This is a genomic window from Mycobacterium basiliense (assembly GCF_900292015.1).
Classification (GTDB): Bacteria; Actinomycetota; Actinomycetes; order Mycobacteriales; family Mycobacteriaceae; genus Mycobacterium; species Mycobacterium basiliense.
This window is the reverse complement of sequence record NZ_LR130759.1, coordinates 5,522,483-5,607,630: the sequence shown is the minus strand read 5'-3', so window position 1 is coordinate 5,607,630 and position 85,148 is coordinate 5,522,483. Positions and strand designations below refer to the sequence as shown.

The 85,148-nt window shown below is 64.6% G+C and carries 69 protein-coding genes and 2 pseudogenes (1 of these 71 cut by a window edge); 40 read left to right on the top strand and 31 right to left on the bottom strand.

Annotated features, from left to right (window positions below; all coding sequences use genetic code 11):
* Positions 1–524: 524 nt before the first annotated feature.
* The 9 genes from rpmH to MB901379_RS23810 all read left to right on the top strand — a co-directional run bounded on the left by rpmH (position 525) and on the right by MB901379_RS23810 (position 7,363).
* Complete coding sequence (rpmH, locus tag MB901379_RS23850) at positions 525–668, top strand: 50S ribosomal protein L34 (protein ID WP_077100535.1); 144 nt, start codon at positions 525–527, stop codon at positions 666–668.
* A 23-nt stretch (positions 669–691) separates the two neighbouring features.
* Positions 692–1,051 (top strand): ribonuclease P protein component, encoded by a 360-nt coding sequence (rnpA, locus tag MB901379_RS23845; protein WP_158018845.1) that lies wholly within the window; start codon positions 692–694, stop codon positions 1,049–1,051.
* Entirely contained in the window at positions 1,048–1,386 is a 339-nt protein-coding gene (gene yidD, locus MB901379_RS23840) for a membrane protein insertion efficiency factor YidD (protein WP_174237064.1), read from the top strand. Before rnpA ends, yidD begins: the two co-directional genes overlap by 4 nt.
* Complete coding sequence (yidC, locus tag MB901379_RS23835; protein ID WP_158018844.1) at positions 1,370–2,509, top strand: membrane protein insertase YidC; 1,140 nt, start codon at positions 1,370–1,372, stop codon at positions 2,507–2,509. Before yidD ends, yidC begins: the two co-directional genes overlap by 17 nt.
* A gap of 74 nt (positions 2,510–2,583) precedes the next feature.
* Positions 2,584–3,156, top strand: coding sequence for a Jag family protein (locus MB901379_RS23830; protein ID WP_158018843.1), 573 nt, complete (start codon positions 2,584–2,586; stop codon positions 3,154–3,156).
* Between the two features lie 102 nt (positions 3,157–3,258).
* Positions 3,259–3,987, top strand: coding sequence for a 16S rRNA (guanine(527)-N(7))-methyltransferase RsmG (rsmG, locus tag MB901379_RS23825; protein ID WP_158018842.1), 729 nt, complete (start codon positions 3,259–3,261; stop codon positions 3,985–3,987).
* 230 nt (positions 3,988–4,217) lie between these two features.
* Positions 4,218–5,207 (top strand): ParA family protein, encoded by a 990-nt coding sequence (locus MB901379_RS23820; RefSeq protein WP_408632402.1) that lies wholly within the window; start codon positions 4,218–4,220, stop codon positions 5,205–5,207.
* Positions 5,204–6,187 (top strand): ParB/RepB/Spo0J family partition protein, encoded by a 984-nt coding sequence (locus MB901379_RS23815; RefSeq protein WP_158018840.1) that lies wholly within the window; start codon positions 5,204–5,206, stop codon positions 6,185–6,187. Before MB901379_RS23820 ends, MB901379_RS23815 begins: the two co-directional genes overlap by 4 nt.
* Positions 6,188–6,601: 414 nt before the next feature.
* Positions 6,602–7,363 carry an acetyltransferase gene (locus MB901379_RS23810; protein ID WP_158018839.1) on the top strand — a complete coding sequence of 254 codons (762 nt, stop codon included), beginning with the start codon at positions 6,602–6,604 and terminating at the stop codon, positions 7,361–7,363.
* Positions 7,364–7,372: 9 nt separating this feature from the next.
* Here the strand turns inward: MB901379_RS23810 and MB901379_RS23805 are convergent, their stop codons facing one another.
* From MB901379_RS23805 to MB901379_RS23770, 8 genes are all read right to left on the bottom strand, one after another.
* Entirely contained in the window at positions 7,373–8,593 is a 1,221-nt protein-coding gene (locus tag MB901379_RS23805) for an N-acetylmuramoyl-L-alanine amidase (RefSeq protein WP_158018838.1), read from the bottom strand.
* Between the two features lie 134 nt (positions 8,594–8,727).
* Positions 8,728–9,081, bottom strand: coding sequence for a thioredoxin (trxA, locus tag MB901379_RS23800; protein ID WP_158018837.1), 354 nt, complete (start codon positions 9,079–9,081; stop codon positions 8,728–8,730).
* Entirely contained in the window at positions 9,078–10,076 is a 999-nt protein-coding gene (gene trxB / locus MB901379_RS23795) for a thioredoxin-disulfide reductase (RefSeq protein WP_158018836.1), read from the bottom strand. Before trxB ends, trxA begins: the two co-directional genes overlap by 4 nt.
* Positions 10,077–10,190: 114 nt before the next feature.
* Entirely contained in the window at positions 10,191–10,940 is a 750-nt protein-coding gene (locus MB901379_RS23790) for a hypothetical protein (RefSeq protein ID WP_158018835.1), read from the bottom strand.
* 56 nt (positions 10,941–10,996) lie between these two features.
* Entirely contained in the window at positions 10,997–11,563 is a 567-nt protein-coding gene (sigM, locus tag MB901379_RS23785; protein ID WP_158018834.1) for an RNA polymerase sigma factor SigM, read from the bottom strand.
* A 62-nt stretch (positions 11,564–11,625) separates the two neighbouring features.
* On the bottom strand, positions 11,626–15,261 hold the full coding sequence (locus MB901379_RS23780) for a lipid II flippase MurJ (protein ID WP_158018833.1): 3,636 nt from the start codon (positions 15,259–15,261) through the stop codon (positions 11,626–11,628).
* The gene (locus MB901379_RS23775; RefSeq protein WP_158018832.1) at positions 15,258–17,654 is read right to left on the bottom strand and encodes a hypothetical protein; all 2,397 of its coding nucleotides are present in this window, start codon (positions 17,652–17,654) and stop codon (positions 15,258–15,260) included. Before MB901379_RS23775 ends, MB901379_RS23780 begins: the two co-directional genes overlap by 4 nt.
* Entirely contained in the window at positions 17,651–18,391 is a 741-nt protein-coding gene (locus tag MB901379_RS23770) for an NUDIX hydrolase (protein ID WP_158018831.1), read from the bottom strand. Before MB901379_RS23770 ends, MB901379_RS23775 begins: the two co-directional genes overlap by 4 nt.
* 414 nt (positions 18,392–18,805) lie before the next feature.
* On the opposite strand from MB901379_RS23770, the gene MB901379_RS23765 reads away from it, so the two are divergent.
* The 6 genes and pseudogenes from MB901379_RS23765 to MB901379_RS23740 all read left to right on the top strand — a co-directional run.
* Positions 18,806–20,251 (top strand): CCA tRNA nucleotidyltransferase, encoded by a 1,446-nt coding sequence (locus MB901379_RS23765; protein ID WP_158018830.1) that lies wholly within the window; start codon positions 18,806–18,808, stop codon positions 20,249–20,251.
* A gap of 24 nt (positions 20,252–20,275) precedes the next feature.
* On the top strand, positions 20,276–20,776 hold the full coding sequence (locus tag MB901379_RS23760; protein WP_158018829.1) for a pullulanase: 501 nt from the start codon (positions 20,276–20,278) through the stop codon (positions 20,774–20,776).
* Positions 20,777–20,956: 180 nt separating this feature from the next.
* Positions 20,957–21,271 carry a DUF2563 family protein gene (locus MB901379_RS23755; RefSeq protein WP_158018828.1) on the top strand — a complete coding sequence of 105 codons (315 nt, stop codon included), beginning with the start codon at positions 20,957–20,959 and terminating at the stop codon, positions 21,269–21,271.
* Positions 21,272–21,499: 228 nt separating this feature from the next.
* Positions 21,500–21,810, top strand: a pseudogene (locus MB901379_RS23750) (WXG100 family type VII secretion target).
* Positions 21,803–22,078 (top strand): WXG100 family type VII secretion target, encoded by a 276-nt coding sequence (locus MB901379_RS23745; protein ID WP_158018827.1) that lies wholly within the window; start codon positions 21,803–21,805, stop codon positions 22,076–22,078. The pseudogene MB901379_RS23750 and the gene MB901379_RS23745 overlap by 8 nt, the downstream one beginning before the upstream one ends.
* Before the next feature lie 19 nt (positions 22,079–22,097).
* Positions 22,098–22,395 (top strand): annotated as a pseudogene (locus MB901379_RS23740) (ADP-ribosyltransferse); the annotation flags it as partial.
* Between the two features lie 29 nt (positions 22,396–22,424).
* Here MB901379_RS23740 and MB901379_RS23735 read toward each other — a convergent pair.
* From MB901379_RS23735 to MB901379_RS23725, 3 genes are all read right to left on the bottom strand, one after another.
* Positions 22,425–23,273, bottom strand: coding sequence for a hypothetical protein (locus MB901379_RS23735; protein ID WP_232021950.1), 849 nt, complete (start codon positions 23,271–23,273; stop codon positions 22,425–22,427).
* Between the two features lie 10 nt (positions 23,274–23,283).
* The gene (locus MB901379_RS23730) at positions 23,284–25,623 is read right to left on the bottom strand and encodes a putative alpha/beta hydrolase (protein ID WP_158018826.1); all 2,340 of its coding nucleotides are present in this window, start codon (positions 25,621–25,623) and stop codon (positions 23,284–23,286) included.
* Positions 25,624–25,728: 105 nt separating this feature from the next.
* The gene (locus tag MB901379_RS23725) at positions 25,729–26,238 is read right to left on the bottom strand and encodes a hypothetical protein (protein ID WP_158018825.1); all 510 of its coding nucleotides are present in this window, start codon (positions 26,236–26,238) and stop codon (positions 25,729–25,731) included.
* Positions 26,239–26,547: 309 nt separating this feature from the next.
* On the opposite strand from MB901379_RS23725, the gene MB901379_RS23720 reads away from it, so the two are divergent.
* The 18 genes from MB901379_RS23720 (at position 26,548) to MB901379_RS23635 (ending at position 52,209) form a co-directional block, all read left to right on the top strand.
* Positions 26,548–27,405: a transglycosylase SLT domain-containing protein gene (locus tag MB901379_RS23720; protein WP_158018824.1), complete on the top strand. Its 858-nt coding sequence runs from the start codon at positions 26,548–26,550 to the stop codon at positions 27,403–27,405.
* A gap of 3 nt (positions 27,406–27,408) precedes the next feature.
* Positions 27,409–28,893, top strand: a complete 1,485-nt coding sequence (gene eccB, locus MB901379_RS23715) for a type VII secretion protein EccB (RefSeq protein WP_158018823.1) — start codon at positions 27,409–27,411, stop codon at positions 28,891–28,893.
* Between the two features lie 3 nt (positions 28,894–28,896).
* Complete coding sequence (gene eccCa, locus MB901379_RS23710; protein ID WP_158018822.1) at positions 28,897–33,111, top strand: type VII secretion protein EccCa; 4,215 nt, start codon at positions 28,897–28,899, stop codon at positions 33,109–33,111.
* Between the two features lie 452 nt (positions 33,112–33,563).
* Positions 33,564–33,860, top strand: a complete 297-nt coding sequence (locus MB901379_RS23705; protein WP_158018821.1) for a PE domain-containing protein — start codon at positions 33,564–33,566, stop codon at positions 33,858–33,860.
* Between the two features lie 13 nt (positions 33,861–33,873).
* Entirely contained in the window at positions 33,874–35,082 is a 1,209-nt protein-coding gene (locus MB901379_RS23700) for a PPE family protein (RefSeq protein WP_158018820.1), read from the top strand.
* A gap of 112 nt (positions 35,083–35,194) precedes the next feature.
* On the top strand, positions 35,195–35,521 hold the full coding sequence (locus tag MB901379_RS23695) for a WXG100 family type VII secretion target (RefSeq protein ID WP_158018819.1): 327 nt from the start codon (positions 35,195–35,197) through the stop codon (positions 35,519–35,521).
* Between the two features lie 47 nt (positions 35,522–35,568).
* Positions 35,569–35,856 carry a WXG100 family type VII secretion target gene (locus MB901379_RS23690; RefSeq protein ID WP_158018818.1) on the top strand — a complete coding sequence of 96 codons (288 nt, stop codon included), beginning with the start codon at positions 35,569–35,571 and terminating at the stop codon, positions 35,854–35,856.
* Between the two features lie 112 nt (positions 35,857–35,968).
* The gene (locus MB901379_RS23685) at positions 35,969–36,799 is read left to right on the top strand and encodes an ESX secretion-associated protein EspG (protein WP_158018817.1); all 831 of its coding nucleotides are present in this window, start codon (positions 35,969–35,971) and stop codon (positions 36,797–36,799) included.
* A 92-nt stretch (positions 36,800–36,891) separates the two neighbouring features.
* Positions 36,892–37,917, top strand: a complete 1,026-nt coding sequence (locus MB901379_RS23680) for a MinD/ParA family ATP-binding protein (protein ID WP_158018816.1) — start codon at positions 36,892–36,894, stop codon at positions 37,915–37,917.
* Positions 37,914–39,443 carry a type VII secretion integral membrane protein EccD gene (gene eccD, locus MB901379_RS23675; protein WP_158018815.1) on the top strand — a complete coding sequence of 510 codons (1,530 nt, stop codon included), beginning with the start codon at positions 37,914–37,916 and terminating at the stop codon, positions 39,441–39,443. Before MB901379_RS23680 ends, eccD (MB901379_RS23675) begins: the two co-directional genes overlap by 4 nt.
* Positions 39,428–41,086 (top strand): type VII secretion-associated serine protease mycosin, encoded by a 1,659-nt coding sequence (gene mycP, locus MB901379_RS23670; RefSeq protein ID WP_158018814.1) that lies wholly within the window; start codon positions 39,428–39,430, stop codon positions 41,084–41,086. Before eccD (MB901379_RS23675) ends, mycP (MB901379_RS23670) begins: the two co-directional genes overlap by 16 nt.
* Positions 41,083–42,687 (top strand): type VII secretion protein EccE, encoded by a 1,605-nt coding sequence (eccE, locus tag MB901379_RS23665; protein WP_158018813.1) that lies wholly within the window; start codon positions 41,083–41,085, stop codon positions 42,685–42,687. The genes mycP (MB901379_RS23670) and eccE (MB901379_RS23665) overlap by 4 nt, the downstream gene beginning before the upstream one ends.
* Before the next feature lie 163 nt (positions 42,688–42,850).
* Complete coding sequence (eccA, locus tag MB901379_RS23660; protein WP_158018812.1) at positions 42,851–44,689, top strand: type VII secretion AAA-ATPase EccA; 1,839 nt, start codon at positions 42,851–42,853, stop codon at positions 44,687–44,689.
* 279 nt (positions 44,690–44,968) lie between these two features.
* Positions 44,969–46,309 carry a type VII secretion-associated serine protease mycosin gene (gene mycP / locus MB901379_RS23655; RefSeq protein ID WP_158018811.1) on the top strand — a complete coding sequence of 447 codons (1,341 nt, stop codon included), beginning with the start codon at positions 44,969–44,971 and terminating at the stop codon, positions 46,307–46,309.
* Entirely contained in the window at positions 46,306–47,706 is a 1,401-nt protein-coding gene (gene eccE, locus MB901379_RS23650; protein WP_158018810.1) for a type VII secretion protein EccE, read from the top strand. Before mycP (MB901379_RS23655) ends, eccE (MB901379_RS23650) begins: the two co-directional genes overlap by 4 nt.
* 104 nt (positions 47,707–47,810) lie before the next feature.
* Complete coding sequence (gene espB, locus MB901379_RS23645) at positions 47,811–49,196, top strand: EspB family ESX-1 secretion system-associated protein (protein WP_158018809.1); 1,386 nt, start codon at positions 47,811–47,813, stop codon at positions 49,194–49,196.
* 5 nt (positions 49,197–49,201) lie between these two features.
* Positions 49,202–49,540, top strand: coding sequence for a YbaB/EbfC family nucleoid-associated protein (locus MB901379_RS23640; RefSeq protein ID WP_408632401.1), 339 nt, complete (start codon positions 49,202–49,204; stop codon positions 49,538–49,540).
* Positions 49,541–49,923: 383 nt separating this feature from the next.
* Positions 49,924–52,209, top strand: coding sequence for a secretion protein EspK (locus MB901379_RS23635; RefSeq protein WP_158018807.1), 2,286 nt, complete (start codon positions 49,924–49,926; stop codon positions 52,207–52,209).
* Positions 52,210–52,385: 176 nt separating this feature from the next.
* On the opposite strand, the gene MB901379_RS23630 is transcribed toward MB901379_RS23635, so the two are convergent.
* From MB901379_RS23630 to espM, 16 genes are all read right to left on the bottom strand, one after another.
* Positions 52,386–53,174 carry a hypothetical protein gene (locus tag MB901379_RS23630; protein WP_158018806.1) on the bottom strand — a complete coding sequence of 263 codons (789 nt, stop codon included), beginning with the start codon at positions 53,172–53,174 and terminating at the stop codon, positions 52,386–52,388.
* Positions 53,175–53,285: 111 nt separating this feature from the next.
* Complete coding sequence (eccD, locus tag MB901379_RS23625; protein WP_158018805.1) at positions 53,286–54,821, bottom strand: type VII secretion integral membrane protein EccD; 1,536 nt, start codon at positions 54,819–54,821, stop codon at positions 53,286–53,288.
* Positions 54,818–57,223 carry a MinD/ParA family ATP-binding protein gene (locus MB901379_RS25400; protein WP_158018804.1) on the bottom strand — a complete coding sequence of 802 codons (2,406 nt, stop codon included), beginning with the start codon at positions 57,221–57,223 and terminating at the stop codon, positions 54,818–54,820. Before MB901379_RS25400 ends, eccD (MB901379_RS23625) begins: the two co-directional genes overlap by 4 nt.
* Positions 57,224–57,339: 116 nt before the next feature.
* The gene (locus MB901379_RS23615) at positions 57,340–57,627 is read right to left on the bottom strand and encodes a WXG100 family type VII secretion target (protein WP_158018803.1); all 288 of its coding nucleotides are present in this window, start codon (positions 57,625–57,627) and stop codon (positions 57,340–57,342) included.
* Positions 57,628–57,664: 37 nt separating this feature from the next.
* Entirely contained in the window at positions 57,665–57,967 is a 303-nt protein-coding gene (gene esxB / locus MB901379_RS23610) for a type VII secretion system ESX-1 WXG100 family target CFP-10 (RefSeq protein ID WP_158018802.1), read from the bottom strand.
* Positions 57,968–58,059: 92 nt separating this feature from the next.
* Entirely contained in the window at positions 58,060–59,166 is a 1,107-nt protein-coding gene (locus MB901379_RS23605; protein ID WP_158018801.1) for a PPE family protein, read from the bottom strand.
* Between the two features lie 45 nt (positions 59,167–59,211).
* The gene (locus MB901379_RS23600; RefSeq protein WP_158018800.1) at positions 59,212–59,508 is read right to left on the bottom strand and encodes a PE family protein; all 297 of its coding nucleotides are present in this window, start codon (positions 59,506–59,508) and stop codon (positions 59,212–59,214) included.
* Between the two features lie 139 nt (positions 59,509–59,647).
* Entirely contained in the window at positions 59,648–61,423 is a 1,776-nt protein-coding gene (gene eccCb, locus MB901379_RS23595) for a type VII secretion protein EccCb (RefSeq protein WP_158018799.1), read from the bottom strand.
* Complete coding sequence (eccCa, locus tag MB901379_RS23590; RefSeq protein ID WP_158018798.1) at positions 61,420–63,660, bottom strand: type VII secretion protein EccCa; 2,241 nt, start codon at positions 63,658–63,660, stop codon at positions 61,420–61,422. The genes eccCb and eccCa (MB901379_RS23590) overlap by 4 nt, the downstream gene beginning before the upstream one ends.
* Positions 63,660–65,102, bottom strand: a complete 1,443-nt coding sequence (eccB, locus tag MB901379_RS23585) for a type VII secretion protein EccB (RefSeq protein ID WP_158018797.1) — start codon at positions 65,100–65,102, stop codon at positions 63,660–63,662. The genes eccCa (MB901379_RS23590) and eccB (MB901379_RS23585) overlap by 1 nt, the downstream gene beginning before the upstream one ends.
* A 3-nt stretch (positions 65,103–65,105) precedes the next feature.
* The gene (gene eccA / locus MB901379_RS23580; RefSeq protein WP_158018796.1) at positions 65,106–66,827 is read right to left on the bottom strand and encodes a type VII secretion AAA-ATPase EccA; all 1,722 of its coding nucleotides are present in this window, start codon (positions 66,825–66,827) and stop codon (positions 65,106–65,108) included.
* A gap of 3 nt (positions 66,828–66,830) precedes the next feature.
* Entirely contained in the window at positions 66,831–67,373 is a 543-nt protein-coding gene (locus MB901379_RS23575; RefSeq protein WP_158018795.1) for a DUF2694 domain-containing protein, read from the bottom strand.
* A gap of 40 nt (positions 67,374–67,413) precedes the next feature.
* Positions 67,414–68,265, bottom strand: coding sequence for an ESX secretion-associated protein EspG (locus MB901379_RS23570; RefSeq protein ID WP_158018794.1), 852 nt, complete (start codon positions 68,263–68,265; stop codon positions 67,414–67,416).
* 1 nt (position 68,266) lies between these two features.
* Positions 68,267–68,578, bottom strand: coding sequence for an ESX-1 secretion-associated protein (locus tag MB901379_RS23565; RefSeq protein WP_158018793.1), 312 nt, complete (start codon positions 68,576–68,578; stop codon positions 68,267–68,269).
* A gap of 100 nt (positions 68,579–68,678) precedes the next feature.
* The gene (locus MB901379_RS23560) at positions 68,679–69,932 is read right to left on the bottom strand and encodes an EspA/EspE family type VII secretion system effector (RefSeq protein WP_158018792.1); all 1,254 of its coding nucleotides are present in this window, start codon (positions 69,930–69,932) and stop codon (positions 68,679–68,681) included.
* Positions 69,933–70,166: 234 nt separating this feature from the next.
* A complete protein-coding gene (espM, locus tag MB901379_RS23555; RefSeq protein ID WP_197717907.1) occupies positions 70,167–71,240 on the bottom strand; it encodes an ESX-1 type VII secretion system transcriptional regulator EspM in 1,074 nt (357 codons plus the stop codon).
* Positions 71,241–71,689: 449 nt separating this feature from the next.
* Between espM and MB901379_RS23550 the strand changes: the two genes are divergently transcribed.
* Positions 71,690–71,977, top strand: a complete 288-nt coding sequence (locus MB901379_RS23550) for a WhiB family transcriptional regulator (protein ID WP_232021948.1) — start codon at positions 71,690–71,692, stop codon at positions 71,975–71,977.
* A gap of 125 nt (positions 71,978–72,102) precedes the next feature.
* Here MB901379_RS23550 and MB901379_RS23545 read toward each other — a convergent pair whose 3' ends face one another.
* The gene (locus MB901379_RS23545) at positions 72,103–72,549 is read right to left on the bottom strand and encodes a nitroreductase/quinone reductase family protein (protein ID WP_158018789.1); all 447 of its coding nucleotides are present in this window, start codon (positions 72,547–72,549) and stop codon (positions 72,103–72,105) included.
* Between the two features lie 216 nt (positions 72,550–72,765).
* On the opposite strand from MB901379_RS23545, the gene sigI reads away from it, so the two are divergent.
* Entirely contained in the window at positions 72,766–73,683 is a 918-nt protein-coding gene (gene sigI, locus MB901379_RS23540) for an RNA polymerase sigma factor SigI (protein ID WP_158018788.1), read from the top strand.
* A gap of 124 nt (positions 73,684–73,807) precedes the next feature.
* Here sigI and MB901379_RS23535 read toward each other — a convergent pair whose 3' ends face one another.
* Complete coding sequence (locus MB901379_RS23535; protein WP_408632322.1) at positions 73,808–75,169, bottom strand: MinD/ParA family ATP-binding protein; 1,362 nt, start codon at positions 75,167–75,169, stop codon at positions 73,808–73,810.
* A gap of 801 nt (positions 75,170–75,970) precedes the next feature.
* On the opposite strand from MB901379_RS23535, the gene gltB reads away from it, so the two are divergent.
* The 3 genes from gltB (at position 75,971) to MB901379_RS23520 (ending at position 82,328) form a co-directional block, all read left to right on the top strand.
* Positions 75,971–80,575 (top strand): glutamate synthase large subunit, encoded by a 4,605-nt coding sequence (gene gltB, locus MB901379_RS23530; RefSeq protein ID WP_158018786.1) that lies wholly within the window; start codon positions 75,971–75,973, stop codon positions 80,573–80,575.
* On the top strand, positions 80,568–82,034 hold the full coding sequence (locus tag MB901379_RS23525; protein WP_158018785.1) for a glutamate synthase subunit beta: 1,467 nt from the start codon (positions 80,568–80,570) through the stop codon (positions 82,032–82,034). The genes gltB and MB901379_RS23525 overlap by 8 nt, the downstream gene beginning before the upstream one ends.
* A gap of 153 nt (positions 82,035–82,187) precedes the next feature.
* On the top strand, positions 82,188–82,328 hold the full coding sequence (locus MB901379_RS23520; protein ID WP_158018784.1) for a hypothetical protein: 141 nt from the start codon (positions 82,188–82,190) through the stop codon (positions 82,326–82,328).
* A 102-nt stretch (positions 82,329–82,430) separates the two neighbouring features.
* On the opposite strand, the gene MB901379_RS23515 is transcribed toward MB901379_RS23520, so the two are convergent.
* Positions 82,431–83,282 (bottom strand): LLM class F420-dependent oxidoreductase, encoded by an 852-nt coding sequence (locus MB901379_RS23515; protein WP_158018783.1) that lies wholly within the window; start codon positions 83,280–83,282, stop codon positions 82,431–82,433.
* Positions 83,283–83,333: 51 nt separating this feature from the next.
* On the opposite strand from MB901379_RS23515, the gene MB901379_RS23510 reads away from it, so the two are divergent.
* Both MB901379_RS23510 and MB901379_RS23505 read left to right on the top strand, forming a co-directional pair.
* Entirely contained in the window at positions 83,334–83,765 is a 432-nt protein-coding gene (locus tag MB901379_RS23510; protein WP_158018782.1) for a hypothetical protein, read from the top strand.
* Between the two features lie 10 nt (positions 83,766–83,775).
* The gene (locus MB901379_RS23505; protein ID WP_158018781.1) at positions 83,776–84,783 is read left to right on the top strand and encodes a PHP domain-containing protein; all 1,008 of its coding nucleotides are present in this window, start codon (positions 83,776–83,778) and stop codon (positions 84,781–84,783) included.
* Here the strand turns inward: MB901379_RS23505 and dinB are convergent.
* Positions 84,772–85,148 carry the final stretch of a DNA polymerase IV gene (gene dinB, locus MB901379_RS23500; protein WP_158018780.1) on the bottom strand. The gene runs 832 nt beyond the window's last position, so 377 of the gene's 1,209 nt are visible here — the last part of the coding sequence; the start codon falls outside the window, past its right edge; its stop codon occupies positions 84,772–84,774. The two genes, MB901379_RS23505 and dinB, sit on opposite strands and share 12 nt — an antisense overlap.

Here is an 85,148-nt window from a genome sequence, read left to right as displayed (position 1 = left end):
CGAGGTGCAATTGCTGACCACACTATCCACATGGTTATCCACAGGTGTGGAAAGGACGGTCATCGACGTGCCGCAGCCTATCGGCAACGGCTCGCGATCTTCATGCTGCATCCAATTACTCGGTTGTTTGGGCAGCTAGTCCGATCTGCCATCCTTGCTTCGTTGTCGGCTGCCGTCTCAAGCCGAAACGGCACTGCCCGAAGCTAACAGGTTTCGGTGCGGCTGCCAACACTTGTTTCCGATTCTGGTCAAAGTTGGTCTTGAATCCGAGGAACTGACAACGGTTTCCCTCGATTTGGCGGCACGGGCTACCGGTCCGGTATGAGTCAATTGGGACTGGCGAGGTTTGACCGGGCGAGGGCTCGTCAGTACCCTCAAACAGTCGCCCGAAAGTCGGCGATGCGGCTGCGACCTAGATCGTGCGTTCTGGGGACCGCGCCGGCCAGCTGCGAGACCACCGCCGAACGACGAGTTGCTGAACACAGCGGCCAGGTGGTTATGCCAGACACACCGAGGAGAACGCCGTGGCCAAGGGCAAGCGGACTTTCCAGCCGAACAACCGGCGCCGAGCCCGCGTTCACGGTTTCCGGCTGCGGATGCGCACCCGGGCCGGGCGATCCATCGTGTCGAGTCGGCGCCGCAAAGGCCGCCGTGCGTTGACTGCCTGATCGTAACGGCGGGTTTTGCAGCGGTGCTGTCGGCAGGCAACCGCATGAGGCGGTCGACTGAGTTCGATGCGACGGTGAGGCACGGCCTGCGCATCGTCCAACCCGACGCTATCGTGTACGTCCGGCGGAGCGACGAGCCCGACGGCAGTGGCCCTCGGGTGGGTCTCATCATCGCCAAATCCGTAGGCACCGCTGTCGACCGCCATCGTGTCGCGCGGCGTCTGCGGCACGTCGCTCGTCCGATGTTGGCGGCCTTGCATCCCGGTGATCGGGTGGTGATTCGTGCCTTGCCGAGTAGCCGCGATGTCTCATCGGCGTGGTTGGAGCAACAGTTGCGAAGTGGGTTGCGACGCGCCTTCGCATTGGCAGGTACTGATCGGTGAGTCAGTGGGCATGCGGTCCTGGCGGAGTGGGTCGGGCCACCGGCCGGAAGGCCGTTCGCGGCGCCATCTATTTGATTGAGTTATACCGGCACATGGTTTCGCCACTACGGCCCGCCTCGTGCCGCTTTATCCCGACCTGTAGTCAATACGCCGTCGATGCGCTTACCGAGTATGGGCTGATCCGAGGGAGCTGGCTGACGGTGGCCAGACTCGCCAAGTGTGGTCCGTGGCATCGGGGAGGATGGGATCCGATACCGGAGCGCGAGGGATGCCGAGCCGACGAGGTCGGTCGGGCTGGTCCCGTGAATCACGGAAAGAGTGAGTCTTTTGTTTGATTTCTTCAGCCTCGACTTCGTCTATTACCCGGTGTCGTGGATCATGTGGCTTTGGTACAAGCTGTTTGCGTTCGTGCTTGGGCCGTCGAACTTCTTTGCTTGGGCGCTGGCGGTGATGTTCTTGGTTTTCACTTTGCGAGCCCTGCTGTACAAGCCGTTTGTTCGGCAAATCCGTACCACCCGGCAGATGCAAGAACTGCAGCCACAGATCAAGGCATTGCAGAAGAAGTACGGCAAAGATCGTCAGCGGATGGCGATGGAGATGCAGAAGCTGCAACGAGAGCACGGTTTTAATCCCATCCTCGGTTGCTTGCCGATGCTGGCGCAGATCCCAGTGTTCCTGGGTCTGTATCACGTGCTGCGTTCGTTCAACCGCACTACCGGCGGTCTCGGTCAGCCGCACATGTCGGTGATTGAGAACCGGATGACCGGAAACTATGTCTTCACACCGACCGACGTCGGCCACTTCCTGGACGCGAATCTGTTCGGAGCCCCGATCGGTGCGTCCATGACGCAGCGCGGGGGTCTAGATGCTTTCGTGGACTTCAGTCGCCCAGCGGTGATTGCGGTCGGGGTACCGGTGATGATCCTGGCGGGCATCGCGACCTACTTCAATAGCCGCGCCTCGGTCGCTCGACAGAGTCCTGAGGCGGCGGCGAACCCGCAGACCGCGATGATGAACAAGTTGGCGCTGTATGTTTTTCCGCTCGGCGTCGTCGTTGGTGGACCGTTTCTTCCGTTGGCCATCATCTTGTACTGGTTCTCGAACAACATCTGGACGTTCGGTCAACAGCACTACGTGTTCGGGATGATCGAGAAAGAGGAAGAAGCCAAGAAGCAGGAGGCCTTGCAGCGTCGGGCGGCGAACGCTCCCGCGCCGGGGGCCAAACCCAAGCGCGCGTCCAAAACAGCGCCGGGCCGAGACGGCGGGGAGACGGACACCGGCGACTCGTCAGACGCAGAGGGCGACTCCAACGCGAGTGCGGAGGAGCGGGGCACTACCGAAGGCTCGGGGAAGGCGGCACCTTCGGAGGCCAGCAGGCCGAATTCGGCCCGCCGGAATAGCGCCCCTGCGAACCGGGCCCCGCGCCCGGGTGCGCGACCAAAGAAGCGCAAACGTTGACCACCCACTGAACGCCGCACAAAGACGTCGCGAAACATCGCGAAGACCGATCCGTAGATGAGGGAGATGAACTTATGACCGAAGCGGACACCACCGAACTCGAGACGGATGACCGTAACGCAGTCGAGCAGGTCGCGCCGGGTGCTACCGACGAGCCCGTCGGTGCCGACGAGGGTGAAGACCTGGAAGAGCGGTTGGTTGCCGAGGGCGAGATTGCCGGCGACTATTTGGAAGAGCTGTTGGACCTGTTGGATTTCGACGGCGACATCGACCTAGACGTCGAGGGCAGCCGGGCGGTCGTGAGCATCGACGGCGGTAACGACTTGAATAAGTTGGTAGGCCGCGGCGGAGAGGTTCTCGACGCGCTGCAGGAACTCACCCGCCTGGCGGTGCATCAGAAGACGGGTGTGCGCAGTCGACTGATGCTCGACATCGCCAGCTGGCGGCGGCGCCGTCGCGAAGAACTGGCGGCGCTGGGAGACAAGGTGGCGCGTCGCGTGGCCGACTCTGGTCAACGCGAGGAACTGGCGCCGATGACGCCGTTTGAGCGCAAGATCGTGCACGATGCGGTGGCCGCGGTATCCGGGGTGCACAGCGAGAGCGAAGGCGTAGAGCCGTCTCGGCGCGTTGTCGTCTTGCGTGACTGATCTGTGCGCGAACCGCGACCGCGACGTGACTGACGCCCGACGAATAACAGTCGTGTAATCCACGCCTGTTATGCGTGGGAACAAGTATTGGATGAGCGGAGAATGTTTCACGTGAAACATGGCGGGTCTTCGGAGCCGAGCGAGACCGCTCCGGGGAGTGCAGGCACCGCGTTGTCCGCCGCCGCCGTTTTCGGCAGTCGTGTGCAGCTGGCGCAGCGATACGCCGACCTGTTGGCGGGTGCCGGGGTCGAACGCGGACTACTGGGACCGCGGGAGGTGGGTCGGCTGTGGGAGCGGCACCTGCTGAATTCCGCCGCGATCGGCGAACTCCTCGATCCGGGAGATCGAGTCGTAGACGTCGGGAGTGGAGCAGGGTTACCCGGGGTGGCGCTGGCGATTGCGCGACCGGATCTCCGCATTGTTCTATTAGAGCCGCTCTTGCGACGGAGCGAATTTCTTCGTGAGGTGGTGCACGATCTGGGACTGACAGTTGAGGTGGTCCGCGGCCGCGCCGAGGATCGGGCGGTGCAGAAGGCGCTCGGCGACAGCGACGCCGCGGTCTCAAGAGCGGTGGCGGCATTGGACAAACTGACGAAGTGGAGCATGCCTTTGGTAAGGCTCGATGGGCGGATGCTCGCCATCAAGGGCGAGCGCGCCGCCGAGGAAGTACGAGAGCACCGGCGTGTGATGGCGGCGTCGGGTGCCGTTGATGTCAGGGTGGTCACATGTGGCGCCAACTATTTACGGCCGCCCGCAACCGTAGTGGTAGCGCGGCGCGGAAAGCCGCCGCGACGCCGGCCGCCGCGGATCGCGGACAGGGGAGCAATATGAGCTCGGCAGATGTTGTCGCGGGTGTCGTGACACAAACACTAGATCGGAAGGTAGGGCGCGCTGGCCTGCCGGTGCCGGACTCGGCACGGGTAGCGCAGGCGCAGAACCTCACGGATGCGCCACGGGTGCGGGGGGCGACGGCTTCACCCGACATTGCTGCGGCGCAGGAGGTCTCGCCTCCGGCACGGCGATCGGGTGCATCACCCCGGGGGGCGGTACCCGAGGCCGTCGTGCAGCCGCAGTCGCGGCCGGGCGAGGCGGCCGTCGGTCGCGAATTGGCGTCCGCGGCCGAAACAGCGCACAATCCGACGGTGAATGTTTCACGTGAAACATCGACCGAATTCGACACACCGATCGGTGCCGCCGCGGAACGCGCCATGCGGGTCTTGCACACCACCCACGAACCACTGCACCGTCCGCAGCAGCGCCGGCTTTTCACCATCGCCAATCAGAAAGGTGGCGTCGGTAAGACCACCACGGCGGTTAACCTCGCGGCGGCCCTCGCCGTGCAGGGGCTCAAAACGCTGGTGATAGATCTCGATCCCCAGGGCAATGCAAGTACCGCGCTCGGTATCACCGACCGCCAGTCCGGCACCCCGTCGTCCTACGAAGTCCTCATCGGCGAGGTCTCGTTGGAAGAGGCGCTGCAACGAAGCCCGCACAGCGACCGGCTCTTCTGCGTGCCAGCCACCATCGATCTTGCGGGCGCGGAGATCGAATTGGTCAGTATGGTGGCGCGCGAGAATCGGTTACGAAATGCGCTCGCCGAGCTGGACAAGTTCGACTTCGACTACGTCTTCGTGGACTGCCCACCATCGCTTGGGCTGCTCACCATCAACGCACTGGTTGCGGCCCCCGAAGTGATGATCCCCATCCAGTGCGAGTACTACGCGCTGGAAGGTGTGTCACAGCTGATGCGCAATATCGAGATGGTGAAGGCTCACCTCAACCCGGAACTCGAGGTCACCACCGTCATTCTGACGATGTATGACGGGCGCACAAAGCTCGCTGATCAGGTCGCCGATGAAGTCCGCCGCTACTTCGGAGACAAGGTCTTGCGGACGGTGATTCCACGCAGCGTGAAGGTCTCGGAAGCACCGGGCTACAGCATGACGATCATCGATTACGATCCCGGCTCGCGCGGGGCGATGAGCTATCTGGATGCCAGCCGCGAACTCGCCGAGCGCTATCAACCACCAGTCGGGAAGGGACGACCATGACGCAGCCGTCGCGGAGGAAGGGTGGCCTGGGCCGGGGTCTGGCGTCGTTGATCCCCACCGCCCCTGCCGAGGGAGAGTCGGGACCATCGACTTTCGGGCCGCGCATGGGCTCGGTGGCCGCCGACGTGGTGATCGGCGGGTCGACACCGGGTACCACTCCGATCGGCGCGGTATACCGGGAGATTTCACCGTCGGACATCGAGGCCAATCCGCGACAGCCGAGGCAGGTCTTCGACGAAGAAGCGTTGTCGGAATTGGTGCATTCGATCCGCGAGTTCGGGCTCTTGCAACCCATCGTCGTGCGGACTGTCCAGGGCGTTCCAGGTGGCCCCCGCTACCAAATTGTGATGGGGGAACGACGCTGGCGAGCGGCCCAGGAGGCGGGTCTAGAGGCCATCCCCGCCATCGTGCGCGAGACGGGCGACGACAATCTGCTGCGCGACGCTCTTTTGGAAAACATCCATCGGGTCCAGCTGAACCCGTTGGAAGAGGCGGCCGCCTACCAACAATTGCTCGACGAGTTCGGCGTCACGCACGACGAACTCGCCGCGCGCATCGGCCGTTCGCGACCACTGATCACCAACATGATTCGCTTGCTCAAGCTGCCGATCGTGGTGCAGCGCCGAGTGGCGGCGGGGGTGTTGTCGGCGGGCCATGCGCGCGCGCTGCTGTCCCTGGAAGCCGGTCCGGACGCGCAGGAGGAACTGGCGAGCCGGATCGTCGCGGAGGGGCTTTCGGTGCGAGCCACCGAAGAGGCGGTGACATTGGCCAACCGCGGTGACGCCAGCGCGCCGGCGCCGCCTCGGCGCAAGCCGATCCAGATGCCGGGACTGCAAGACGTTGCCGAGCGCCTCTCGAACGCCTTCGACACCCGGGTGTCGGTCAGCCTCGGCAAACGCAAGGGCAAGATCGTCGTGGAATTCGGCTCGGTGGACGATCTGCAGCGCATCATTGCCCTCATGACCGATGCAAAACCATGACCGGTAACACCATGTAATTACGTCACTGTGACAACCCGCGGCTCCGGAGTGCTAACGAAGCCGTCCAGGGTGTCGCGAGCGAGCGCAGATCTACTGTGCATCAAGCGATTTCGAGAACTGATTGATACGGGCGGCGGCTGGATACCCGGGACGGGGAGCGGTGCGCAGCGACGGCTCTAGTGGTAGGGCCAACACTGGCCCCAACGAGGTGAACTCTCCTATCCTAGATGGGTTGCTGGTGCCCATCAGCCGAGGGAAGGCAGGGCTGTTGGTATCGCCGTGTGACAACGCGGGTCGCACGGCGGCTGGCGTAGGAGCGAGGCTGTCGACATTGTCTTGTGAGTTCGCGGGCCGGGTGGCTGGCGGAGGGCGCACGACCGATTGCGGCAGCACCGCACGGAGGCTAGGAGACTAGTGCCTGCTCGTATCACTGCGCTGCGGCTCGAGGCCTTCGAGCAGCTTCCGAAGCATGCGCGTCGCTGTGTCTTCTGGGAAGTGGATCCGGCGACCCTCGGAAATGAGGACCACCTAGCCGACCCGGAATTCGAAAAGGAAGCCTGGCTGTCGATGGTGATGCTGGAATGGGGCTCGTGCGGCCAAGTTGCTACGGCCATCCCGGACGGGCGCAGCACTGCCGACCCGCCATGTCTGGGGTATGTGTTCTACGCACCGCCGCGCGCGGTGCCCCGAGCGTATCGCTTTCCGACGGGACCGGTGTCCGCCGACGCGGTGTTGCTCACGTCGATGGGGATTGAGCGCGGTCAAGCCGCAGATGATCTGCCGCACGACCTGATCGCCCGGGTGATCGACGAGTTGGTCCGGCGCGGTGTCCGGGCGCTGGAAGCATTCGGCCGCACAGCGGCAACCGCCGAATTACAAAATCCCCGGATGGTCAGTCCTGATGTGCGGCCGGTTTTGGAATCTCTCGGTGACTGCTCGGTGGACCACTGCATCATTGATGCCGACTTCCTGCTGGACGTCGGTTTCGTTGTGGTGACACCCCACCGGTACTTTCCTCGGCTTCGGCTCGAGTTGGACAAAGGTTTGGGATGGAAAGCAGAAGTCGAAGCCGCCCTGGAACGTCTGCTGGAGAATGCTCAACTGGAACAGCCGGTGGGCGCGGCGGCTGCGGTCGGCAATGCGCTAAGTGCCAACCCGACACCGGGTCTCAGGTGACAAGAAGGGTCAGGATCCGCTGAGTCTGCTCGCCCGCTCCACCGAGAGTTCGTGGGCAAGCAACTCGGCAAAGGTGAAAGTGCCTGTGGGACGGTCGTTCTTGCCGAGTAGGTAAAGCCGCTTGACCGCGGCGAGAATCCCTTCGGCAATGGCATCGCGGGTCTGCATGGAGATCAGCATCTCGCGATCGCGTGAGTTGGTGATATACCCGACGTCGACCTGAACCGTGGGCATTCTGGTCAGCCGCAACAGATCCCAAGTCCGACCGTGAGTGCGACAATCCTGTAACCCGGTGCGCGCCACAACTTCTCGCTGAATGAAGTCGGCAAGATTGCGACCAATGGTGGATACCGAACCGTGCGCATTGCCGAAGTGGAAGGAGGCCACACCGTTTGCCGCTGAACCGGGTTGAGCTTCGCAACGTAGGCTGATCATCAGGTCCGCCCCGACAGAGTTGGCAGTAGCGGCCCGCTCAGCGTCCGATGGACTGCGATTGGCCGGCCGGGACAAGAATGTCTCCATACCGATGGCGGACATCCGCCCCTCAAGTCGACTAGCCAAGTCCCACAGCATGTCTGCTTCGCTGATCGGCCCGGCAGGACCTTGGGTGATCAGGCCGTGGTCGTTACCCCCGCGGCCCGGATCGATGATGATGCGCTTGCCTGACAGCTTGGGACCGGACCTACGAACCAGCTCCTCTTCCCGAATCGCGTGTGGCGAGCCGCCACTGACGCGCGAACTCAGGAAGTACAGCGAGCGCAACGTTTCTGGGCCGCAGATGCCGTCAGCGGAGAGCCCGTACTCACGCTGGTATGAGATCAACGCGTTGTGTGTCTGCAGCCCGAAATGACCGTCGACCAGGCCGGTGTAGAAACCGAGATCCTGCAGCCGAGCCTGAAGTGTCGCGACATCGTCGCCGTACAGCGGAGCACCGAATTGGTGATACAGCGTGCGCGCCCCGAGCCGGTAAGAGGCCTCTTTCAATGCGCGGTAGGTTGCCTCGCCGACAATGCCGTCCACGAGCAGTCCCCGGTGCTGCTGAAAGGCACGCACCGCCTGATCGAGGTTGACGTCGAATAGCTCGACGGCGACGTGTTGGCCTGTGGTCAGGTCTTCGTCGACGTTGTCCAGCATTCCCAGTGCAGCCAGCACCGCCCGGATCTCCGTGACAGCGGCGCCGCGATCACCGCAGCGCAGCGCGTCGCCGTCTTCGCGGCGCGGACTCGGCATACCAAGGGCCCTCCGGAACTAACTGACATCGCTGACAAATGCACGACAGCTAACCGGTATTGTCGCAGATCCTTGCCGATTTAGGGAAAACCCCAGGCCAGTCGGGGCGGTTCGATCCGACCTCTAGAACAGGTCTAGGTGAGGTTGGGAACCACGTCGGAAAGCTCACGTAGCAACGCCGCTTTGCCTTTGGCCCCGACGATTCGTTTTACCGCCTGGCCGTCCTTGAACAGGATCATGGTGGGAATGGAGACAACCTGGAAATCGCGCGCCGTTTCAGGATTGGCGTCGACATCTAGCTTGGCGACCGTCAAATTATCCGAACGTTCGGCTGCGATTTCCTCAAGCACCGGCGCCACCATTTTGCATGGTCCACACCAAGTTGCCCAAAAGTCAACCAGCACAGGCTTATTGCTGGATAACACGTCGGTGGAGAAAGAGGCGTCGGAAACCTCGATGGTGGCGCTGGACTTCTCGGAATCGGTCATTGCTGTGCTCCAATCAACGTGTCGGTACTGTCAGCGTCTCCCGCCGTTTCATGTTCGGCCAGCCAGCGCTCGGCGTCTATAGCGGCGGCGCAACCGCTGCCGGCCGCGGTGACAGCCTGACGGTAGGTGCGGTCCACCAGGTCGCCAGCGGCGAACACTCCTTGCAGCGACGTGCCCGTGGTACGGCCCTCGACCAGCACGTAGCCGTCGGGATCTAGGTCTACGGCATCACGCACCAACGCGGATCGCGGCTCGTGGCCGATCGCGACGAAGACGCCGGTCACCGGCAGCGTCGATTCCTCACCGGTAAGTCCGTCACGCAACCGCAGTCCGGTGACCGTGCCACCCCCCTCCACAGCAACGACGACCTTATTGGTCAGGATCCGGATCTTGTCGTTGGCCTGGGCGCGGTTGAGCATGATCTTGGACGCCCGGAACTCGTCGCGGCGGTGCACCAACGTGACGCTCCTGGCGAACCGGGTCAGGAAGGTGGCCTCCTCCATGGCAGAGTCACCGCCCCCGATGACCGCGATGTCTTGATCGCGGAAGAAGAACCCGTCACAGGTGGCACACGAACTCACTCCGCGGCCCAACAGCTCCTGTTCCCCAGGTACGTGTAGATAGCGCGCCGCAGCGCCCATCGCCAGGATCACGGCACGAGCGCGATGGGTTTCCCCCTCGGCGGTGACGACCGATTTGATCGGACCATCCAGCTCTACCGATTCCACGTCTTCCATTCGCAGGTCTGCACCGAATCGCAGCGCCTGTTCGCGCATCTCGTCCATCAACTCTGGGCCCGTGATGCCCTCACGGAATCCGGGGTAGTTCTCGACCTCCGTGGTGGTCATCAGCGCACCTCCGAAGGAGGTGCCCTCGAAAACCAGCGGAGCCAGCTGAGCGCGGGCGGTGTAGAGGGCCGCGGTATATCCGGCCGGCCCGGAGCCGATGACTATTACGTCGTGGATGGTGTCTTGGGCGGGGGAGGCGGCGGTCATGCGGGCCTTTCGGATACGGACGTTGAGCGTCTGGCTTCGCTAACTTCTTTGTCTTCTCGGACTTCTATGAACGCAAGCGTAGGCACTGGTGTTCCCGCTTGCGGCGCATGCCGGTCACGGCGGGAGTTTCCGGGGGACGGTTGTGCTGGCCAGCAGCCCGGTGTCGGCTGCGCTGCAGTATTGCGCCACCGCATACGCGGCCACGTTGGTGGGGGTATCCCCGGGTAGCACCAGGAGTACCCCCGGTCGGGCATTGATGTCGATGGGGCGCGCTCCCAGCACCTCGGTAGACGCCGGGTAGCCCAGTCCGTTCAGGCAGGATGCACGCCGGGCCGGGTCGGTGAGCGTCCCGAAGTCGGGAGTCCGCTGCAGCAAATCCAGAATCTGATTCATGGACAGCGGGATCATTGGCGGTGGTGTGGAAATCGTGATGTGCATCGCGGTGGTTGGACCGCTCGGCGTCGGCGTAGGTGCCTTGATCAGCGCGGTGGTACCGAGGCCGATCGCCGCGACCGCGGCGCACAATCCGGCGATGCCGGCGAGGACTTTCGCCGGTCGAGTGCGAGGGCGGGCGGCGTGCGCAGCGCGGGTGCCGTTCGCCGGTGCAGACCGTAGGGTAGCGGAGATCCTGTCAAGGAGATCGGTGGGCGGATCCGGCGCTGACGCCGGATCCGCCCCGGCGTCAGCGACATCGCGGCGAACCTGCTGCAACGCGTGCAGGGCTGCCGCCGCGGTGGGGTCGGTGCGTACCTGCCGCCGGACTCGAGCGGCGGCTTCGTCGCCGAGTAGTCCCGCCTGCAGCTCGGCCAGGAGCTCGACGGTCAGCGGCGGGTCCGCGCTCGCTTCGTTCTCGGCTCCATTCATCCGCCCCAGTGTGCGGCATGACGGGCCCGATGGCCACGGGCGGTCCGTAGCCCGCGCTAGCCGGTGTCCAATACGGTCGCGTCGGCGTCCAGGTAACCCAGCAGGCGCACCAGACGGGACCGCCCACGAGCGCAGCGACTCTTGACGGTGCCCGCTGCCACCCCCAGCATCCGCGCGGTGTCGGCGATCGAATACCCCTGCATATCGACGGCGACCACCGCGGCCCGTTGCTCTACCGGAAGCCGCATCAATGCTCGCTGTACCACCATCGCCGTCTCCACCTGAGCCGTTTGGTCGGGAACCGAATACACATCTTCGAGCGCGGTGGTCGGCCGCGACTTGGCGCGACGCAACCGGTCCAGGCAGGCATTGACGACGATGCGGTGTAACCAACTACTGACCGCGGCGTCATACCGAAACGAGGCGGCACCGCGGTGCGCGGACAGCATGGCCTCTTGCAGCGCGTCCTCGGCGTCTTCTGGGGTTTGGCTGGTTAGCCGGGCCAGCCGGTACAGCTGCCGCCGATGACGGCGGAACAGCTGCTCGAAGGCCAATCCGTCACCGGCGACAAAGGCTCTCAGCAGCTCGGCGTCAGTGCGTTCCCGTCCACCCGCAAGATCCACCGCCGGACAGTAACCCCTCGGTGGCCGTCGGGCACTTCACCCGCGGGCGGCCGTCCCCGAACTCAGGACGCGGCGCGAACTGTGATTTCCGAGATGGCGGCGCGGCTCTTGCCGTCGGTGGTTCCCAGCGTCGAAATCCACACCAGCAGGTTCGATGTCGGTGTGGAGGTATTGACCGCGATGGTGTTGTGACCGGGCTTGACCGTGGTGGCCGGCGCTAGCACGGTCGTGTCGCTCAGCTTCGCCGGATTGGCAGTTGGCGAGGAACGAATCTCCACTTTGGTGTCGGTGCTCGAAACGTCGATGGTGACCGTGCCGACCACGGTGGGTTGCGGCAGCTGGAGCATCAAGCCGACACCGTTTTTGAATGAGGGGAATGGAACGGCATCGGAATAGGTGTCGGTTTCCCATGAGGTGCTGGGATTGCCGTCGATGGCCAAGTCGGCTTGGCTCGGGTTGTCGGCTTCGCCGTCGGGGGAGAAGACGGTGGCCTTGGTGGGTTTGACGACGCTGCCCGACGGCGCCGAGCTCATTTCCCCCGACGTCGATGAGGTGGGCGTGTTCAGGCCAAGCTGGTCCCGGTTGAGGCCGGCCCCGACGTTGCCGAAGATCTTGTTGACGACCGAGACCAAAACCAGCAAGGCCACCAAGAGGATGGCCGCGCCGGCACCGATACCGATCAGCAGGTTGCGCCGGCGGCGGGGGAGGGCCGCTGCGTCCGGTGCCGTCGAACGCCGCGGGGGGAGTGGGGCAGGTTCGATCGGGCCGAGTACCTCGGTGCGGTCGGCCACCGCAGTGGCCTGCTGCAGCAAGTTCAACAGCGTTGATGCACTGCGTATCCCGCCATCTTCCTGGACCGACCGAACCGCGACTGCAGAAATCTGGAAGGGGACGTCACTGTCCACAGCGCTGGGTTCGACGGGATTGCCGGACGCATCACGTTCGGCCGGTGCCAGCCCGCTGCGCACACCAGACTCCCGCAGCGGCCACCGGTTGACCAACAGCGCATACAGGGCGGCACCGATACCTCGAATGTCGTCTTGCGGGTTGGCGTCTGGCATGGTCGCCGGATAGGCGAGCACCACGTCACCCTCGATGCTGACACGCACGCGGCTGGGGTGGTCGATTGACAGGGCCACCCCAGCGCGGTGGGCGGCATCGGCAGCTGCGGCCAGCGACTGCATCGCGCGGATCGCCCCAACGGGCGACGGCGCGGTTTCCGCGACCTCTTGCAGCGAACCGCCTCGGATCCACTCGGCGACCACCAGCCCGCCCGACGAGGTGTGAAGCACGTCGAGCACCCTGGCGATACCAGGTTTGTCGATCCGGCTCAGCCGCAAGGTACGGGCCAGGATGTCCTGCATCACCTCTTCGGGAAGCGCGCCGTCCGGATCGACGAAGGTCAATGCCACCTGCCGGTCCAGCGCGGTGTCCAGCGCCTGCCAGAACTGCAGCGGTGGTGCACCTCCGTGGAAGACGAGCAGACGGTAGCGGCCGTTGGCGATGCGAGCGCCCGGCACCAGTTTGATGTCGTCTTGCGGTGGCGGGTCTGCGGGGCGCTCTCGCGGCGCGTCGAACGGGATCGGCCCACGGGTTTCACTGACGGAATCGCCGTTGAACTGATCGGATGTGGGTCTCGCCGCGCCGCGGCCCCGATCGAAATCGGCGGGGATGTCGGGTTGGAAGTCGTCGGCAACAGGCCGCGGCAGATCGGTGTCTGACGCGGAATTGGATGAGGCGGCACTATCCGAGGAGCGGTCGGTCACCTCCGGTCCTTTCCCTATCCCGGTTCTGCCCACCGGAGGTCTGCGCCGGATCGGTTCCAAGACCGCACTTCCCCCCGGCGGGGACGAGTTTCTTTGCTCAGGGTACGTGACGGCGCTTGTGCCAGACGATTCATCTGGCACAGTCACCTTGCTCGGCACGGGTTTGCCGGGCTGTTTGTGCCACCGCCTCCGGACCGCAGCCAGTGCTGCCTGCGCTTCGGGGACCTGTGCACCGAGCACCACCGCGGCCAGGATCGGCAGCATGATCAGCGCCAATATCACCAGGCGCAGCAGCGAACCAATCCCGCCGGCATGGGTGGTCAATTGGTTGAGCCCCAGCAGCCGATCCACCACGTAGGCAAATAGGCCAGCCACCAACGAGGCGGCGGTGGTCACCAGGATGGTGTGTACTTCGCGGGCGCCGATCAGCTGGCCACCATCGGGCCGTAGCGCCCGGCGCAGCAGGTAGTAGCCGACTAGGGCACCGGCCAGAAATCCCAGGCCGTTGGCCAGCCCCAAGTAGCCGGCGACCAACTCACGGTCGCTGGTGACATGCGGTGCTGCCAGCGAAGCGATGATCTTGACGCCGGTGATGACGACTATGACCACGATCGGCGTCCAGGGCTGTTCGCGGGCGTAGAACACCCGCAGCTGCAACAGCACCAGGGCGTAGGGGATCAGGGTGAAGGCGGAGAGCGCGATCGCAGCGCCCAAGTACCCGGCGTCGACTTGGCCGAAGTTGCCGTAGGCAAACAGTGCGGTACCCATCGCCGAGCCGCCGACGGTCATAAACGCCACCATCGGGATCAGCGTGATCATGGTTAACCGGGTAGCCAATGAAAGGTCGGCGAGGACGGCGGGGAGGTCGTCGGCGGCGGCGTTGCGACTCAGCCGCGGCATCACCACAGTCAACACCGTCACGCCGATCATCCCGAATGGCAGCATCAGCACCAGCCAGGTGTAGTTGTAGATCGCCGGACCAGAAGCCGCGGCCGTGCTGGCAATTTGGTTGCCCACTATCAATCCGAGCTGACTGATCAGCACGTAGAGCACCATGGCTGCGGCCATGGTCCCGAAGCGCTTGAGCCGCTGATCGACTCCCCACAGCGGGCGCAGGCTGATGTGCTCGCGCCCGATGGCGACCAGCAGCACCGCGGTCTGGGTGAACACTCCCAAGGTGGTACCGACGCCGAGAATGAGCAGCTTGGCATTGCCCATCTTGACCGGGTCGACCGACAGCTCACCCGGGGCGGCTAGATACACCAGCAACGTTGCGATCGCGACGACGTTGTTGACGACGGGCGCCCAGGCGGGCGGGCCGAATACGTTGCGAGTGTTCAGGATTGCCATAAACACCGACGACAGACCATAGGCGAGTACCTGGGGCAGGAGAAGGTAGGCGAAGGCGGTGGTCAGGGGCTGGTTGACTTGCGGGCTACGACCTAGCATCAACCGGACCAGCAGGGGCGCCGCCAAGACCGACAAGGTGGTGGCGAGCACTAGCAGCGTGGTCGCCAAAGTCACCAATCGGCGTACGAACGCGGCACCCCCGTCGGGGTCGTCCTGCTCGGCACGGGCCAATACGGGCACGAATATCGCCGTGAACGTCGCCTCGAGTACTAGCGCCGCAACCAGGTTTGGTAGCTGATTGGCCACCGAGAAGGAGCTGGACAGCGCGGCACCCAGGATTGCGGCCAGCAGCACGATCCGGGCAAAACCGGTGAGCCGGCTGATCAGCGTCGCGAATGCCATTCCCCACGACCGGGATACCAGTGCGGCATCGGTCAATTCAGGCCGTCTGCGTGGTGGGCCCTGCACCGGTAATGCTGCGGCCCCCACCTCTTGGGGTGAGAGTTGAAGACGGTGTCGTCTTGGCGATTGCGGTGGCTGTGGCTGCGGCCCCGCTTGCACATGCCGCGGAGCCGATTTCATACGCGGTGCTCTTCATCGACCCGATGGTCGATCGCACGACGCTGCTCGCGGTGCCTGGCCGGGGGCGGGTCGGGGCGATCCAAGTCGGCGCGGTCGGGCTGGCCACGGAATCGGTGCCAAAGACGGCGCCCGGCGAGGGTGACTAACACCGCGGCCGCGGTGAGCGTGATCGCGAACAAGACCTTGCCGTAGGCGTTGGAGTGCACCGACAGGCGCACCGGCTCACCCAGCGTCATCCCGTCGGGAGTCTTGAGCGCAACGTCGATGGCAACCCGCTGGGTGAACTTGACTTCGATCGGTACCCGTAGCGGCAGGTACCCCGGTGGCAGTTCGATCTCACCGACGTCAGTGACGGTCATGCCGGGTGGCGCATCGACCTGCAACTTGACCCGGATCGGTACGGCCAGGCCATTGTGTAGGGCTAGCGGAAGGGGGCTGTGTTCGGTGGCCAGGGTGTAGGAGCCGCCCGGATTGACGATCGTCACGGCACCGAAGAAGTCGTTGATCGTGTGGCCGACGACCGTGAGCCGCTGCTGGGCCAGACCGTTGCGCGTGTCGGGTGGCACCGATTGGCTCAGCGCGCGCAGCATGTCCTCGCGTAGTGGCGCGGTGTACTGCACGCCGGTGAGTCCGGTGCGGTCATCGGTGGCCAGCGCCGAGGTTAGCTTCCACAGTCGGCCAACCTGGTCGGCTATCTGTGCGGTGATGTCGTCGTTGAATCGGCCACGCGTGGAGCCGTAGGCGCCCGGAGGCTCCGGGGGCTCGTTGTGGGCCGCCGCCTCGGCAAGCAGCGCCGGCAGCGGGCGGGGTACCGCCAGGCCGGAGTGAATGGTGGTGGCCAGCGCCGTCAGGATCAACTGCGCATCATCGCCCCGCAGGTTCCACATGGTCGGCGGCATGAGGATTTGGGTGCGTGGCGCTGCCTCTGGTGACACGCTGCGCCACAGCATGGCACCTAGCGCGTCCTGACGGCGCGCGGTGACCGAGTCATGGGTGATGTGAACCGACAACGCGGGATCCAGATAGGTGGGAACGATCGGGTTGCTACCTGCCGCGGCTAGGGCGGCACCGACCGCCGGATCAAACGGCGCCGCGACTACCTGAGGGGACAATCGCCGGGGGGCGATGTCGGCGTTGGCCCGGGCAGCGTCGGCCGCGTCGTGCGCAGAAAAGTCGGCGGCCGCAATCGCGACCATCCCTTGCTCGCCGCTGAGCAAGTTGACGACGCGGCTGGTTAGCGGGCCGTCGGGCAGCAGGGTCGCCCCCCGGACGGAATCGACGTCGAGAATTCGATCGACAATATCGGCGGGGCTGATGACGGCGATCCGGCTGAGGGCGGGATCGTTGACACGCTGTAGGGCGTCCAGGTCGGCTTGTGCGTATGGGAGGGGCACCACGCAGGTCCGGTGGGACAGCGCCCGCAGCCGGTCCAGCCAGATGGACGCGGCAGCCTGACCCGTCCCCGGGTGCGTCGTGGTGCCGGGCAATTGGGCGGGGCCATCCGGGGAGTCGGACACCACGTAGCCGCCGGTCATTGCGTTGACCGTGACCAGCAGGTCCGGGTCGACTGCCAGACACAGCGAGCGGGTGACAGCGCCCTCCGGGTCGACGTCGCGGCTGGTGGCGAGCTCGGCCGCGGCGAGCAGGGTATCGAGCCGTCCGCCGCTGGCAAGTGAGTTCGCCAGGTCGTCGTCGATTAGCCGAACCGGAATGGTTCCGCCGGGAACGCCGGGCGCCAATCTGGGGCGATCGGCCAACGGCCACAGCATGGTGATCCAGACGGGCTTGTTTGTTTCCGGCGCGACGGCGGAATCGAAGTCGGCCGTACGGTCGGGTGGAACACCCACGACGGGCAGCAGGAATCGTGCATTGTCCAGCCGAGCGGGTGCGCCGTAATCGGGTGTCCCGTTGACATTGACCAGGACCGGGAAGATCCCCGGTTCGTCGATGGCTAGCGACGGCTTGGTCAGCGAGCGCAGCGGGGCAGACAGGGTAAAGCCGACCCCTTGCCCGCGCTCGAGTTCGGGCGCGACCGTCAGGAAATCTGCGGCTGGATGGTATTGGTCGGTGCTGCCGTCGAGCGAGGTGCGTAGCGTGGCCGACGAGGTGACCGCCGCGGCGTGTTCGAGCCGAACCATCACGTCACGAACCGGGCGGTCCCCAATGTTGGTCACCATGCCGCTGACAGTGACGACGGGGTCGCTGGTGGTGGTGACAACATCGGGGGTCACCTGATCGATCCGGACTTGCACGAACGGCGTCGCACTTGGCTCGCCCGCTGTCGCGCGTGGCGCGGCTGCGGGAGCGGTCAGCGCCACCGCGAAACCGGCCACTATTCCGATCACCGCGGCGAAGCGCCACATCTCGGCCCATGGGAGTCGCAACGCGGTCACGGCCCGGGCCCGTGGCCGTTCTTCCGGGGTCCGTCGGCATGACGGGTGCGCGAGTGTGTTTGCGGGCGTCGTCGAGGGGAGCTAGGAGGCAGCGGCGGGAGCGCGGCCGGACCGTCGCTTTGCAGCTTGTCGATCAGCTCGTCGGCGACTTCGGCCAGCCGACGTTCGTCGGCGTAGGCCAGCCGGGCTGGCAGTTCCCGGATCGGTACCCAGGCCACCTCGGCGACCTCAAGATCGTCGTCGGAGAGCTCGCCGCCCAGAAAGCGCATTAAGTAGTGATGGACGGTCTTGTGCACGCGGCGGCCATCGGTGACGAACCAGTAGTCGATACGCCCGAGCGCGGCAAGCACACCGCCCCGGATGCCGGTCTCCTCGGCGACCTCGCGGATCGCGGTCTGTTCGGCTGTCTCGCCCATCTCGATGTGGCCTTTGGGCAAAGACCACAGCATGCGTCCTCGTCGGTCGATCCGACCGATCAACGCCGCCACCTGCGCCTCACGCGGTCCGTCAATACCGTCGATGACCAGCCCTCCGGCAGAGGTCTCGTGTACGGTGCGCAGACGGTCTGGCCGGCCGCGCCTTGGCAACCGCGATCGGCGGCCCTTGATTGTTGCCGGCGTCGAAGCGGCGTCCGCGGTTGACTGGGCACCCGTATCGTTCTCGTCCGAACCCGCAGCGCCACGTCTGCGGCGCCGGCCCCGGCGTCGACGCGGTTTGCGTTGTTCGTCCTCCGACACCCAAGCGATATTAGCTGGCACGGGCCGGTCGCCAGGATGTACTCGCCGTCCGGGAGCCCACCGAGGGTTGGGGGCCTGATTGCGCGACCGCGGATAGGCGGGGTCGATGCGAGCGGGACGGAGCCCGCTGAGTCACTCTAGCCGCATTCGCCACATTGGCCTCTCGGTCGGTGGGCACACGTTGTGCCCGCCTCTGAGCGACAACCACGCGGCCACGGAGTTTGTCGCTGCGAGGTGGGCACAACAGACAGTGGCCGCGTCAGGGGCCAATGTGGCGGGTGTGACAACACAGTGGCGGGGGTGGGTGGGTGGCCCGCCGTCTCGGCTCGCCTCGTCGCCCGAGTGGTCCCGATTTGTCGGGCTTCTCACCGGGCCGTCACGGCTCGCCTCGTCGCCCGACTAGGCTGATCGAACGTGCCAGAAGCTGTCCAGGACGCCGAACTGCTGACCGCGGCCGCGGTCGCCCTCAATCGGCACGCTGCCATCCTTCGTGAACTCGGATCGGCGTTCACCGGTTCGGGCCACGAGCTGTACCTGGTCGGCGGCTCGGTCCGGGACGCGCTGCTGGGTCGGCTGAAGTCTCCCGACCTCGACTTCACCACCGATGCCCGGCCGGATCAGGTGCAGAAGATCGTGCGGCCATGGGCCGATGCGGTGTGGGATACCGGTATCGAGTTTGGCACGATCGGGGTCGGCAAGGACGACTATCGCCTCGAGATAACGACGTTCCGCGCCGACAGCTACGATCAGGTCTCGCGGCATCCGGAGGTACGTTTCGGCGACCGCCTCGACGAGGACCTCGTGCGCCGTGATTTCACCGTCAACGCGATGGCCGTGCGCGTCACGCCGAATGGTCCGGGTGAGTTCCTCGACCCGCTCGGTGGTTTGGCAGCGCTGCGAGATCGGACGCTCGACACCCCGGCACCTCCAGAGGTGTCCTTCGGCGACGATCCGTTGCGGATGCTGCGCGCCGCGCGATTTGTTTCGCAACTGGGCTTCAGCGTCGCCCCGCGGGTGCGGGCCGCGATCGAACAGATGGCTCCGCAGCTCGCCCGGATCAGCGCCGAGCGGGTGGCCGCGGAACTGGACAAGCTGCTACTCGGTGACGATCCAGTGGCCGGCATCGACCTGATGGTGCAGACCGGAATGGGTGAAGTGGTGCTACCCGAGATCGGCGGCATGCAGATGGCCATCGACGAACACCACCAACACAAGGACGTTTACCAGCATTCGTTGACAGTGCTGCGACAGGCGATCGCGTTGGAGGATGACGGCCCGGATCTGGTCCTGCGCTGGGCAGCGCTGCTGCATGACATCGGCAAGCCGGCCACTCGGCGGCATGAACCCAACGGCGGCGTGAGCTTTCATCACCATGAGGTGGTGGGCGCCAAGATGGTGCGCAAACGGATGCGGGCGCTCAAGTACTCCAAGCAGATGATCGACGACACTTCGCAGCTGGTTTATCTGCATCTGCGGTTCCACGGCTACGGCGACGGGAAGTGGACCGATTCGGCGGTGCGCCGCTACGTCACCGATGCCGGACCGCTGCTGCCCCGACTACACAAGTTGGTCCGTGCCGACTGCACGACCCGCAACCAACGACGAGCGGCCCGACTGCGTGCCAGCTACGACCGGCTTGAAGAGCGCATCGCCGAGCTGGCCGCCCAAGAAGATCTCGACCGGGTTCGGCCGGACTTGGACGGCAACCAGATCATGAAGCTGCTCAACATTCCCGCCGGACCTCAAGTCGGCGAGGCGTGGCGCTATCTCAAAGAGCTACGGCTGGACCGTGGGCCATTGACCGCTGAGGAAGCAACTGCGGAGTTGCAGTCCTGGTGGGAATCACGGGGGAACCGCTAGCGAAGACCTCGCGTCGGAACTGTCATGGAGTATTGCCTTGGCGGTGACGACGAAGCGGCGGCCATCTGGAATCGTCCGCCCGATCTGGACCTAGATGGTGACGGCCGGCTCGACGCGATTGGCCTGGATCTCGACGGGGACGGATTGCGCGACGACGCGCTGGCGGACTTCGACGGCGACGGGATCGCCGACCATGCTGTCCTCGACCTCGACAACGACGGTACCCCGGAAGCCTTTTTCACCGATGACGGATCCGGAACGTGGGCGGTAGCCGGTGGGCAGCTGCGCTGGTATGGGCTCGACGGAGCCGAACACACGGGCGGTCCCTTGGTCGATTTCGACGGGCACGGTCGCCCCGATGACCGGCTATTCGACGTCGACGGCAACGGGGTTGCCGACCGGGTGCTGTGCGCCGGCGAGCAAGGCATGACCGGCTATGTCGATACCGATGGCGATGGGCATTGGGACGTGCGGCTCACCGATGCCGACGGAGACGGAACTGCCGACGGGGCCAGCGCACTGTGAGTCATCGGAGTACCGCGGTCTGTGCTTTCGGCCGTGAGCCGTCGGGTAATGCACTTGGGGGTGAATTGACCGCCTGGGGTGTGCCTCGTTAGCGTGGCCAGCACGATGAGAGCGGCGCCAAGGGTCCGGTGCTCGTCGCACGGCGGGCTATCGACGCCTTGATCGAGAAAAGAGCTAGCGATGTTTGTCGACACCGGACTGCTGCACTTGGGGGGCAACGAGTCTCACCGCGCCGGTGGGCACGCACAAGATGGCGCCGATCACCTGTCCCGAGGGCCGCTGATGTCGGGGATGTTCGGCGACTTCGCTGTTGCCGATGCGTTTCACGACGCGGTTCATTCGGCGCATGCCCAACACATGCATAGCTTGCAGGCCCATCAGGAAGCTCTTACGGCAGTCGGAAGTAATGCCCACCTAGCCGCCAAGGGATTCACCACCATGGATGCGCGCAATGCCGCTGATATGCGCGCGGTGCGATCGAGTTCCGCTACATAAGCTGCCCGCACCTGATCGCCGAGGCTGGCGCTGATCCGTAGGGCATTTCACCATGTTTCCGGTGTAGGACGTTGTCCGGAAACGCTTTTCAGGATGCATGTTGCCGATCTGCGACGCCATCGAATCATGGGAACGGCGATGCTAAATCCACTGCATGCCAACTCAAGTCACTAAGTCGGCGGCGCAGGGTGAATTGTGGATGTCGCGGAGGACCGCTAGGTTGCCGCCATGAGTGCTGACGACATAGTGCGGGTAGATGCGGTGGGTATGCGGGGTTTTGCCGGATCGCTTCGTGGTGTGGCCGAGCATCTTGCGGGTCGACTCGCCGAACTCGACGGTCAGGTTGGTGACATGTTGGGCGGGTGGCACGGGGTGTCGGGGAGTGCATTCGGCTCGGCGTGGGAGTTGTGGCACCGCGGTGCCGATGAGGTGCAGCTGGGCTATCCGTACTGGCGTCGTCGATAGGTCAAGCGGGCGTGGGCTACCAGATCAACGAGACGGCATCGGCACACGCGTTATGCGAGCTCGGCCATGGCTGAGCCGTTTCGGGTCGACCCCTCCGCGTTGGCCCACGCGGTGGAGCGGATGGCCGAGTTTGGTCGCCATGCCGAGAGCCTGATTGCTGAAATCGAGTCTCTGGTAAGCAACTTGCACGTAACGTGGACGGGCGAAGGTGCGGCGGCCCATGCGGAGGCCCATCGGCATTGGGCCACAAGTGAAGCGATGATGCGCGAAGCGTTGGCTCAGTTGCGGGTTGCCGGTCGCGGCGCGCATGCCAACTACACCGGTGCGATGTCGATGAATTAGAGCATGTGGTCTTGAGCTAATGGCGCCGCTGGCCGTGGATCCCGCGGCCCTCGACGGTGCGCGGTGGTGGCTGCCGGTGAGGGTTTGGAATCGGTGATCGCGTCGTTGACCACTGCCGCTAGCCGGCTGCTCTGGAATGGCCGGCGATGATTCGGTCGGCGCGGCATGGCGTGCGGGCACCGGCACACAACTATTCGCAGGCCGAGGCGATGTCGGATGTCAGGCGGCGGGCCGGAGCGCTACACGTGCCTGCGTTGAGCAATTGTGTTGTGGCAGGTCCGTCCCCGTCGGCGGTCGCGGCCAGCGAGAGTGCCCCGCCTGCAAAATGGCAAACGAACACAGGATTTCACAACGCCCCTGCAGCGGGCCAGCCGGGAAATGGTGGCAGGGTGGGAAAGTCTGAGCGGGGATGCACGCCGTTGCTCAGAAATAGCCGGCGCTCCAAAGGATCTGGCGCCTTCTCGATGCAGGACTGGGCATCGGCTCGCCGCGTGGGCCACTCCGGCAACTCGGTCGTCCGAGTTGGATAGGCGTCGCTGGTGATGGTGCCGTCTATTCGCCAGCCTCCGAAGACATCGTCGACTGGTGCTGGTGCGGTTCCCTTCTGCGCCGCCGACGGCGATGCCGTACCACCTTGTGGGGCGGTCATCGACACCCATTGCATACCAATACCGGTCGACGGCGCGGTGTATGCCATGTCGTGCATCCAGCCGTAATTCCCGTGGCCTAGGTCGAGCGCTGTGGTGTAGGTCCAGGCGCACACCAACGCGGTCACCTGCCGATCGGCCTCGTTGACCCACAGGATGTGATAGCCGCGGGTGCCCACGACCGGGACGTGTATGGGGTGCAGGGTGTCCGGCCAGCGTTGGCGGGTGCTGTGTGGGTGGCCCTCGGATGCATTAGGTGGTACCGCGCGGGCGAATCCCGGATACACATAGGCGATGTCGCCGCTAAAGGCCGCTAGATACATTGATTCGATGTAGGCGCGGATCACAACGGCCGACCCGGCGAGTAGATCGATGCCCGGCTCGGCGCCCCACACGGCTCGCACATCGGCCAGCATTCCCGTCGAAGGGAGCTTCGCCGGTGATATGCGCGACTGGGGACCGGGCGCGGAACCGCAGCCCGCCAACAGTCCGACCAGCAGCACGCTGCACGCCACGGTGAGTGCGGGACGGCATCGTCTGTGCTTCATACCGCTGTTCCTACGGGTTGGGTATTTGGACTACGTCGTTGTAATGGCTTTGCATATGCGGAATCACGGTTCCGTCCCCCAGTGCGCTCTGCACCGCATCCTTGAGCTGTTGGTTGTAGTCGTAGTTGGTGAAGTTTCCATTGATGAGCCTGTATTCGTCGTACGTTGCGATTCGCAGCGGACTGCTCGGGTCGCCGGGAACCGTGTGCACGAAGAACTCGTGTCGCAAGCCATTGACCGGGGCGCGGTTGGCGATCAGCCCGTTGAGAACTTGAGAGTACGCGATGCTGTCCGGCATGTTCGCCAAGACCTCCGATGTTGTCATGGCCGTTGGTGGTGCACCGATAATGTCTTGCTGCAACGCATTTCCGGCCATGGTCACACCCGGGCCGGCGAGCTTGCCCACAATGTTGTATGGCGGTGGCAGCGCACCGCCCGCGATGCCTGCGCCGGTGCTGAGTCCCTTGACGACGGAGCCATACGCCGACTGCTTGCGTGCGTAGGCCTCGGCTGCCAGTTGATCACCGTTGAGCCCCTGGGCGTGCGCGGCATTGTTGACTCCGCAGTCGATCAACGCCTTCAAGGTGGCGGCTTGCTGCAAATCGGCGTCGCGGGCGACCGCGCCGGGCGTATGGTTGACCACCGCTGCGGCGTAGTCGTTTTGGTTCTGCATGATCTGCCGCATCGCGGCTCCGTTGAAGATATCGGAGGCGTCCTTGTCGGTGCTGAGCACAGAGAAAATGCCCTTTGCGACAGGCAGCCTCGTCTCCACGTCCTGGTTCAGATCCGGAGTGTGAAAGTACGGCGACAAATCATTGCTGTCGCCGGCGATGTTGGCGACATAGGGCGCCAGGCCTTTGGCGAAGTCCTGCACCAACTTCGGGTTCATTTGGCCGAGGGTTTGATGTCCCGGCAGATCCAGCAGTTCGTGGGAGCGCTGTCCGAGGTAAGCGGCATAGGTTTGCGCGGTCTGGCCGGCGATCACGGCTTCTGGCCCGGTGGCATCTTGCGTCCAGCCGAACAACGACCCGGCGGCGGCACCGTCGTCTGTCCACGGATGGTGGGTGACGTTCAACATGAAGTCACCGCTGGCCGCGTCGCACCGGCCAAGTTCGTTGACCATCCAGCTGACGGCGCCATGGTCTCGCCCGGCCGCCCAAAACACGGCTTCGACCGTTGGGTCAAAGGTGTTGCGGGACCAGTCGAACGAGCCCATGATTTCCGCGCCCTTGTGCAGCAAGTTTTGGTCCAGCGGTGTGTTGTGCTGTAGTACCGGGTTGCCGTTCTTGACGATGTCGGCCACTACCTTCGTCTGGTCGGCAAAGATGATGTCGGGCGCGCTCAATGTCCGCTGCACGCTTTCGGGCAGCTGGGCGAACCCGCCTTGCAGCTTTTCCGACCCTTCCTTGGCGCCAACGCTCAACGGGGTCTTGGGGAACGTGATCGTGGGTGTGCTCATCAACTGCCAGGAGTCGGCAATGACATGTCGTTGGTCGTCGAGGCGCTCTTCGGCAGCCTTCAGATCCTCGATCGACATGCCATGCTGTTGCGCCTGCGTCTGGCTCAACACCGACGCCTGTTCGGGCGTCAGCGGTACCTTGCCCGCCCGCTGGTCGGCGGTGATCGAATCCAGCACCGCCGCCACCCGGGCAGCTGCCCCCTTGTCGCCGGCCAAGGCCCTGTGCACATCTTCTTCGGCCTGCTGTGGAGTCTCGGGAGTATGACCGTCGAGACCGGCAACCAGTGTCGTGTCGTACCCGTCGGCGTGCAGATTGGACTCGACCTGCTGCAATCTTCCGGCGTAGTCGTCGCGGATACGTTCGAGATCGCTCAACGCGGCTTCGGTCTTGTCGATGGCCTCTTGCTCACAACCGGTGATGTACTCCTCGAGCAGGTCGCGTTCGAGCCGGGTGAGGCTCGGGTCCTGCTCGAGCTGAAGGGCCTCGTCGAGTTGATCATCGATGCTTTGCAGCTCACCCTCGAGCGCGGCAATCGCTGAGTTGCCCGAACGCTGTGCCTCCGCCAGGGTGGCCGCGACGTTTTGTAGGTCGATGGCAATTTTGGGTAACTGCGCCGCTTGCAGACCCAGCGTGTTGACGGTGCGCTGTACCTCGGCGGAGTCGTTGATCGGATTTTCACCGCTTTCGTGGTTCCAGGATTTCTCGAAACGCTCGCGGGCCTGTCGGAACGCGGTCTCGGCCTCGGCCGTAGATTGCCCCGCGTCGTGAAACGCCTGCGCGAGATCGGAAATCTGTGCCGGTCGGCCGCTCTGCAGGGTGGCGTTGATCTTCCACGGATCGCCGCCGGCGAACATGATCAGCGCGGCCTGACTTATGTGTCGAAGGTGCACCGCACTACCCGTAACGCCCTATGCCGCGCGGTGCGGCCAGGTCCGCCGCCCATCCGTATCCCCCAATCAGAATCGACTGCAACGTTACTATCGCATAACGGCCGGTCAATTCAGCTTTCCGGGCAGGCGGCCAGGCCACAACGCTAGGTACGCGGCAATGACGGGGAGCACGAATGCCAGCACAATGATGGCGAGCCTGCTCGGGGTATGGAACCACAGCAGGCCCTCGTCGTAGGCCCCTACCGCGGCAAACCGGGACAGCATCCGCGCGGCGACCACCCACCCGATTCCGGTATGAACAAAAACAACGACGCATCCCCCGGCGAGCAATCTTGGGCCGAACGGGTTTCTGGCGCACACCAGCACCGCGCCGAGCAGGAGTGCGATCCCGGCAGCAGCAGACAATGCCGCCTCGGCATTGAGCCAGGCTACAAAGTGGTGGAACGGCCGCGTGTACTCCTCGAAGCCGTGACCGAGGGGCCCCAGAACCGCCCAGTAGAACGACGCGATTTGCAGCAACTCGGACGCGTTCCAAAGTTGGTACCCGCCGACGATTAGTGCGACGAAGCCGGCGGTGGTTGCGCTCGCGCGATTCCTGGAGCCAACTGCACCCACCCACCCGAGTGTGCCCCTTCTGATCGGCCTACGGCCGCCCGAAGATGCAACCATGGTGACTGGTCGGGCCGCCGCACCGGCAGTAATCTCGTCACCGTTGCGGCCCTTACTCAAGACGGCCCGGACAACAAGACGCGAGCGTCCTTGCTTACGGCTAGTCTGCGGTAGGCGAGCGAGCGTGTTCGCGCCCCTGAGGTGCTGCGTTCGCTGACCAGAAGGTACGGGGAGTGGTGGCTCAGGTGTTTGTTACCAGCCCGGGCGGTCTGCTGACAGCCGCGGGCCGATTTCGACACCACAGTGGGGGAATCGTTGGCTGATCCACTGATGGTGCAGACGCTTGCCGCGCTGTCGCGCGGTCACAGCTTGCTCTCCGGGAACGTCGTCGAGGCGCCACGGATCCACACGTTCGCCGACCGGACGTCGCAGGCGACGAATGTGGTGCGTCTTCCTGCCGGGCCTGCGGCCCGGTCACACGTTGCAGTGCAAGCGGTAGGCCGGGCCACCGGTACCGACCGGACCCTGGCGCGGCTGGTCGCCGTTGCCCAGGCCGATCACGCGCACGCGAGAATGGCCACGCGCGCAATCCTGCAGGCCGCCCACGCCGATCTGGCCGCCGCCGATACGCCCCTGGGCCGGCGCCAGCTGATGGTCCGGATGGCGGCCAGATTGCGCGCCCAGCAGCACCACATCGTGACGTCGCGATCACGGGCACGGCGCCTGGCGCTGCGGCTGCGGCGGCTACGGTACCTGTGGACCGCCCCACCACAGCGTTCTGCTATTGCGCCGACCGGACGGACAGCGGTGTTGGCGGCTATCCAAAAAGCGTTAGATATTAAGGGAATTCACGGTCCCGAGGCGCGTGCTCGGTGGACACGGGGCATGGATCTGGTAGCCCAACGGGAGTCGGGCTATAACGCCCATGCGGTGAATGGCTGGGATTCGAACGCGGCGCGGGACACGCCGAGCAAGGGCGCTTGGCAGTTCATCGCGCCGACGTTCGCCGCCTACCACCAGCCCGGAACGTCGTCCGACATCTACGATCTGGTAGCCCAGGCATGCGCCTTCATCAACTACGCGCGGGGCCATTATGGGGTTGCCGCTGATGCCTCGAATTTGGCCGAGCGGATTCAACAGGCCGATCCGCGCCGCGCGCCGAGAGGGTACTGAGCAATGCCATTGAGTTTGTCCAACCGGGACCAAAATTCCGGGCACCTGTTTTACAACCGGCGGCTGCGGGCGGCGACCACCCGCTTCTCGGTGCGAATGAAGCATGACGACCGCAAGCAGACCGCCGCGCTGGTGCTCTCGATGGTGTTGGTGGCCATCGGCGGGGGATGGATGATTTTGCTCAATGTCCTCAAGCCCACCGGAGTGGTGGGCGAGTCAGCGATCATCGGTGACCGTGATTCCGGAGCGATCTACGCACGCATCGATGGGCGGTTATATCCGACGCTGAACTTGACGTCTGCGCGACTGGCGACCGGCATCGCGGGGCAGCCAACGTGGGTAAAACCGGCCGAGATTGCCAAGTATCCGACGGGGCCGCTGGTCGGCATTCCAGGCGCGCCCGCGGCCATGCCGGTGAATTGGGGAGCAATATCGGCGTGGTCGGTATGCGATACGGCGGGACGCCCACGAAGCGGGGACAAGCCGGTAGTCACTTCGATTGCGGGCCAGCTCACTGGTGGCGGTCGCGCTACGCAGATGCGCGACGATGCGGGTCTGCTAGTCAGCTTTGAAGGCAGCAGCTACGTCATCTGGGGTGGTAAACGCTCACAGATCGATCGGACCAATCGAGCGGTCACCTTGAGTTTGGGACTCGACCCCGGCGTGACGTCGCCAGTAGAGATATCCCGGGCGCTCTTCGACGGATTGCCTGCCACGGAGCCGCTGCGCGTGCCGGAGGTACCAGAGGCCGGCACCGCGTCGAAGTGGGTGCCTGGATCGCAGGTGGGTTCGGTGCTGCAGGTCCAAACCGCCGGCGGGGGAAGCAAGTTCTACGTTCTGCTCGCAGACGGAGTGCAAAAGATCAACAGTTTTGTAGCCGATCTGCTGCGTAGCGCCAACTCCTACGGCTCCACCGCGCCGCGGGTGGTGAGTCCCGACGTGCTCGTCAACACCCCTGACGTGAACTCGTTGCCGGTCGACTACTACCCAACGGGACGGTTGAACTTCATTGATTCGGCTGCCAACCCGACTACCTGCGTGGCCTGGGAGAAGGCGTCGACGGATCCGCAGGCCCGTGTCGGGGTCTACAACGGACGCGGTCTACCGGTCCCCGCCTCGATGGACAACCGGATCGTGCGGCTGGTCCGTGACGACCGAGCTCCGGAATCGGTGGTAGCCAACCAGGTGCTGGTGTTACCGGGCGCGGCGAACTTCGTAACGTCGACCAGCGGTGTAATCACCTCGGAATCGCGCGAATCGTTGTTCTGGGTGTCCGACAACGGAGTGCGGTACGGGATCGCTACCGACGAGCCAACACTGCGGGCGCTCGGGCTCGATCCGGCCACGGCGGTGCAGGCGCCGTGGCCACTGTTGCGGACCTTTGCCGCGGGGCCGGCGTTGTCGCGGGAAGCGGCACTCTTGGCGCGCGACACCGTGCCGACCCTTGGACAGGTGGCCATCGTGACGACAGCGAAAGCTGGAGGCTAGAAAATGTCCAAAAAGTCGTTTCCCATCAACCGGGTCAGGATCGAATCGCCGAAGCCGGTCCGGGTGGCGCCGAATGCTCCGATAGCCCTACCGGAACGCGAACCACGCAACATCTGGGTAATGATCGGCGTACCGGCCTTGATCGTGGCGCTGATCGGCACCATCGTCATGCTCTACGTATCGGGCGTGCGCAGCCTTTCGACCGGCTTCTTCCCGCTCATGGGAATCGGTGCCTTCAGCATGTTGGCGTTCTCCGGGAGGTTCGGCCGCGCCCGCAAGATCACCTGGGGCGAAATGGAAAGAGGTCGCCGGCGCTATCTTCGCGACCTTGACAGCAACCGCGACGAAATCCAGACGGCGGTGTGTGCGCAGCGTGAATGGCAGAACGCGGTGCACGCCGACCCCCAGGGGTTGGGCGCGATTATCGGGGGTCCGCGGATGTGGGAACGTGGCCGCACCGATCCGGACTTCTTGGAGGTTCGGGTCGGGACGGGCGTGCAGCACGCACCGGATTCGGTGCTGTCGGTGACTTGGCCGGACATCGCCTCGGACGAGGAACTGGAGCCGGTAACCGGGCAGGCATTACGCGACTTCATCTTGGAGCAGCGCAAGATTCGCGATATCGCCAAGGTGGTGAATCTGCGATCGGCCCCGGGTTTCAGCTTCGTGGGCGAGGACTTGGATCGCATGCGGTCGTTGATGCGTTCGGTGCTGTGCTCGCTGGCGGTTTTTCACAACCCGCGCGACGTGAAGTTGATGGTGGTCACCCGTAACCCCGAGGTGTGGTCATGGATGGTGTGGCTTCCGCATAACCTCCACGACGAACTATTCGATGCGTGCGGCTGGCGCAGGCTGATCTTCGCCACGCCCGAGGAGCTGGAAGACACTCTGGGTGCCGAGTTGCACATGAAGGGAAAGCGCGGAGCGTGGACACCGAGGGCGGCGGCAAGCCCCACCTCGATGGGCTCCGCACTCGAGAGCGGGCCGGGCAGCGACGCCGTCGACCTTGGACCGCACCTGGTGATCGTCGACGACAACACCGGCAGCCCGGATGCCTGGGAAAGCGTGGTCGGCCAAGTAGGCAAGGCAGGCATCACGGTGCTGCGCATCGCATCGCGGGTGGGGACCGGCGTGGGTTTCAGCGCGGACCAAGTCTTTGAGATGACCGAACGGCACAGTGCGCCAAGCGGTTCGGTCAACGGTGTGATCAAAGCCGGCAGCAACGGCGGCGACCCCGAGCAGGACGACAGGCGCCCTGCACCACTACTGCGGGCCCGAAAAAAGTTCTTCGCTCATGCCGACCAGCTGTCCATCCACCGGGCTTACCGCTATGCACGGGCCATGGCGCGGTGGACACCGACCAGCCGCAGCGAGGTCGCTGATTCAGCCAGTGGCGCGGCCGAATTACTGCGCTCGCTAGGCATCAGCGACCCGCGCGAACTCGACGTCGATCGATTGTGGGCGGAGCGGCGCGGCCGCGGCGACGAGCGATGGTCGGAGATTCCCGTCGGCGCCAAGCCGAACGGCGAGCTGCAGAACATCATCATCCGCGCTAAGGACTTCGGCGGCTTCGGATTCCACTCGGTAGTCATCGGTACCAGTGGCTCTGGCAAGTCGGAGTTCTTCTTGTCCCTGGTCTACGGAATGGCGCTGACGCACTCACCGGAGGCGTTCAATGTCATCTTCGTCGACATGAAGTTCGAGTCGGCGGCCCAGGACATCCTGGGTATTCCGCATGTGGTGGCCGCGTTGTCCAACCTTGGTAAGGATGAGCGGCATCTGGCGGAGCGGATGCGCAGGGTCATCGACGGTGAGATCAAACAGCGCTACGAGCTGTTCAAATCGGTTGGCGCGCGAGATGCCAACGACTACGAAGAGATTCGGCTCGCCGGGCGAGACATACCACCCGTTCCGGTTCTGCTGGTCATCGTCGATGAGTATCTGGAACTGTTTGCCAATCATGAGAAGTGGATCAATCTGATCATCCACATCGGCCAGGAAGGTCGCGGCGCCAACGTCTTCTTTATGCTTGGCGGGCAGCGATTGGACCTGTCTTCGCTGCAAAAGGTCAAGTCCAACATTGCGTTTCGGGTCGCACTACGCGCCGAGTCTGGCGATGACAGCCGTGAGGTTATCGGCTCCGACGCGGCCTACCATCTGCCGTCGAAAGAGAACGGCTTCGCGCTACTCAAAGTGGGGCCACGTGATCTGGAGCCGTTCCGCTGCTTCTACCTATCCGCGCCATTTGTGGTGCCGAAGAAGAAGGAGGTGGCGCGGACTGTTGATATGACCTTGACCAAGCCGCGCCTGTACAACTGGCAGTATCAGCCACTGGATGCCGCGGACGCCGCAGCTTTGGAAGCCGCAGCGGCAGTGGATGCCGAACCAGACGAATTCCTTTATCACGACGATGGTTTCAAGAGGAAAAAGATCGTCGACGTGTTACGGGAGTCGTTGCGAAACGTGCCCCACCGATCGCCGCGCCGGCCCTGGTTACCACCGCTTGAGGACCCGCAGCCCATCGACGCACTGGTCGCCGGATACCGGGGCAAACCCTGGCACGTCGACTATGGTCAAAATTCCGGACTGATGTTTCCGGTCGGCATCATGGACATCCCCGAAGAATCCAAACAGCTTGTTTATGCGGTGGACGCGTTGCGCAGCAACATAATCGTGGTGGGAGCCAAACAGCGCGGTAAGACCACAACATTGATGACGCTGATGTGTTCGGCAGCTGCGATGTACAGCCCGGCGCGGGTGACATTCTTTTGCGTCGGTGGCGCGACTCTGGCGCAGGTAGGTTCGCTGCCGCACGTGACCGATATTGTTTCGCCCAAAGACGCCGAAGGTATCGAGCGCATCTTGAGCACCATGGATGCGCTCATCGACGCGCGAGAAGATGCGTTCCGACGAGCCAACATTGATCTCGACGGGTTCCGCGAGCGCCGGTTCGGACCGGGAAGCGACGGGCTTGGGGGCACCGACCCCAACGACCCGTTCGGGGATGTCTTTGTCGTGCTCGATGACTACGATGGGCTTTACTCCAAGGATAATCTCTTGGGAGATCGCATTATCGCGCTGAGCAGCCGTGGTCCCGAGTACGGCGTTCACGTGATGTGCAGTGCCGGCGGCTGGATTCACGGACAACGGCAGAGCTTGCTGCAGAACGTGACCGCGCGAATCCAGTTGCGGCTGGCTGACCCTACCGAGAGCCAGATGGGGCACTCGTCCATCGAATCGCGCGAAGCGGCCCGGCGCACCTTGAACGTGCCCGGCTTTGGGCTGACCGATTCCCTACATGAGCTGCGAGTCGGCTCGCCGGCGCTGAGCGATCCGGCGAGCGGAGCGTTGGCGAACACCGTCGACGTTGGCGCGCGGGTCGCGGAGGTCGCCGGAGTTACCAAACACGCGAGTCTGCAACGCCTGCCCCAGCGGGTGGAGTTGAAGGCGATCCTTGACTACGAGGCCGCCCACCCGAGCGGCGACGACTTGTCGATTGCGTTTGCGATCGGTGAGCGCCACGAGCTGGGTCCGGTTCCGCTCAAGCTGCGGGACAGCCCCGGTCTGATGATCTTGGGCAGGCAAGGCTGCGGGAAGACCTCGGCGCTGGTGGCTATCGGCGAAGCGGTGATGAGTCGATTCAGTCCAGAGGAGGCTCAGCTGACGTTGATTGACCCGAAAACCGCACCGCACGGCCTGCGGGATCTGCACGGCCCGGGTTATGTGCGCGCATATGCCTACGACCAGGACGAGATGGATGAGGTGATCACCGAGCTCGCGCAACAGGTTTTGCTGCCGCGGTTGCCTCCCAAGGGTCTGAGTCAGGAGGAGTTGCGCGCCCTCAAGCCGTGGCAGGGGTCGCGACATTTTGTGCTTATCGACGACGTGCAGGACTTGCGTCCGGAACAGAGCTATCCGCCTAAGCCGCCCGTGGGTGCGGCGCTGTGGAAGCTCATGGAACGTGCTCGACAGATCGGTTTGCATGTGTTCACCACACGCAATAGCGCGAACTGGGCCACAATGCCGATGGATCCTTGGATGAGGTTCCAAAACTCCGCAAAAGTGGCCCAGCTGTACATGGACAACGATCCACAGAACAGGATCAATCGGCTGGTTCGCGCTCAAACGCTACCGCCCGGACGCGGTCAGTTGGTCGGCGCCGATGGCGACGTCGAGGGGGTGTTGGTGGGGCTGCCGTCCAGCGCATCGGCCCAGTAGTTGCGCGGACCCGAGTTCGGCGATCGGGGGTTCGGCGGGGATCGGTATGGGCCAAGCGTTCGACGGGTGACTAAACATTGCGCGGCCGAATAGTTCGGCAATAACTGGTGTGATTGTTTTCGCGGCGGTGCACCAGCCCTTGCATGTAGGTGCCCCGAATGGAGCAATTTCCCAGCGCGCGGTATTTAGCATCAAGATCGGTAGGCAGACCGCATGCTATTAAACATTCGTAAAATATTTTTGTCGATTAGATGCGGCGCGGGCGCCTCGGCGGATCTCCTTGCTGGGCTTACGTCGCCGCAAATTCAACTTGGGCTCGAATTGCCGACGTTTCTTTGCGGAATTTGAGGATGCGGACCGTACGGGTTCGCCATTGTGAATACATGATTGCATCGCTCGCACTACACTGTTGCCTCAAGTACGTCTTATTGCGACAGCAGTCGGAGGGGAAAATGTGGTCTGTGCAGCCAGAAGGGGTTTTGGCGTCCGCAGCCGCCGAGTCGGCGATCAGTGCGGACACTGAGGCCGCGGCATCGGCCGCAGCGCCGGCCCTGCTCGGGACGACGCCGATGGGTGATGACGCCGACTCCGCGATGTTCTGCGCGGCGCTGAATGCCTGCGGCGGTAGCTACCTGGGGGTAGTGGCGGAGCACGCCGCGCAACGCGGACTGTTCGCCGGGGCGCAAGGTCTGGCGTCTGGCGTGTACGTGACCACTGAGGTGGCCCGCGCGGCAGCCGTGGGGACCTAGCGAAGGCTCACGTATGCCTGATCCAGGGTGGGCTGCGCGTACGCCCGAAGCCAACGACCTGCTGCTCAAGGCGGGTACCGGGGTGGCCACCATGTTGGCCAACCAGACAGCCTGGACAATGCTGGGTGCCACCCATCATGCCTCGGGTATCGCGTCGGCAATCAACACCGTCGCGACGGCGGCGAGCTGGCTTGGCGCGGGGTCGGCCGCGTCGGCGATGAATGTGACCATGCTCAACGCGACGTTGCACGGCTTGGCCGGTTGGGTCGACGTCAAACCCGCCGTGGTGTCGACGGCGATCGGGGCTTTTGAGACCGCCAATAGCGCCATGCGTCCGGCTCCCGAATGCATCGAGAACCGTGACGAGTGGGGCGTCGACAACGCAATCAACCCCAGCGTGCTTTGGACGTTGACCCCGCGAATCGTCTCCCTTGACGTGGAGTACTTCGGAGTGATGTGGCCGAACAACTCCGCGGTGGGCGCGACCTACGGGGCCACCCTTGCTGCGCTGGCGGAAAGCCTGGCGATTCCGCCGCCAATAGCGACCATGGGAGCATCGCCGGCAGCTGGGGCGGAGGCAGCATCGGCGATTGGCCAGGCGACCGCGGAGACCGCCGCCGGTGATGCTATGCGTGCTGCCTACCAGGGTGTCTCGACGAGTACCCAGGGAGCCAATCAGTCGGCATCGATGGGCCAAGACTTCGGCAGCCAGGCCAGCACCTTGATGCAGCCCGTGCAGTCGATGATGGGAGCCATCCCGCAGGCGCTGCAAGCTCCGGCGGGACTGATGCAGGCGCCGATGAGCGCGATGCAGCCACTGCAATCGATGATGGGCATGTTCGCCAACCCTGGCGCGCTGGGTATGGGAGGTGCGGCGCCGGGGGCCTCGGCGGCATCGGCTGCCGGTGGTATTTCCGCCGCAGCCAGCGAGGCGTCGATCGGGGCCGGCAGCGGGGGCGCTTCGCTCGGCGGCGCGGCCGTGCCCGCGACCAGTTTTACTCGCCCGGTGAGCGCTTTTGAATCCGGCACCAGCGGCCGACCGGTGGGGTTGCGGCCCAGCGGGGCATTGGGCGCCGAGGCCATGCGGGGGCCGACAACAACGGTCAGCGGCGCACCTGTCGGCGGGATGCCGGTGGCTCCCGCGGCGGCGGCGGCGCAGCGCGGATCCCACGGAAAGACCGAGCCGTCCGCTACCGTGCGGGTGATCGATGACCGGCTGTAATACCGGCCATAGCAAAGGTGAATCGACAGGTAGGAAAGGCAGCCATACACTTCGCTTCATGCCCCGAACACTCCCGGGCAACAACGGCTAACCGCAGTAAGGAGAAACTCCCGTGGCCGACAGCACAATCCAAGTAACACCGCAGATGCTGCGCAGCACCGCGCGTGATATCCAGGCGAACATGGAACACGCCCTGGGCATCGCCAAGGGCTACCTGGCTAACCAGGAAAACGTGATGAATCCCGCGACCTGGTCTGGCGCCGGTGTGGTTGCCTCCCACGCGACGGCCACCGAGATCACCAGTGACTTGAACAAAGTGTTGATGGGAGGCACGCGCCTCGCCGAGGGCCTGGTACAGGCGGCAGCCCTCATGGAAGCACACGAAGCCGATTCCCAGACCGCGTTCCAGGCCCTCTTCGGCGCTGGCCACGGGGCCTGACGCACGGCTACCTCACCCCAGATTCAGCTTCGGAAAGGAAGTTCACCATGGCAGACAACATCACCTATAACCCGAGTGCGGTGTCCGACTTTGCCACCGATGTCGGTGCGCGTGCCGGTCAGCTCCACATGATCCACGACGACACCGCGTCCAAAACGCATGCGTTGCAAGAGTTCTTTGCCGGTCACGGGGCGGCAGGTTTCTTCGAAGCGCAGGCGCAGATGCTATCGGGGCTGCAGGGCCTCATCGAGACGGTCAGTCAGCACGGTGCGACGACCAACCGAGTGCTGGGCAACGCGATCCAAACCGACCAGTCGATGGCGAATTTGTTCTAACTCGGGGGCACGCCCGAGGGACTTGGGACCCGAGCGAAGGTGGGGCAACCGCGCCGCGGTGCGCGTCGGCCCCACCTTCTGCATCTGGCGAGCACGTTGAGGTGAAATCGGCATGCTGACAACGACGGTGGATGGCCTGTGGGTGCTGCAGGCGGTGACCGGAGTGGAACAGACCTGCCCCGAGTTGGGGCTGCGGCCGCTGTTGCCGCGGCTGGATACCGCCGAACGTGCCTTGGCTCACCCGGTGGCGGCCGACCTCCGGGCGGCCGGCGCGCTAGACGAGTCCGGCAGCGCCGATCCGATGATTCGCGAATGGCTTACCGTGCTTGTTCGCCGTGACCTGGGGTTGCTGCTAACCATCAACGTGCCCGGACATGAGCCCACGCGAGCGGCGATCTGCCGCTTCGCCACGTGGTGGGTGGTGCTGGAACGCCATGGCAACTTGGTGCGGCTGTACCCGGCCGGGACAGCTCGCGACGAGTTCGCGGCCAGCGAGCTGGTTGTCGGGCAGGTCGAGCGGCTGTGTGGCGTCGCCGAAGCTGCGCCGCTGCGGCCGGTGACCCTGGATGCCGAGGAATTGCAGCAGTCCGTTCGGGACGGAGCCAGCCTGCGGTCGTTCTTGCTCAGCCAGCGGCTGGACGTCGACCAGTTGCAGATGGTGATGATGGCCGCCGACCCGGCACGATCGGCACACGCGGCCATTGTTGCGCTGCAGGCCGGGATCGGAGCGGAGAATATGGCGCGCATCGTTGTCGGCGATTCCGCCGTGGCCATCGTCGATACCACCGCTGGCCGCATTTGTGTAGAAAGCGTCCTGTCGGGCCGCCGCCGCTACCAAGTCCTCTCCCCGGGTTCCCGTACCGATATTGCCGGGGCGGTGCAGCGTCTTATCCGCCGCCTGCCGGCGGGCGAGGAGTGGTACTCCTATCGGCGTGTGGTCTGAATAGCATCGCCATGGAATAGCAACATCTAACGCACTTGCAGCGTTAGTCGGCAGATAAACGAGGAATCACTAATTATGTTAGCATCGCGGTCGTGACGAGCCCTTGGAATGACCCGAATATGTCGGACGAAGGAGCGCTCGGACGGGGGGATCCGTCAGCTGGGCGCAACTTCCGCGATTCGGTATCGGACACAATGCGTATTACCGATCTTGCGGCGCCTCGAAAAATTCCTCCCGGCTCAGGATGGCGCAAATTTATCTACGCCGCTTCACTGCGAAAGATAAATCCGGGTGAGTCGCCCGCGGAAAGGCATTATCGCGACTTACAGAAGCGCATTCGTCGCCATATTCGGCGGCAATATGTCATCACAATCGTGTCCGGTAAGGGCGGGGTGGGGGTCACGACGATGGTCACCTGCATCGGAGGCGTCCTTCGCGAGTGTCGGCCGGAGAACGTGATTGCGATCGATGCCGTTCCAGGGTTCGGCACGTTGGCTGACCGCATCGACGAGTCTCCGCCGGGGGATTACGCCGCAATCATCAATGACACCGACGTCCAAGGTTACGCAGATATCCGAGAACATCTGGGGCAGAACGCGGTAGGGCTCGATGTGCTGGCCGGAAATCGCACCTCCGACCAGCCCAGGCCTTTGGTGCCGGCGATGTTCTCCGGGGCGCTGTCCCGCCTGCGGCGAACCCACACCGTCATCGTCGTAGACACCTCAGCAGACCTCGAGCATGACGTGATGAAACCGGTGCTGCAGAGCACCGACACCCTGGTGTTCGTCTCGGGAATCACCGCGGATCGGTCGCGGCCGGTGCTAAGGGCGGTGGACTACCTGAGGTCGCAGGGCTATCACGAGCTGGTCGCGCGTAGCACCGTGATCATCAACCACACCGACGCAATCACCGATAGGGATGCGCTGGCCTACCTGACCGAACGGTTTACCAAGGTGGGGGCCATCGTGGAAGTGATGCCTTTCGACCCACACTTGGCCAAGGGCGGCATCATCGACACGGTGCACGAATTGAAAAAGAAGTCACGGCTGCGCCTTTTTGAAATCACGGCGGGTCTGGCTGACAAGTACATTCCTGACGCCGAGCGGATGGCGCCGTGACATCGCCGCACAAGGTTGCTTTCCCCGCGCGCTGTGCGGTCAATATCTCCTACGACAAGCACCTGTGTTCTCAGGTTTTTCCCGCCGGAATTCCGGTGGAGGGATTCTTTGAAGGAATGGTGGAGCTGTTCGACGCCGACCTGAAACGCAAAGGGTTCGACGGGGTTGCGTTGCCGGCGGGCAGCTATGAACTGCACAGGATCAATGGCGTTCGACTGGATATCAATAAAAGTTTCGATGAGCTAGGTGTTCAGGACGGCGACACTTTGGTATTGGTGCCCCGGGTGGATGGCGAGTCATTCGAGCCGCAATACGAGTCGCTGTCGTCGGGATTGGCGGCGATGGGTAGATGGCTGGGCCGCAACGGTGGTGACCGGATGTTTGCGCCGGTAACGCCGTTGACCGCCGCGCACACTGCGATTGCCATCATCGCCATGGCGGTCGGGGTGGTGGTGGCCCTGACCTTGCGGACCCGCACGTTCGTCGACAACCCAATTCCGGGCGCCGTGGCCGGCGGGATCGGGATGCTGCTGCTGCTCGGGGCGGTGGTGGTCCGGTGGGGGTGGCGGGAGCGGCGAGACCTCTTCAGTGGGTTCGGGTGGTTGGCGGTGGTGTTGCTGGCCGTGGGCGGTGCCTGCGCACCGCCCGGCGCCCTCAGCGCGGCCCACGGACTCATCGGCGTCGTCGTGGCGATTCAGGGCGCCATTGCCATCGGAGTGCTGACCAAGAACCGTTGGCAGACCGCGGTGGTCACGGTGGTGGTGACGGTGTGCGGGGTTCTTGCCGGTGTGGCCGCCATCCGGATGTTTCGGCCCGTTTCGCTGCAGGTGTTGGCGCTTTGTGTGCTCGTTGGGCTGCTCGTCCTGGTCAGGATGACGCCGACTATCGCGCTATGGGTGGCGCGGGTACGACCCCCGCACTTCGGCTCCATCACCGGGCGTGACTTGTTTGCCCGTCGGGAGGGGATGCCCGTTGACACCGTGTCGCCGGTCAGTGAGGACAGCAGTGAGGACGAGGACAACGAACTGACTGACATCACCGCGCGCGGCGCCGCGATCGCCGCTTCGGCGCGACTGGTCAATGCGGTGCAGGCGGGTATCTGTGTCGGGGTGTCGGCCATCCTGCCCGCCGCAGTTTGGGGAGTACTTGCGCCAGGGCGGGCATGGGCCTGGTTGGCGTTGTTGGTCGCCGGCCTGGTGGTGGGCCTCTTCGTCACCCAAGGCCGTGGGTTTGCCGCCAAGTATCAGGCCGTTGCGCTGGTGTGTGGGGCGGCAGCGGCGGTGTGCGCCGGCATTCTCAAGTACGCGCTGGCGGCTCCGAAGGGTGTTCCGGGCGGGCTGCTGTGGCCCGCAACAGCGGCGGCGGCGTTTGCCGCGCTGGGCTTGGCCGCGGCGCTACTGGTCCCGGCGACTCGGTTCAGGCCGTTGATCAGGCTGACCGTGGAGTGGATCGAAGTGCTGGCGATGATCGTGTTGCTACCGGCGGCTGCGGCCTTGGGAGGACTCTTCTCGTGGCTTCGCCACTAAGACAGGTGTGCGCGCGTGTCGCGGCGCTGACCGCCGCCGTCGCCTTGGTCGCCCTGTCGGTGAATGTCCCGGGTGCACAAGCAATCTCACCACCATCGGTGGACCCGGCGCTGGTGCCACCCGACGGGCCGCCACGCCCAGAGCAGCCGATGCGTCGCGCCAACAGCTGCTCCACGCCAATCACGGTGAGAAACCCGGACGTGGCACAGTTGGCTCGCGGTTTTAGCCTGCTCAACATCAGTAGGGCCTGGCAGTACAGCACCGGAAACGGTGTGCCCGTTGCGGTTATCGATACCGGGGTTTCCCCGAATCCACGACTGCCGGTGGTGCCCGGTGGTGACTACATCATGGGTGAGGACGGTCTGTCGGATTGCGACGCCCACGGCACTGTCGTCAGCTCGATCATCGCGGCTGCGCCGCAGGGGATCTTGCCGATGCCACGGGCGATGCCGGCGACGCCGGCATTCCCCCCACCGGCCGGTCCGCCACCCTCCCTTGGTGCGCCGCCACCGCCGGTGGAGGTCCCGCCTCCGGTGCTGCCACCGCCGCCGCCGACGCCGGTCACGATCACACAAACGGTTCCGCCCCCGCCTCCTCCGCCCGAGGAGGGCGCAATGGCGCCGTCCAATGGGCCGCCCGATCCGCAGACCGAGGACGAACCGGCGGTGCCGCCGCCACCACCGGGAGCTCCCGATGGAGTTGTGGGTGTCGCACCGCACGCGATCATCATCTCGATCCGGCAGACCTCACGAGCGTTCGAACCGGTCAACCCCCCGCCGACGGACCCTAACTCGGACGAAAGGGTCAAAGCGGGCACGCTAAATTCCGTGGCGCGGGCGGTAGTACGCGCGGCGAATATGGGGGCCAAGGTGATCAACATATCGGTGACCTCGTGCCTGCCTGCGGCAGCGCCAGCCGACCAGCGGGCGCTGGGGGCCGCGCTGTGGTACGCCGCCACCGTCAAGGACGCGGTGATTGTCGCGGCCGCGGGCAACGATGGCGAGGCCGGCTGCGACAACAACCCGATGTACGACCCGCTGGATCCGTCGGATCCCCGGGACTGGCATCAGGTCAAGACCATTTCATCGCCGTCCTGGTTCTCCGATTACGTGCTGTCGGTGGGCGCCGTTGACGCCAGCGGTGCCGCACTACAAAAGAGCATGTCGGGTCCATGGGTCGGGGTTGCGGCGCCGGGGACCCACATTATGGGCCTATCGCCGCAAGGCGGCGGACCGGTGAACGCCTACCCGCCGTCCCGCCCGGGTGAGAAGAATATGCCGTTCTGGGGTACCAGCTTCTCGGCGGCCTACGTCAGCGGCGTCGCGGCGCTCGTGCGGGCCAAATACCCGGACCTGAGCGCGCATCAGGTAATCAACCGGATCGTGCAATCGGCACACAATCCGCCCGCCGGGGTGGACAACAAGGTCGGGTACGGTCTGGTGGATCCGGTCGCCGCGCTGACGTTCAACATCCCGCCGGGTGACCGCATGCCCCCGGGTGCCCAAAGCCGGGTGATCACGCCGGCCGCGCCGCCCCCGCCACCAGATCACCGAGCACGCAACATCGCGATCGGATTCGTCGGCGCGGTGGTGGCCGGTGTCCTCGTGGTGGCGATCGCGGCCAGACTGCGCAGGGCACGATGACGAAGCTGACCGGGTTCAGCCCGGGCAGCAATCGTCGTGTTTTCGGAGTCTGGGTGGTGTTCCTGCTCATGTTGGCGAGCTGGACACTGGGTGGGTACATCGGCGCGCTGATCGCTGTGGTGGTGGGCGCCGCGCTGGTGTTTGTCCCGTGGTGGGGCCAGCCGGCGTGGTCGTGGGCGGTGCTGTGGCTCCGAGGCCGGCGACCGGTCGATTGGGCCGCTCCGATCACGGTGGCCAACAACCGATCCGGCGGGGGCGTGCGCGTGCAAGACGGAACCGCAGTGGTGGCGCTGCAGCTGATCGGCAAAGCGCACCGGGTGACCCGGGTGACCGGCTCGGTCACCGTCGAGACCGACAACGTTATCGACATCGTGGAACTGGTGCCGATGTTGCGCCACTCGTTGGGCCTACAACTCGACTCGATCAGCGCGGTCACCTTCGGATCTCGGCACAGCAATGTCGGCGACTACCCGCGGGTATACGACTCCGAGATCGGTACCCCGCCTTACGCGGGCCGCCGCGAAACGTGGCTGATCATGCGACTGCCGGTAATCGACAACACGCAAGCGTTGCAGTGGCGCACGTCCGTTGGGACGGCAGCCGTTTCGGTGGCCCAGCGCATCGCGAGCTTGTTGCGTTGCCAGGGTTTGCGGGCCAAGGTGGCCACCGCCACCGATCTGATCGAGCTGGATCGCAGACTGGGCTCGGACGCGGTGGCCGGTCGCACCCAGCGCTGGAAGGGCATCCGAGGGGAGGCCGGCTGGATGACCACCTATGCCTACCCGGCCGGGGCAATCACCTCGAGGGTGCTCTCCCAGGCGTGGACGCTGCGTGCTGATGACATCATCCAGAACGTCACCGTATATCCGGACGCGACCTGCACGGCGACCATCACCGTGCGCACACCGACGTCGGCGCCCACACCGCCAAGTGTGATCTTGCGCCGGCTCAATGGAGAGCAGGCCGCGGCGGCGGCGGCGAACATGTGCGTTCCGCGCCCGCACCTGCGAGGTCTGCGTCGCAGCCCGTTACCGAGTCAGCTGGTCACCGAGATCGGACCGTCCGGTGTGTTGCTGGGCAAGTTGCCCAACGGGGACCGGCTGATGGTCCCGCTCACCGATGCCGGTGAGCCGTCGCGCGTGTTCGTGGCCGCCGATGACCCGATCGCCAAGCGAATCGTGATTCGTACGGCCGGCGCCGGCGAGCGGGTCTGTGTGCACACCCGCGATGACAAGCGCTGGGCGAGCGTACGCATGCCAGAGGTCGCTGTGGTCAACGCGGCGCGGCCCGCGCCGCGCACCACGGTTAGCGTGGTGGAGTATGTCGCGCGGGGCAGCAGGGGCCGCGACGACGACGGCGGCGGTGTTGATATCGCGATCTCGCCGACACCGCGGCCCGCCACCGTGATTACCATCGCGCCGCCCGGCACCGCGTTGCCCGAAGCTCATCGCCAGGGGTTCGAGGTAACTATCCAGCAGGTAGATCGTTCCGTGCTGAATGTCAGTGCGGCAGGAGAGAATTGGCTCGTCGAGATGGATATGTTCCGCGCGGAGAACCGGTACATCAGCCTCGAGCCTGTTTCGCTGTCGATCGCCACCTAGAAGACAACAACGCAAGTTCGAGGCATGGTCGTGAAGAGCGCTAGCACCGGAAGGGCCATGGCCGCTATCGCCGCTCCGGCCTCTTGGGTCGTCGGACGCGGTCGCGGCCCGCTATCCAATAGCCAGCACGAGTGTGGCCATAGCGCCGGGGAGGGCGGGCACCATGGGTGATTTGTTAACTGCACGAAGGCATTTCGATCGAGCGATGATGACCATGGCCAGGCAAGGTGCGGCGGCGGCGTTGCCAGAATTTGTTGCTGCCACCGACGCGGATCCCACAATGGCTGACGCGTGGTTGGGGCGGATGGCTTGTGGTGACCACGCGCTGGCCTCCCTGAAGCAGCTCAACGCCAACAGTGAGTGGCTGCACCGGGAGACCACCCGTATCGGCCGCAACCTTTCTGCCGACATCCAGTTGGGTCCATATATCGGTATGACGGTGACGGATGCATCTCAGGTGGGTCTGGCTTTGTCGTCGGCGCTCACCATCGCCGGGGAGTATGCCGAAGCCGACGCGATATTGGCGAACCGCGAGTTGCTGGATTCGTGGAGCAACTATCAATGGCACCAGCTGGCCCGGACCTTCTTGATGTACGCCACCCAGCGTTGGCCCGATGTGCTGTTGGCGGCCGCGGAGGAGCTGCCGCCGCAGGCGATCATCATGTCGGCGGTGACCGCATCGGTTTGTGCGCTGGCCGCCCACGCCGCGGCGCACCTGGGGCAAGGGCGAGTCGCCCTGGACTGGCTGGACCGCGTCGACGTCCTCGGCCACAGCAGGTCATCGGCCCGGTTCGGCGCCGATGTGCTGACCGCATCGATCGGCCCCGCGGACATCCCGTTGCTAGTCGCCGACCTCGCCTATGTGCGCGGAATGGTGCACCGTCAGCTGCGCGAGGAGGACAAGGCCCAGATCTGGCTCTCGAAGGCCACCATCAACGGGGCTCTGACGGAGGCGGCCAAAGAAGCTTTGGCAGACCCGAACCTGCGCCTAGTAGTCACCGACGAGCAAACCATCGCCAGTCGCACCGACCGGTGGGACCCCTCGACGGAGAAAAGTCGTGACCAACTCGACGATGACGAGGCGGCCGGCCGGAGAGCGGAGCTGCTCGCCGAGGGCCGCGAACTGCTGGCCAAGCAGGTGGGGTTGGCAGCGGTCAAGCAGGCGGTATCGGCGCTCGAAGACCAACTCGAAGTGCGCATGATGCGGCTAGAACACGGCCTGCCCGTGGAGGGGCAGACCAACCACATGCTGCTGGTGGGGCCGCCGGGTACCGGCAAGACCACGACGGCCGAGGCGCTTGGGAAGATCTATGCCGGCATGGGAATCGTGCGCCACCCCGAAATACGTGAGGTCCGTCGGTCAGACTTTTGCGGCCACTACATCGGCGAGTCCGGTCCCAAGACAAATGAGCTGATCGAAAAGTCGCTCGGGCGAATTATTTTCATGGATGAGTTTTATTCGCTGGTCGAACGCCACCAGGACGGGACACCGGACATGATCGGCATGGAGGCGGTCAACCAGCTCCTGATCAAGCTGGAGACCCATCGCTTTGACTTCTGTTTCATCGGTGCCGGCTATGAAGACCAAGTCGATGAATTTCTGGGCGTCAACCCAGGTTTGGCCGGGCGGTTCAACCGCAAGCTGCGGTTCGAGTCGTATTCGCCGCAAGAGATCGTCGAGATCGGAAGGCGCTACGCGATGCCACGCGCCAGCCTGCTCGACGACGCCGCACGCGAAACGTTCCTGGACGCGGCGACCACGATCCGCAACTACACCACTCCCGGCGGCCTGCATGGCATCGACGCCATGCAGAACGGACGGTTCGCCCGCAACGTCATCGAACGCGCCGAAGGATTCCGCGACACCAGGGTGGTGGCCCAAAAACGTGCCGGCCGAACAGTGTCGGTTGAGGATCTTCAGTTGATCACCGCGCCCGACGTCGAAGCCGCAGTGCGCAGCGTGTGTTCGGACAACCGCGACATGTCTGCGATCGTCTGGTAGCGAGCGGCGCCCGGTGGCGAGCCATGCACGGGAAAGGTATGTGCCCATAGCGCTTTGAGCATCACCTCTGCCGCTGCGGCGCTACCCAAGCTGCGCAGCGGCAACCAGCGGTGGGATACCGTCGACGGTGCTACGCCGGATAAGCCCGCAAGGCCAGGTGACGGCAGCGACCCCCGCGGGAAAAGCCTCGTTTACGCAGCCGTTACGTCTAAACTGCAAGCAGACTGACACCCAGGTGCCAGGGCTCCACTGCGGCGAAATGAATGGAGTGATTCCGGGGTGCACCGGCTCTTGCTGATGACGGTGGTGTTAGCGATGCTGACCGCGCCGCCCGCCTTGGCCATCAGCCCGCCGTCGATCGACCCAGGTGCGGTCCCACCCGACGTGACAGGCCCCGACGAACCCACCGAACAACGAGTTCTCTGCACGGGTCCCACGACACTGCCGGAGTCCAGCTTTCACGATCCGGCCTGGAGCAACGCCTATTTGGGCCTACCCGAGGCCCACAAGTTCGCAACCGGGGCCGGGGTGACAGTGGCGGTCATCGACACCGGCGTCGACGCCTCACCACGGGTTCCGGCCGAGCCGGGGGGTGATTTTGTCGACCAGGGTGGTGACGGGCTGTCCGACTGCGATGCCCATGGCACCCTCACCGCATCAATCATTGGCGGCCGGCCGGCGCCCACCGACGGGTTCGTCGGTGTCGCACCCGATGTGCGGCTGCTGTCCTTGCGTCAGACGTCGGAGGCCTTTGAACCGGTTGGCTCGCAAGCCAACCCCAACGACCCCAACGACACGCCGGCGGCCGGGTCCATCCGCAGTCTCGCTCGCGCGGTGGTGCACGCCGCTAACCTCGGAGCAGGTGTGATCAACATTAGCGAGGCCGCCTGCTACAAGGTGAGTCGGCCGATCGACGAGGTCAGCCTGGGTGCAGCCATCAACTACGCGGTCAATGAAAAGAACGCGGTGGTCGTCGTCGCCGCCGGAAATACCGGCGGCGATTGCGCACAGAATCCGCTGCCGGACGCCTCGACCCCGGATGACCCGCGCGGCTGGAGCAAAGTGCAGACGGTCGTCACGCCGGCTTGGTACGCACCGTTGGTGTTGACGGTCGGCGGCATCGGCCAGAGCGGCGTGCCCAGTTCGTTCTCGATGCATGGACCGTGGGTGGGTGTGGCGGCGCCCGCGGAGAACATCATCGCCCTCGGTGACCACGGGGAGCCGGTCAATGCGTTGCCAGGGCGGGAAGGTCCCGTCCCGATCGCGGGAACCTCTTTTGCCGCGGCTTACGTGTCGGGCATCGCAGCCCTGGTGCGGCAACGCTTTCCCGATCTGACGCCGGTCCAGGTGATGAACCGGATCACTGCCACCGCACGACATCCCGGTGGGGGGGTGGACAATCTCGTCGGCGCGGGCGCCGCCAATGCCGTTGCCGCGTTGACGTGGGATATACCGGCCGGCACCGGACCGGCTCCCTACAGCGTCAGACGGCTGCCGCCCCCGGTTTTGGAACCAGCGCCGGATCGCGGGCCCATCAATGTCGTGGCGCTATCGGTGCTCGGCTTGGTGCTGGCGCTGGGGTTGGGCACGCTCGCCGCTCGGGCGCTGAGGCGCCGATGAGAAACCCGTTTAGCCCAATACGGTTTCGGTTTAGTACCGGTCACACATTGCTAGTCGCGGTGTTGGTTCCGCCCTCCATCATGTTGTTCCTGCACACGCGCTACTGGTGGGTGGGCTTGGTGATCGCGGTGGTGGGCGTGATCGTGGCCACCGTCACCTTCTTCGGTCGTCGGGTCACCGGTTGGGTGGCCACGGTATTCGCGTGGCTGCGCCGGCACCGCAAGCCGGTGGACGCGCCATCCGAGCCGGTGGTCGGTGCCACCGTGAAACCGGGAGATCATGTCGCGGTGCGGTGGCGGCGTGAGTGTCTGGTCGCGGTCATCGAGCTCAAGGCCCGACCGTTTACGCCAACGGTCATCGTCGACGGGCAGGCCCACACCGACGACGTGTTGGACACCCAGCTGTTGGAGGAGCTTCTGGCGGTGCATTGTCCCGACCTGGAAGCCGATGTCGTATCCGCCGGCTACCGAGTCGGCGCCACCGCGGCACCCGAGGTGGTCAACCTGTACCAGCAGGTGATCGGAGCCGATCCAGCCCCGGCCAGCCGGCGTAGCTGGATCATGCTGCGAGCCGATCCGGAACGTACCCGTAAGTCAGCGCGGCGGCGTGACGAGGGTGTTGCCGGGTTGGCGCGCTATTTGGTGGCCTCGGCGACTCGGATTGCTGATGGCCTGGCCAGCAACGGTGTCGACGCCGCATGCGGACGCAGTTTCGATGACTACGACCGCGCCATCGACATCGACTTTGTGCGGGAGAGATGGTCGATGATCAAGGGGCGCGACGCATATACCGCCGCCTACACCGCGCCAGGTGGCCCGGATCTTTGGTGGTCGGCGCGAGCGGACCACACCGTTACCAGGGTCCGGATCGCTCCTGGAATGCCGCCCCGCTCCACGGTGTTGCTGACCATGGCGGGCAAGCCCAAGACGCCGCGCGGATTCTCCCGTCTTTTCGGTGGTCAGCGGCTGGCCTTGGAGGGCCAAAATCTCGTCGCCAACCATCACTGCCAATTGCCCATCGGATCAGCGGGTGTGCTGGTCGGTGAGACGGTGAACCGGTGCCCGGTCTACATCCCGTTTGACGACGTGGACGTGAGCATCAACCTTGGTGACGCACAAACCTTCACCCAGTTCGCCGTACGCTCGGCGGCTGCGGGCGGGATCGTCACGGTCGGACCCCACTTCGAGCAGTTTGCCGCGCTGATCGGAGCGCATATCGGATCGGTGGCCAAGGTGGCGTGGCCCCACGCCACGACCTATCTTGGCCCGCATCCCGGCGTCGACACCGTGATCTTGCGGCATAACCTGGTCGGCACTCCACGGCATCGGAAATTGCCGATTCGCCGGGTTTCCCCACCTGAGGAAAGCCGCTACCAGATGGCCCTGCCCAAAAAGTAGGCAAGGCGGCCGGGGCGGGGATGAGCGCTGGTGAATTTTTTTGGTGCAAGAACCCTCCGCGTCAGCGACGATAATGGCTGTAGCACTAAGGAGGATGATCCGACATGAGCCAGCCGCAGACCGTTACCGTGGATCAGCAGGAAATTCTGAATAGAGCCAACGAGGTGGAGACGCCGATGGCGGACCCACCCACCGATGTGCCCGTTACACCCTGCGAGCTCACTGCGGCCCAAAACGCAGCCCAACAGTTGGCGGTATCCGCCGACAATATCCGCCTTTACCTGCGGGCGGGCGCGCGCGAGCGGGAACGGTTGGCGACGTCACTGCGCAACGCGGCTAAGGCGTATGGCGAGGTTGAGGAGGAGTCGGAAGCCGCGCTGGATAGCGACGGTGGCTCAGATGTGGAAGCCCAGTCGGCCGGGGGCGCGGGTGCGGGCGAGACCGAGGGTCTGCAGGACACCTCAAAGGTGGCGACCGCGGGCGAGTCGGACTTTACCGATCTCAAGACCGCCGCGACAAAGCTCGAAGCGGGTGACCAGGGCACGTCGTTCGCGCACTTCGCCGAGGGCTGGACCAGCTTCAACCTGGCACTTCAAGGGGACATCAAGCGGTTCCGGATCTTCGAGAACTGGGAAGGCGACGCGGCCACCGCCTGCGAGGCCTCCATGGATCAACAAAAAGATTGGGTCTTGCACATGGCCAAACTGAGCGCCGCACTGGCCAAGCAGGCTCAATTCGTGGCGCAACTGCATGTGTGGGCACGGCGTTCCCACCCCACGTTGGCGGATATCACGAAGCTTGAAGAGCTGGCAAAGGATCCCGACTATCAGCAGCAAGCCATCAAGCTTTACGCGGAGTACCAGGAGACATCGGAGAAGGTGTTGAGCGAGTACAACACCAAGGCAGATCTTGAGCCGGTGAATCCGCCGAAGCCTCCTCCCGCCATCAAGATCGACCCGCCGCCACCTGCGCAACCGCAGGGACTAATTCCCAGCTTCTTAATGCCGCCGAGCGATGGATCCGGGACTCCCGCCACCGGCATGACCCCGCCAATGATGCCGCCGACCGGGGGTGCGGGTGGCGGCATCCCGGCCGACGCTGGAGCTGAACTCACCTCGGCCACCCGCGAAGCCGCGGCGAACATGCCCAAGGAACCGGGAATCAAACCCATGTCACTGGGCGGCGGCGGAGGCGGTGGCCTCGGAGGAGCGGGAATGGGCGAGGCGCCGCTCGCCGGCGGCGGGGGCGAGTCGGTACGTCCTGCCGCTGCAGGCGATATCGCCGGAGCGGGCGCCGGACGGGCCGCGGGAGGTACCGGAATGGCCGGTGGTGGCATGGGGATGCCCATGGGCGCCGGTGCCCAGGGTCAGGGCAGCTCCAAGTCCAAGGGCGCCCAGCAAGACGAAGAAGCGCTCTACACAGAGGACCGGGAGTGGACCGAGGCCGTTATCGGTAATCGCCGCCGTCAAGACAGCAAGGAGACAAAGTGACCGGAATGGAGATGGACCCGCACGTCGCCGAAGCCTTAGCGTTGGCCGCGCGGTTCCAGTCGGCCCTGGACGGGACGCTCAATCAGATGAACACGGGATCCTTTCGGGGTGTCGACGAAACCGAGACCGTCGAGGTGACGATCAATGGGCACCAGTGGCTGACCGCTGTCCGCATTGAAGACGGGTTGTTGAAGGAAGTCGGCGCCGAAATGGTCGGTGCTCGGGTTAACGAGGCCCTGAGGAAAGCGCAGTCGGCGGCGTCCGCCTACAACGATGCGGCGGGGGAGCAACTGATCCAGGCACTGTCCGCCATGTCCGACACGATGAACAAAGGCTCTGCCTAGCTGCTCGCGAGGCAACGACAATTCGCGCCCCGGTGCATCATCTTGCCGGCCGGGGAAGCCGTTTCCGAGGTGGCCGCGCGGTCTGGGCCGCCATTGTTCGAATCCGCACCGGCCGCTGTGCGACGGTCCGGTGACCGCGCTAATTGGCGGTTCTGAGCTGCCGCGGGAAGCTCCCGTGTTGACCCCAAATTGCCGCATCTAGCTGGCCTTAACCTCGGTTAGGCTTGTTAACCATGACCTCCGGTACCGCCCAACAGTCGCCGCGGCCCGCCAGCGCGCGCAGCGGCCGTGGGGTCTGTGCGCCGGTTTCACGATTCACTGCGGGTACCTACCCGGCAGGTCTCGTCGCTGCGGCCAGGCTGCTGTTGGGAGGAGAGTAGGCGATGGGTATTCCGAGACCGATAGGCGAGTATGCCGGAAAGATGCTCGAGGCCGGCGGCTGGCCGGAAGCCGATGAAGACGCCTTCTACGACCGGGCGCAGGAGTACAACCGGGTTCTGCACAAGTTCACCGATGTCATGGATTCCTGCCGGCACCAGCAGGTCGAAGTTTTCGATGCTGGTGTGTGGACGGGTGGCGCGGCCAGTGCGGCCAACGGTGCCCTGGGCGCGAACCTCAAACAAATGAGCACGATGCAGGACTATCTGGCGACGGTCATTACCTGGCACCAACACGTTGCCGGGTTGATCGCCCAAGCCAAGTCGGATATCGGCAACAACGTAGATAGCGCTCAGCGCGAAATAAGCATCCTGGAAAACGATCCGGAGCTAGACGCCGATCAGCGACGAGAAGCCATCAACTCGTTGGTCCGCGCGACCCATAGCGCCAATACCAGCCTGGTGGCCCAGGCCGCCGAACAAGTTTTGGCGTCCAAAAACTGGAAGCCGCCGCACAATGCGCTTCAGGATCTACTCCATCAAGTAACACCGCCAGCCCCGGACATACCGTCTGTGGTGGTACCAACCCCGGGCAAGCCGTCACCCGAAAGGCCGACCCCGAGGCCCTTCGAACCGACACCGGTGAATCCCTACGAGCCGGTTACGCCGTCTCGCCCGATTACCCCCGGCGTCCCGCGCCCGGTTCCTCCGGTAAACCCGACACCGGGTCCGCCGCCGCATCCGGTGACCCCCGGCCAACCCGTCACACCGGTAACACCGGTTCCGCCGGTCACGCCTGGTACTCCGATCAAGCCCGGTACTCCGGGAGGGCCGGTTACGCCGATCACCCCGGTCAAACCGGGCAAGCCAACCCCCGACACCCCGGTTACCCCCGCCCCGGCACCCGCGCCCGCACCCGCGCCCGCGCCGCCGCCACCGACACCTGTCCAACCGGGTCCGGCGCCCAGCCCGCAGCCCGCCCCAGACGGGCCGCCACCACCAGATCATCCGGCGACACCGGCGGGTCCCGCTGGCCCGTCAACACCCGATTCGCCGGCAACCGAGCCGGCCCACGTAAAACCGGCGGCGGCGACGGAGGCCCCCGCAGCGCCGTCCACGCAGCCGGTGGGACCAGCCGGCCCGTCGCATGCCGACGACACTTCGGCGGCTACGGCGCCAGCGGCGGCCGGCGGTATGCCCGCTGCGGCCGCACGAGGAATGTCAGTCGGACCGGGGGCCGCTGCGGCGTCGGCGGGTGCCGGCCCAAGCGCGAGTCAGGCCGCGGCATCGAGCACGGGTTCGCGCGCCGCCTCTGGGCGTGCACCGGTGGGCCCCGCCGGGAAGGCACCGGCCACAGCTACGCCGCGGCCCGCCGCTGCGCGCACCCCCGCCCCTTCGCGTCCGGCGCCGCCCCCGGAGCCGTCCGACCAACCCGATAAAGAGAAAACCGAGTCGGCCGACGCCGTTACTCCGTCCCCGATGGTCCCCGTGTCGGCCGCCCGCGCCGCGCGCGACGCGATTGCCGCGGCCTCCCGGCGCAGCGACAAGAAGGACCCGCTGCGGTTGGCGCGACGCATCGCTGCGGCGTTGAACGCTCCCGACAGCGTCGGCAAGGGCGACTATGGGTTCTTCTGGATCACCGCGGTGACGACCGACGGTGACATCGTCGTGGCCAACAGCTACGGGCTGGCCTACATCCCCGAATGGATCCAGTTGCCGAACAACGTGTACATGGCCAGCGCCGACCACGCCATGCCCGCCGATGAGAAGGCACGTTACGCCACCTATCCCTTGTTGGCGGTGCTGGGCTGGGCGACCTATCACGACTTGAAGCTGCGCGCGGTGATCGGCACAGCGGAACAGCTGGCCAATTCCGATCCGGGTGCCGCCAAGATCCTTTTGGAAGCCGACGACATCCCGGAGAGCGGCAAGATGACCGGGCGTTCTCGACTGGAAGTGGTGGATCCCTCGGCGCAGGCCCAGCTGGCCGATACCGACGACTTGCGGCTGCTTGATCTGTTGCCACCGGCACCGACCGATGCCGATCCGCCGGACGACGAGCGCCACATGTTCTGGTTCGACCTGATGAAGCCCATGACGAGCAACGCCAGCGGCCGCGAGGTCGCCCACCTGAGGGCGTTTCGTGCCTACGCAGAACACTGCCAGGAAATCGCCCTACACCAGGCGTATCGGGCGGCCGATGCGGAGACCCAGCGTCCCGCGGTCGCCGATTGGCTGTATTGGCGATATGTCGCCGGATTGCTCAACGAGGCGCTCGCAGACGTCTCGTGACCGTAGATTGGCGGCGTCCGCTCCCAGGGCGGGCTGCCGCTGTCGGCGCATCCGCAAGATGGTCATCGGAAACGCGACACGAGCTTTCCGACACTCGCGCTGACCCTGGGTTGGGAATCGATAACGAGCACGGCCAGCACCGAGGTGCGTAGCAACCGGCTTGGTGGCAGCGGCTCCTAGATCGGCGTTTCGCGCGGGCCGGCCGACGCATCGCCACCGGTCGTGCTCTCGACGGGAGCGCTCACCAACGTGGCGTGACCCGCGGCGGCACCGTCGTCAGCGGCGGCCAGGTCATTACCCTCCTGGTCGTCCTCGGTCAGCTCGCCGTCCTCCTCCGGCTTGGTGTCGGAGACCAACTGGGCCGGTGCTGCGCCTTGGGAGCCCTGCGAACCAGCCTGTTGTGCCGATTGGCTGATGGTCTGCGCAATCGGAGATGCTTGCTGGGCCATCTGGCCGGCCTGCGGTGCCAGCTGAACCATCTGCGGTACCGTGGCGGCCACGCGCGGTGCCAATTCGTCGGCCTGCGCGCCCACCGTCTCACTGAGCTGTGACGCCGCGGCTGCGGGTGCCCCGAGCGCCTGGGTGGCGGGCGCTCCCAGCAGTTGGCTGGTTTGTCCGGTCAGGCCGGCCGACGCCACCTCAGCCACGTTGTTGGTTCCAAGCGTTTGGCCGTCAGCGCCGAATTGATATTGCGTTAGTGCGTCGCCCAGCGACTGATCGGCTTTAGCATAGATATCGGCGGCCGTGGACATGCTCGTTGCCGTCCGTTTTAGGGCGGCGCTGACACCGGGCAAACCGTCGGAAACCAGCGATTCGATGCCGGGCATGGTCTCGTTGATCGCCGACGACACCGGGTCGGACCCTGTTGCTGCGAACGGTGCGGGAGCCGTTGGAAACACCAGATCGGCGAGTTTGCTTCCGGCCGCGATCAGGCGGGCGGGATCGACGGCCAGCGGTTCAGCCATCAGACGATCCCTTCGGTACGTTACCCATCGAGCAAATTTTACCCGACGTGTCGGAAGCGCAATTGCGCCAATTTCGGCGGCGCAAATCTAGCGTAAATGGCTACCAGCAGGTCAGAAGCGAATATTCCGGACCATGTCGTAGACGCCGGTAATCCACAGCAGCAGTGGAATGATCGACGCCACCATGGCGCCGTCGAGCAGTTCCAGAATCCGCTTCATCACCGGCGAAACGCGACGGACCTGAGCCATTGCTCCGACCGATATCAGCGCGACCACGCCTGCAACGAGGTAAGTGGTCAACATCAACCAGGCGTAGTGCGGGTACCACAGGCTCAGCTTGACCACTAGGCCAGTGGGAATCACCACCGCCGCCGTCAGCAACGCCCACGCACACCAGGGGTCGGCGTAGAGGCGCGACCGGAATGCGCAGATGACCGTGATCAGACCCGCCACCACCAGGGTGTGCACGAAGAAGTGTCCCTTCACCACCACTGCGATCGCACCGGCGGCAAGGATCAGCATGCCGGCCGTGACGTACCCGATGAGTAGCTGTTTGGCCAGTTTGCTGCGCTCGGTAAGCCGGGCGGCCGATGCTGGTGCCGATGCGATGATGGCCTGCCATGTTGGGGTCTCTTCGTTGGTGGCGTCCTGGGCGGTAATGGGGTCCAGCAGCTCCTCGTTGTCCACGGTCTCGCCCGGAACGGGAATGGGAGGCAGAGCGATGCGTGCGACAGCGACGGTTAGCTTGGCCGCGTTCGTGACGATAAACAGTCCGAACGCGATCGCACCGGCGGGCACCCAGTCCTGGTAGCCGTAGCCAAAGGCAATCGCCGCGCCGATCACCGCGATCGATGTGATCACGACGAACGACGTCACTTCGTGACGCTGTCGCGGGCCGCCGCGTACCAACAACGTCACAAAGAACACCGCAGTGGCCGCGGCGGCCAGCTGGGGAGCTCCCAGCGAATGGACTCCGCGCGGCAGCGGAACCGCAATGGCCGCAGCGACGGCGATCAGCGGGTAGGCCGTGAGCAGCAGGCTCTCCGATAGGCGTGCATTCTGATAAAACCGTTTGGCGACGAAGGAGCCCGCGAGGACGGCGATGCCGATCAGGCCGATCGCCAGCGGCCAGAACAGGCTCCGTCCGGTTTGCCACCACGCCCGCATGGCCACCGCCGTGACCGGCAGGGTCAGCACCGGGATTGCCACACCGATGAAACGTTCCATCGCTGTGCGGTCGAACTCGGGTGACTCGTCGAGGACGGCGATCGCGTCGATGACGTCTTCGACCAGCGGCCGATAGCGCTCCGTCCGGCTGGCCGATACCAGGGTCAGCAACGACCCGTCGACCACCCCGGCCTCATCAAGGGATTGATCCGGCTTCAGTGGCGGGAATCCGGGTCGGGCGAATGTCCAGACACCTTGTGCGGCAAAGTCAAAGCCGGCGAGGACATCGGCCGGGGTGTCTTCCAGTAGCTCGGCCAGGACCGCGACCGTTTCGTCGATGTAGGTCCCGATGGACACCGCCGCGGGCAGCACCAGATCGGTCATCCGCTTGCCGGTAAGGACGGTCACCCGGGTGGTTGCAGGTTTTGGGGGAGTTGTCCCCGTGGCGGCGGCGGGGGCAGCCACAGCAGGTGCGCTCAACGACGTCCAGCCCTTTCGAAATCGTCGGATAAAGCCGCGGCCAACTCGAGCACCCGTCGTCGGTAGACAGGCCCAAGTCGGTCGAGCTGAATTTCTGTTCCAGCCGCGATGTGCTTGTCCCACGGTAGGACCACGACGCGGCCGGGGTGGAGCTGCTGCTCGAACTGGCGGACCAACTGCTTTTCGGAAACGTTGGTTTCACCCACCGATGCATGGTTAACCGCCACGGTCGCCCGGCTGAGCAGCTCCTGATATCCGTTGTGGCGCAACCAGTCCAGCGCGATTGCGGCTTGTCGAGCGCCATCGACGGATACGTTTGTCAAGATCACGATCGCCGACGCCGTGTCGAGCGCGCTGCGCGTGACCGGGTCAAACAGACCCGCCCCGCAGTCGGCCAGCACCAGGTTGTAGAACCTCGACACGGTATCGACCGCGAAGCGCAGGTCCTCGCCGCTGAGCCCGCGTTTGGCTGCCGTGTATTCCTGCGTGGGGAGTATCTCGAGGTTGGCATCGTTGACGCTGGTGTGCGCGCGGACATCGTTGTAGTGCGACACCTGCGGATCAGCCAACAGATCTGCGATGGACGACGGCGAGGAACGGCCCGCGCGTTCGGCGAGGTTCCCCGAGCCAGGATCGGCATCGAGCACCAGGATCCGATCGCCGCGCACCTGCGCCAGCGTGGTGCCCAAAGTGACGGTGGTGGTCGTCTTGCCCACGCCGCCTTTCAGCCCCAACACCGCGATCTGGTAGGAACCGCGGGGGCGTCGACTGATCCGGGTATGCAGGTCCAGCTCGTATTTCTCGTCGGGCGATAGACCGAAATTGATGCGTGTGACCGCGTGCGCCCAGCGTCGCCAACCACGCTTGGGCACCGATTTCGCGGGTTTTTTGGCGCGACGATCCGCTACCGGTGCGGGTTCGGTCACGGGCTGAGCTGGTGCAGTCGTGTCGGGGGGTTGAGCCCGCACTGGCCCCGGGGGTTGAGCCCGGGTGGGCACGAACGGGGGCGGGGTCGGTGTGGTCGCCGGGTGGGAATCGGCGGTCTGCTGGGCTCGTCGGCGGGCTCGGCGCCCGCCGGCACGATCCGGCGCGGAGTCGGCGGGAGGTTGCGGCCCCGGGGATTCCGATCCGGTGAGGCGATCGGTCGGTTGACCCTGCGGCAACCAGGCGAAGGAGGACGGCGCGTGCCGAGCCACCGGCCCCGTTTCTTCAGGTGGGGGGCGCAACGGGCTGAATGCGTCGGTTGCCGCCTGAATTTCGCCAGGCTCCGGGCGGTAACGGTGACCTCTACGCGCGCGCCGCGAATGACGGGCCGGCTCGGAACCCGGCTCCGGCGGCGGGGGTTGATCGGGCCCGCCGATCCGCACTCTGCGACGTGGCAGTTCGGTCGCGTCGTGGCGAGACGGCGGTGGACCGCTAGCCGGTGTCGGGTGCGGTTCGGTCGCCGGCCGCGGGGGTCCGGGCGGCGCCGGTGGTGTCGGCGGGCGCTCGGCAAACGGCATCACACGTGCGGGTGGCTGAGCTGCTCCGGCTGCTGGTTGAGCCGAGATGCGCGGTGATTCGGGTGGTGCCGGTGTTGGTCGTGGTCCGCCGGCGGGCATGGGTGGGGCGGGTGGTGTCGCTGGTGGTGGCGGCGGTTCGGGTGCGGCGTGTTCCGGCTCGGTGGCAACCGGTGGCGCTGGCGGCGCTTTGGGTTCCGATGTTGGTCGCGGGCCGCCGATGGGCATGGAGGGACGCGGCGGTGTGGGTCCAGCGGCCTGGGGTGTGGCCGGCATCGCGGCCGCCGACGGCTCGAGGGAATCCGGCGCCCGCTCCGGTGGTGCCGGTGGTGCCGGTGGGGGTTCCGGTGGTGCCGGCGGGGGTTCGGGGGGTGCCGGCGGGGGTCCGCCGATGGGCATCGGGGGCCGCGGCCGTTCGGGTGCGGTGTGTTCCGGCTCGGTGGCAACCGGTGGTGCTGGCGGCGCTTCGGGTTCCGATGTTGGGCGCGGGCCGCCGATGGGCATGGGGGGACGCGGCGGTGTGGGTCCAGCGGCCTGGGGTGTGGCCGCCGACGGCTCGGGGGAATCCGGCGGCCGCTCCGGTGGTGCCGGTGGTGCCGGTGGGGGTTCGGGCGGTGCTGGCGGCGGCTCTAACGGGGCTGGTGGAGGCCCGCCGATCGGCATCGGCGGCAAGGGTGGCTTAGCTGCGCCGGCTGAAGGTTTGAGGTCGGTGTGGGACGGCGCGGCGGAGGCCGGCGGAAATGGTTGCGACCAGTCAATCGGCGTGGCGGGGCCATCGCCATTTGGTTTGTCGGGTTGTTGCGCGGCACCGGCACCGGCATCGAAGTACGATTGCCCGGCTGTTTCGTCTGGAGGCTCTGCGCCCTCAGCGGCCTGAAAAAGCTTGTCGTAGTCGGCCGGCATGAGAACCTCTCAGAAGTTCGTCAAATAGGACAAAGCACGAGAAGGGGCGAGATCCCCCGCGGGGTGGAACTCGCCCGATCTCGTGCTTCGATATTCTACGCGAATTGAAGGGTGACTTACGCGAACATCCCGGTCACGTTGCCTTCGGTCGAGGACATGGCCTGACCGGCCTCGCTGATGGTGCGGGCCAGGTTGGTCAACGAGTCGTTGAGTTCTTTGGCCGTGGCGTGCCAGCGCTGCTGAACACCCTGGTAGGCGTCCGAACCGCTACCGCCCCAGGCCGCAGCCAGCTTCGCCAGCGACCCTTCGCCCTCTTCGAGAAGAGAACTAATGGTGCCGGAATTGCCCTGAATTGCGCTAGCCGCCGCCTCGATGCCGGCGAAATTCCACTGCTGTTCTGTCATGTCGTATTGCTCCGTTTTCTTTGAGGTATTAGGGGGATTAGAAGCCCATTTGCGAAGACAGCGCTTGCTGCTGCTCTTCGTCGGCCTTGGAGTATTGGACGCCGGCCTGGCGAATATTCGTCGAAATCTCCTCGAGTTCGGCTTTCTGCTTGTTAGCCGCCTCCTGGAAACGCACCACCGCAGCCTGGGCGGCCGCGCCGGCCGCGCCGCGCCACTGGCTCTGCAGCGAGCCCGCGGTTGACTCGACCTGGTCGATCTGGGTCTTCAGATCGCCGGAGATCCGCTCGAAATTACCTGCCTCCTGCGCGAGGGTAGCGGCATCGGTCTTCATCTCTGCCATGCTGGACTACTTTCTCTCTTTCTATTCCTCGCCAATTTGTTGGCAAGTCTTCCGGCCCGGGTGGCCGGGAAGTCTGTTGTTGGTGGCGACCATCACCAGTCGTCCTCGTCGTCCCAGTCTTCTTCGTCGCCTTCGTCGCGCTCCTGGGTCAGCGTCGCCGGTGTCGCCAGCCCCGGTCGCGTCGAGCCGCCGCCTCCCGCGCCGGCGCCCATCCCGCCAGCACCCACCGGGGCTGCGCCACCCGCCGCCGAGGACCCGGCGGCCGCCGCCGGCTGCACAGACGGACCGGCCACCGGCTTTTCGAGCAGCTCACCCATAAGCGGCGTGCGGGTCAACGTGCCACCCGCGCCGGGCAGTGCTTCGCCGCGCAGCAACCCTGCGCCCATGCTCGCGCCCGAGCCCCCGGCCAAGGGGTGGTTGGACAGCGGGCTGGCGCCGAGCAACCCCATCTGCACGCCTTCGTCGTCGCCCAGGCCGCCGCTGCTACCGGAGCTGCCCGCCTGGCTGAACATTGATGTCATCTGCTGTGCCGGCTGAGTCAGCTGCTGCATGGGACCGCTCGCCTCGACAACTTGGGAAGCTGTCGCCTGCAGATCGCTAGCCGGTACGCCGGTGACTTGGGAGGCCATGTCCAGGAACGGAGTTGACGAGGTCATGCCCTGGCTCGCGCTGGGATCCAGAATCGACGTCATCGGCTCGAGCTTCTCGAAAAGCGTGTTAGCCATGGTCTCGGCCTGATAGACGTCCATCGCGAGGGCCGCCTGGTTCCACATCCGGACGAAATAGTCCATCTCGGTGAACGCGATCGGCACCGTATTGATGCCGAAGAAGTTGGTGGCCGTAAGGACCGCATGGGTGATGTGGTTGGCGAAAATCTCCGGTAGCGACGGCGTGGTCGCCATTGCTTGCGTGTAGGCGGCGGCCTGCGCCGCCGCTCGCAGTCCCCGTGTCTTCGCCTGCATGGAGGCGGTTTGCAGCCAGGTCACCATGGGCAGCGCATTGGCAATGGCCTTCTCACTACCGCCGCCGGTCCAGGCCTCGCCAAGGGAATTCAAGCGTGCGGTCAACTCAATGGCCTGGGCGTCCAAGGCGGCCGCCAGCGCCTCCCATCCCGCGGCGCACGCCAGCATCGGAGCCGGGCCCGCTCCAGCCATAAGCCGCGCGGTGTTCAACTCCGGTGGCATTGCGTGCCACAGCATGCTGACCACTCCTCTCCGTCGCGATATGTCTGTTTGGTCGAGCTGTTAGGAGATGACGCCAGCGGCGCCGTCGTCCACTTCCGAATAGCTACGAGCGATGTCTTGCACCGCATTGCCCGCCCGTCGGAGTTCGGCCTGGGCCGAGGAGTTTGAAGCCAGCATCTGGATGCCCTCTGACGTGAATTTCGCCGCCGCGTGCACCGACACCTCGTCGGCGCCTGCGGGCGCCAACCCGGTCACCGACGTCAACGCCGCCTGGCCAGCTGCCACACCGCTGAGAGCGTTTTCGCTCACCTGCGTGCCGATGTCGGCCGCGGCCGCATCGTGTGACATTTTCTCCATTTGCCTACTTCTTCTCCTTATTTGTCCTCCGGACGCCAAATGGCTTTTGTTATGGCCGGAAACAAACCCGTCGAAGAGCGCTTCCCCGGGGTCTGATTCCCGCGATCTCGGTGATGCTTCATCCGCGATTGAATTAATCTTAACCGGGGGTCGGGGGTGCTGCGAACACTTCTTCTGGCGGCTCGATGTAGGGCGCCTGGATGACCTCTTTGCCGTCCGGTGAGACCAGAAATGCCTGGCCAGGGGGCCGGCGCTTGACCTTGAACTCGCTCGACGGGAATTCCTGCTTCTCCCCGGAAAGGAACATTGTCGGGGCGCCGGACCCGAATGCGGCGCCGACGAACTTGTCCATCGTTGCCTTGTACGCCTGACTCATTTGACAGGTGACGATGATGTGTAACCCGATATCGGATGCCGCTGGCAATAGTGGCGCTAGTGGAGCCATCGGCGGCATACCGCCGGCGGCGCCCACAATCATGTGCCAATCGTCGACCAGAAGTACGACATCAAATCCGCTCCACCATGACCGCGAGCGCAGCTGGGCTGTGGTCAGGTCGGCCGGGGGCAACCGCTTCTTCAAGTTGGCGGCCAGCGCCTTGACGGCCTCGTCCAGACTCGCGCTGTTGCGGTTGATGGCGCCGGCGGCCAGCAGATGGGTATCCGGCACCGCGTCCAATAGGCCAGAACGGTAGTCGGCGAGCATGAAGCGCACCTGATCGGGGCTGTTGCGCGCGCAGATTGCACGAGCGATGGCATGCGCGATGGTCGTCTTGCCCGACTTGGCCGCTCCGAAGATCAGCAGATGCGGGTTGGTGTGCATGTGGCTGTAGGCCACCGCCATGTCCGTTTCGCGCAATCCGACCGGAATCTCCCACCGAGTGCGGTAATCGGACTCGGGTCCCGGCGGATTGGGGTCGAGTTCGTGCAGATGAATCCGCTCCGGCAAGATCCGGACCGGCGGCGCCTGATCGGTGTGCTGCGATGCGATCTGCGCCACCCCGGAAGTTATCGCCTCCACCATGTCATTGGCGCTGTGTACGCCGTCAAACCGGGGTACACCGATCATTAGGTGGTGTTTCTCCATCGACACCGCCCGGCCCGGTCGGTTGGCCGGGATCTCTCGGGCTATCCGGTCGATCTGGGTCTCGTTCACGTCGCCGAGGCGGAATTCGATCTTCGTGCCGAGGTAGTCGCGCACCCGCGACTTCAGTTCCGTCCAGCGGGGTGTCGAGATGATGGTGTGGACACCGAACGACAGACCTTGTGCGGCCAGATCCTGGACCTGCCCCTCCAGATCTGGAAACTCGCCGACGAAGGCCGGCCAGCCATCGATGATCAGAAACACGTCGCCGTACGGGTCGGCTGCAACCGGTTGGTCCGGATCGTCACGCAGCTGGCGGTACATCGCGATCGAGCCCACCCGGTGTTCCTTGAAGGTGGCTTCCCGCTGCCGCATCACGGCCTGCATCTCCGCCACCACCCGGAAGACCTTGTCGGGTTCGGACCGGCTTGCCACCCCACCCACGTGGGGCAGGTTCTCCAGGTAAATCAGCCCTCCGCCGCCGAGGTCGATGCAGTAGAACTGCACATTGCGCGGTGAGTGTGTGGCGGACGCCGACATCACCAAGGTCTGCAGCAGCGTCGACTTACCGGTCTGTGGTGCGCCCCCAATGCCGATGTTGCCACCAGCCCCGGAAACGTCGACACCCCACACATCCTGGAGATGACGGCGCGGTTCATCCATAATCCCCAGCGCAAAGCGCAATGGCTGGCGCCGATCGCGTGCCAGGAGCTCATCGAGTGGCGTTGGGTCGGTCAGTGGCGGTAACCACATCTTGTATGCCCGCGATTCGGCGGTGCCCAGCTGGTCCAGAATGACCTCACGTAGCGTGCTTGATTCCGTGTTGGCGGTCATGATGTGAGCACCTCCTCGACTACCGGCGCCGCGGTAAATTCCCGGATTCGCATGTTGTGCTTGGCCACCTGTGGGCCGGCGCCGTTGCCGTCTCCGCTGGATTCGACTGCCGTCGGCGGCACGTATGGCCCGCTGATATAGAACGTGCTGAACTTGACGGGGTCTTCCATACCGACCCGGAGAAACCCGACGCCGCTCTCCTTGTTGGTGATGTACACCGCTTCCGGAGTGCCGATCACGGCCTTGGACTCGTGCGAGCTGGTGGTGCGCAGCGCGATGCGATAGGTAAGGTTGGGCTCCAGCTTGTCGATGCGGACCCCGCCGGTCTGCAACGACTGGGTGGCCAGCAACAGATGCACCCGCAACGATCGACCCACCCGGCAGATCCGGTCGAAGAGACCGATGAAGTCCGGGTGACTTTGCAGCAGTTCGGCGAATTCGTCGACCACGACGAAAAGCGTTGGCAGCGGCGCAAGGTCGGCGCCGCGCTCACGGTACTTCTCGTACTCGGCCACACCGGAAAGCGCACCGGCGGCGCCCACCTTCATCCCAGCCTGACGCAGGATCGACTGCCGGCGGTCGAGTTCGCCGGTCAACACCTCACCCATCCGGCTGACGAGTTCGGCTTCTTCGGCCATGTTGGTGATGACGGCCGCGGTATGCGGAAGCTTCTCCATCCCAAGGAAAGTCGAGCCACCTTTGAAGTCGGTCAGCAACAGGTTGACCTGATCGGGGTGAGTCATGGCGACCAGAGACAAGATCAAAGTGCGCAAAAATTCGGATTTCCCGGACCCGGTGGTGCCGATGAGCATGCCATGTGGCCCGGCCCCGAACTCGGCGCCCTCCTTGATATCGAGGCTCATGACGTTGCCGGTCTTGAGTTCGTGGCCAAAGGGAATCTTGAGCCGATCACGATCGGTGTCGGTGTACATCCGCCAGCGTGAAGGAACGATCTCTTCGACGGTCTTGGCGCCGACCAGTTGGTGCCATTCGGTTGCCACCTTCTTCTGGACGCGGGACGTCTTATCGAGGATGGTGCCGGTGATGGACCATCCGGCCAGCTTCCGAGCAATGCGGGTGGCTTCCAGCGGCGTCACGCTGTCGGCCAATGACGTCACCAGACGAAATTGCTGGCCGGGCAGCCGGTCATCGGCGGTCCCGTCTTCACCGACGCGGATGCGGTAGGCCGAGCCTCGGTGGTTACCCAACGTGATCACCGTGACACCGGACCTGCCGTCGGGCGGAAATCCGGCCTTACCGCCGGTCAGGTCGATCACGACGACATAGGGGCCGGTGGGAAGCGCGTCGGGTGCGTGTGGACCCCGCGCGGCCAGGTCGGCCAAGCCGTCCGGACGGGTAAAGATCATGCGGACCGGGCCGGCGCCATCCGTATCCGTCTGATGCTGGACGTGGGGCAGCCATTTGAGCCAGGCCCAATCGGGGTTGTCGGGCTCCTCGGTGAGCACTCGGATCTGCAATAGGTCCGGTGGGTGGAATACCGCCAGATGGCAGATCATCGCCGTCAGCAAGCGGTCCGCGCCCGGTCGATCACCGCCGACGGCAATAGTGGGGAAGCTGCGCAATTGCACCAACTTCGGGCAATCGTGGATCAGCCCATGGGTGCGTAGGAACTTGACCACCCACATATGACTAACCGGCTCGAGATACGGCTGGGGGGCCGCGGCCGAGGCTGCCAATTCCCCGCCGACCGCTGGCTTCAGTAGCCGGTCTACCGCGGGCTGGTCACCGATCCCGATGCGGGTGGCGGCGTAGAAGTCGCTGTTGGCTGGCCGGGACCACTGTCGCTCGGTGCCGACGATTGACAGCAGATCTTCGGGATGCGGTGCGTGGTAACCGAAGAAGGCGACCTGAGAAGTCGCCGATGTGGTCACCCGGCCGCGCAGCCCGGCCAGGTACCGGAGGTATTCCTTGCGATCGGCGTTGAGTTCGGGCACCTTCTTGCCGCCGCCGCCGGTGCTACCGGCCAACGTGCCCACCATCATCACGATCATCATCAGCGGCATCATCAACATGTACGGCGAGAGTTGTCTGGTGCCGCCGGCCACCATGATGACGATCATCCCGAGCATGGCCCCGCCCATCACGTAGGGCAGGACCTTCTGCACGCCCGACGGCGGTATGTCGATACCGAGATCGTCGGGCGGTGTCAGGCTGATCTCGCCCGGGGTCAGTCGCGGGCCGCGAGTGATGGTTGGGGTGAATTTTTTTGTGGTCATCAGGGCGCTCCGGGTGTTCCAGCGGGAACTTTTCGAGGACTTGGGTCTGCGGGCAAGGTTTCGTGTTCTAGCAGAGCGGCGTCCTTGGAGAGCACCGGACCGTCCACCAGGAGCCGAACAATCTCCCACGGCGCAGTTTTTGGAACACCCAGGCCCAGCGCCTTCGCCGAGTCGGCGTCGGGCACCCCGTATCGCACGCCTTCCGGGTCGATGTAGTACATCGACTCCCCGTATCGGGGGTCGGGAGACTGCAGCTGGACGAATTTTCCGCCGTCGATGTAGACGGTCGCCGTGCCCTGGATCTGCTTGATACCGCTTTTCATGGTCGATGGTGTGATCGGCAGATGCCGTCCGGTCAGCACGGTCGTCTTCGGTGACAGATCGCCAGCGCTGCGCTCCCATGTCCAACAGACGATGGGCTCGTCCGGGCGGGACATGATCTTGAGGGTTTCATCGGGCAGCGGAGAGGCATAGACCCGCTCTGGGATTCTGACCACCAGGCTCGGTACCACCGCAGGTGGCGCCACCAGCCCATGCGACTGGGTGGCGCGCAGCGCGGCGGCCGTGGTGGCGTTCACCTGAGCGATGCCGTCAGGAAGCACGACGTAGTACTGGGGTCCCTTGTCGGTGTGAATCTGAAAGACCGAGCCGATCACCAGATCTTCAGGCAGCCCAAGAGAATTTGGCGTTCCCGCTCCGGGTATCGGTGGCAGCGCCCAGGGCCCCATTGCAGGCAGCGCGTTGAACATGCCCTCGGATATTGGTACCGCCTTGGCCGTGATGGGTATGCCCATTGCCGAGGTGAGGGCCCGGTCGTTCAAATCAATCGAGTGGCGCCCCTGCGCTGTAACGATCCAGGTTTGGCCCCGGTAGTCGGCCAGCATGGCCTCGTTGGGTTCGATCGGGTTTATCGCTGAATCGATTGTTAACGTCATCGCCAGGATCGACATCTGTACCGAAGGTGAGGAGGTGCCGGCCCGCGAAACGGTGTCACACAGAGCCCACGTCGAGGTCGTATCTGCGGAAACCGGTGTGGCATAGGGGGCGCCCGGTATTCCGATGGTTTGGCCCAGCGGCAGCTTGCTCAGTTCCGAGGACTTCACGGTGGCGGGGCTGGCCGGGTTGCCCAGTATCAGCCGCGCGGAGGTCAGGTTGTAAACGGGATGCAGCTGGCCGGACATCATTACATACAGTTGATTGGTGGCGCGGTCGGTGAGAAGGTTGCTGCCGCCGAGCTTTCCCGCCGGCTTGAAGTAGGCAAGCAGGCCCGCTCCGGCCAGGATCAAAACCGCTACGACGATGCCCAGGGCAATCGAGCGGCTGTAGAACTGCAGGGGGTCATCGAACATACGGGTGTCGCGCCGGACGATGGCATGCTCGACTCGGCGAAGCAGGAAGCGCCAGCCGCTAACCTGAACCTTGGTGGTCAGGCGAAGCCCCATGGTTCACTCTCTCATGTTGAGGTGTGCATGCACCGTGGCGATCGCCTCGGCCATGTCCGCGCCGTTGATCTCTTGAAGTCGGTCTACGTCGAGGGCGTCGATGTCAAGGCCCTGCGCCAGCCGCATGTCGCGGTACTGCTCGGAGGCCTCTACTAATTGTCGCGCGTATCGGCCGTTGCCGGCGATGTCGAGGGCCGGTCGACCGCGCAGGTCCCGGTCGTGCAGCATCTTCGCCGCTTGCAGGAACTCGTCTGCCGCTTCGACGCTCAAGGTCGAGTCATTGCCGTTGGCAATGACTTTGGCGATCTCGAGGAGCTCCTCGGGGGTATAGGTGTCGAACTCGATGCGAGTGGCAAAGCGCGACCGCAGGCCCTCGTTGGTTTCTAGCAGCCGGTCAATATCGGAGCTGTACCCGGCGATGATCACCACCAACCGGTCGCGGTCGTTTTCCATCCGGGCCAGCAGGGTGTCCATCGCTTCTTGCCCGAATGGATCGGTGCGCCCATCGCGTTCCTGTACCAGCGCGTAGGCCTCGTCGATGAACAGCACACCACCCAAGGCGTGATCGACCGTCTTGGCGGTCTTCACCGCGGACTGGCCCTCGTACTCCGCGACAAAGTCCTTGCGCGAGGTCTCGACGAGCTTGGGCTCGGAGATGACCCCCAGTCCGGCCAGGATATTGGCCACCACTCGCGCAATCGTGGTCTTGCCCGTACCCGGCGGGCCGGTAAAGATCATGTGCTTGCTCGGTTGTGCGACCTTCATCCCCTTGGCAGCGCGAACGCGCGCCATCATGGTCGCGGCGCGATATCTCTCAATTTGGGTTTTCACCCGAGTGAGTCCGATTTGCCGGTCCAACTCCGCTTGAGCCTCGGCCAGCAGCTGTTCGCGGCCGGAGTTGTCGGTCACGACGCTGGCCGGATCCCACGGGTCCGAGCGGGAGGCTATCTGCTCAGCGGTGGTCGTCTTGAGCCGATAGGACGGATCCTTCAGAGCCGCGGAAACTTTCGCGTCCGGGTGGGTGGTCTGCAGCCATTCCAGCAGGGCTACCGCGGCGTCTTCATTGCCCTGTCCGCGGCGTGCCATCGCCAGATACCACGCGATGGCGCGAGCGCACGCTTCGCCGGCCGGCGAATCGTTGGCTTCGGTGAGCCGACGTTCGGCTTCGGTAAACAGCCCAAGTTTGGCGGCCGCAACGCCGTGCGCGACACCGCCGGCGCCGGCCAGGAACTTATCCGGCCACTTCGCCGCGCCCTTGACTTCGTCGATCACGTCGGTCCATCGTTCGGCCGCACCGTATATCACGGCCTTGATCCACGACACCAGATGTTCGGAGCCCTGGACCGCGCTGGCCTCGATCGCTTCCATCGCGTCGGCGTAATTACCCTGCGCCGCTTCGGATGACGAGAAGCCCATGGTGATGGCCAGGGGCGATGTGACCGGATAGGTGATGTCCCCGTACAGGCCCCCGATGGGGACCCTGGCGTTGAGGGTGCTCATCGAGATCTGCGCCGATCCGGCCAATTGTCCGAAGTTTCTACGCGAATACCAGGCGCGGAACAAAGTCACTCGATCGATGTCGCCGCATCGGACCCGGCCGATCCACGCATCGCACGCCGACTCGTCATAGTTGGTGATTTCGGTGAACAGCTCCATGGACCGTGCCTCCGACAACGGCAGCATGCCGACGGCACTCTCGAACAGACCAGCCAGACGATCAGTCATTTATTACCGTTCGTTGTAACGAGAGGTGTAATCGACCTCGTAGCGGGTGGCGAACACCTCGGCCTCGGCCGCGGCCGCCTCTTCCGGTGTCGGCAGGTTCAGCGTCATACCGACGAACTCGCGCAGCAGATTGTTGTCTTGCTCATTGTCGCCCGCCACCTCGCTCATACTCTCGACCATAAGTGTGTGCTGGGCCGCACGCGCCTTCTGCCTGGCCAGGTCCGCGATGACGAAGATCTCTTCGGCGAGTCCGGATTCGGTCATGCTCGACGCCTTGTCCGTGACCGTGATTTGCTGGATGATGCCACCCATCATCGCCGTAACCGACACGGTGCCTTGGGGGTTGGTCACCGTGAACATCTCCAGGTCGGGTTCTTCTTCCTTCTCGGTCAACCCATGAAGGGCGTCCAGGTCGGTCCCGGCGTCCTCTTGGTGTTCCGGCGCGTAGTCGTCCAACGCGTCCAGCGAGGACTCGTCGGCGGCACCGCCGCCAGAGAAATCCAGGGCGCCGAGATCATCGTTGTAGTCGTTCCCGGGCAGGTCCACTGTGGCGTCCCTTTCTGAGTTCGTAGCTGCGAATGAAAAGTCAGCCTCGGGCGGAGGCTCCGGCCTGATCCGAGGCGCGATCTAACCAGGAGCCCGCGGGAAGCAGCTCGAGCAGGCTCTCCAGCGCGCGCTCGAGATTTTGCTGTGTTCCCGGAAGGAAGCTTCCGTAGAGCTCGCCGCCAACTTGGCGGGGAAGCGAAACGATCCTGCCGTGTGGCGAGTCGAGAACACCGACGGCCGCTTTGGTGTGCGTGGTTGTGCCGCCGGAGTGGCGTTGGCTGGCGACAATCTCCACCCAGCTGTTCGGGTTGGTCACAATCTCTGTGTAGATGCGGGCCATGGTGGGCGCGAGGCCGTACCTTGTCAACTGCGCGGCACTCGTGCACTCGGCAAGTTCGCTTGCAACGCCGGTCAACGGTTCCACGTTGGCGGGTTCCGCATTACCCAGCACGGTTGTCACCATGTTCGCTAGGCCAACCCCGGGAGCCACCAGCTGCAGCACCAACATGTCGTCGTTGCGCGCCGCGATGACGTGGATATCGTCCTTGCGGCACACCACAAATCGCACCATCTCGCCGCCGACATCGCGGCGCCACCAGCGCCCTTCCAGGGTCCGGTCCGGCCTGGAGAGCGTGCCGACCATGGACGCAACTGCCGGATGCGGTTGTCCGTTGGGGTCCAGCACGCCCTGCCCGGTGAGGTCGCGCCGTACCTGGTCCCAAACGATCTCGCGCAGATCCTCCTGCGGGATGTTTTGTCGGATCCCAAGTGCGACAGGGAAATCAACCAGGTGCAACCGGTCAGCGATCACCAACATGCCGTCGATGGTCACTTCGACTCCGACGACATCGTCGGCGACGCCCGCGCGACCGGTAGCGAGCGGACCGGTCATCTCAGCCGAAGATCTTATCGATTATGCCGGCGAGGCCTTCGTCAGAGCTGAGGTAGGCGCTGGCCGCGGAAAGCAGATTATTCGCCAACCCACCTGTAACTCCCTGCAGACCGGTGCCTGTGCTATTGCGGGTGGTCTCGAACTCTTGGAGGGTGTCGTTGAATTTGTTGGTGAACGAACCGTGCGTGATCATCACCCGCTGGCTGATCCCGCTAACGACGTTGGTTGCGGATTTCAGTTCACCAACAATCTCGTTGTGTATGCCCGCCAGTACCTTCAAGAATGACGGTACGACGCCCAGTATTCCTGTCATTGGGGTAGACCTTTCCTCTACGTCTAACTTTTTACTCGCTATGGCTTTGGCTCGCTATGGCTTTGCCTGGCTAGGGGCGCAGCCTTGCCGGATGAGGTGCTTAAAGGACGGTCCCTTGCTGGCCCTGCTGGCCGCCGCCGGATCCGGAGTCGATGGGTGCGCGCTCGGCATCGGCTGCGCCCGCGGCGGCACCCTCCTCGTCCTCCTTCGTGTCGCTCACCAGCGTGGCCTGCTGTCCGCCACCGCCTTGGGAAGCTTGTGACGAGATCATCGAGGCCTGTTGGCCGGCCATGCTGCCCAGTCCGGTAGGCCCGCCGCCGGCGGCCACGAGGTGTTGCAGTTGGCCCATCGTCGCCGTCACTGCACTCACGTTGGGCAGATTGGCAAAGCCGAGGAGGTTGGCGAAGCTCAGGTTGGGTAGCCCGGCGACGCCGCCCAAAAAGTCGGGCAACGCGGCCAGGTCCGTCCAGGTCGGCAGGCTGCCCAAATTGCCCACACCGGGGATCAAGTCACCCAGGCCGGGCAGACCGGGGAACAGGTCCGGGATGGTGGGTAGCCCGGGCAAGCTGGGAAACCCGGGGATGGGCAAGCCCGGGAACGGAAAGTCGATGCCGGGCAGGCCCGAGGCGGGCGGGAATTCGAAACCAGGCAATCCCGGGATCGGCAGGTTCCAATCGGGAATGTCGACCTTGGGTGGCCAGGAGAAGTCCGGAATGCCTGGCAGGTCGGGTAGGCCCGGGATGGGGATGTCGGGCAGCTTGGGCGGCCACAAGTCGTCGATGATGCCGGGGATGTCTGGAATGGGCAGGCCCGGGAACTTGGGCAGGGTGGTCAACATTTCGAGCAGCCTGCCCAAAATGCCCTTCAGGTTGGTCATGTTCATCAATGTCATGATCGTCAGGTAAAGGAGCGCGCCGCCGACGACGGCCATCGCAAGACCGGACATGGGTATTGCGAGCTGCCACGACCACAGGTGGCCGAGCAGCGGAACCTTTTCAAGGCCTTTGCAAACCTTGTAGACACCATCGATCATCTTCTTCATCGCGTTGAGGACGTCGCGCGTGTTCGACACGTATTTGGCCTGATTCGAAATCAGGTTGCCGGTCAAATAGTCGAGATCACCCATCACCTTCGCGCGAAGTTGCTGAGCGATGTTCTGGTTCAAATATGCGTCTGCGGCTTGGCCGATCCAGTTGGTGCCCGGAATGGCGAGCCCCATCTTGTCGGCGATTCCCTTGAAGAGCGACGAACCGGTGTTGAAGATGTCGCCTGGGTCGGGGAGGCCTTCTCCGAGCAAGAGCAACTGGCCCCAAATGAAGTTACTCGTCGTCTTGCAAAGATCGCTTCCCGCCATTTGCGTGGTTCCTTACACTCGCTGTTTTGCGCACTGCCTATTCGTGTGCAACTTGGTTCCGCATGTTGAGCTTAGCAGCGCTGAGGTGAGGCTAGATGCACGAATTTTTCGGTGCGACCGGCATTTTCGCGTGCACGGTGCATTAGACCGCATAGGCATGTATCGGGGTGGCGTGAACGTTCCCCGAACAATCGAACCGAGTGCTTCATTGTGTGACAACACTCGGCGACAACCTCAATTGATTTGGCGGATAAGCGCTTCAATAGCGTCGACCGTTTCGGCGGGCAAAGCCTCTTCGGCTTCAGCGCGGACGATCACTTCTTCGGGCACTCCGGCCGCTTGCGCGGTTTCCGAAGTGGAAAGGTTCGCCCGCCGACGCGCGGCATATAAGCGTTGCGCTAGCGTGGCGCCCGGCGCGGTTGCTCCCAGGGTCATCAACTTGTCGTGATGACGGCGCACCGCGCCCAACGCCTTGATCAGCTCGGGGGTAATCCGACTGATGCGAGTCGCCTGAACGGCAATCTGTTCGAGTTGGCGTAAATCGGCAAGAATCGGCGCCGCCCGCTCGGTGAAATCCGGATCGTCGGTCGGCGGCAATGCGGCGATGGCCAGGCTGCACGTATCTACCGCAGCGGCAACTGCTTGCGCGATCAACGCGGCCGGGCCGTCTGCTGGGGCAGCCTCCGGGCTGGTTCCGGGCGCCGGGGTGGGGGGCTCCGGATGAGCGACCGGTTCACCCTGGCGGATGCGTGCAATGGTCCCGGCGGGCCACTGCAGCACTTCCTCGAGTTTGGCGCGGGTGCGCTCACGCGGCCAGCTGCGCCCCTTTTCGAAGGCGATTAATGCGCCTGCGTTGATGATCCCGTCGGCGGCAAGGCTGCGCTGGCTGATGTCGAGTTCGCGACGCCGCGCGGCCGCGGCAGCTCCGGCCCGGACCACGCCAGCATCGGGTTCGTTGGTTTGCGCGTCCGACTGGTCGGCCGACGGTTGCTCACGACGCTGCTGTTCAGGCGAATTGGTCGGCCTGGCGACTTCGAACGTCAACGCCTTGCCTCCAGTGGGATCGCCGAACCGGACGAGGGTCTTGTCGCTGACGGTCAGAGAGTCTTTGCGTCGTCCGCCGACGAACATACCGCTCGGGGTGTTGTCGGCGGGCCGCAACCGTCCATCATCGGATACCGCCCGCAAATGTGTCTGGAATTCCCTGCCGAGGGACGCGGCCGCGTTCCTGAGCGCTGTCGCGCGCGACGAACCGTCGCTGTGCGCGACCGGCCGACCTGGTTCGACCGTCGATTCGGCGTTAGGCATCTGAGTCGATTCCTCGCTCGCGGCTCCGGGGGTGGGCAGCAGGGCGTGCTTTCCGCTGGCCAACATCCTAACCGTTGCACCCTTCTCATGCTATGCCTTCGCTACGTTTTGCGGACGAAATCGAGGGCGGATTCGTTGCGGGCTCAATCCGGTCGGAACCGGACTACCGCTACGGTTAAGCCTACCCCGAAGTGTCGCAGGTGGAAACAGTTTATTTGTTGGGTGCGGCGGTTCGGCGCCCGGTCGAGCACCCGGGGCGCAGCCAACTCACAGGAGATAATCCCTGGTCATTGCAGCTCTGATGGCTACAGTGGGGCCGCATCTCCCGAAGTCGTAGCGCCCCGGCCAGGGGTCGCCACCACTAACTGTTGCACTGCGACGGTTCCTCCTATACTCTGCCCAGGCAGAGGTTACGAACCTGCAACGCTTTTATGGAGGAGCGCAACAATATGACCGCAACAGCCCTGTACGAAGTCCCGCTGGGCGTTTGCACGCAAAACCCCGACCGTTGGACGACGACTCCCGACGACGAGGCCAAGACGCTGTGCCGGGCTTGCCCACGGCGGTGGGCATGCGCTCGGGAGGCCGTCGAGTCGCCCGGTGCCGAAGGCCTCTGGGCCGGCGTGGTCATCCCCGAAGCGGGCCGGGCGCGGGCGTTTGCGCTGGGGCAATTGCGCTCCCTGGCCGAGCGCAATGGTTACCCCGTGCGGGAGCGGGTGATCGCCCGATCGGCGTAGCTTGCCGCCACCTCAGCCGCTGCTCGAGGGGTCTGCGGCGAGGTAGTGGCGAGTTGCCAGACACGGCCACAGCGCGAGAAGTCGAAAGATTTCTCGCGCTGTTTCTGTTCGTCGGGACGGTGCTGCTACCTCGCCATTGGCACGAACCTGAAGACAGCGACTTGTCCGGCCAGCGCCTCGAACTCATCGGCCGTGCCGTCACGCACCATTTTTGAGCGCTTCGCAAACGCCACCCCGACCGGTACCGCGGTCGGAAAGACCCGCAGCACCGGGCGAGCTTCCTCGGTGGACAACTCGACGATCCGGACCTGCCGGGACCGGCGCCCCCGGGACAGCGTCCCGGTACCCGCCGCTCGAGCATTGGCCGCCCAGTCCGCCCCCGGATAGCCGGCCACGACATAAAGACTGCCCTGGTAGCTGAACGGTGTCATCGGGGTTCGGCGTAGCCGCCCCGACCTTCGGCCCGGCACCGTCAACACCATCGCGGGCCCGGTCGGTATCCCGAGCTTCTGTACCGCCATCATCAGCTTGTTCATCGGTTTGAGATAGCGCGGTGGGCGTGCGGTTGTCATAACAGCCTCCATGTCGGTTGGGATCCATCCGGGTGTCGTGCCGGGCAGCTGGCCCAGCTCGGGCCAGCGGCGGCGAGTATTCCGTTGCGGTGGTTGTCGTGGTGTGGCTTCCTGTGCCGGTACTGGTCATGAGCTCTACACCTAGGACGGGCCGGCCGCCGGGAAAGTTACAGTCGGCACCAGTAACTTTTTCCGGCAGCGGATCGTCGATGATTCATGAACCACTCGCAGCCACCCGGCGGCCGAATCGATGACGCCTGGCGTCGTCACCGCCCTTATCTGATCAATCTCGGGTTTCAGATAACCGCGGATATCGGTTACGCCGAAGATGCGGCGCAAGAGGCATTTCTGCGTTTGGCACGCACCCAGCCGGACCAGATAGACGATGTTCGCGGCTGGCTGACGGTGGTTACCAGCCGGATCTGCCTCGACCTGGTGCGCTCCGCCCGGGCTCGTCATGAGCAGGCGACCGCCATCGGCCCGGAAGTGCCGGATGCATCACACCATCGGGAACCCGCGGACCGAGTAACCCTCGACGAGGAGATTCAGACTGCGTTGTTGGAGGTACTACGCAAGCTCAGTCCGGGCGAACGGGTCGCCTTCGTGCTGCACGACGTGTTCGGCGTGCCGTTCGACGCGATCGCCCAGACCGTGGGCCGCCCGGCCGGTACCTGTCGTCAGCTAGCACGTCGCGCGCGCGCCAAATTCACTACCGCACAACCGAAGCTGAACGAGGTCACCTCGGCTGAGCACCGGCTCGTCACGGAGAAGTTCCTCACCGCATGCGCCAACGGCGATATTGACGGGTTGACCGCCGTCCTGGACCCGACGGTCTGGGGGGTTGGGACAATACTCGCAGATCACGCGCCGCCGCCACAGGTCAATCATGGGCCGACCGATGTGGCTGCCAACCTGCTGCGCTATGTGGGGCCGGGGGTGACTCTGGTCAGTGCTCCCGTCGGTCAGCCGGTCCTGCTGGCCTTCGCCGGGCGCCGACTTTTTGCCGTCATCGTGCTCACCATCCACGCCCAACTGGTCCACAAGATCGAGGCCACTGCCGATCCGTTAGCGCGGGTCTTCCCGGACGGTCGCCGGCGCCCCAGCCCGAACCCCCAGCGGGGTGAACGGGCCTAACCCCGGCGACACATCCGCCAGGAGGCCACGGCGTGCGCACGCGCGAGTTCACCGTGGTTGGCACCTGGCAACCGCGGGATTACCACCCTGGGCCCCAGTCTGATTGCCCGAGCGGTTCAGCCACTCAGCTCGGGGTTGCGTGCGCAGCATCGGCCGGGGCATCGCGGTCGCCGCTACCTGCGGGCCGTGCGCCAAAATGCTCCGCGACGGTCGCCGTGACCTGCAGGAACTTCAGTCGTGTTGCCGGCGCCATTTCATGGCTGACATCGATGACGCCACCTGGGCGCAGATGCGGATCGAACGGCACCTCGACAACCGGTTGGCCATGGTCGAGGAATTCGCGGGCGAGCAGCGAGCGGGTGCGCTGGTCGGAATGCCCATCGGAATCGTTGAGCACCACGATGCTGCGCCGCAGCAGATCTGTGAGCTTCCGCTCGGCGAGCCATTCCATTGTCTTGGCGGCGGCAGACGCCCCGTCCGCCCACGGCGACGACACCACGATCAGCGCGTCGAGGTCACGCAATACCTCCTGGGTGACTGCGGCGTCCATGGTCGAGCCACAGTCGATGACCGTGATGGTGAAATGGCGGTCCAGCCGCAGCGCTGCCTCCCGATAGATCGCGGGATCGAGCACGCGGCGCGCGCCCGCGGCGGCCTCACCGGGCAGCACGTGCAGCCCGGCCGAGTTGCGGCCCAACCGGGCAACCACGTCGGCGAACGACGTCAAGTTTTTGTCGGCGGTCAATTCCCCGAAGGAGTCCCGTGCTGTCGGATCGATCCTGCTGCTCAGCCGGCCGAAGGCGGTGTCGGCGTCGATTGCTACCACGCGATCTTGCTGCCGCAGTTCGGCAAAGATGGAACCCACGCTGGCGGCCACCGATGTCTTGCCGACCCCGCCCTTGCCCAGCACACCCACCTTGTGGGTACCGCGCAGCGCGGTTCGGATGGTGTTTTCGAATTCGGCGGCCTGTCGCTGCGCGGCCGATGGACTGGGTTTGACCAGGCCAAAAGACGCCACCCGAACGATCCGTCGCCAGCCTCGATCGAGCGCTGCATGCCCCCCGGGCGGGTGCGCCGGCGCGGGCTTGGGCCAAGGATTCGCGGGCGAAACGTCCGCTGGTGGTTGTTGAGGAGCAACGCCTTGCCGCGCTGGGCGCGGTGCGTCAGATGGTGGCGCCACCGGGGTGGGGGGAGGTGCGGGTTGGCGTGGGGGGGCGGCCGGTTGGCATTGGGAAGTTGCGAACGAAGTTGCGGGCGAAGGCGGCGCCGGCGGCGGTGTGCCGGGGCCGGCCGGCCGCGCGGGCGGGGGTGAAGGCCGAGGGGTAGAGGGCGGCGCGGGCGCCGGCCGGGATTGGTGAGCCGGCGCTACCGGAGGACGCGAGACGCCCGTGGCGGTCCGCTGCGCGCCCGCAGGCCGACGGGGGGCGGGAACGCCGGGCGGGTCTGGCCGCACGCGGTCTCGCAGAAATTCCTCGCGCTCGTTCATGGGCTCCTCGGGCGATTAGGAAGGTCGATTAGGAAGGTCGAATGCGATGGTCACCGCCGGACACCGACCAGTATCCGTCCAAGCATCGATCATGGGCCGCCCGGCCAGGTCGGTTGCCTTCAGGGCGTCCCGGCGGACGCGGCGTCCCTGTGTGGGCCAATGGTGTTTCAGGAGGGTCGGAATGGACCGGTTTGCGCCTAGCCGGCCGCTGCTGAGGCAGGTTTTAGACTCCTATTAGTATTGTGCAAACTTCGATGGACCCTAGCTGGGCGCCGCCGATGGCGCCGCGGTATCGGTGCGGCGCCGAAATCAGGTGGCCTGCCCAGCATTGCTGCCACGCCTTATCGTGGATCTTGTTGCCGAAGTGACGGCTGTGCGAAGTGATTCGAGGCACTGGTCGATGCGCTCGAGTATCCAGACGGCAAATAAGTCTAAGTAGTTACTGTGGCTGTTCTCGATGCCGTGACCGGCATCCGCGGCCCGGATTTCCGGCAGGAAAACAGCACGTGAGCGAGGCGTTCGACCACCGGTTTGCGCTGTCCGCACGACATGACCGCCGGGGGGTTACCATTAGTAAGTTGGCATGTCAGGCGGGTTTTGTCATATCGTTTTATCACTTGTCGAGATCGGTTAGAGGGGCACCGTTCAGCGCTGCACGGACGAATCCATGGCCGCATCATTCCGCTTGGCGGACAGCCTATCGACAAGACCGACGGGGTCATCGCCCGCAACTTCAGGCGGGGCACCGTCGGAGCCGCTGGTGAGGCCGCGCAGAAAATTCTGCTGAAGGGTTAGGTGGGTATGACGCCCAGGCGCGTCGGGCTATACAACCCCGCATTCGAACACGACTCGTGTGGGGTCGCCATGGTCGTGGACATGCACGGTCGCCGCAGCCGCGACATTGTCGACAAGGCGATCACCGCGTTGCTCAACCTGGAACATCGCGGCGCTGCTGGCGCCGAGCCGCGTAGCGGCGACGGGGCCGGCATCCTGATCCAGGTCCCGGATGCATTCCTGCGGGAGGTCGTCGACTTCGAGTTGCCCGCCCCGGGTAGCTATGCCACTGGCATAGCGTTCTTGCCACAATCGTCCAAAGACGCCGCGGCGGCCTGCGCGGCGGTGGAGAAGATCGCCGAAGCCGAAGGTTTGCAGGTGCTCGGCTGGCGGAAGGTGCCCACCGATGACTCATCGCTGGGTGCATTGTCCCGCGACGCGATGCCCACCTTCCGTCAGGTGTTCATGACGGGTGCCTCCGGCATGGCACTGGAGCGGCGCGCCTATGTGGTTCGCAAGCGCGCCGAGCACGAACTCGGCACCAAAGGACCGGGTCAGGATGGCCCCGGCCGCGAGACCGTGTACTTCCCGAGTCTGTCCGGTCGGACGTTCGTCTATAAGGGCATGCTGACCACCCCGCAGCTCAAGGCGTTCTACCTGGATCTGCAGGACGAACGGTTGACCAGTGCCCTGGGTATCGTGCACTCGCGGTTCTCCACCAACACCTTCCCCTCCTGGCCGCTGGCACATCCATTCCGGCGCATTGCCCACAACGGCGAGATCAACACCGTTACTGGCAACGAGAACTGGATGCGGGCCCGCGAGGCCTTGATTAAGACCGACGTCTTCGGACCGGAAGAAGGCCCAAAAAGCGTCGAGAAGCTGTTTCCCATCTGCACCCCGGGTGCCTCGGACACCGCGCGGTTCGACGAGGCACTCGAGTTGCTGCACCTGGGCGGGCGCAGCCTGGCCCACTCGGTGCTGATGATGATCCCGGAGGCGTGGGAACGCCACGAAAGCATGGATCCCGCGCGACGGGCGTTCTACCAGTACCACGCCTCGTTGATGGAACCGTGGGACGGTCCGGCGTCCATGACGTTCACCGACGGCACGATCGTGGGCGCGGTGCTGGACCGCAACGGACTGCGCCCCTCGCGGATCTGGGTCACCAAAGACGGGCTGGTCGTGATGGCCTCCGAGGCCGGGGTGCTGGACCTCGACCCGTCAACGGTGGTCCGCCGCATGCGCTTGCAACCGGGCCGCATGTTCCTGGTGGACACCGCACAGGGCCGCATCGTCGACGACGAGGAGATCAAAGCCGAGCTGGCCGCCGAGCACCCCTATCAGGAGTGGCTCGACAGGAACCTGATTCCGCTGGAGGACCTGCCGGCCGGTGAATATCCGCGGATGCCCCATGACCGGGTCGTGTTGCGGCAACTAGCTTTCGGCTACACCTACGAGGAACTCAACCTATTGGTAGCACCGATGGTCCGCGCCGGTGCGGAGCCGATCGGGTCGATGGGTACCGATACGCCAATCGCGGTGCTCTCCCGCCGTCCCCGGATGTTGTACGACTACTTCCACCAGTTGTTCGCCCAAGTGACCAACCCGCCGCTGGACGCCATCCGCGAGGAGGTGGTGACCAGCCTGCAAGGCACCACCGGCGGAGAGCGGGACCTGCTCAACCCGGATGAGTACTCCTGCCACCAGATCCAACTGCCGCAACCCATTCTGCGTAATTCCGAGCTGGCCAAACTGATCAACCTTGACCCCGATACGGAAATCAACGGACGGCCGCACGGCATGCGGTCCAAGGTGATTCGTTGCCTGTATCCGGTCGCTGAGGGCGGCAGCGGGCTGGCGGCCGCGCTCGCCGAGGTGCGCGCCCAGGCGTCCGCGGCGATCGCCGACGGTGCGCGGATCATCGTGTTGTCAGACCGCGAATCCAACGAACAGCTGGCGCCCATACCGTCGTTGCTGGCTGTCGCGGGGGTGCACCATCACCTGGTGCGTGAACGGACCCGGACCAAGGTGGGTCTGGTCGTCGAATCCGGTGATGCCCGCGAGGTTCACCACATGGCGATGCTGTTGGGTTGCGGCGCGGCCGCGATCAACCCGTACCTGGTGTTCGAGTCGATCGAAGACATGCTCGACCGCGGGGTGTTCGACGGCTCCCCGGACGGGCTGGATCGCGACAAGGCGCTCAGCAACTACGTCAAGGCCGCGGGCAAGGGCGTGCTGAAAGTGATGTCCAAAATGGGCATCTCGACGCTGGCGTCCTACACCGGTGCGCAACTGTTCCAGGCCGTCGGCATCTCCGAGGAAGTGCTCAACGAATACTTCACCGGGTTGACCTGCCCGACCGGCGGCATCACATTGGACGACATCGCCGCCGACGTCGCGGCCCGACACGCGCTGGCCTATCTGGACCGGCCCGATGAACGCGCGCATCGCGAACTCGAAGTGGGCGGTGAGTACCAATGGCGCCGGGAGGGTGAGTATCACCTCTTCAATCCCGCAACGGTTTTCAAGTTGCAGCACGCTACCCGCACCGGCCAGTACAAGATCTTCAAGGAATACACCCGTCTGGTCGACGACCAGAGCGAGCGGATGGCGTCATTGCGTGGCCTGCTCAAGTTCCGCTCGGATGTGCGGCCTCCGGTGTCGCTGGACGAAGTCGAGCCCGCCAGCGAAATCGTCAAGCGTTTCTCGACGGGGGCGATGAGCTACGGTTCGATCTCCGCGGAGGCGCACGAGACGCTGGCCATCGCGATGAACCGGATGGGCGCGCGATCAAACAGCGGTGAAGGCGGCGAAAATGTGCTGCGTTTCGACCCCGATGACAACGGCGATTGGCGCCGCAGCGCGATCAAGCAGGTTGCCTCCGGACGGTTCGGGGTTACGTCGCACTATCTGACTAACTGCACCGACATCCAGATCAAGATGGCCCAGGGTGCCAAACCCGGTGAAGGCGGCCAACTTCCGGGGCATAAGGTGTACCCCTGGGTCGCCGAGGTGCGGCATTCCACACCCGGTGTCGGCTTGATCTCCCCCCCTCCGCACCACGACATTTACTCCATTGAGGATTTGGCGCAACTGATTCACGACTTGAAGAACGCCAACCCGTCGGCGCGAGTGCATGTCAAGCTGGTTTCGGAGAATGGGGTAGGAACGGTTGCGGCCGGGGTTTCCAAGGCACACGCCGATGTGGTGCTCATTTCCGGTCACGACGGCGGCACCGGCGCCACCCCGCTGACCTCGATGAAGCACGCAGGCGCACCGTGGGAACTGGGCTTGGCCGAGACCCAGCAGACGTTGTTGCTCAACGGTTTGCGGGACCGGATCGTGGTCCAGGTGGATGGCCAGCTCAAGACCGGCCGTGACGTTATGATCGCCGCCCTGCTGGGCGCCGAGGAATTCGGATTCGCCACCGCCCCGCTGGTGGTAGTTGGCTGCATCATGATGCGGGTGTGCCATCTGGATACCTGCCCGGTCGGCGTGGCCACGCAGAACCCGGTGCTGAGGGAACGGTTCAACGGCAAACCGGAGTTCGTGGAGAACTTCTTTATGTTCATCGCTGAAGAAGTTCGGGAATACATGGCGCAGTTGGGCTTCCGCACGGTCAATGAGGCTGTCGGGCAAGCGGGTACGCTGGACACCACACTGGCCCGTGCGCACTGGAAGGCGCACCGGCTGGATCTGGCGCCGGTGCTCCACGAGCCGGAGTCCGCGTTCATGAACCAAGACCTGTATTGCAGTTCCCGGCAGGATCATGGCCTGGATAAGGCGCTGGACCAGCAGCTGATCGTGATGAGTAGAGAGGCCCTGGATTCCGGGAAACCGGTCCGCTTCTCGACGGCGATCAGCAACGTCAACCGTACGGTGGGCACCATGCTGGGCCACGAAGTGACGAAAGCCTATGGCGGACAAGGACTACCGGATGGAACCATCGACATAACATTCGATGGTTCGGCTGGCAATAGTTTCGGTGCTTTTGTGCCTAAGGGGATTACGCTGCGTATCTACGGCGACGCAAACGATTACGTTGGCAAGGGACTGTCCGGCGGCCGGATTGTGGTGCGCCCGGCGGACAATGCTCCGCCGGACTATGTCGCTGAAGACAACATCATCGGAGGCAACGTAATTCTCTTCGGCGCTACCAACGGCGAGGTCTTCCTGCGCGGCGTGGTCGGCGAAAGATTCGCGGTCCGCAATTCCGGAGCGCACGCCGTGGTCGAGGGAGTGGGCGATCATGGCTGCGAGTACATGACCGGCGGCCGGGTGGTCATCCTGGGGCGGACCGGCCGTAACTTCGCCGCCGGCATGTCGGGCGGTATCGCCTATGTGTACGACCCCGACGGTCGACTGCCGGACAACCTCAACACCGAAATGGTGGATGTCGAGACGCTGGAGGAGGATGACGCTGACTTCCTGCACGGCATAGTTCAGGCCCATGTCGACGCCACCGATTCCGCTGTCGGCCAGCGCATCCTGGCCGACTGGACACAGCAGCAGCGGCACTTCGTGAAGGTGATGCCGCGCGACTACAAGCGGGTTCTGCAAGCGATTGCCGAAGCCGAACGCGATGGCGTCGAAGTCGACAAGGCGATCATGGCGGCTGCGCATGGCTGACCCGACCGGCTTCCTGAAATACACACACCGGGAATTGCCGAACCGTCGGCCTGTTCCGTTGCGTCTGCGCGACTGGAATGAGGTCTATGAGGAGTTCGACAACGAGACCCTGCGTGAGCAGGCGACCCGCTGCATGGATTGCGGTATTCCGTTCTGTCACAACGGATGCCCGTTGGGCAACCTGATTCCGGAATGGAACGACCTGGTCCGCAGGGACCGTTGGCGCGACGCGATCGAGCGGCTGCACGCCACCAACAACTTCCCCGACTTCACCGGAAGGTTATGCCCGGCGCCCTGCGAGCCGGCGTGTGTGCTCGGGATCAATCAGGACCCGGTGACGATCAAGCAGATCGAGCTGGAGATCATCGACAAGGCTTTCGACCAAGATTGGGTAAAGCCACTGCCGCCGCAGCGGTTGACCGGAAAGGCGGTTGCCGTTGTGGGTTCCGGCCCGGCCGGTCTGGCAGCGGCACAGCAACTTACCCGCGCGGGGCACAAGGTCACCGTCTTCGAGCGCGACGACCGCATCGGTGGTCTACTGCGGTACGGCATTCCAGAGTTCAAGATGGAAAAGCGTGTCCTGGATCGGCGGTTGGAGCAGATGCGGGCCGAGGGCACCCAATTCCGGGCCGGAGTCAACGTCGGTGTCGATCTCACCGTCGAGCAGCTGCGTGCCGATTTTGATGCCGTGGTCCTTGCCGGCGGCGCCACCGCTTGGCGCGACCTACCGATTCCCGGCCGGGATCTGGATGGCATCCATCAGGCGATGGAATACCTACCGTGGGCCAACCGGGTGCAGGAGGGCGACGATGTCGTCGGTCCTGACGGAGAGCCACCGATCACCGCTAAGGACAAGAAGGTGGTCATCATCGGCGGTGGCGACACCGGGGCCGACTGCCTGGGCACAGCGCATCGGCAGGGTGCGGTGAACATTCACCAGTTCGAGATCATGCCGCGCCCGCCGGACACTCGAGCGCCATCGACACCGTGGCCGACCTACCCGCTCGTGTATCGGGTGTCGGCGGCGCATGAAGAAGGTGGCGAGCGGGTGTTCTCGGTGAACACCGAGGAGTTTGTCGGTCAGGATGGCCGAGTGCGCGCTCTTAAAGCGCACGAAGTGACCATGCAGGACGGCAAGTTCGTCAAGGTCGATGGCTCTGAGTTCGAGCTGGAGGCGGATCTGGTTTTGCTGGCGATGGGATTCGTCGGTCCGGAGAAGCCGGGTCTGCTTACCGACCTCGGAGTGAAGTTCACCGACCGCGGAAATGTTGCCCGGAGCGACGACTTCGAGACCTCGGTCCCCGGCGTTTTCGTTGCTGGCGACATGGGTCGTGGCCAGTCGTTGATAGTTTGGGCGATTGCCGAAGGCCGGGCGGCAGCGGCGGGTGTGGATCGGTATCTGATGGGGGCAAGCGCCCTTCCGGCCCCGATCAAGCCGACCGCCGCACCGCTTCAATAACCACACCAGTCACACCAGTCACGCCAGAAACACGTCGGTTATCGCTCGGCGCGTCGTTTGTCGTTTGCCAGGCGCCGGGTGTCTAATGGGCCGATGTGGGATTCGTCACATGTGGGGTCCCAGTTGAGTTGTCCAATCGCAGGGAGTGCCACTGTGCGTAGCAACCCAATACCGCGGTCACGGATGGGGCGAATCGCCTGGTCGTGGTTCCGTCACCCGGTCAAGAGCCACGAGTTTCCGGCTAAGCACGAGCGCCTGGTAACCGCCGAAGAGCTGCTGCGGTTCGCCGTCTAGCGGGCGTGATGATCCACCAATTTGGCTAGCAAGAGGTTTGCTCAGATTTATTAAGTTGTTATCAGGGCTAGTGCATCCCGAGATACCCAACCAGCCGGGTGCTCAGACCGAAAGTAGGCCGGACTCGCGGATCGCCTCCGCCAACGGTTCCAGGACGGCCGGGTCATGCGGGGGACTGATGTAGACGATTCCCAGGTCCAGACCTTCGGCCGCGAGCGCGGCGGCGTTGTCGAGGACCTGCCCGTAATTTCGGTCCGCACCCAACAGCAGGTGGGCCGACAGCCTGATTTCATTCCGGTCGCGACCGATATCGGCGCAATGCGCCGCCAGCACGTCACGCTTGCGGGCGAACTCCTCGGCCGACCCGCCGACAAAGTTCCAGTGCTGGGCATAGCGGGCGGTGATGCGCAACGTGCGTTTTTCTCCGCTGCCGCCAATGCAGATCGGTGGATGCGGACGCTGCGGCCCCTTGGGCTCGTTGCGGGCGTCCTCGAGTTGGTAGTAGGTGCCGTCGAAGTTGGTGGTCTGTTGGCTGAGCAGGCTGGTCAACACCGCACACGCCTCCTCGAACCGGTCGAAGCGTTCCTTGACGCTGCCGAGCTCTATTCCGTAGGCACCGGACTCCTCCTCATTCCAACCGGCGCCGATTCCCAACTCGAGTCGTCCGTTAGAGATGATGTCGAGGGCGGCGGCCATGTTGGCCAGCACGGCCGGATGGCGGTAGTGGATGCCGGTGACCAGCGTGCCCAGCCGCAGCCTCGTGGTGGCCTGGGCCAGTGCGGTCAGCGTCGTCCAGCCCTCTAGGCAGGGACCGGTGGGGTCGCTGAAGATCGGATAGAAATGGTCGAAGGTCCACCCGGAGTCGTAGACGTCGATGTCGTCAGCGGCTCGCCAGAGCGCCAGCATCTGTGCCCAAGTGGTGTTTTGCGGTGAAGTTTTGAAGGCGAAGCGCATGAACCTGACGGTAGTCCCACCATTCTGCGCGCAACTAGACTCGAGGCGACCATGAACCACGCCCTCGGGATAGATACCGACATCTGCCTGCTCGCAGCCGGAGCCATCTTTCTTCTGGCCCTTATCTTGGGCGTGTGGAAGTACCGGCAGGTCATGGTTACCGACGAGCACCGGGCGCACGTGTACGTCGATATCGCACATCGGGCGGCGCTGCTCTACTCGTTCGCAACGCTGTTGATCGCGGTGTTCGTCGAACTTAGTGCCTGGCCGACTTGGGTCAATCTCGCCGCAGCAATGGCGGTGGTGGCCTTCTTCGTGGCCGCGATCGCGGGTTACATCGTGCACGGCGTGCGCCGGGACACCGAAAACCAATTCGATCCGCCGGTGCGGGGAACCGGGCTTTTCATGTCTGTGCTCATCGTCGCTGAGATTGGCGGCTTCGCAGTGGTTTTCGCCGGTTTCATCGTTGGTCAACTGATGTAATCGGCGAGCTATGGATCCGGTAATTGCGCTGCGGCAGATCGCCTATTACAGGGACCGAAGCCGCTATGATCCCAGACGCGTCATGGCGTATCGCAACGCCGCCGACATCATCGAGAAGCTCGACGACGCTGCCCGGGAGCGGCACGGCCAGGCCAACAGCTGGCAATCACTGCCGGGAATCGGACCCAAAACCGCCAAAGTCATCGCCCAGGCGTGGTCCGGTCGCGAACCGGATTTGCTGGTTGAATTACGTTCCGCAGCTGAGGATCTCGGTGGCGGGCCAATTCGCGCCGCGCTGCGCGGGGATCTGCACCTGCATTCCAACTGGTCAGACGGCTCGGCGCCAATCGAAGAAATGATGGCGACCGCGGCGGCGTTGGGCCATGACTACTGTGCGTTGACCGACCATTCACCGCGGCTGACGATCGCCAACGGCTTGTCGCCGGACCGGTTGCGCAAGCAGCTCGACGTCATCGACGCGCTGCGTGACCAGTTCGCGCCGATGCGGATTCTGACCGGCATCGAGGTCGACATCTTGGACGATGGCAGTCTCGACCAGGAGCCCGAACTGCTCGACCGGTTGGACATCGTGGTGGCCAGTGTGCACTCGAAGCTCTCGATGGACTCGGCCGCGATGACACGGCGGATGGTGCGCGCGGTCTCCGACGGCCACGTCGATGTGCTCGGCCATTGCACCGGCCGGCTGGTCGCCGGCAACCGCGGCATCCGGCCGGAATCCACATTCGACGCCGAGGTGGTGTTTACTGCCTGCCGTGACCACGGCACCGCGGTGGAGATCAACTCTCGCCCCGAGCGCCGTGACCCGCCGACTCGCCTGCTGAATCTCGCGCGCGACATCGGTTGCGTCTTCAGCATCGACACCGACGCGCACGCGCCGGGCCAACTTGACTTCCTGGGCTACGGAGCCCAGCGTGCGCTGGATGCGGCGGTACCGTTGGATCGCATCGTCAACACCTGGTCGGCGGCCACGCTGCTGGACTGGGCTTCAGTCCGGTAGGCGCGGCATCTCCAGTCCCGGGTCACGGCCAACCAGCACCGCGCGGGTCAGCGCCGAGTTGCCGTAACGGCGGCGTATCCGATCCACGGCGTCGTCAAGCAGGTCTGGTCTGGCCGCCCGTTCGTCGAACGGCAGCATCAGCTGCTGGGCGGCGTTGCGGGCGACGCCGGACACGGCGATGCCGATTAGCGTCAATCCTCGCTGTGCGATCAGCGGCGCCACCGAGGCGACCAGTTGTCGGGCCGCGGTCAGAATCGGTTGGGTGGCCGAAGTCGCTCCCGGCAACGTGTGTGAGCGGGTGGCACGGGTGAAGTCGTCGAAGCGTAGCCGCAACACCACGGTGCGACCGGTTCGTCCGGCGGCGC

Bases quoted from the DNA above. Each gene is read 5' to 3' on its own strand.
- MB901379_RS23830 (WP_158018843.1), top strand. From the start codon at position 2,584: ATGACCGAAGCGGACACCACCGAACTCGAGACGGATGACCGTAACGCA.
- rsmG (WP_158018842.1), top strand. From the start codon at position 3,259: ATGTTTCACGTGAAACATGGCGGGTCTTCGGAGCCGAGCGAGACCGCT.
- MB901379_RS23815 (WP_158018840.1), top strand. From the start codon at position 5,204: ATGACGCAGCCGTCGCGGAGGAAGGGTGGCCTGGGCCGGGGTCTGGCG.
- MB901379_RS23805 (WP_158018838.1), bottom strand. From the start codon at position 8,593: ATGCCGAGTCCGCGCCGCGAAGACGGCGACGCGCTGCGCTGCGGTGAT.
- trxA (WP_158018837.1), bottom strand. From the start codon at position 9,081: ATGACCGATTCCGAGAAGTCCAGCGCCACCATCGAGGTTTCCGACGCC.
- trxB (WP_158018836.1), bottom strand. From the start codon at position 10,076: ATGACCGCCGCCTCCCCCGCCCAAGACACCATCCACGACGTAATAGTC.
- MB901379_RS23790 (WP_158018835.1), bottom strand. From the start codon at position 10,940: ATGAATGGAGCCGAGAACGAAGCGAGCGCGGACCCGCCGCTGACCGTC.
- MB901379_RS23780 (WP_158018833.1), bottom strand. From the start codon at position 15,261: ATGAAATCGGCTCCGCGGCATGTGCAAGCGGGGCCGCAGCCACAGCCA.
- MB901379_RS23760 (WP_158018829.1), top strand. From the start codon at position 20,276: ATGGAGTATTGCCTTGGCGGTGACGACGAAGCGGCGGCCATCTGGAAT.
- MB901379_RS23755 (WP_158018828.1), top strand. From the start codon at position 20,957: ATGTTTGTCGACACCGGACTGCTGCACTTGGGGGGCAACGAGTCTCAC.
- MB901379_RS23745 (WP_158018827.1), top strand. From the start codon at position 21,803: ATGGCTGAGCCGTTTCGGGTCGACCCCTCCGCGTTGGCCCACGCGGTG.
- MB901379_RS23735 (WP_232021950.1), bottom strand. From the start codon at position 23,273: ATGAAGCACAGACGATGCCGTCCCGCACTCACCGTGGCGTGCAGCGTG.
- eccB (WP_158018823.1), top strand. From the start codon at position 27,409: ATGCCATTGAGTTTGTCCAACCGGGACCAAAATTCCGGGCACCTGTTT.
- eccCa (WP_158018822.1), top strand. From the start codon at position 28,897: ATGTCCAAAAAGTCGTTTCCCATCAACCGGGTCAGGATCGAATCGCCG.
- MB901379_RS23705 (WP_158018821.1), top strand. From the start codon at position 33,564: ATGTGGTCTGTGCAGCCAGAAGGGGTTTTGGCGTCCGCAGCCGCCGAG.
- MB901379_RS23700 (WP_158018820.1), top strand. From the start codon at position 33,874: ATGCCTGATCCAGGGTGGGCTGCGCGTACGCCCGAAGCCAACGACCTG.
- MB901379_RS23690 (WP_158018818.1), top strand. From the start codon at position 35,569: ATGGCAGACAACATCACCTATAACCCGAGTGCGGTGTCCGACTTTGCC.
- MB901379_RS23685 (WP_158018817.1), top strand. From the start codon at position 35,969: ATGCTGACAACGACGGTGGATGGCCTGTGGGTGCTGCAGGCGGTGACC.
- eccE (WP_158018813.1), top strand. From the start codon at position 41,083: ATGACGAAGCTGACCGGGTTCAGCCCGGGCAGCAATCGTCGTGTTTTC.
- eccA (WP_158018812.1), top strand. From the start codon at position 42,851: ATGGGTGATTTGTTAACTGCACGAAGGCATTTCGATCGAGCGATGATG.
- eccE (WP_158018810.1), top strand. From the start codon at position 46,306: ATGAGAAACCCGTTTAGCCCAATACGGTTTCGGTTTAGTACCGGTCAC.
- espB (WP_158018809.1), top strand. From the start codon at position 47,811: ATGAGCCAGCCGCAGACCGTTACCGTGGATCAGCAGGAAATTCTGAAT.
- MB901379_RS23640 (WP_408632401.1), top strand. From the start codon at position 49,202: ATGGAGATGGACCCGCACGTCGCCGAAGCCTTAGCGTTGGCCGCGCGG.
- MB901379_RS23635 (WP_158018807.1), top strand. From the start codon at position 49,924: ATGGGTATTCCGAGACCGATAGGCGAGTATGCCGGAAAGATGCTCGAG.
- MB901379_RS23630 (WP_158018806.1), bottom strand. From the start codon at position 53,174: ATGGCTGAACCGCTGGCCGTCGATCCCGCCCGCCTGATCGCGGCCGGA.
- MB901379_RS25400 (WP_158018804.1), bottom strand. From the start codon at position 57,223: ATGCCGGCCGACTACGACAAGCTTTTTCAGGCCGCTGAGGGCGCAGAG.
- MB901379_RS23615 (WP_158018803.1), bottom strand. From the start codon at position 57,627: ATGACAGAACAGCAGTGGAATTTCGCCGGCATCGAGGCGGCGGCTAGC.
- esxB (WP_158018802.1), bottom strand. From the start codon at position 57,967: ATGGCAGAGATGAAGACCGATGCCGCTACCCTCGCGCAGGAGGCAGGT.
- MB901379_RS23605 (WP_158018801.1), bottom strand. From the start codon at position 59,166: ATGCTGTGGCACGCAATGCCACCGGAGTTGAACACCGCGCGGCTTATG.
- MB901379_RS23600 (WP_158018800.1), bottom strand. From the start codon at position 59,508: ATGGAGAAAATGTCACACGATGCGGCCGCGGCCGACATCGGCACGCAG.
- eccCb (WP_158018799.1), bottom strand. From the start codon at position 61,423: ATGACCGCCAACACGGAATCAAGCACGCTACGTGAGGTCATTCTGGAC.
- eccCa (WP_158018798.1), bottom strand. From the start codon at position 63,660: ATGACCACAAAAAAATTCACCCCAACCATCACTCGCGGCCCGCGACTG.
- eccB (WP_158018797.1), bottom strand. From the start codon at position 65,102: ATGGGGCTTCGCCTGACCACCAAGGTTCAGGTTAGCGGCTGGCGCTTC.
- eccA (WP_158018796.1), bottom strand. From the start codon at position 66,827: ATGACTGATCGTCTGGCTGGTCTGTTCGAGAGTGCCGTCGGCATGCTG.
- MB901379_RS23570 (WP_158018794.1), bottom strand. From the start codon at position 68,265: ATGACCGGTCCGCTCGCTACCGGTCGCGCGGGCGTCGCCGACGATGTC.
- MB901379_RS23565 (WP_158018793.1), bottom strand. From the start codon at position 68,578: ATGACAGGAATACTGGGCGTCGTACCGTCATTCTTGAAGGTACTGGCG.
- MB901379_RS23560 (WP_158018792.1), bottom strand. From the start codon at position 69,932: ATGGCGGGAAGCGATCTTTGCAAGACGACGAGTAACTTCATTTGGGGC.
- espM (WP_197717907.1), bottom strand. From the start codon at position 71,240: ATGCCTAACGCCGAATCGACGGTCGAACCAGGTCGGCCGGTCGCGCAC.
- MB901379_RS23550 (WP_232021948.1), top strand. From the start codon at position 71,690: ATGACCGCAACAGCCCTGTACGAAGTCCCGCTGGGCGTTTGCACGCAA.
- MB901379_RS23545 (WP_158018789.1), bottom strand. From the start codon at position 72,549: ATGACAACCGCACGCCCACCGCGCTATCTCAAACCGATGAACAAGCTG.
- sigI (WP_158018788.1), top strand. From the start codon at position 72,766: ATGAACCACTCGCAGCCACCCGGCGGCCGAATCGATGACGCCTGGCGT.
- MB901379_RS23535 (WP_408632322.1), bottom strand. From the start codon at position 75,169: ATGAACGAGCGCGAGGAATTTCTGCGAGACCGCGTGCGGCCAGACCCG.
- gltB (WP_158018786.1), top strand. From the start codon at position 75,971: ATGACGCCCAGGCGCGTCGGGCTATACAACCCCGCATTCGAACACGAC.
- MB901379_RS23525 (WP_158018785.1), top strand. From the start codon at position 80,568: ATGGCTGACCCGACCGGCTTCCTGAAATACACACACCGGGAATTGCCG.
- MB901379_RS23515 (WP_158018783.1), bottom strand. From the start codon at position 83,282: ATGCGCTTCGCCTTCAAAACTTCACCGCAAAACACCACTTGGGCACAG.
- MB901379_RS23510 (WP_158018782.1), top strand. From the start codon at position 83,334: ATGAACCACGCCCTCGGGATAGATACCGACATCTGCCTGCTCGCAGCC.
- MB901379_RS23505 (WP_158018781.1), top strand. From the start codon at position 83,776: ATGGATCCGGTAATTGCGCTGCGGCAGATCGCCTATTACAGGGACCGA.